Below are 113,824 nucleotides of genomic sequence, written 5' to 3'. Positions count from 1 at the left end.
GGGCTCGGCGGACGAACTGCGCGAGCTCCTGGGGACCCCGCACCCGATCGTCATCGACAAGGTCCACGACCGGCTCACCGAGGACGACCTGGACCTGCTGGCCCGCTCGCCGCTGTGCACCATGGCCACGTCGGACGCGGCCGGCAACTGCGACGCCACCCCGCGTGGCGGCTCCCCCGGCTTCACCCACGTCCTGGACCCGGGCACCATCGCCCTCCCCGACCGCCCGGGCAACCGCCGCGCGGACAGCTTCCACAACATCCTGGCCAACCCGCGCGTGGGCCTGCTCTACCTGATACCCGGCGCGATGGACGTCCTGCGCGTCAACGGCCGGGCCCACATCGTCACGGACGCCCCGTTCTTCGACGCGATGACGGTGAAGGGCCAGCGCCCGAAGCTGGCCCTGGTCGTGGAGATCGACGAGATCTTCCGCCACTGCCCGGCGTCGCTGAAGCGGTCGGGGGTGTGGGCGCCTCAGACGTGGACGGGGGCGGGGCTCCTTGATCAAGAAGGCTGACGCTGCGCGCATCCAGAATGGCCGTAGGCCCATCATGCGTGGATGCACGATGGGCCCACGGATCGATCCTGCCGGAAGCCCGCTTCCGGCACTGTTGGACCCTGAAGAACCAGGGGCCACGCCGCTACTCGACGCACTGGTACCGGCTGTTCCGCCGGTGCTGGGTGGCGGATTCGTATTGATCGGAAACGACGGGTCCGGCATACCGTTGTTGTCCCCCGGCCGGCACCTGCCGTTCCCCGGGGCCGGGCACGTACCGGTCGGGTCGCAGTTCGTGGCCGGGGCCTGGCCGGCGTAGCTGTAGCCGTTGGGCGTCTGGTGCTTGTCGATGTCGAGCAACGGGTCGACGCTGATGAACTGGCCGGTCCCCGGGTCGTACTCACGGGCACCGATTAGCATCCACGGCATGAGCAGCGATCCCGTGGCCGAGCTGCGTCTTCCGGGCGCACCGACGGTGGAGCACATCGACTTCGAGGTCCTCGAAGGATTCCGCTTCGCGGACGGCGGGGGGCTCCCGGACTCCTATCGGGCGTTCGTTCGCCACGCGGGGTGGGGACGCACCTTCGGGATGTGGCTGGTCTACCCACCGGTCCTGCCGGGGTACGCCGACGGTCTGCACGGTCGGGCCGACCGGCTCACGGCGCGCTTTCGCTCGAGCTACCGAGAGGGCGAGGCCGAGGAGTTCGACTGGATGATCGAGCCGGACGGCCACTGGTCCCTGGCGGCCACGCTGGAGGTCTTCGCGTGGAGCGAGAACGGCGATGCCCTGCTGTGGAACACCGCATCACGCGACACGAACGGGGAGTTCGCCGTCTGGGAGTCGCGTGGTGGCGACTCGCTGCACCACCTCGGCGCGGACCTCCGTCAGGCGCTGCCGCTGGTACGCGCCCGCTCCGACCACGCCTTCGGGCCCCGCCCGTTCGCCGTGGAGCCCCTCCCCGCCGCCCGCCTCTGAACAGGCCGGCGCGCCGATCGTGGTCATACGCGCGACGCGGCGGGTGGGGCCCCGGGCCCCACCCGCCGTCGGTCTGCTAGCGCTCGGCCGGGCGCGGCTCCCGTCGCATCACCCACAGCACCGGGCCGCCGCCCGGCAGTGCCGCCTCGCCCAACACCGTGAAGCCGAAGTGCTCGTAGAAGGGCAGGTTGTCCGGCTTGGAGGACTCCAGGTAGACCGGCAGTCCCGCAGCGTCCGCCTTGGCGAGACCGGAACGCAGCAGCGCCGCCCCGTGCCCCTGGCCCCGGGCGGCCGGGTCCGCGCCGACGACCGCGAGGTACCAGTGCGGCTCCTTGGGTCCCTGCTCGGCGGCGGCCTGGACGGCCTCCCGGAACAGGGGCGCCCGGTCGCCCAGGATCTCCTCCAGCTCCGCGACGGTCTCCGCGTCGGGAACGGCCTTGTCCTGCCCCTCCGGCGCCACCCAGAACGCGGCCGCCGACCCGGTGCGCTCACACACCCCGTGGGGGCCGTACTGCCGGGTGAAGATCGTGGTGAAGTAACGGACCAGGTCGGGCTCGCGCGAGGCCCCGCCGGGGAAGAACCACCCCATCATCGGGTCGTCGGCGAAGGCGCGGGCCAGGGTGCGGCTGATCGACGGGGCATCGTCGAGTGTGGCCGCCTGAGGCGTGTTCTTTATCGACATACAGGTCATTCTGCACCGCGATGATCTTGGGCGGTGAGGGGGGTGCCGAGAACGGCCGTCGTTCGGCAAGGCCTGTTCGACCATGCGTACGCCGTCGGTGCCTTCCCGCCCGCGCCGGCCGGAACGCGGCCCGCCTTCTGCTGGTACTGGGCGCGATCCAGGTGGCCGGCACGGCCGTGGCGTTGTTCGTCGGCCTCACCCCGCTTCTCCTGACGGCGCTCCCCGCACTGCTCCTTCTCGCACTCTGCTACGGCGTGGAGCAGCGCGCGGCCCGCGTCCGGCGGCACGGCCCCCGACCGCCGCACAAGGCCCTCGTCAGGTAGGCCCACTGGACGACGGGCGCCCGGAGCCGGACCGGCCATGGCCGACCGTGCCCGCCGAGGCTTAGCCTCCCCGCATGGATCGACGACTGGCCGCGTACGCGGTGTGCATCGAGGACGGGCGGGTGCTGCTCGCGCTTGCCGTGGGCCCGGGCGGCGAAAGGACGTGGACCCTTCCGGGCGGCAGGGTCGAGCATGCGGAGGATCCGTACGACGCAGTGGTCCGGGAGGTCGCCGAGGAGACCGGTCTGGAGGCCGTCGTCGAGCGTCTGCTCGGCGTGGACTCACGGGTGGTTCCGGCGGGCGAGCGCCGCCGGCCCGGTGCGCCCGAGCTGCAGAACGTCGGTGTCTTCTACCGCGTACGCATCACCGGTGGCCACCTGCGGCCCGAGCCGAACGGCGACACCGCCGCGTCGGTGTGGACCCCGTTGCCCGAGGTCACCCGGCTGCACCGGTCGTCACTGGTGGACGTCGGGCTCGCCCTGGCCCGGACCCTTCCGCCCTCCGGGCACGTCGCCCCGGTCCCGGTCGGCGGCCTGATCCAGCACTGAGCGATGCCGTGTGGAGGGGGGCCGGAGCACGGTGGCGGACCGCCGCACCTTCGCCTTGAGCGCCCCGGCCCACGGTGTGGGGGAGTAAACGGCAAGGCCCTCGCCCCGTCGGTCCGACGGGGCGAGGGCCTTGCTGGACGGCCGGGCCCGCCTCAGGCCTTGCGCTGCATCGACGAGCGTGCGGGGTTGCTCTGCTCCGCCGCCTTGGGGTCCTTCTCGCCCGCCTTCGCGCGGACGCCCTGCTCGACACGCTTGCCGAGGGTGGCGTCCACGTTCGTCCAGTACTGGAACGCCCGCTTCAGCACCGGCTCGGTCACGCCGTTCAGCAGGTGGCCGACGATGTTGTCCACCAGCCGGTCCCGCGCCGCGTCGTCCATGACCTCGCGGACCAGGGTGCCCGGCTGGCCCCAGTCGTCGTCCTCCGCGTGGTCCACGTAGGCGGCCCGGGTGATGTCGCCGTCCGCGTACCAGCTCGGCGGGGTGCCGTAGCGCTCCGTGTCGGCCGCCGGGCCCCCCTTGGAGTTCGGGGCGTAGACGGGGTCGGTGGTCTTCCGGTACGCCATCGCCCCGTCCTTGGAGTACGTGTGCACCGGGACGACGGGGGCGTTGACGGGAAGCTGCTGGTAGTTGCCGCCGATGCGGTAGCGGTGCGAGTCCGCGTAGCTGAACAGCCGGGCCAGCAGCATGCGGTCCGGGCTCGGGCCGATGCCCGGCACCAGATTGTTCGGCTGGAAGGCCGCCTGCTCGATCTCGGCGTGGTTGTCCGTGGGGTTGCGGTTCAGCGTCATCCGGCCGACCTCGATCAGCGGGTAGTCGCCGTGCGGCCACACCTTGGTCAGGTCGAACGGGTTGAAGCGGTAGTCCTTCGCGTCCTCGTACGGCATGATCTGGACCTTCAGTGTCCAGCTCGGGAACTCCCCGTCGCGGATGTGCTCGAAGAGATCACGCGTGTGGTAGTCCGTGTCCGCGGCAGCCATCTGGTCGGCCTCGTGCTGCGTGAACGTCTCGATGCCCTGGTCGGTCTTGAAGTGGTACTTCACCCAGTACCGCTTGCCGTCGGCGTTGATCCACATGTACGTGTGCGAGGTGTAGCCGTTCATGTGGCGCCAGGTCCGCGGGATGCCCCGGTCACCCATCAGCCAGGTGACCTGGTGGGCCGACTCGGGCGAGAGGGTCCAGAAGTCCCACTGCATGTCGTGGTCGCGGAGGTTGTTGTCCGCGCGGCGCTTCTGCGACCGGATGAAGTGCTGGAACTTCATCGGGTCCTTCACGAAGAACACGGGGGTGTTGTTGCCCACCATGTCGTAGTTGCCTTCGCTGGTGTAGAACTTCACCGCGAAGCCGCGCGGGTCCCGCCAGGTGTCCGGGCTGCCCCGCTCCCCCGCGACGGTGGAGAACCTGATGACCAGGTCGGTCGTGGCGCCGGGCTGGAAGAGCGCGGCCTTCGTGTACCGGGAGACGTCCGCGGTCACCTCGAACGTGCCGAAGGCGCCGCTTCCCTTGGCGTGCGGCTGGCGTTCGGGGATGCGTTCGCGGTTGAACTGGGCCATCTGCTCGATCAGGTACGAGTCCTGGAGCAGGATCGGCCCGCCGGGGCCGACGGTGAGCGAATGCTCGTCGCTCTCCACCGGGGCGCCGGAGTCGGAGGTGGTCGGCTTGCGAGAGGTGTCGGTCATGTCGTCGTTTCCTCTTGTTTGTCTTCCGCAGACGTGTCGGCGATGGCTCCTACTACGGCTGCCCTACTGACCCTCTGCCAATGTAGGCAAACCCTGACGAATTGACTCGTCGAGGAATCGCTCCCGACGGTCCTCCGTGCCGCGTCAGCGCGATCGCTGTCCCGCGACCAGCCGGTAGACGAGCAGGACGATCACGGAGCCGACGACGGCGGCGATCCACGTCGACAGGCTGAAGAATCCGTCGATCGAGTCGACGCCGAAGATCACCTTGCCCAGCCAGCCGCCGAGCAGCCCGCCCACGATGCCGATGACGATCGTGACGAGGCAGCCCCCGGGGTCCTTGCCGGGCGTCAACGCCTTGGCGATGAGCCCCGCGAACAGGCCGATGAGGATCCAGGCGATGATGCCCACGGAGATCTCCCTTTACGTTGCCGACGCCCGGCCACCCGCGTGGTGCCGGACCCTCCGCGTATCCCCTCGACCGGAACTCACACATCCACCGGGCCCCGCCCATCACCCGGGAGCTCCGTCATTGACCTGCCTGCGTTACGCCGGACGGGCAGGGGTGTGGACAGAGACGGGTGCCCGCACCGACGGAGGCGGGGCCGCCTGAGTACTTTCCCTCCCCCTCTGAGTACGGCACCGCCTCCGCCGAACCGACCGAACCGTGCGAGCCTTCACCCGACGGAGCCGGGGGGCTCCGATCACCCGGTCTCGGGTGGTGGGGCGGGAGAGGGGCGTGGACGGAGCCATGGATCTGTTCGACGGGGAGCTGGGCGGGCGCGACGAGCCGGCGGGGGGACCCGGGGGCAGTTGTTCCTGGGGCACCGCCGTGATCCTCGGCATTCTGGTGCTGCTGGCGGTGCTGGTGCATACGTTCTTCGGGTGGGCGCGGGACCTCCTCGGGGCCGTGTTCTCGTAACCGCACCCCGCCCGCGCAACGGCGTCCCGTCCCGTCCGTTGCGACGGCCTCCCGTCCTCGCAACGGCGTCCCGTCAGCCGCGTCGGCGTCCGCTCAGCCGCGCCGCCGCGCCTCCAACGCGTCACGGGTGTCCTCGGTGATCAGGTCGCCGTTGATCGCCGCCGCCGCCATGAGGCCAGCCGCGGCGGCGCCGATGACCTGTTCGGTGAGGCGGGTGACATTGCCCGCCGCCCAGACCCCGGGAACCTCGGTCGCGCCGGCCGGGTCGGTCGGGATGTACGCGCCGATCACCTCGCCGCCCATCTCCTGCGCGACCGGGACCAGTCCCAGCGATTCCAGTACGGCCGAACGCGCGACGAAGCGCGCCTGGACCACCAGCGCCTCGCGCGGGATCACCCGGCCGCCGGCCAGCCGTACGCCGGTGAACCGGTCGTCTGCGACCTCCAGGCCCGTCACCTCGCCGTCCACCACCGCCACGCCCCGGGCCGCCAGCTCCTCGTACTCCTCGTCCGTCGGCTCCGGGCCCGTGTGGCGGAAGAGGGTGACGTCCTCGCTCCACTGCCGCCACATCAGCGCCTGGTGCACGGCGAGGGCCCCGGTGGCGAGCACGCCGATCGGACGGTCCGCCACCTCGTGGCCGTGGCAGTACGGGCAGTGCAGCACCTCGCGCCCCCAGCGATCCGCCAGACCGGGCACGGGCGGCAGCTCGTCGACGAGCCCCGTCGTCACCAGCAGCCTGCGCGCCTCGACGCTCCGGCCGTCCTCCGTGGCCACCCGGAAGCCCCGCTCCCCCGGCAGCCGCTCGGCCGAGGCCACCCGGCCCTCGACGATCTCCGCCCCGTACCCGGCGGCCTCGCCCCGGCCGATCGCCAGCAGCTCGCCGGGCGGGGTCGACTCGCGGCCCAGGTAGTTGTGCACGTGGGACGCGGGCGCGTTACGAGGCTCACCCGCATCGATCACCAGGACCGAGCGCCGGGCACGCGCCAGGGTCAGCGCCCCGCTCAGGCCGGCCGCCCCGCCGCCCACGATCACCACGTCGTACCGCTGCTGCTTCATGTCGTCGCTCCTGCTCTCCATACGGACCATCTCCGGTTGATGGAGATGGTGCGCGCAACAAGGCCGAAACGACAAACATCCTTGCCGAAACGGCAAGCCAGGAGAGATCGAACTCGCACCACACGATCTTGCCGGGGTTCCGCTCCCCCACCCCCCATTTGTCCGCCAGCGCCGCGACCAGCAGCAGCCCGCGCCCGCCCTCGTCGTCGGCTCCCGGCAGCTCGCCCGCCGGGCGCACCTCGCCGTCACCACTGTCGTGCAGCTCGACGCGGAGCGCGTTCTCGATCCGCTCCAGGTAGATGTGGACCTTGAAGCCACGCCCCGGCGGGACGCCGTGACGCAGGGCGTTGGTCGCCAGCTCGGTTACGCAGAGCAGCACATCATCCATACGCTTTTCGCACTCCCACTCGACCAGCGCCTTACGGGCGAACTTGCGTACGACCGGGATCGACCTGCGCTCACGGCAGTAGAAGGCGGCGCGGTAGTAGGGAAGTTGAGTTGTCTCGTTCATGGTTCCACGCTCACACGGAGTTACTACGCTGTCGCAGAGCCGAGAGACGTACAAAAGCTTTTGTACGGGTTCTGACGGGTTGACAGCGGGGCCGGAACGGGGAGAGCCAGGTCATGCAAAACGGAAAACAGAGCAGCATCAGGCGAGTTACCTCATGGCAGCTGGTCGGGGCGCAGGTGCGCCACCTCCGCAAACTCGCCGGGCTGACGCAAGCGTCCCTCGCCGAGCAGCTCGGGGTGGGCGAGGACACCGTCGCCTCGATCGAGCAGGGGCGACGGGCCCTTCAGCTGGACCTGGCCATCCAGCTCGATGAACTGCTGGACACCAAGGGCGTGTTGCGGGTCGCGGTGGAGCGGATTCCGCGAAAGGAGCGTTACCAGGCACTGGTCAAGGACTTCGTGCAGTACGAGCAGGACGCGGTGAGCCTGATCTCGTACGAGTCCCAGCTCATCCCGGGGCTGCTGCAGACCGAGGCGTACGCGCGCTTCATCTTCGGCTGTAACTACCCGCCGCTCGAAGAGGAGGAGATCGAGAAGCGGGTGGCGGACCGGCTAGGCCGCCAGAAGATTTTTGAGCGCAAGCCCCGACCGATCCTCCACTTCATCCTGGAGGAGAGCATCCTGCACGCCCAGATGGGCGATCCCGACGTCATGCGGGAGCAGCTTCTCCACCTGCGGCGCTGCATGGATCTGCCGTTCGTCACCATCCAGATCATGCCCCGCAACACCCCTCGGCACGCCGGGCTCGCGGGGCCGCTCGTTCTGCTGGAGACGCCCGACCACGACGGGCTCGTGTATGTCGACGGCCAATTGCGCGGCGAGTTGTACGACGAACCCTCCGACGTCAGCGCACTTATGCAGAGGTATGGGATGCTGCGCTCTCAGGCGCTCACCGTCGCGGAGAGCACCCGGCTACTTGACGCACTGCTTGACGCACTGCTTGGAGAGACATGTCCCGCGCAGCACACCCCGCCCCCGGTTCCACAGCCCTCCACTGGTTCAAGTCCAGCTACAGCAACGGCGACGGCGGCAACTGCATCGAAGTCGCCTACCACTGGCGCAAGTCCAGCTACAGCAGCGACCAGGGCGGAGACTGCGTAGAGGTCGCCACCCACCCCTCCGCCGTCCACATCCGCGACTCCAAGGTGACCGAGGGCCCCGTCCTCACCGTCGAGCCCGCCGCCTGGAGCGCCTTCGTCCACGGCAGCACGGCCGCCTGAGCCGTACCCGTACACGAAAAGACCCCGCCCCGCCCCCGGCCACCAACGCAGCCGGAAGCGGGGCGGTTCCCGTCTCTGCGCCGCGGGGTCAGTAACGCACCCACAGCTCGTACACGCTCGGCTTGGCCGCGAACGGCTTGCAGATGAACAGGGGGCTCCAGATGTGGTTGGCGGCGCCGGCCGCCCCGGCGGCCTGGCAGGCCGCCTGCGACTCGTAGTGGCCACGGATCGTGTAGCCCGAGCCCACGGCGGAGGCGGTGGAGGCCGTGCCGAGGGCCATCGCGGCCGCCGCCACAGCAGTGACCGCGATGGTGGTGATACGTCTACGCATGTCGGTAACTCCGTTTCCAGTCAACGCACATGACCGTGCGTCAGCGAAGGGGTAGAGCCGAGCCGATCAGCGCGCGCCGCCAGGGAAAAGCTAGCGAGCGGAGCCCCGCCACACAATAGGTCTGGACCAATAAGGCATCGCATATGCCCCATGGCCGTAAACCTCTGCCGTGCCGCATATTTCGTGCGGCACGCTCAGCCCCCGGAGGTCCGCTCCACCGGGATCCACAGCTCCGCTTCCGCCCGCTTCCCCTCCTCCGTCAGCCGCACCCTCAGGATCTCCGGGCCGGGCCGGGAGGCGTACGGGTTCGACGGGAACCACTGCGTGAACACATCCCGCCAGAGGTACTGGAGAGCCACCGGGAACTCACCCTCGCTCTCGAAGACCGCCCAGGTCCCTGCCGGTACGTCCAGGGAGTCCAGGCCCTCCGGAGGCTCCGCCCCGCTCACCACCCCGTGGTAGTAGCCGAGTTCGGTGCCTTCCGCTCGGCTCGGGTCGAGCTGGTCGCTCACCCCGACGATGCCCGCCGGCTCCTGGTCGGAGAGGGCCGCGATGCGGTCCAGCTCCTCCCGGCCGATCCCCCGGATGAACTCCGCGATGGCCGGATTCGGCCCCTCGTGGATGAGCGGGACGCGGGTCTTCCTGCCCACCACCCGGAATGCGTCCTTATCCACCAGCTTGTACTGCATGGCCGTACTCCCTTCGACGACGAGCCGGAAGGTCAGCCGTTGCTGGGACCGCAGAACCGCGCCACTTCGCCGGGCCTCTCCGGGGCCGATGCCGTGCACGGCCCGGAAGGCGCGGGCGAAGCCCTCCCCCGTGTCGTAGCCGTACCGCACCGCCACGTCCAGCAGCGTCCGGTCGGGGGCGCCGAGCACCTCGGCCCCCGCGACCGTCATGCGGCGGCGACGGATGTACTCCGACAGCGGGAGGCCCGCGAGCGCGGAGAACATCCGGCGGAAGTGGTACTCCGACGTCATCGCGATACGCGCGAGTTCCGCCGCCTCGATGCGCTCACCGAGGTGCGCCTCGATGTGCTCTATCGCGTCGTTCAGCCGTTCCAGCAACCGCTGACTCCTTCCCTTGCTCGTTCACCGTAGGAAGGAACCAGGGTGCCGGACCCGACAGTCCGTGCCCGGATCGGTCGGGACGGTCAGGTCGGTCGGGTCCGGCACAGGGCTGCTTCCCGGGCTTCGCCATCAGCTCCACCAGGGCCGAGCAGCTGTCCGCGCCGCGCCCCGTCTCCACACCTCGCCGGGACAGGTCGACGACGGCGGCCGGGAGGACCGTGTCGACGCCCGCGTCGGCGTTGATGTGCAGGACGTGCTCGGCGCTCGCCGGCCCCATGGCCAGGCGGTCGACAGACAGCTCCAGGAGGCCCTCCCCCCACGGCGTCGACCCGCTCCACCTCGCGCTCGTCGTCGGCGTCGCCGAAGACCGCCATCCGCTACGCGGACTCCGTCCGCGAGCTCCTCGGATCCGAACCCCGGGCCGGGTCCGGGGCGTTCTCCATGAACCCGCACACCCTGGAATCGTTTGATCAGCCGATCAGAGCCTCGGTGATCTGGCGGGTGGTCTGAGCGGCGACCCGGGGATTTACGGCGGCGTAGGAGGTGTAGGCGTTCAGGCCGGTGGCCAGGGCCCAGCCGCGGCCCCGGGTCCAGGTGGCATCGTCTACACCGAGCGTGTCGCGGAAGACAGCCCGGCTCCTGGCAGACATCAGGGTGAAGGCGATGATCAGGTCGCAGGCCGGGTCGCCGATGCCGAGCTCGCCGAAGTCGATGACCGCGCTCAGGCGGCCGGCGACGGTCAGCAAGTTGCCGGTGTGGAAGTCGCCGTGGAACCAGACCGGCGGACCATCCCATCCGGGGGCGCTCAGCGCCGCATCCCACAGCTCGGTCATGGCCACGGCGTCGAACGCGCCGTCGACCTCCGCGATAGCGGCTCGCGTCGCGCGGTCCCGGTCGGTCAGCGGCCGACCGGTGAGGTCCTCGCGAGCGTCCTCGACCGGGACGTCCTCGGGGACGAATGCCTGAAGGGCGGTGAGGAACTCCGCCAGTTGGACGGCGGACCCGGACGAGTCGGCCAATGCCCCGGCGGTCGCCACATCGCCGTCCAGCCAGCGGGACACCGCCCACGGCCACGGATAGCCGAAGTCGGGCTCACCCACCCCCACCGGTACCGGGATGGCCAACGGCAGGTGCGGGGCGAGCCTGGGAAGCCATTCAGACTCCTTCATGGCCTGTCCTCTGGCACCCGCATGGCGGGGCAGCCGGACGGACAGGTCCTCGCCCAGCCGGTAGATCACATGGTCCGAACCTGCCGGGTCGAGCAGCTTGAGAGGCAGATCGGCCCACTGCGGGAACTGCGTATCGACCAGGCGCCTGGCCACTGCGGCATCGATCGCGGGGCGGGGGTCTGCGGCTTTCCCGGCTGTCAAGAGCAACTCCTGCGATGGGCCCGCTCCATGCGGCGGGCAGCCAGAGCCATCACAGTGCCTCGTGCACTTGTCTGTCGACCGGTTTTCCCGACTGGCCGTCCTCTGCTCCGCGCACTCCACACGCACCCCTGTCGAAGCCGACCCAGCGCGTTCCCCATAACTCAGGGGTCTGTCGCTGGAGATGGCCGCACCGGCCCCCAGGCTCCCGATGAACCTGAACCACCTTAAGTTCTCGCGAACCCACGGGGCCCGGCTCTGTTCTCGTACGGCTACCGCCAGGAGGCGTGCAGCACTGAGCACCTACGCGAGGCGGCGTCGCGCTACTGAGGGACGCCGAAGTCCGTGTGTGCCGTCTCGACCGCCTCCGGGTACGCCTGGGTCTTCTCGTGCCCGGCGAGTTCCCCGGCCAATCGCCCCCTCAGTCCAGGTCGGACAGGTCGGACAGGTCGAGCACGAAGCGGTAGCGGACATCGTTTCGCCGGAGGCGGTCGAGTGCCGTGTCCACCTGTGACGACGGGAGGACCTCGACGTCGGCGGCGATGCCGTTGTCGGCGCAGAACTGGAGCATCTCGGCTGTCGCCCGGCGCCCTCCGCTCCCCGCGGAGCTGAGCTTCTTGCGGCCGATGAGCAGGTCCATGGCCTCGACCGTGACGGGGCCCAGGTATCCGAGGAGGCTGAGGGTGCCGTCCATCGCCACCAGCTTCAGGTACGGGGCGAGGTCGTGCGGGGCGGAGACGGTGTCGATGACGACGTCGAAGGCGTCGCGTGCCGCGGCCATCCGCTGGGTGTCGGTGGAGGCGATGAGGTCGTGGGCGCCGAGCTCGCGGGCGTCGTCGCGCTTGTCCTGGCTCCGGCTGATGACGGTCGTGGTGGCGCCGAGAGCCACGGCCATCTTGACCGCGAGGTGGCCCAGGCCGCCGAGTCCGGCCACGGCGACGCGGCTGCCGGGGCCGACACCCAGGGAGCGCAGGGGTTCCCAGACGGTGACGCCGGCGCACATCAGCGGGGCGGCCGCGGCCGGGTCGAGGCCGGAGGGGAGCGGGTAGGCGAAGGCGTCGCGCACGACGTACTCGCGGGAGTAGCCGCCCAGGGTGGCCGACCCGTCCTGCCGGTCGGTGCCGCCGTAGGTCAGAGTCGGGAAGGAGTGGCAGAAATTCTCCTGTCCGGCTTCACACATGGCGCACACGCCGCAGGAGTCGACGATGTTGCCCACCGCGACGCGGTCGCCGGCCGAGAAGGTGGTCACCTCGAGGCCGACCCCGGTCACCACGCCGGTGAATTCATGACCGGGCACCAGGGGTGCTTCCGCATGCTGGTCGCGCTGGCCGTGCTGGTCGTAGGCGTTCAGGGCGTGCAGGTCCGTGTGGCACACGCCGCAGTAGTCGACCCGCACCGCGATGTCATCCGGGCGCAGGTCGCGGCGCTCGATCGACACGCGCCGCAGCGCCGTCGGGCCGGCCGCCTGCCATCCCGTAGTTGTTCGCATACGTGACTCCTTAAACAGACCGTTCTGTCTGTTGCAGCGTAAGGGCCGACCCACCTCAAGGCAAACCAACTGTTCTGTTTGGTAGAGTGGGGGCATGCCGGAACAGCCCCAGACCTCGCGAGGCGCCGCGACCTACCAGCGCATCCTGGACGCCGCCACCGAAGAATTCGCCCAGCACGGCATCGCCGGGGCGCGCATCGAACGCATCGTGACGGCAGCGCGCACCAACAAGGCACAGCTCTACGCCTACTTCGGCGACAAGGAACGGCTCTTCGACGCGATCTTCCTCAGCTCGCTGGAGCGCATCACCAACGTCGTGCCCATCGACGCCGACGATCTCGCGGACTGGGCTGTCCGCCTCTACGACGAATATCTGCTCCGCCCCGACCTCATCCGGCTCGCGACCTGGACACGACTGGAGCGCCGCCCCGGCGGGCACCTCGTCGAGACGCACCAGCACTACGACGACCGCAAGCTCGGGGCCATCGCCGAGGCCCAGGACGCCGGGCGGGTCCGCGCGGGCGACCCGTTCGACATCATGGCCATGGTCATCGCCATGTCCATGGCCTGGTCCCCGGTCAGCAACGTCTATGCGGCCAGCAGCCAAGAACCCGATGCCGTGCATGACCAGCGCCGCGCCCTGCTCCGCGACTGCGTCCACAGCGCCACCGCGGCCGACCGGGGCAGGGGCGACGCATCCCCCTCGTGACTGCCACGTCCTTGCCGTGGAAGAAGCCCTTCTTGCCGTGGAAAAGGTCCTTCCTGGCGTGGAAAAGGTCCTTCCCTCCGTGGAAGGGGTCCTTCCCGCTGGGAGAAGAGGCCCTGTTCGCGGAGTTCCGGTTCTACGCCGGCCGCGACCCGTTGAGGCCGATCGAGCGATCCCCGCGGAGTTGCCGTGGCCACGGCCGACGAGCGAGGGTGGCCGGGTGACCTTGCTCCTGACGCGTTCCGTGATCACCGAACTGCTCGACCCCGACACCGTGATGGCCGGACTGCACGCGGGCTTCCTCGCAGCCGATCCGGACGTTCGACCGTTGCGGGTGCGGACGGATCTTCCCCGGCCGGGCACGGCTGCTCTCTCCGGAGCGGGCACGGCGACAGCGCTGTTGCCCGGAGCGATCGCCGGGATTCCGGCCTACACGGTGAAGGTCAACGCGAAGTTCCCCGACGCGACTCCCGCGCTGCGCGGGCTGGTCTGTCTGCACGACCTGGCGGACGGAGAACTGCTGGCCGTGCTCGACTCGGCGACGGTCACGGCCTGGCGCACCGGGCTGGCCGCGGCTCTGGCGACGCACGCACTCGCCGCCGACCACGCGGGATCGGTGAGTGTCATCGGTGCGGGCGCCCAGGCCCGGATGGTGCTGCGAGGTCTCGCCCGACTGCGTGAGCTGACCAGGCTGACCGTGTGCGACACCGACCCCGCACGGGCGGCCGCGTTCGCCGCGGAGCACGAGCGCCTTCTGGGTATCCCGGTCGAGACGGCTGCCGAACCTCGGCGCGCCGCTTCACGCGGGGACATCGTCGTCCTGGCGACGTGGTCACGCAGCCCGCTGCTCGACGCCTCCGATCTGCGCCCCGGCATGCACGTCACCACGCTCGGCGCCGATGAACCCGGGAAGGTCGAACTCGCCGCCGACGCACTGCGACACGCCCTGACCGTGGTCGACGACCTCGAACTCGCCGTCGCCATGGGGGCTCTCGGCAACAGCGGGCTGGGCGCGGACGCCGCGCACGCCTCGCTGGGCCAGGTGCTCCACGGTGAGCGGGCCGGTCGCGAGAGCGGCGACCAGATCACCGTCTACGCCCCCGTCGGTCTGCCTTGGCAGGACCTGGCTCTGGCCTGGCCCGTCTACCGGGCCGCCGCCGGAGCGGGCACCTGCCCGCGGGTCGACTTCCTGGCCTGACCGGGGGCCGCACGGTCGACCGGGCCCGGCGGCCCGGCCGCTGGCCTGACCCGGCGGCGGGACGTCGGCGGCGGGGCGGCGGCAACGGGGCGGCGGCAACGGGGCGGCGGCAACGGAAAAAAGAGGATGGGGGCGACCCTTCGGTCGTCCCCATCCCCGTTATCCCCGGTCCCAGCCGGCTCAGCTGAGCTGAGCGCCTTCCACTGTGCTGGTGACCGTGCCGGCGGTGGAGGTGGTGGCCCCCGCCGCGCCGTCGACCAGCGCGCCGAGCTCGCTGACGTTGTCCAGCGCGCCCAGGCTGACGGGCGGCTCGGCGGCGTGCGCGGTGTCCCCGCCCCCCGGAGGCGGGGAGATGGCGGCGATGACCGCTCCGGCGGCGAGGGTGACGGCGGCGAGTACGCTTCGCTTCTTCATGCCGGGTTCAACGGCTCGGCCCCCGCAAAGGGCACGCCCCGATCGAGAATCACCGTCTCCATCACGGCCCCCACGCGACGGAGACGGTGTCCGCGCGGCGCAGCTCTCCCACCGTCAGCACGCCGGCGGCGGCACCGGCGGCCATGAGTCCCGCGCTCTCCGGCCACCGGTCGCCGCGGCTTCCCTCCAACCCCACCCCCGCCTCGCCGTCGACCACTCCCTGAGCGCTGCCTAGTCTGTGCGCATGGTGGTCTACGCCCCGGCGGCACTCCTCTTCCTCGTCTTCTGTGTGAGCGTGCTGCGCGAGCGCCGCAAGTTCAGCAACGCCGTCATCCTCGGGCTCGCCGCGCTCTGTGCGCTGGCCGGCCTGCTCTACCGGCTGGTCGACTCCGGCTCCGCCTCCGCGCCCGTCGTGGTGTGGTCGCTGCTGGGTGTGGGGGCGGTGGCGGTGCTCGTACTGACGTGCTTCCTGTTCCTCAACGGCGTACGCATGCTGCGCGAGGAGGGCAGGAGCCCGTCGAATCTGCTCTCCCTGCTGGCCGCCCTGGCCGTCCTCGCCGTGGTCGCCCTGCTCGCCACCGCCGCCGCCCTGCGGACACCGATACTGATCGGTGCGGCGACGGCGGCCGGCGGGCTGGCGCTCTACTTCTCGTTCCTGTTCCTGTGCTTCGTCTGTTACGCGTTCCTCTACGGGCGGCTGCGGGTGCGCCGCAAGGCCGACTTCGTGGTCGTACTGGGCTCGGGGCTCGTCGGCGGCTCCACTGTGCCCCCGCTGCTGGCGAGCCGGCTGAGGCGGGGCCGGGAGGTGCACGCACGGCTCTCCCGGCGCGGCGGGTCCCCCGTGCTCATCACCTCGGGCGGGCGGGGGCCCGACGAGGACCTGCCGGAATCCCACGCGATGGCCGACCACGTGGTGGCCGAGGGCTTTCCGGCGCACCTCATCGAGCGGGAGGACCGGTCGACGAACACCGAGGAGAACCTGCGGTTCAGCAAGGCGATCATGGAAGAGGCCAAGCCCGACTACCGGTGCGTCGTCGTCACGAACAACTACCACGCCTTCCGCGCCGCCCTCACCGCCCGGCGGGTCCGGATCCGTGGGCAGGTGGTGGGCTCGCCGACGGCCGCGTACTTCTGGCCCAACGCGACGCTCCGCGAGTTCACCGCGATCCTCGTGGACTACCGGCGGAGCAACACGGTGATGTGCGTGCTGATCGTCCTCGGCGGAGTGGCCGCCTGGTGGGTGAGCCGGAAGTAGCGACCGTCCTCCGTCGACCCTTCTTCGTATCACCGATTACCCACGTTTCGGACACAACTCCCCCACACATGAATAAGGTTGATCACGTTCGCATCGCGGATGCGCATCATCGGTCAACTGACGAGGGGGGTCAGGTGTCCCGACACCTGCACACGAACAGCCGCACCCACAGCCGGCGTACCGGGCGGGCCACAGGGGCGGCGGCCGTCGCGGTGGTGCTGGCCGCAGGGCTCGCCGCGGCTCTGCCGGCCACGGCCCACGCCGCCGGGAAGGCGGAGGCGGCGGAGGTCCTGATACCCGCGCCGGACCGGTTCGGCGAGGGCCACGAGACGGTCCTGGCGACCGGCAGCCAGGGCGTCCTGCACCGCGAGGGCCAGAGCTACCTCTGGACGAACACGTACAACAGCCGTACGAAGGCGGTGCCGGAACTCGACGACGTGGCCGAGGACATGCTCGTCCACGGTCACGACGAGTTCAACCGGGCCATCTACACGCGGCCGCGCGCGGACGGCGGCACGGACGTCGTGCGGATCGGCATCGAGGACCCCGCCTTCACGAGCACCGTCACGGTGCCCGCCGGCTACCTCAACCTGCGCATCTCGGGCGGCTGGATGCTGGCGACGGTCGACCGGGGCGACGAGAGTCACGAACTGCGGGTGGCCCGGGGCGGGGCCGCCGCCGACGATCCCGTCGTCCAGCTGCCCGCGGGGGCCACCGTCGGAGCCGAGCCCGTGCTGCTGAGCTCGTGGTCCAACCAGCTCGTCATCGGCTACCGCCTCGCCGACGGCTCCCCCGGTTACGGCATCCTGACCGCGTACAACGGCCGGGTCGTACCGCTGCCCGTGACCGGTGACGCGAGCAGCTTCCGCATCACGCAGACCACCGTCAGCTGGTTCTCGCGGGGCGGCGAAGGCGGGCCGGGCGTCAGGGTCCGTCAGCGGGAGAGCACGGCCGCGCCCCGCGTCGTCCCGATCACCACGGCGTCCTCCGACAGTGACGTCACCTCCTACGTGGTGGGCGACAACGTGCTCTGGTACGAGGGTCTGAGCGGCCCGCTGTATCTCACGCCGTTCGCCGGTGCGGACACTCCCCGGATGCTCCTGGGCAGCGTCTTCGGGACCTTCCTCCGCGCGGAGGGGACCGGTTCGGTCGTGGCGCTCGGCAGGGGCGGCGACGGCAAGAGCGCGATCCGTTTGTTCAGCATCAACGGTCTGGAACTCGTCAGCGAGCTAGTGCTGCGGGAGGTTCCCCTGGTCAAGACCGCGGACGGCACGATCGGGGCGCTGAGCCTCGACCGGGGACGGCTGCGGTACATCAACTACCTCGACAGGGACGGGAAGATGCACGGCAAGGAGATCGGGGCGGTTCCCGACCCGGCGGACGGCGCTCCGCTCGCCGCGTTCCCGGCTCTCGTGACGGCGGGCAGGTTCGCCGACGGCACGGACGAGGGACTGGCCCAGGTGATCAGAGATCCGGAGACCGGCGGTGACGTCCTCGTGACCGGCGACGACCCGGACCATCAGACCGAAGGCATCCCCCTGGCGGACATGAACGGCCTCGGCCGCATCATCGACACGTCACCGGAGTTCGTGCTGTACGAGGCGGGCGGCCGGCAGTACGTCGTCGACATCGTCGGCGACCGCGTCGTCCGCGACCAGCGGGCGCAGGGCGCGGCGCTGGCCGGTGACCGGCTGTACAAGTCGGCGCCCGGCAAGCCCGGCACAGTGAACGTGGTCGACCCGCGCTCCGGGCGGGCGACCGGGAGCCATGATCTGGGCGTCGACTGTGTGCCCTCCGAACTCCAGGTCAGCGGCAGCCTCGTGTACTGGAGCTGTGCCTCCCAGGACGCGGCGGGCGTGTACGACACGGCGACGCACCGCGATTACCCCGCCCCGGTGTCCCGGGTCCTGCTCGGCGACCGGTTCCTGGCCGCGCGCGACGCCTCCGGCGATCTGCGCCTCACCGCTCTGCGTCCCGACGGATCCACCGCCGACCTGGGCACCGTCACGGGCGTGAAGCCGCCCACGGACGACGACGGCCGCGGCACCACCTGGACCCTGGACCCGGCAGCGGGCAAGCTCGCCTGGGTCGGGACCGACGACACCATCCACGTCACCGCCCCGCAGCAGGCACTCTCCCCCCTGGGCGTCACCCACAGCACCGTGCCCGCCACCTCGGCGGGCACGTGGAGCGCCGCGTGGTGGCTCTCCAAGCCGGCGGCGTCCTGGCAGCTCACCCTCACCCGTCGCTCGACCGGCGAGATAGTCCGCACCTGGACGGGTGAGGACACGCGCGGAACGGTAAAGGTCAGCTGGGACGGTACGTCCGCCTCCGGCGACCCCGTGCCGGCCGGCGGCTACACCTGGAGGCTGACTGCGGCCCCATCGGACGGCACGGGTGCGAATGTCACCGCCTCGGGCACGTTGAGGGTCACCACCGGCTGAGCGCGCATCCGGCCCACGGTCCGGGGCAGCCCTCCGCCGCCCCGGACCGTGGGCCGGGCCCCGGCTGCGGGGATCCGCCGGGCGCCGGGGCGCCGGAGGGCGGCGACGAACGCTCAGAACCCCCCGCCGTCGAAGCCGCCGCCCCCGAAGCCTCCGCCGTCGCCGAAACCGCCGCCCCCGCCGAAGCCCGAGGCGTCGAAGTCGGAGCCGGAGACGTCGCCGCCGCCCCAGTCGCCGCCCGCGCCGCCGCCGAAGTCACCGCCGCCGTACTCGGAGGCGTACGCCGGGGTCGCGAGCATCGAGCCGAGCATGGTGCCGACCAGGAGGCCGGGGAGCAGGCCACCGCCGAAGTAGCCGCCGGCCCAGGGCCCGTACGCCGGGCCCGCCTCCCAGTACGGGCGGCGGTTGCCGTCGCCGACGTCGACCGTACGGCTCATGGGGTCCTCGCCCCGGCTGAGCCGGGCCTCGTCCGCGCCGCAGACCGGGACTTCCCGGGACGCGCCGCCGGACGGGGTCCACAGAACCTCCGTGACCGCCGTGCCGTGGCGCGGGTCGAAGAAGCACGGCGGGCGGCGGGCCGGGATCTCCGCGCCGGTGCGGCGGGCCTCCAGGACCGCGAGGGAGTAGCGGCCGTCCTCCAGGGACCGGGTGACTTCGCGTACGTCGGAGGGGTGTCCGGCCCTGTCCATCTTCGACTTGGCGCTCTCGTAGGAGTCCAGGGCCCGTTCGTAGTCGGCGCGCATGGTGTCGTCCGCGCCCGGTTCGGCGGGGTGGAAGTCCAGGCGTTCCAGGGTTTCGCCGTACGCGGTGATGTCCTCGTCGACGACGACCCGGAGCTTGTCGAGCGCGGCGCGCTCCTCTTCCTCCTCGCGGCGCTTGTTGCGGCGGGAGATCGCGTACGCGCCGGCGCCGCCCGCCGCGACCAGCGCGCCGAGCGTGATCAGACCGCCGACCGGGGCTCCAGACCCGTCCTCAGCGCCCGAGCCGCCGGACCAGGAGGCGGGGGCGGTGCCCCGGGCCTGTTCGACGGCGCGGTCGACGAAGGCGTTGAGCTGGGTGTCGGCGTCGCCGGCGGTGGTGGGGTTCTCCACGGCGGCGGTGAGGTTGTCGACCGCTCGGACGGGCATGACCTGCGGGTCGGCGCCCGCGTCGAAGCCGTCGCCGAGGCGGACCGCGTAGACGCCGGTGATGCCGGTGTCGCTGCGCAGGGTCTGAAGGAGGCCTTCCTCGGGGAAGGCCGGGGTATCGGGGAGGACGGCCACGAACACCGGCTTGTCGGCGTCCGTGATCTTGTTCTCCAGGGCCTTCTCGTCAGCCACGGAGAGCTGATCGCGGGCGCCCGGGTCCACATACACCGGGTCGTCGCGCAGGGCCTGGGCGGCGTCCTGGATGGTCGCGGCGGGCGCGGCGGGCGCGGCCGACGCGGGGGAGGTCAGGGCGAGGGCCGCCGCTGCGATGATGAGCAGCAGGCCCGCCAGCAGCGCGGGGAAGAGCCTTTTCCTCATACTTAACGCTACTCCAGGCGGGCGACGAACGCCGTCGCCCGCCTGGGAGCGCGTTTCCTACGCTGCTCGGTAGGCCGTACGCAGCCTGGCCACCGCCCCGGTCAGATCACCGGTGAGCAGCAGGTGGTCCGCCTCCGCGAACGGCTTCGAGATTTCCTGGGTGAACGTCCCGTCGATCTTCCGCTGGACCAGCAGCCGGGCCCGGTCCACGATCGCCCTGCCCGCCGGGGTCTTCCCCAGGTGCGCCTTCTCGGCGGCCCGGGCGGCGACGGCGAGGGCCGCGAGGGCCGGCTCACCGCCGGCCGGGGGCTTCGTCAGGGTGGTCAGGCCCCAGCCGTACGGGAACTGCGGGTCGTAGGCGGTGTCCCCCACGTTGATCGGAAGCTGTGCCTCCACCTTTGGCCACGTCACCGGGAGCTGTCCGGTGAAGGCCCGCCTGCCGTAGAGGACGTCGGCGACGCCGTCGCCCTCGGAGCCCGGCAGCCAGGAGGCCACCAGTGCGTTGATCTTCCCGAGCCGGTCGCCGATGAGCTGGGGGCGGCCGGAGACGATGAGGACGGCGCAGTCCATGGCGGCGCAGACCTTGTCGACCGCTGCCCGGTCGGCGGCCGTCAGGTCCAGGTCGTGCCCGTTGCCAACATCGCCGATGCCTTCGGCGTACGGGGTCTCGCCGACGACGACCACGCCTACGTCGTAACCGTCCGTGGCGGCGGAGGCGTCCTGGGAGAACGTCACGGACTCGGGGGTTCGTGCCGCTTTTCGCATGCCTTCCAGGATCGTCGTGCCGGTGGCGGTCTCCCCGGAGGACCCCTGCCAGCTGGTGGTCCAGCCGCCGGTCTGGTTGCCGATGTCATCGGCGTTGGACCCGGCGACGTACACCTTCTGGCCGGGCTCGATCGGGAGGACGGCTCCGTCGTTCTTCAGCAGCACCTGGGACTTGGCCACCGCCTCACGGGCGACGGCCCGGTGCTCGGCCGAGCCGACCCTGTCCAGGTGGGTGGTGTCCGCGTACGGCTTCTCGAAGAGGCCGAGGCGGAACTTCTGAGTGAGGATGCGGGCGACCGCGTCGTCGATCCGGGCCTCGCTGATCCGGCCCGCGTCGACCTCGTCCTTGAGCGTCCTGGTGAAGTCCTGGTACGCGGTCGGGACCATGATCATGTCGAGGCCGGCGTTGATCGACGTACGGACGTCGCTCGGGTAGTCGCCGGGAATCTGGTCGATGGCCTGCCAGTCGCTGATGACGAAGCCCTCGAAGCCCATCCGGTCCTTGAGGACGCCGTTGATCATCTCGGCGTTGGCGTGCATCTTCACCGGGCCCTGGTCGTCGCCCAGGACGTCCAGCGAGGAGTACGAGGGCATGACCGTGCCGACGCCCCGCTTCACCGACTCCTCGAACGGCGAGAGGTGTACGGCCTCCAGCTCCTGCCGGGTGACCTCGGTGACGCCCTGGTCGACCGTGTACGAGCCGGTGGTGGAGGAGCCGTACGCGGTGCCGCCGTCGCCGACGAAGTGCTTGGCGCTGCCCAGCACTTTGTCGGCGCGGTCCAGGTCCTCGCCGGACGGACTGCCCTGCATGCCCTGGATGACCGTCTCCATGGCCTCGACCAGGGCGGGGTCCTCGCCGAACGCCTCGTAGGAGCGGCCCCAGCGTTCGTCGCGGGTGACGCAGACGCAGGGGGCGAAGTTCCACGGGACGCCGGTGGCGCGGACCTCCTTCGCCGTGATCGCGCCGGTCCGCTCCGCCCTCTCCGGGTCGCGGCCCGCTCCGATGCCGATGTTGTGCGGCATGATCGTCGCGCCGTCCACGTTGTTGTGCCCGTGCACCGCGTCCACGCCGTAGATCAGCGGGATCTGGAAGCGGGTGGTCCGGGTGCGCAGCTGGTAGGCGTCGGTCATCTTCGCCCAGGCGGCCGCCGTGTTGGGGGTGGGTGCCGAACCGCCGCCGGAGAGCAGCGAGCCGAGGCCGTAGGCGGCGATGTCGCCGGGGGCGCGGAGCGCTTCACGCTCGGCCTGGGTCATCTGGCCGGCCTTCTCGGCGGGCGACATGCGCCCCAGCAGATCCGCCACCCGTTGCTTCACGGGCAGGTTCGCGTTCTGGTAGGGAAGTCCGTGGGCGTCGATGACGACCTGCGGGTTCTCCTGGGGGGCCTGGGCACCGGTGACGGTCAGCTCCAGCGGAATCGTCTTCGCCACGGCGGGCTTCGACGCCTTCGCCGTGCGGACGGTCACCGTGTGGGTGGTGCCGGAGGCGGTGCCCGCGGGGAAGGTGTGGCTGCCGGTGACCGGGGTGTAGTCCTTCCCGGCCCGGGCGGTGCCGCCCTTCGTGGTGTACGCGACGGTGAGGGGCTCTTCGGTGGGCGCGGAGCCCGTGGTGGCGACAGAAAGCTCGATCAGGGCGTCGGCGCCGTTCCGTACCGGCCGGACCGCCGTGTCGGTGAGGACGCTCGCCGTGAGCGCCGGGGCTGCCGCCGCCGCGGGGCCGGTGGGCGGGCCGGCGAGCAGGGTGGCCAGCACGGCCCCGGCGGCGAGAGCGGCCGTCACGGGTCCCGCTCCGTCCTTCCGGGGCCGGGGCCGGGAGCGGGGGTGCGGTGTGCGGGGCATGGGGGCGCTCTCTCCTCCTGAGGTCGAGGCCGGCCCCCGTGCACGATCGCGATCCGGCCCGGGAATTCGATCAGGAGCGGGACGGCGTGGGTGGTGAACACGACCGAGAAGCTCGGCCGTTCCCTCGACCGGACGAGCCGTCGCGGGATCTGCCGCCGCATGACGACATCGAGGGCGGGGCCGTCAGTACTTCGCGCCACCTCACGTCGAGATCGGTCCGGCTCCTTCCCCCACCGGGCAGGCGCGTTGAGCGTTCCGTCTCGAACACGCGGGAGCCGCCACCCGGTGACGGGCGGCGGCTCCCGCGCGACGCGGTCCTGGGCGTGCTGCCCGGCGACTACTCCGTGGGCTCGACGCCCGCGCGCAGCAGTCCGTAGGTGTACGCGTCCTCCAGTGCCTGCCAGGAGGCGGCGATGACGTTCTCGGCGACCCCCACGGTCGCCCAGTCGCCGGTGCCGTCGCCCGTGGTGATGAGCACGCGGGTGGTGGACTCGGTGCCCGTGCGGCCCTCCAGGATGCGGACCTTGTAGTCGACCAGCTCCAACTTGGCGAGCTGCGGGTAGATCCGCTCCAGGGCGACGCGCAGGGCCCGGTCCAGCGCGTTGACCGGGCCGTTGCCCTCGGCGGTGGCGACGATCCGCTCGCCCTTGGCCCAGAGCTTCACGGTGGCCTCGTTGGCGTGGGTGCCGTCGGGGCGGTCCTCGACGATCGCCCGCCAGGACTCCGTACGGAAGTAGCGCCGGGCCCGGCCCTCGACCTCGCCGCGCAGCAGCAGTTCGAAGGAGGCGTCGGCGGCCTCGTAGGTGTAGCCCTGGAGTTCGCGCTCCTTGACCCGCTCCACGACTCGGCCGACCAGGGCTCGGTCGTCACCGAGGTCGATGCCGAGCTCCTTGCCCTTCAGCTCGATGGAGGCGCGGCCCGCCATGTCGGAGACCAGCATCCGCATGGTGTTGCCGACCAGCTCGGGGGCGATGTGCTGGTAGAGGTCGGGGTCGACCTTGATCGCGGAGGCGTGCAGCCCGGCCTTGTGGGCGAAGGCCGAGACGCCCACGTACGGCTGGTGGGTGGAGGGGGTGAGGTTGACGACCTCGGCGATGGCGTGCGAGATGCGGGTCATCTCGGCGAGCGCGCCCTCGGGCAGCACCCTCATGCCGTACTTGAGTTCCAGGGCGGCGACGACCGGGAAGAGGTTGGCGTTGCCGACCCGCTCGCCGTAGCCGTTGGCCGTGCACTGGACGTGGGTGGCGCCGGCGTCCACGGCGGCCAGGGTGTTGGCGACGGCGCAGCCGGTGTCGTCCTGGGCGTGGATGCCGAGGCGGGCGCCGGTGTCGGCGACGACCGTGGAGACGACGGCCTGGACCTGGGCGGGGAGCATGCCGCCGTTGGTGTCGCAGAGGATGACGACCTCGGCGCCCGCCTCGTACGCGGTGCGGACCACGGACTTGGCGTACTCGGCGTTGGCGCGGTAGCCGTCGAAGAAGTGCTCGCAGTCCACGAAGACCCGGCGGCCCTGCTCGCGGAGGTGGGAGACGGTGTCGCGGACCATCTCCAGGTTCTCCTCCAGGGTGGTGCGCAGGGCCAGCTCGACGTGCCGGTCGTGCGCCTTGGCCACCAGGGTGATCACCGGGGCGCCGGAGGTCAGGAGCGCCTTCACCTGGGGGTCCTCGGCGGCGCTGCCGCCGGCCCTGCGGGTCGCGCCGAACGCCACGAGCTGGGCGTTCTCGAACGTGATCTCCTGCTGGGCGCGGGCGAAGAACTCCGTGTCGCGCGGGTTGGCCCCCGGCCAGCCGCCCTCGATGTACCCCACACCGAAGGTGTCCAGATGACGGGCGATGGTCAGCTTGTCGGCGACCGTCAGGTTGATGCCCTCACGCTGAGCACCGTCGCGCAGTGTGGTGTCGAAGACATGGAAACTGTCGTCGGTGGCGTTGGCCTTGGTGGTCATGCTGATCTGACTCCTGTCGGATGAGTGGATCCGGACGGTCTGGGCCTGTTCGGGGAACCCGGAACAGGCCCCAGCTCCACTTGCCCCCATCATCCCCCGCGCCTCGCCCCGGCTCGGGTGCGGGCCGGAAAACGAAAAAACCCCTCGCGGGTGCGAGAGGTCTGCGCGCGGGTCTGGGGCACGATGGCCGCGCCGTACGTGGTGGTACGGGGCGGTCACTGCGGACCGGCGCGCCTGCTGCCAATAATCATGACGAACGAGGACACGGGAGCAGTCTCGCACAGCGACGGCCCCGTGACCGCGGTGTCTCAGGATGCGGTCGTGACCCTGGTCGCGTCGTTCAGTGAGCACCCCGTACCAGCGTCTCGTCCAGGAACTCCGCCGCCTGCCCCAGCACCTGCTCGCGGCCCGTCCCCGGGATCCCGACCGTCACATGGATGCTGAACCCGTCGAGCAGCGCCCGCAGCCGGGCGGCGAACCGGTCGGCGTCCACGGGCCGGAACTCGCCGCGCGAGACCCCCTCGGCGAGCAGCGCCACCAGGTCACGGTGCCAGACGCCCTCGATCGCGGCCTGCCGGGAGCGGGCGTCGTCGTCGGCGTTCTGCGAGCGGGCCCAGACCTCCAGCCAGAGCGTCCAGTGGGGGTCGCGGTGCCCGGCGGGCAGGTAGAGGCCGATGTACGCGTCCAGCCGCTCGCGGGCCGTCCCCGGCCGGGCGAGCAGGGCGCCGCGCTCGGCCCCCAGACGCCGCTCGCTCCACTCCAGGGTCTGGAGGAGCAGTTCGTCCTTGGTGCGGAAGTAGTAGAGGAGGTGCCCGCTGCTCATGCCCACCTCCCGCCCCAGCCCGGCCATGGTCAGCCCGTCGAGCCCGCGCTCGGCGACGGTGGCCATGGCGGCGGCGAGGACGTCCTCGCGGGGCGGGGCGGCGTGGTGGGTGCGACGGGGGGCGTGGGTCATGGGTTCGCTCGGACCTTCGGCTGCTGCTGGGTGACGCAGTGGATGCCTCCACCGCCGGCAAAGATCGTACGGGCGTCGACCGGCGTCACCGTACGGTCCGGGAAGAGGCCCCGGAAGATCGCGGCGGCCTCTTCGTCGCGCGGGTCGTCGAAGGCGCAGAGGATCACGGCGTCGTTGCAGAGGTAGTGGTTGATGTAGGAGTAGTCGACCCATTCCCCGTCCTCGTCACGGAGCAGGGCGGGCGCGGGCACCTCGACGACCTCCAGGGGGCGCCCCCTGGCGTCGGTGGCGGCCCGGAGGATCGCCAGGGTCTCCCGGGTGACCTCGTGGTCGGGGTGGGCGGGGTCCGGCTGGACGTGGGCGACGACGACGCCCGGGCGGGCGAAGGCGGCGACGATGTCGACATGGCCGAGCGTGCCGTACGTCCCGTAGTCGCCGGTCAGTCCCCGGGGCAGCCAGATGGCCTTCTCGGTCCCGAGGCGGGCGTGGACCTCCGCCTCGACCTGCTCCCGGGTCCAGCCGGGGTTGCGTTCCGCGCCGAGCTGGACCGTCTCGGTGAGCAGGACGGTGCCCTCGCCGTCCACGTGGATCGCGCCGCCCTCGTTGACGAGCGGGGAGCCGTGGGCGGGGGCCCCGGCCAGCTCGGCGACGGCCCGGGCGATGTGCTGGTCATGCTCCCAGCGGGCCCAGCCCTGGGCGCCCCAGCCGTTGAACGTCCAGTCGACGGCGGCGAGCGTCCGGCCGTCGGTGACGAAGGTGGGGCCGATGTCCCGCATCCAGGCGTCGTCGAGCGGCCGCACGACCAGCTCCACATCCGGCCCGAGCAGCGCCGCCGCCCCCTCCTCCTGGCCGGGCCCGACGACCATGGTCACCGGCTCGAAGCGCCGCACGGCCCGAGCGACGCCGGCCCACGCGCGGCGGGCCTCGTCCAGCTCGGCGTCGGAGGCGAAGGTGGGGTTGGGCCCGGGCCAGGCCATCCAGGTGCGCTCGTGGGGGGCCCACTCGGGGGGCATGCGGAAGGGGGCGGAGGCGACGGACATGGAGGCTCCTGATCAACGGGTTTAGAGTGACACTCTAACTGCGCTTTGAAGCAACAGGGAAGTTTCGTCCGACCCTTTTGGAGCGCCGCTCTATTCCTCGGGCAGAGAAAAGGCCGCACCGCCGAGAAGACGAGTGCGGCCTGATCCCCGGGTGGGAGCCCCTAGCCGAGCGGGTGCATCCAGCCATGGGTGTCCTCGACGACGCCGCGCTGGATGTCGAGAAGACGCTCCCGGAGCCTCAGGGTGACCTCGCCGGGCTCGCCGTCGCCCTGGGTCCACTCGCCGCCCTCGGACTTCACCAGGCCGACGGGGGTGATGACGGCGGCCGTGCCGCAGGCGAAGACCTCGACGAGGGTGCCCTTCGCCGTGTCGTCGCGCCACTGGTCGATGGAGACCCGGCCCTCCTCGGAGCCGTAACCGAGGTCGCGGGCGACCTTGAGGAGGGAGTCGCGGGTGATGCCGGCGAGCAGCGAGCCCGTGAGGGACGGGGTGATGATCTTCTTCGAGCCGTCCTCCTGGGCGTACACGAAGTAGAGGTTCATGCCTCCGAGCTCCTCGACCCACTTGTGCTCGACCGCGTCGAGGTAGGCGACCTGGGCGCAGCCGTGCGCGGCGGCCTCGGCCTGGGCGAGGAGGGAGGCGGCGTAGTTGCCGCCGGTCTTGGCGTCGCCCACGCCGCCGGGGACGGCGCGGACGCGGTTCTCCGAGAGCCAGATGGAGACCGGCTTCACCCCGCCGGGGAAGTAGGCGCCGGCGGGCGAGGCGATGACCAGGAAGAGGTACTCGTTGGCCGGCTTCACGCCGAGGCCGACCTCGGCGGCGATCATGAAGGGGCGCAGGTAGAGCGACTCCTCACCGCCGTGGGCCGGGACCCACGCCTTGTCCTGCTGCACCAGCGCGTCGCACGCCTCGATGAACGTCTCGACGGGCAGCTCGGGCATGGCCAGGCGGGCGGCCGAGCGCTGGAAGCGGCGGGCGTTGGCGTCGGGGCGGAAGGAGGCGACCGTGCCGTCGGGCTGGCGGTAGGCCTTGAGACCCTCGAAGATCTCCTGCGCGTAGTGCAGGGTCATGTTGGCCGGGTCCATCGACAGCGGGCCGTACGGAACCAGCTGGGCGTCGTGCCAGCCCCGGCCCTCGGTCCAGCGGATGGTCACCATGTGATCGGTGAAGTGCCGGCCGAATCCGGGGTTGGCCAGGATCGCCTCGCGCTCCGCGTCGGACAGCGGGTTCGAGGAGGGCTTGAGCTCGATCGTGGGCGTCGTCATGAGTGCGTGTCCTTCACCGGTCTTGTGTGTGATGGACCGCGCTCACGCCTGTACGTGCCCGACGCTTTTCGGTCAGGTCCTAGGACGTCCGAGCTTTACCGCGAGCCACGGCCCCGCGTTCGATTATCACTTGCGGGGGGCCGTGCACGAAATGGTGTGAATGCGGTCCAGGGATCGATGGTGGCACCCGGGGGCCGCACAGGTGAAGCCGCCGGGCGCTGAGTGCGACCCGGCGGCTTCGAAGTGGAGTCGTCGGGTCAGCCCGCTACGCGTACCGCGAGGGCGTCGCCGATCTCGTCGGTCGTACGCGCGGCAGCACCGTCGCGCTCCGCGAGGTCGGCGGAGACGGCGTCCTCGATGCGCGCGGCCTCGGTCTCGTAGCCGAGGTGGCGCAGCAGGAGGGCGACGGAGAGGACCGTGGCGGTCGGGTCGGCCTTGCCCTGCCCCGCGATGTCGGGGGCGGAGCCGTGGACCGGCTCGAACATCGACGGGAACGCGCCCGTCGGGTTGATGTTGCCGGAGGCGGCCAGGCCGATACCGCCGGAGACGGCGGCGGCGAGGTCGGTCAGGATGTCGCCGAAGAGGTTGTCGGTGACGATGACGTCGAAGCGCTGCGGCTGGGTGACGAAGAAGATCGTCGCGGCGTCGACGTGCAGGTAGTCCGTGCTGACCTGCGGATACTCGGCGGCGACCCGATCGAAGGTGTTCTTCCACAGGTGGCCGGCGTAGACGAGGACGTTGTTCTTGTGGACCAGCGTCAGCTTCTTGCGCGGACGGGCCGCCGCACGCTCGAAGGCGTCCCGGACCACGCGCTCGACGCCGTACGCCGTGTTGAGGCTGACCTCGGTGGCGACCTCGGCAGGGGTGCCGGTGCGCAGCGAGCCGCCGTTACCGGTGTACGGGCCCTCGGTGCCCTCGCGGACGACGACGAAGTCGATGTCGGGGCGGCCGGCGAGCGGGGTCGCGGTGTTCGGGAAGAGCTTGGAGGGCCGCAGGTTGATGAAGTGGTCGAACGCGAAACGCAGCTTCAGCAGCAGCCCGCGCTCCAGGACGCCGGACGGCACGGACGGGTCGCCGATCGCGCCGAGGAGGATGGCGTCGTGGTTCTTGAGGGCTTCCAGCTCCGCGTCCGGGAGGGTGTCGCCGGTGCGGTGCCAGCGCTGGGCGCCGAGGTCGTACTCCTTGGTCTCCAGCTTCACATCCTGCGGGAGGACAGCGTTGAGGACCTTGAGGCCCTGGGCCACGACTTCCTGGCCGATTCCGTCACCGGGGATCACTGCGAGATCGATGCTGCGAGACATGCCGGAAGCCTAACGGTGCGTCCCACCCCATGACATCCGACGTCCACCATACGGACGGGACGCAAGGGTGTTCGAGGTGTTCTGGTGGGGTCGAATGGTCTGCGGACGACTCAGTGGCCGGTCGAGCCACCGTTGTCACGGCGGTCCAGGGCGCGCTGGAGAGCGGCGGCGGCGTTCTTGCGGTCCGACTCGGACGGGCGGGGAGCGTGACGGACGCGACGGGCGGTGGTGGTGGCCATGGTGGATCGACTCCTTGAGATCGCATGGATGCCGGGGGCGGGCCGCACACCGTGGTGCGGCGCCGAGGCCGGGCCGGGATCGGATTTCGAGGTGCCGTAAGGAGCGGGGAGCGTGCGCCGCAGGGGGTTACCTGCTTCGGGGCGCGCGCCCGCAACCGCCACAGTCGCTCGATCGAGCGAATCGTTCGGCTCCTACCAAGTTAGGACAGTCGAGCCGTCCTGTCTCCACAGTTACTCGGACTTCCTACTATCTGAGACGGGCCATGCGATCGGACTGGATCGGACCAGGTGACAGCGGTGGAATGAGTCCGTCCTCGATCGCCCGGCCGGCCGCCCCCGTCAGAGCAGGTCGCCCTCCCGCCAGTCGAACTGGAGCGGGTGGCCGGTGGCGGGCAGAGCGCCTCCGGCCGCCGGGCGGACGTAGGTGGTGCCCTCCTCCTCGGGCAGCGGGACGGGGCCGGCCGGGCCGAGGACGGCGAGCCTGCCGGGCCAGACCTGCCAGCCGCGCGACGCGTAGAGCGCCGCTCCGGCGTCGGAGGCCGATAGCGCCCCGAAGTCGTAGGCCGTGTCGATGACGTGTTCCAGGGCGGCCATCACCCGGTGGCCGAGGCCCGCGCGGCGGTGGTCGGCGCGGACGGCGACGGCCTCGACGTATCCCGCGCGGTAGGAGCGGTCCGCGTGCAGGACCCGGCGCTGGACGACGCTGCCGTGGGCGATCAGGAGGCCGGCGGCGTCGTGCACCAGGGCGTGGACGCCGCCGAGGGAGTGCTCCCAGTCCTCATCGGCGAAGTCGCCGTCGAAGGCGGCGTCGAGCAGCTCGCGGATCCGGTCCCGTTCGACTGTGGTGAGCTCATGGGTGTGGGCGACGCGTGGTGCGGGAGAGCGGTCCATGACCGTAAGCCTGCCAGCCGCCCTGCCCGCCCGACACCGGATTTCGCCGCCGCGCACAGGCCCGCCCGGACCGGGGTGCGCGGGGGTCCGGGCGGGCGGGGTCGAGCAGTGCCGGTGGTGGCGGCGGCCGTGGCCGTGATCCGGGCAGTGGCCGTGGCCGTGATCCGGCAGTGGCCGCGACCGTGGCGACGGCGGTCCGCGACCGTTCGCCGTTGCTCTGCTGTTGCTGTGGCGGCTCAGTAGACCGTCACGCCGTACGCGGAGAGCGCCTCGGCGACCGGCTGGTGGATGGCCGAGCCCGCGGTGCCCGAGCAGCCGGAGCTGCCGGAGTGGATGCCGAGGGCGACGGATCCGGCGAAGTGCGCGCCGCCGCTGTCGCCGCCGGCCGAGCAGGCGGTGGTGCGGACCATGTTGTAGACGGGCCCGTCGCCGTAGTTGACGGTGACGTTGACGGCGGTGACCGTGCCGGAGGTCACCTTCGTCGTGGATCCGCTCTTCCTGATCGCCTGGCCGACCACCGCGTTGGCGGCGGAGGAGATGTCCTGGGTGGAACCGTTGTACAGGTCGACGGTCCCGGCGGGCGACGATCCGTCCGTGTAGCGGACGATGCCGTAGTCGTTGGTCGGGAAGCTGGTGCCCTCCCGGACACCGACGACCGAACCGCCCGAGCTGGCCGACCAGTTGGCGGAGATGTTGGTGCAGTGTCCGGCGGTCACGAAGTAGCGGGCCCCTCCCTTGGTGACGTTGAAGGCCGCCGAGCAGCGGCTGCCGCCGCCGTAGATCGCTCCGCCGCCCAGCACCTCGCGGTGGAAGACGCCCGGTACGCGCTTGATGTCGACCGCGCCGCCGAGCCGTTCCGCGACGGCTTCGAGGCGGGCCATGTCCCGTGCGGAGACGGAGGAGTCGGCCTCGACGGCGACCCGGTTGGTGCGCGGGTCGACCCCCCAGGAGGTGCCGGTGATCTTGGCCTCGGCCTCCAGGGCCGCCATCGCGGCGTCCAGCTGGGCCGCGCTGCGGGCCACCCGGCGGACGGTGGCCCCGGCGGCGCGGGCCTGCTCCTCGGCCCGGTCGGTGGTGACGGTGACGACCAGCTTCCCGGTCTTCGCGTCGAGGTAGGTGCCGGCGGTGGCGGCCCCGAGCTGCCGCTCGACGGTGGCGTCGAGCGCGTACGCGGACGGGGCGGGGATCGCCGGGGGGACGGGCGCCGCCGGGGCGCCGGCGGCAGTGGAGGGGGCGGCTCCGAGTCCGAGGGCACCGGCGACGAGCAGCAGGGAAACACCGAGGCGCGCGCGGGAGTTGCGTCTCATGGGGGAGCTCCTTCTGGGTGACGTGTGGGGACGTACCGAGAAGGAATTTGACATGCTCATTACCTAGTCCACAAGACCGCGTGCCCGGGGCGTCGGAGGGCGGACAGCCGGCCCCGCTCAGCGGACACTGACCGGGACCGGTCCCGCGCCTGTCCGAAGCCCCGCTTCCCCCGGGCCTCCCCCACCGCGCACACTTCGGCCATGTCCGACACGACGCCCACGCCCCGGCAGTGGTCACCCATCCACGGCGACCCGTACCGTCCCGCGCCCTACCGCCCCGAGCGGATCGCTCCGGAGGAGTCGCTCGCCCGTGCCGCCCGGCTGCGGGAGCGCATGGACGAGCGCAGGACCGTCCGGGCCTTCTCCCCCGACCCGGTCCCCGAGCAGGTGGTGCGCGACGCCATCGCGTGCGCGGCCACCGCCCCCTCCGGCGCGCACCAGCAGCCGTGGACCTTCGCCCTGGTCAAGGACCCCGAGGTCCGCCGCCGGATCCGGGAGGCCGCCGAGCACGAGGAGAAGGTGAGCTACGACGGGCGGCTCGGCGAGGAGTGGCTCGCGGCGCTGCGCCCGCTGGGCACGGACGCGGTGAAGGCCCATATGACGGACGCGCCGGCCCTGATCGTGGTGTTCCAGCAGCGCTACTGGCTGGGCGAGGACGGCACGAAGCGCAAGCACTACTACGGGGACGAGTCGGTCGGGATCGCGGTGGGCATGCTGCTCACCGCCCTGCACCTGTCCGGGCTCGCCGCGCTGATCCACACCCCCAGCCCGATGCGCTTCCTCGGCGAGGTCCTGAACCGGCCCGAGAACGAGAAGGCGTTCGCCGTGATCCCCGTCGGCTATCCCGCCGACGACTGCGAGGTCCCCGACCTGGTGCGCAAGTCGCTGGACCAGGTGCTGGTGGAGATCTGAGAAGCATCGCAGTAGCCCCACCCGGCCGGCCCTGCCCGGCCTCGCCCCGGCCGCGCGAACAGGAGACACATGGAAACCGCCCCCCGGCCGGCAGGGGGGCCGGTCGGGGGGCGGTGCTCTTGGGGGTCTTCCGTCGCCGGGAGACCCCGGTCCGGGGCGTCGTGCTGCGGCGCCCCGGGGAGGGTGTCAGCCCTGGTGGGGGTAGGTGTAGTCGGTCGGCGGGACCAGCGTCTCCTTGATGGCCCGGGTGAGGGTCCAGCGCTGGAGGTTCTGCGGGGCGCCCGCCTTGTCGCAGGTGCCGGAGGCACGGCCGCCGCCGAAGGGCTGCTGGCCGACGACGGCGCCGGTCGACTTGTCGTTGATGTAGAAGTTGCCCGCGGCGTAGCGGAGCTTGTCCATCGTGTACGCGGCCGCCGCGCGGTCGCCCGAGATGACCGAGCCGGTCAGCGCGTAGTCGGAGACCGACTCCATCTGCTCCAGCATGGCGTCGTACTTGTCGTCCTCGTAGACGTGGATCGCGAGGATCGGGCCGAAGTACTCGGTCGTGAAGACCTCGCTCTCGGCGTCGGAGCACTCGATGACGGTCGGACGGACGAAGTAGCCCACCGAGTCGTCGTAGGTGCCGCCCGCGACGATGGTGCATGCCGGGTCGGACTTCGCGCGGTCGATCGCGGCCTTGTTCTTGGCGAACGAGCGCTCGTCGATGACGGCCCCGATGAAGTTCGTCAGGTCGGTGACGTCGCCCATCGTGATCGAGTCGACCTCGGCCGCGAACTCCTCCTTGAAACCGGAGTTCCAGATGGAGGCCGGGACGTACGCCCGCGAGGACGCCGAGCACTTCTGGCCCTGGAACTCGAAGGAGCCGCGGGTCAGCGCGGTCTTCAGGACCGCGCGGTCGGCGCTGGGGTGCGCGACGACGAAGTCCTTGCCGCCGGTCTCGCCGACGAGCCGCGGGTAGGTGCGGTACTTGGCGATGTTGTTGCCGACCGTCTTCCACAGGTGCTGGAAGGTGGGGGTCGAGCCGGTGAAGTGGATGCCGGCCAGGTCGCGGTGGTTCAGCGCCACCTCGGAGACGGCGATGCCGTCGCCGGTGACCAGGTTGATGACGCCCTTGGGCAGCCCGGCCTCCTCCAGCAGCTGCATCAGCAGCACGGCGGCGTGGGTCTGGGTCGGGGACGGCTTCCACACCACGACGTTGCCCATGAGAGCGGGGGCGGTGGGGAGGTTGCCCGCGATGGCCGTGAAGTTGAACGGCGTGATCGCGTAGACGAAGCCCTCCAGCGGGCGGTGGTCCATGCGGTTCCACACGCCCGGGGAGTTCGCCGGGGGCTGCTCGGCGAGGATCTGGCGCGCGTAGTGCACGTTGAAGCGCCAGAAGTCGATCAGCTCGCAGGGCGTGTCGATCTCGGCCTGCTGGGCGGTCTTGGACTGGCCGAGCATGGTGGAGGCGGCCAGCGTCTCGCGCCAGGGGCCGGCCAGCAGCTCCGCGGCGCGCAGGATGATCGCCGCGCGGTCGTCGAAGGCCATCGCGCGCCAGGCCGGAGCGGCGGCCAGGGCCGCGTCGATGGCGTCCTGGGAGTCCTGCTCGGTGGCGCCGGCGAAGGTGCCGATGACGGCCTGGTGGTTGTGCGGCTGTACGACGTTCACACGCTCACCGCCGCCCATCCGCTTCTCGCCGCCGATGGTCATCGGCAGGTCGATCGGGTTCTCGCTGAGCTCCTTGAGCTTCAGCTCCAGGCGGGCGCGCTCCGGGGAGCCCGGGGCGTAGGAGTGAACCGGCTCGTTGACCGGCGCGGGGACCTGGGTGACGGCGTCCATGGTTGCCTTGTCTCCTTGGTGTCGGCGGGGATGGGTGGGTCGGCCGTGGCCGGTTCAGCCCCGGGTGAGGGCCGGGCGCTCAGCCCTTGGTGAGGATCGAGCGGCCGAAGAACAGCAGGTTGGCCGGCTTCTCCGCGAGGCGGCGCATGAAGTATCCGTACCAGTCGGTGCCGTACGCCGTGTAGACGCGCATCCGGTGGCCCTCGGCCGCGAGCCGGACGTGCTCGTCGCTGCGGATGCCGTACAGCATCTGGAACTCGTACTCATCCAGTTTGCGCCCGGCCTGGCGGCCCAGCTCCTGGGCGATGGCGATGAGACGGGGATCGTGGGACCCGATCATCGGGTAGCCCGCGCCCTCCATCAGGATCCGGGTGATGCGGACGTACGCCTTGTCGATCTCGGCCTTGTCCTGGTACGCGACGGAGGCGGGCTCCTTGTAGGCGCCCTTCACGATGCGTACACGGCTGCCCGCGGCGGAGAGCCTGCGGGCGTCGTCCTCGGTGCGGAACAGGTAGGACTGGATGACGCAGCCGGTCTCCGGGTGGTCCTTCCGCAGCTCCTCGTGGATGGCGAACATCGAGTCGAGGGTGGTGTGGTCCTCGGCGTCGAGGGTGACCGTGGTGCCGATGGCGGCCGCCGCCTCGACGACCGGGCGCACGTTGGCGAGGGCCAGCTCGTGGCCGCCCTCCAGCGCTTGCCCGAACATGGACAGCTTCACGGACATCTCGGCGCGGGTGCCCAGGCCGAGCTCCTTCAGACGCTCGACGAGCTCCAGGTACGCGTCGCGGGCGGCCTCGGCCTGCGCGGGGGTGGTGATGTCCTCGCCGACGACGTCGAGCGTGACCTCCAGCCCCTTGTCCGCGGCGTCCTCCACGATCGGCACGACCTGGTCGACGGTCTCCCCGGCGATGAAGCGGTCGACGACCTGCTTGGTGCCGGGCGCGGCCGAGACGAACCGGCGCATCTTGTCGCTGCGTGATGCGGCGAGAATCACGGGACCCAGCACGGGGCACCTCCACGAATATACGGACGAAGGGCCGTAACGGCACGAACGTGAACGGACCGGTACGGCACGGATAACCACCGTGAAATCTAGGGACCGCTCCGATCCTGTGCCATCGACACCTGTCACGCATCCGTGGCCGCCATCTCAGACATCTGTCTGAAGAAGGGCGCGAAGGGGTGCAGAATGGCGGAGTGACAGGCGATTACCAGGAACTGGTCGACGAGATCTCGGCCCTCCTCGACGCCCCGGCCACCCTGGAGAACCGGGATTTCGGCCTGGTCGCCTTCGGAGCCCACGACAGCGACGACGACTCCGCGATGGACCCGGTCCGCACCCGGTCGATCCTGACCCGGCGCTCCACACCCGCCGTGCGCGCCTGGTTCGAGGGGTACGGCATCACCCGGGCGACCGGTCCCGTGCGGATCCCCGCCGCCCCCGAGGCCGGGGTGTTCCGGGACCGCATCTGCCTTCCCGTACGCCATCGAGGTGTCGTCCTCGGTTACGTCTGGCTGCTCGACGCCGACCCCGGCCCGGCCGACGGGCAGCTGGCCGCCGCGATGGAGGTCGCCGCCCGGATCGGGGCGCTGCTCTCCGACGAGGCGCGGGCGGGCGCCGACCTGTCGCGGGAGTTCGGCGCGGTGCTCACGGCGGGCCCCGGCCGGCAGCGCGACACCGCCCTCGCCGCGCTGGGCGAGGCCCTGGGGCCGGACGCGGAGGGGCTGCACACGGTGGTCTGTGTGACCCCGTGGGGGGACGACACGCCGTCGGTACGGGGGGTGGGCTCGGCGGCCGCCCTGGCGACGGTCGCCGCGCCGGGGGGAGCCGGGCCGCCGGCGCTGGCCGCGCTCGTCCGGCTGCGCGCGCCGGACCGCCTCGATCCCGCCATGAGCGCCGCGGACCGGTTGCGCACCGATGCCGGCCCGGCCGCCACCGGGGGGATCGCCACGCCGCGCCGGGGCCTGGACGAGCTGCCGGTCTCCTGGCGCGAGGCCACGGCGGCGGCCCGCGCGGCACGGGCCGAGACCCGCCTCGGCCCGGTCGCCCGGTGGTCGGCGATCGGCCCGTACCGTCTACTGACCGCCCTCCCGGGCACCGGCGAGGACCCCGGGGACCCGGCGGTCGCCCCGCTGCTGACCTCGCCGCACCGGGAGCTGGCGCACACCGCCGAGGTGTTCCTGGACTGCGCGGGCCAGGCGGGCCGGACGGCCGCCGCGCTGGGCATCCACCGCCAGACGCTGTACTACCGGCTCTCCCGGATCCAGCAGATCACCGGCCTCGACCTGAACGACGGCGAGGACCGGCTGCTGCTGCACATGGCGGTGAAGCGGGCCCGGCTGTAGGGGGCCGGGGCCAGGATCGGCCGGGCCGTGCGACGGCGGGTCAGCCTGCCGGGGGTCGCCAGGCGGCTTCGGCGTCCTGGGCGGTCGGGAAGGTGGGGAAGACCTGGTCCAGGCCGACGATGCGGAAGATCCGGCTGACACGGTCGGGGACCGCGACCAGGACGATGCCCGCCTCGGCGGCGAGGGCGTGGTTGCGGGCGGCGATGAACACGGTGAGGCCGGTGGAGTCGCAGAAGGTGAGGGCGCCGAGGTCGAACACGAGCTGCTGGCCGGGGCTCAGGCTGAGAGCCGGCAGCGCGGCGCGGACATCGGGTGTGGTGTGGTGGTCGAGGTCTCCGGTGAGTTCGATGACCGGCCCGGCCGGGGTGGTGCGGGTGCTCAGGGTCAGGTGCTTGGTCACTGATGCTCTTCACTGGGGGGCCGGGGCACATGGATGGCCAGGACGGCGGTGTCGTCGTCGACGCCGGTGCCGAAGGTGTCGAGCAGGGCGCGGACCGCGGTGATGGTGTCCGGGGCGGTGGTGGGGGCAAGGGCTCGGCCGAAGTCGAGGAAGGCGTCGTCGCCGTAGCGTGCTCCGCCGCCGGTGGCGGCGTTGGTGTGGGCTTCGGTCAGTCCGTCGGTGTGCAGGAGCAGGGTGTCGCCGGGGGCGAGGTGGATGGTGGTGGTGGCGATGTGGGCGTTCGGCAGGACGCCGATGAGCTGTCCGCCGGGAGTGGGCAGGAAGTCGGCGGTGCCGTCGGCGCGCATCAGCAGGGCCGGGGGGTGGCCGCCGCTGGCCAGAGTGATCTGGAAGCCGCCGTGGAGGAGGTCCGGGGTGAGCAGGCCGAAGACGACGGTGCAGAACCGTGGGTCGGAGCCGTGGTACTCGTGGTTGAGGACCGTGTTGAGGTTGCCGAGGACGGCGACGGGGTCGGGGTCGTAGACGGCCGCGGCGCGCAGGGTGTAGCGCGCCAGCGAGGTGACCGCCGCCGCGGCGGCTCCCTTGCCGCAGACATCGCCCAGGAACAGGCCCCAGGTACCGGCTGCCAGGGGGAAGAGGTCGTAGAAGTCGCCGCCGACCTCGTCGACGGAGGCGACGTGGTAGTACGCGGAGACGTCCAGGTCGGGCACGTTCGCCAGGACCGGCGGCAGCAGGCTCCTCTGCAGGGTCGTGGTCAGAGCCTGGAGGCGGTCACGTTCCCGGTCGGCGGCCTGACGGGCGCGCAGCAGTTCGGTCTCGTATGCGCGGCGGTCGCGGGCGTCGAAGACCGTGGTGCGGACCAGCAGCGGCTGTCCGTCGCTTCCCGTCTTGACCGTGGAGGTGACCAGGACCGGCAGTCGGGTGCCGTCGGCGGCCTTCATCTCCAGGGCGATGCCGCTGATCTCCCCCTGCATCCGCAGCATGGGGGCGAAGTGCGTCTCGTGGTAGAGCCGGCCGCCGACGGTGAGCAGGTCGGAGAAGTGCTTGCGGCCGACCAGGTCCTCGCGACGGTAGCCGAGCCAGTCCAGGAGGGTGGTGTTGGCCTTCGCGATCCGGCCGTCGAGCAGGGTGGAGAGGTAGCCGCAGGGCGCGTGCTCGTACAGGTCCTCGGCGCTGTCCTCCAGCAGCGCGGAGAACTGTGCCCGGTCGTCCACCGGCCCCTCGTCCCTCGTTCCACCGTGTTCCTCGTCGTCGGTCCTGCTCATCAAAGGGTGTCTCCCGCGAAGGCGGCGATCGCCGCAGCGGTCTCCTCGGGGGCGGCGAGCTGGGGGCAGTGCCCGGTGGCCTCCAACGTGACCAGCCGACTGCCCCGTATCCGTGCGTGCACGAAGGCGCCGACCTCGGGCGGGGCGATCGCGTCGCTGGAACACTGGGCGACCAGGGTGGGCACAGTCACCTTGCCGAGGTCTGCGCGGTTGTCGGACAGGAACGTCACGCGGGCGAAAGCCCTGGCGATCTCCGGATCGGTACGGCAGAAACTGCTCGTGAGCTCCTCGCCCAACTGGGGGCGTTCCGGGTTCCCCATGATGACCGGGGCCATCGCACCCGACCAGCCCAGGTAGTTGGCGTCCAGCGACTCCAGGAGCTCGTCGATGTCCTCGGCGCTGAACCCGCCCCGGTAACCGGTGGCGGGGTCGTCGATGAAGCAGGGTGAGGGGGCCAGCAGCACGAGACCGGCGAACGCCTCGGGCTCCTTCGCGGCGGCCAGCACGCCCATCATCGCGCTCACCGAGTGCCCGACGAACACCACCGGGCCCAGCGCCAGCTCCCGGCACAGCTCCAGGAGGTCGGCGACGTACCCGTCCAGGGTCGAGTACCGCTCCGGGCTCCACGCCGACAGATCCGAGTTCCCCGAGCCGACGTGGTCGAAGAGGACCACGGTGAAGTGGCGCTCCAGCTCGGGCACCACGAGACGCCACATGTTCTGGTCGCACCCGAACCCGTGCGCCAGCATCACCACCGGCCCGTCGGCCCGGCCGCTCACCCTTACGTGGTTCCTGCTCAGCACGTCCATGCCGTACATCCTCGCAGGCCGCCGAGCCGCCCGGTCCGCTACCGCCCCCGCTGTGCGACGCCTCCCCCTGCCCGTCGGAGCGGCCCGCCCCAAGGGGGTGCCGGGCGGGCCCGGCCGGAGGAGGGACCGGCGGGCCCGGCCGGAGGAGTGTCCGGAAGGCCGGTCCTTCACTTGCCGAAGCGGCGTTCCCGGTTCGCGTACGAGCGCAGCGCGCGCAGGAAGTCCACGTGCCGGAAGGCCGGCCAGTAGCAGTCCACCCAGTGCATCTCGGCGTAGGCGGACTGCCAGAGGAGGAAGCCGGACAGCCGCTGCTCCCCGGAGGTGCGGATGATGAAGTCGGTGTGGTCGGCGACGGGTGAGTAGAGGTGCCGGGAGATGTCGTCGATCCCGAACCGGGCGGCCAGTTCGGCCGCGTCGCCGCCGGCCGCGATGTGCTCCTCGAAGGCGCTCTTCACGGCGTCGACGATCTCGCGCCGGCCGCCGTATCCGACCGCCACGTCCACCTTGAGGCCGCCGCGCCCGGCCGTGGCTGCGGTGGCCTCCTTGAAGACCCGGGCGCTGGCGCCGGGCAGCATGTCGAGCGAGCCGATCGCCCGGACCTCCCAGTCGCGGCCCTCGGCGGTGATGTCCCGGACGGTCTCCTCGATGACCTCGATCAGCGGGCCGAGCTCTTCGGCGGGGCGGCCCAGGTTGTCGTCGGAGAGCATGAAGAGGGTCACGTGCTCGATCCCGGCGGCCGTGCACCAGCCCAGGAACGTGGTGACCTTGGCGCCGCCCGCCCGGTAGCCCTCCCGGACGTCCGTGTGCCCGGCCTTCCGGGCCCAGCGCCGGTTGCCGTCGACCATGATCCCGACGTGCTGGGGGCGCGGCAGGCCGACCAGGGTGGCGGCGAGCCGGCGCTCGTACACCGCTTCGATCGGCCGTCGGAGGAACAGGGGAAGCAGCTTCATGGACCCACTCCATCACAGGACCGCCCGTGCCGGAGGACCCCGCCGACGGTCCCGGACGCCTCCGGCCCGTTCCGGCCGGTCCTCACAACGGGCTCTCCCCGTCATCCGGTTCGGTGATCGGGCGGTCGCTGACCAGGGCGGCCAGCACCAGCGGCGCGTCGCCGTCGCTGTGCCCCACGGTCAGGGCGGCCCACCGGCCGCCGGGGGCGAGAGGCCCCCAGACCACCAGGTCTCCGTACAGGTCCTCGGCGAACAGCGCCTCGAACAGCGGCTCCACGGGCGCCCCGGCCTGCCACCGCAGCAGCGCCACATGCAGCCGCACGGGCCGGTGCGGGCCCCAGCGGTCACCCAACGCCCCTGCCAGCACTGCCAGATGGTCCTCGGCGGCCTCCACCGCTTCGTTCCACTCGGGGGCGTACACACCGGTGAGGGAGTGGCCCTCCCAGAGCGGCACGATCCGGAAGCCCTCCCCGCCGGTGACCGTCCACTCGCCGGTGGCCGGGTCGCCCTCGGCGGCGGTGGGGCCGGTCGCCGGTACGGGGGCGGCGAGGAGCTCGGTCACCTCGGCCGCCGCGCGCTCCGCGTCGAACTCCTCGCCCGCGCGGGAGGTCACAGGACCGCCCGGTCCATCGGGCGGGGCAGCGGAGCCAACGCCCCCGCCTCACGCAGCCGCTGGTACACCCGCACCACGCCCGCACTGTCGCCCGGGGCCGCGATGCTCAGCAACTCCCCGCCGCCGGGCAGGGGTTCACGGACCATCCCCAGTCCTTCGGGGACGAGGGCGGCGCGGGCCGGGGAGAGATAGCCGGCCCGGCCGACGACCGGGTCGCCGACGGAGTAGCCGGCGTCGTCCTCCAGTGCGTCCAGCACGTCGTCGTCGTTCACGTCGCCGAAGTCCGGTTCCCATACCCGGGCGACGAGCGACAGGAGCGCCTCCTCGGGGACCACGGCCTCGTCCGGGACGTGGAGGATGATCGCGAGCGACTGGAGCAGGAACTCCGACGCCCCGCCGGCCACTCCGCTGACCTCGGCCTCCCAGCCGCGCGCCCCGGTGCCGACGAGCCGCAGTCCGGTGCCGGTGAGGTCCGACCACTCGGCCGCGCTCTGGGCCGTGCGGACCGCGCCGAGCAGGGCGTCCCCGCCGGGGGTGAACGCGGTGGCGGGGCCGTTCCCGTGGACCTGACTCCAAGCGTCGACCGCCTGCGGGACCAGCTCGGCGAACCCGTCGAGGGTCCGCAGCCACCGGTCGGCAAGCGCCTCGACCGGCTCCGGCCGGGGACCCCAGAAGCCCCGCACTACACGTCGCATGCTCGTCTCTCCTCCGTCGGCCGGCCCACAGCGCGCGGTCCCCCGACCGGACGGCGGCCGGGATCTCACCACGCGTGCAGGCTACTAGGGCCTGTCGTCGAAGTGCCGTCGTCGCCCGGCAGGCGGCAGTTCGACGGCAGGCCCCAGAAAGCGCGACGAAAGCACTGGCTGTGCGTACAGGGGGCAGCCCCCAGAGGGCGGTTCGCGGTCTTCGAGCGTCTCCGTCGCCGCCTGATGGTGTGGGTGCGGGGCCGAATCCACCAGTCCGCAGTCGCTTGTCTGCTGGTGTGATGATGCGACCGAACGCAAGCCCTACCCCGGCGACTTGTCCGACGCGCAGGGGGCTCCGATCGAGCCGGTGATCACCGCGTGGACCGAAACCGACCGGCCAGCGGCCACCAGGACGCCTACGCGATGCGGGAGATCGTCGACGCGATCCTCCACCAGGGCCGGATGGGCTGCCAGTGGGCCTGCCTCCCGCACGATCTGCCGCCGAAGAGTGCGACGCCTCCGGAGGAAGTCACGCCGCACGCGAGGATCCTCGAACCCGACCACGCCTTCCTCGGCGCCCTTCGCTTCCGCGACCAGGGCGCCGCTGGCCCGGCGACTGTGGCCGCGCTCCGCCCGGATCCGCCGCCCGGCAATCGGATGGGGCCGCTGTGGACACCATGCGACGGCCTTGTTGCGTTGCGTGTAGCAGAAGTTGACTGAGCGTCACTTCTGTGGCGCTTGTATGACATCACCTTGTTCGCGCTTGCTCGTCCGGAACACGCGGCGGCATCGTCGGATGCGGCGCACAGAACCCTGTACGCCGCATCCCCCGACGCGTGAACCTTCCGACGCGTCGCTGTTCGAGGAGACCTCTTCATGACAGCAGTACGCACGACCAAGCGACGCATCGCCGGTGTGGTGGCCGCGGCCACCACACTGGCACTCGCCGTCGGCGCAGGTGCGGCCTTACCTGCGCAGGCGGCTCCCGCACCCGAGGGCAGAGTCCTGCACGCCGGTGCTGCCGGGGCGATTCCCGGCAGCTACATCATCACCCTGAAGGAGACGGCCGGTCTCCGAGCGTCCGCGGCGCAGGGCAAGAAGCTCATAGCGAGCTACGGCGGCCGGATCGAACGCACCTACACGTCGGCGTTGAACGGTTACGCCGCCGAGCTCAGCAGCACCGGGGCCAAGCGGCTCGCCGCCGACCCGGCGGTCGCCTCGGTCGAGCAGAACCAGAAGGTCCACTCGACCGCCACCCAGACCAACGCGCCCTGGGGCCTCGACCGGATCGACCAGCCGAACCTGCCGCTGAACGGCACGTTCACCTACCCGGACTCCGCCGGTGTCAACACCACCGTCTACGTCCTGGACACCGGCGTGCGCATCACGCACCAGGACATCGTCGGCCGGGCCTACAACGGCTACGACTTCGTCGACAACGACAACGTCGCCCAGGACGGCAACGGCCATGGCACCCACGTCGCCACGACCGCCGCCGGAACCGTCTACGGCGTGGCCAAGAAGGCCAAGATCGTCGCCGTGCGGGTCCTCAACAACAGCGGTTCCGGCACCACCGCCGGAGTCATCGCGGGTGTCGACTGGATCACCGCCAACCATGTCGCCTCCTCCGTCGCCAACGTCTCGCTCGGCGGCGGCCCCAGCACCACCCTGGACAACGCGGTGCGCCGGTCGATCGCGTCCGGAGTGACGTACTCGATCGCGGCGGGCAATTCGAACGCGCCTGCCTCCGGCTTCTCGCCCGCCCGGGTGGAGACCGCGCTCACCGTCGGCGCCACGACCAGGACCGACGCCCGGGCCACCTACTCCAACCACGGCCCCCTCGTGGACCTTTTCGCACCGGGGTCCGACATCACTGCCGGCTGGGCGACCTCGGACACCGCCACCTACACCGGCAACGGGACGTCCTTCGCCGCCCCGCACGTCGCCGGCGCGGCCGCTGTCTACCTGACGAACCACCCGGGCTCCTCTCCGGCGGCCGTGGGCACGGCCCTCGTGAACGGCGCGACCTCCAACGTCCTCACCGGCGTCGGAACGGGCTCCCCGAACAAGCTGCTGAGGCTCGTTCCGTAACCGCAGAAGCAACTTGACGCGGTGATCGACGGCCAGGCACGGACACGGCGACCTCGCCGGGTCCGTGCCTGGCCCGAGCCGTCCGCCCGCCGGCCGGCGCGCGGGGTGCGTTCGCGATCCGCATCCGCACCGCTGCCCGGCGTGGCCACACGGTCGAGAGCCTTGCCGCCTCCGTTGACATCCTCCGGCGGGCCCGGGAAGAGCTTGTGCGTACCGGTCTCATCCACTCCGTGGACAGGTCGTCGGTGTTCACGCTCTTCCTGAACTGCCCAGCGTCAGAAGTGCCGGCCTGTGCCGGCTGGCTCCGGCCCAATCCCCCCGCAGTCGCCGACAGACGCCCTCGAGTGAGCACGCGCTTCGGCTCATCAGCTCGGAACGGACATCGGCTCACGGACCGTCCTCGTAGAGTCCGGCCACGTGACCGACAGCGTTACGTCACGGGTTGGTGCCCGTGCCGGCCACTCTGGCCTGGTCGCCGGTCGGGAGTTGCCTGACCGACCGCTTCGGCTTCCACGCCTTCAGCGGGCCTCGGCCGGAGACCGACGGAAACCGGTTCACCGGCCACGCGTTGACGGCAGCGACACGCCCGGCCACCTCGTAGCGGACCGCGAGCGGACACGCCCCGGCGGACCAGACCAGGATCGGCAAGGCTCTCTCCGGGCTCGCGGCCTTCCGCCCGGGTGCTTCCGCCCGGCGCGGCCTACTCGTCGAACGCCCCCGGCTTCCTGGTGCTGTCGTTGGGCTTCGTCGGGCTGTGGACCACCTTGACCGGCAGCCCTTCGTCCCGGAACGCCTTGCGGGCGGCCTTGGCGACCTCCGGGTCGGAGAAGTGCCACTCCACGCTCCGGCCGCCGGACGCCTCCACCTGGGAGCGGGCCTCGGTGACGAACTTGTCCTTGCCCGAGGGGGTGAGGGCGCCGCTGTCGGACTTGGACAGATAGCTGCCGTAACCGTTCTTGGCCTCCAGGAAGGTCTGCCGGGAGGAGTCCCAGCCGTCGTACTCCACCGCCGGCTTGCCCTCCCTGGGATGCGGCACGACGTACTCCTGGCCCCGGTTGGTACCGGTCACCTGTTCCTGGTAGCGCAGCCAGGACTCGTTCTTCCAGTTGGGCTCGGGGTTGCGGTCCCGGCTCGCCCAGTAGCCGTCGCCCTCGTCGGCGTCCCCGAGCGTACGGTCCTTGAGGTCGTCGGCCCAGGACGGCGGGTTGTAGTTGCGCGGGTCGGAGGTGTCGTTGCGCTGCGCCTCCGGGTACTTCTTCTTGTCCACCTCGGCCCTGCGCGCCCGCTCGGGTTCCTCCAGCCTCTTCTGCTCCAGGTGGGCGGCCCGCTCGGCTGCTCGCGCCCGGGCGGCGGCCGCCTTGGCCGCCTCGTCGCACCCGCCGTCTCCGAGGACGATCCGGTCCGGGGAGCCGCCCGCCAGCACTCCGGTGCCCGCGCCCGGGACACCGGTGGCCCCGCCCTCGCCGTACCGCACGCGCGGCGGGCCCGAGGCGATGGCGCAGCCGGTGCGGCGGGCCGCGTCCTCGGCGGTGTCCGCCGCGTCGTCGGCCTCCTTCGCCGCCTTCCGCACACCGTCGAGGTCGCCGGCCTCCGCCGCCTTGCGGGCCCTGCGGGCCGCCGCCCCCGCATCGTCCGCGGCCCTCGCCACGGCTCCGGCGACCTTGCCCAGCACACCGAGCTTGCCGACCTTGCCGACGACCTTCCCGACGTTGTAGCCGGGGATGAAGATCGAGCCGACGTTCCAGATCACGTCGGTGACGGCCCGGGTCTTCTCGCCGTTGTTCCAGCGCTCGCGGACCTCGTCCCCGACGAACACGTCGTCGCCGACCGTGACCACCGTGCCGACGGACGCCTTGCCCCAGTCCAGGAGCGCGCCCAGGTAGTCGCCGTCCGCCCACTTGTCGCCCGCGCCCGAGGAGTCCTTCGTCCACTGGTCGCCGAGTTGCCTGCCGTAGTCCGCGAGGCCCGACCAGGTCTCCGGCTTGAACAGGTCGATGATCCCGGTGATGTCGCCCCAGAGCCCGTCGACCACGAGGCCCTTGACGACCTGCGTCGTACGGTCCCAGGCGCAGCCGAAGAAGCCCCAGCCGCCGCAGTCCTCCTGCTCCTCGGCCTGCTCGCCGCCTCCCTCGCCCTCACCGTCGTCGGACGCCTGTACGTCGTGGGCCGCCTCGGGCTCCTCGTTGTCGTCGGGGAAGGTGTCCTCGCCGGTGCCGGGGCGACCGGCGTCGTCGGGCCCGCCGGTGCCGCCGCCCGTCGTGGTGGAGCCCGAACTCTCGCCGCCGCCGGTCCCGGCCGTACCGCCGGAGCCCTCGGTACCGCCCGAGCCCTCGGTACCTCCGGTGCCGCCCGGACCTCCGGTGGAGCCGGTGCCTCCCGTACCGCCGGTGGCGTCACCACCGGTGGCCCCCTCCGTGGACCCTCCGGTGACGCCGCCCGTGGTCGTCGCACCGCCGTCGGCTCCCCCGTCCGTACCGCCGTCGGCGCCTCCGGCCGCGCTCCCCGACGTACCGCCGTCGGCCCCTGCGTCCGTACCTCCGTCGGCTCCCCCGTCCGCACCGCCGTCCGCACCGCCGTCCGTACCGCCGCCAGGGCGGTCGCCCGCCTCGACGGAGCCGCTGCCCGGGGAGACCGGGCAGGAGCTGCCGGTCAGCGAGCAGATCGCGGACTGGAGGCCCTCGGTGATCCGGCCGCCGAGGCCGCCCACGGTCAGGGCCCCGATCAGCGCGACGACGATCAGGACCAGGCCCAGGTACTCCAGGGCGGTCTGCCCCCGGTCCCGCTTCCAAGTGATCATGTGCGGGAGCGAGAACTTCGGCGGCTGCCCCCGTTCGCCGGGCGGCAGCCGGAACCACGCCCGGCTCCCCGCGCGGCTGATCAGGACGGTGATCAGCACCGGCAGGACCAGCTGGGTCAGCCCGTCCGGCGACCCGTCCCCGAGGTTGGCGAGACCCCCGAGGATCAGCCACGCCTGTACGGCGACGATGCCCCACCGCACACGCGCGCCGCCGGTCCTGACGTGCCGGGCCAGCAGCGCCGCGAGCACCCCGGGCACGGAGGCGTACAGCAGGATGCCGAGCACCTCGGCGCCCATCGCGTCCGCGGCGAGGGCCGAGCCGGACAGGCCGACCGCCCCCAGCACCGTCGCCCCGAACAGCACGAGGAGCAGCACGCGGACCAGGACGAGCGGGCGCGGGAGTTCACGCCGCGGGGCGGCGGCCGGAGCCGGGCCTCCCGCTACGGGTATGCCACCGACAGCAGACATACGTGATCCGACCCCCGGCGCCCATGAGTGACATGACAACAGGTCACCCTAGGGGCGGGGACCCGCCACGTCGTGGGCCCCAGGACCCAACCCCGGGCCCACCCGGAGGGGTTGACCGGACCGCGGAAAGCAACGTACCCGGCAGCGGGGCCGCTCGTACGGAACGAGCGGGCCTGCTACCGGGTACGGAGCGGGGTCGTGCGGCAGTGCGCCCGTGTCAGCCGGTGAGGCTCACCAACGTGTCCGCGTCAGTCGGTGAGGTTCACCGAGCGGGCCGAGGACGCGCCGATCTCCTCGGAGATCTCGGTCAGCACCGGCTGCGGGACGGTCTCGTCGACGGTCAGGACGACCAGGGCCTCGCCGCCCTCGGCGGCCCGCGACACCTGCATGCCGGCGATGTTCAGCCCGGCCTCGCCGAGGATCTTGCCGACCGCTCCGACCACACCGGGACGGTCCTGGTAGCGCAGGACGACCATGTGGTCGGCGAGCGCCAGATCGACGTCGTGCTCACCGATGGCGACGATCTTCTGGAGGTTCTTCGGGCCGGCCAGCGTGCCGGAGACCGCGACCTCCTGGCCGTCGGAGAGCGTGCCGCGCACGGTGACCACGTTGCGGTGGTCGGGCGACTCGGAGCTGGTGGTGAGGCGGACCTCGACACCGCGCTCCTGCGCGAACAGCGGGGCGTTGACGTAGGAGACGGTCTCGTCGACGACGTCCTCGAAGACGCCCTTGAGCGCGGAGAGCTCCAGCACCTTGACGTCGTGCTGGGTGATCTCGCCGTACACCTCGACGTCGAGCCGGGCCGCGACCTCGCCCGCGAGCGCGGTGAAGATCCGGCCGAGCTTCTCGGCGAGCGGCAGGCCGGGGCGTACGTCCTCGGCGATGACGCCGCCCTGGACGTTGACCGCGTCCGGGACCAGCTCGCCCGCCAGGGCGAGGCGGACGGACTTGGCGACCGCGATGCCCGCCTTCTCCTGCGCCTCGTCGGTGGAGGCGCCGAGGTGCGGGGTACATACGACCTGGTCGAACTGGAACAGCGGGGAGTCCGTGCAGGGCTCCTTCGCGTACACGTCGAGGCCGGCGCCCGCGACGCGGCCCTCCTTCAGCGCGGAGGCCAGGGCCTCCTCGTCGACGATCCCGCCGCGCGCGGCGTTGACGATGCGGACCGAGGGCTTCACCTTGTGCAGCGCCTCGTCACCGATGAGACCGAGGGTCTCGGGGGTCTTGGGCAGGTGCACCGTGATGAAGTCCGCGACCTCCAGCAGCTCGTCCAGGCTGAGGAGCTTGACGCCCATCTGCGCGGCGCGGGCCGGCTGGACGTAGGGGTCGTAGGCGACGATCTTCATGCCGAAGGCCGACATGCGCTGGGCCACCAGGACGCCGATGCGGCCGAGGCCGACGACGCCGAGGACCTTCTCGCTGAGCTCGACCCCGGTGTACTTGGAGCGCTTCCACTCACCGTTCTTGAGCGCGCTGTTGGCCTGCGGGATGTTGCGCGCGGTGGCCACCAGCAGACCGCAGGCCAGCTCGGCCGCGGTGACGATGTTGGAGGTGGGGGCGTTGACGACCATCACGCCGGCCTTGGTGGCCGAGGAGACGTCGACGTTGTCGAGACCGACGCCGGCGCGGGCCACGACCCGGAGCTTCTTGGCGGCGGCGATGGCCTCGGCGTCGACCTTGGTGGCGGAGCGCACCAGGATGGCGTCGACGTCGACGATCGCGGGGAGAAGCTCGGCGCGGTCCGCGCCGTTGCAGTGCCGGATCTCGAAATCCGGACCCAGGGCGTCGACCGTTGCGGGCGACAGCTCTTCAGCGATGAGTACGACAGGTTTCGAGCTCACGTGAGTCCTCACAAGTCCAGTGCGGACGGCCGTCCCGACGGCCGCAGGCGGTGGAGGGGCTAGCCGCGTGGAAGACGCACGACACTGTGGGCCCTGACGCGTGTATCTGTGGAGAAGTGTAGTCATGCGACGCGCCTCGTACCGCGCCCCGGTGGAAGGATCACCCGCACGAGGGTGGACGTGGTGGACACCCGTACGGAACTGCCCCTCCGGTACCCCCGTACGGAGCGGCTTCTCCGGTTCACCGCGGAGCGGGGCGGGTCCTCCACGGACCCGCCCCGCTCCCCCGAGGCCTAGGCCTCTTCGTCGTTCACCCAGCTCATGAGCTTGCGCAGCTCACGGCCCGTGGTCTCCAGCAGGTGGTCGCTGTCGGCCTTCTTGTACTCGTTGTACTTGGGCAGACCGTTGTGGTACTCCGCCATCCACGCGTTGGCGAAGGTGCCGTCCTGGATCTCGGTGAGGACCTTCTTCATCTCGGCCTTGGTGTCGGCCGTGATGATGCGCGGGCCGGTGACGTAGTCGCCCCACTCGGCGGTCTCCGAGATGGACCAGCGCATCTTGTCGAGGCCGCCCTCGTACATGAGGTCGACGATGAGCTTCAGCTCGTGCAGGCACTCGAAGTACGCGATCTCGGGCTGGTATCCGGCCTCGGTCAGCGTCTCGAAACCGGCCTTGACCAGGGCGGCGGTGCCACCACAGAGGACGGCCTGCTCACCGAACAGGTCGGTCTCGGTCTCCTCGGTGAAGGTCGTCTTGATGACGCCGGCGCGGGTGCCGCCGATGCCCTTGGCGTACGAGAGGGCGAGCTCCAGGCCCTTGCCCGAGGCGTCCTGCTCGACGGCCACGATGCAGGGAACGCCGCGGCCCTCCTCGTACTGACGGCGGACCAGGTGGCCGGGTCCCTTCGGGGCGACCATGCAGACGTCGACGCCGGCCGGCGGCTTGATGAAGCCGAAGCGGATGTTCAGGCCGTGGCCGAAGAACAGCGCGTCGCCGTCCTTGAGGTTGTCCTTGACGGACTCCTCGTAGACCTGGGCCTGGATCGGGTCCGGGACGAGGATCATGATGACGTCGGCCTCGGCGGCGGCCTCGGCCGGGGTCACCACGCGCAGGCCCTGCTCCTCGGCCTTGGCCTTGGACTTCGAGCCCTCGTGCAGACCGACGCGGACGTCGACGCCGGAGTCGCGGAGCGACAGCGCGTGGGCGTGGCCCTGGCTGCCGTATCCGAGAACCGCGACCTTGCGGCCCTGGATGATGGACAGGTCGGCATCGTCGTCGTAGAACAGCTCGGCCACTGGGTCTTCTCCTTGGTGTGCAGGTGTTGCGTCCCACCGTACGGCGGGGGCGTCGTGTACGTGATCGGGTCTCGCCATGCGAGCGGCGCGGGGGCCGCCCCCCGTTCCGCCTAGGCGGAGCGGTCGAGGGCGCGCAGGGACCGGTCGGTGATCGAGCGCGCGCCGCGCCCTATGGCGATGGTGCCGGACTGGACGAGCTCCTTGATGCCGTACTGCTCCAGCATCTTGAGCATCGCCTCCAGCTTGTCGGCCCCTCCGGTCGCCTCGATCGTGACGGCCTCCGGGGAGACGTCGACGGTCTTGGCGCGGAACAGCTGGACGATCTCGACGATCTGGGAGCGGGTCTCGCTGTCGGCGCGGACCTTCACCAGGACGAGCTCCCGCTGGATCGCGGCGGCGGGCTCGAGTTCGACGATCTTCAGGACGTTGACCAGCTTGTTGAGCTGCTTGGTGACCTGCTCCAGGGGCAGGCCCTCGACATTCACGACGATGGTGATGCGGGAGATGTCGGGGTGCTCGGTGGTACCGACCGCGAGCGAGTCGATGTTGAAGCCGCGTCGGGAGAACAGCGCGGTGATCCGGGCGAGGACACCGGGCTTGTTCTCGACCAGGACGGAGAGCGTGTGCTTTTCGGACATGGAGTCGTTCTCTCTCTGTCTCTCAGTCGTCTTCGTTGTCGCCGAAGTCGGGGCGGACGCCGCGGGCGGCCTGGACCTCGTCGTTGGAGGTGCCCGCCGCGACCATCGGCCAGACCATGGCGTCCTCGTGGACGATGAAGTCGATCACGACGGGGCGGTCGTTGATGGAGTTGGCCTCTTCGATGACCTTGTCCAGGTCGGCCGGGTCCTCGCAGCGGATGGCGTAGCAGCCCATCGCCTCGGACAGCTTGACGAAGTCCGGGACGCGGGTGCCCTTGGCCGGGACGCCGTCCGTGTCCGCGCCGGAGTGCAGCACGGTGTTGGAGTAGCGCTGGTTGTAGAAGAGGGTCTGCCACTGGCGGACCATCCCGAGCGCGCCGTTGTTGATGACGGCGACCTTGATCGGGATGTTGTTGAGCGCGCAGGTGGTCAGTTCCTGGTTGGTCATCTGGAAGCAGCCGTCGCCGTCGATCGCCCAGACCGTGCGGTCGGGCATGCCGGCCTTCGCGCCCATGGCGGCCGGGACCGCGTAGCCCATCGTTCCGGCGCCGCCGCTGTTGAGCCAGGTGGCGGGCTGCTCGTAGTCGATGAAGTGGGAGGCCCACATCTGGTGCTGGCCGACGCCCGCCGCGAAGATCGTGCCCTCGGGGGCGAGCTTGCCGATGCGCTGGATGACCTGCTGCGGGGAGAGGCTGCCGTCCTCGGGCAGGTCGTAGCCGAGCGGGTAGGTCTCGCGCCAGCGGTTGAGGTCCTTCCACCATGCCGCGTATCCCGTTCGGGCGGCCTCGCCGGTGCGACCCTCGGTGTGCTCGGCCTGGACGGCCTGGACCAGGTCGGCCAGGACCTCGCGGGCGTCGCCGACGATGGGGACGTCCGCGGTGCGGTTCTTGCCGATCTCGGCCGGGTCGATGTCGGCGTGGACGATCTTGGCGTACGGGGCGAAGCTGTCCAGCTTGCCGGTGACGCGGTCGTCGAAGCGGGCTCCGAGGGCGACGATCAGGTCGGCCTTCTGCAGCGCGGTGACGGCGGTGACCGCGCCGTGCATGCCCGGCATTCCCACGTGCAGCGGGTGGCTGTCGGGGAAGGATCCGAGCGCCATCAGGGTGGTGGTGACGGGCGCTCCGGTCAGCTCCGCGAGGACCTTCAGCTCGGCGGTGGCGCCGGCCTTCATGACGCCGCCGCCGACGTACAGCACGGGGCGCCTGGCCTGGGTGATCAGCTTCGCGGCCTCGCGGATCTGCTTGGCGTGCGGCTTGGTCACCGGGCGGTAGCCGGGCAGGTCCTGGGTGGGCGGCCAGCTGAAGGTGGTCTTCGCCTGGAGGGCGTCCTTGGCGATGTCGACGAGGACCGGTCCGGGGCGGCCGGTGGAGGCGATGTGGAAGGCCTCGGCGATGGTGTGCGGGATGTCCTCGGCCTTGGTGACCAGGAAGTTGTGCTTGGTGATCGGCATCGTGATGCCGCAGATGTCGGCTTCCTGGAAGGCGTCGGTGCCGATGGCCTTGGCGGCGACCTGGCCGGTGATCGCGACGAGCGGCACGGAGTCCATGTGCGCGTCGGCGATCGGGGTGACCAGGTTGGTGGCGCCGGGGCCCGAGGTGGCCATGCAGACGCCGACCTTGCCGGTGGCCTGCGCGTACCCGGTGGCGGCGTGGCCGGCGCCCTGCTCGTGGCGGACCAGGACGTGACGGACCCGGGTGGAGTCCATCATCGGGTCGTAGGCGGGGAGGATCGCGCCGCCGGGAATGCCGAATACCGTGTCGGCGCCGACTTCCTCGAGAGAACGGATGAGGGACTGCGCGCCCGTGACGTGCTCAACGGTGACGGACGGCTGTCCGCCGTTTCGGGCGCGCGGCTGCGGGTGGTGGGCCCCGGTGGCCTGCTCGGTCATCGGCATTCTCTTCTCGAAGCTGAGGTTTTTCGCGGGTGTTTTGCAGCGGTTTGAGCGGTGTCAGTGCAACAAAAAACCCCTCGTGCCGTGAGGCAAGCGAGGGGAGCGCGCCGGGTGCGGTCGCAGAGTGTCGTGGAGTGACTCTGCTTCAGCCGACGCGCTTTCCAAGTACGAGAATTCGGGTGCGCATGGCATTGACCCTCTCTCCGGCACGCATGACGTGTCAAGTGGGTGGGACGGGCGTCTCAGCATGTGATCCGGTGAGCAGGGGAATCGATCCGCCCGCCATCACCGGCCGGGGGCTCGGGATGCTCGGTACGGGGAACTCCCCCCGGACCAGGGCGCGTCGCAGCCGGTACTCGTCGAGCGGGCCGGAGAAGGCCATCCCCTGGCCGTGGGTGCACCCCATGGCGCGCAGGGCGAGCACTTGCTCGGGGACGTCGACCCCGTCGGCGACGGACTGGAGGCCGAGGTCGCAGGCGATCCGCAGGAGACCGCTGGTGATCTTGTGCAGCCGGGCCGATTCGACCACCCCCTCGACCAGGTTCCGGTCGAGCTTCAGTACGTCGATGGGGAGCCGGCGCAGCGCGTTGATCGCCGCGAAGCCGCTGCCGAAGCCGTCGAGCGCGATCCGTACACCGAGGCGGCGCAGGGCCACGAGGCGCTGCTCCAGGACGTCGAAGGAGACGCGCGGGTCGCTGTCGGCGACCTCGATCATCAGGGCGCCCGAGGGCAGGCCTTGGCGGGTCAGCAACGCCTCGATGGAGCCGGGGGGCGAGGCCGCCTCCAGCAGCCGGGCGGCGGAGAGCCGGACGGAGACGGCGACGGGGTGCCCGGCCCTGGCCCGGTCGGCGGCCTGGGCCACCGCCTCCTCCAGGAGCCAGCGGCCGAGCTCGGCGGTGCGGTCGTCGTCGCCGGAGACCCGGAGGAACTCGGCGGGGGTGAACAGGATGCCCTGGGCGGACCGCCAGCGGGCCTGGGCGGCGACGGCCGCGACGGACCCGCTGGCGAGATGGACGACGGGCTGGTGGAGCAGGGCGAACTCGCCCTCGCGCAGGGCGGTGCGCAGCCGGGTGGCCAGCTCGGAGCGGCGTACGACGTCGGCCTGCATCTGCGGGGCGTACAGCTCGACCCGGTCCTTGCCGCCGGCCTTGGCGCGGTACATCGCGAGGTCCGCGTTGCGCATGAGGTCGGTGGGGCTGATGGCGGGCTCGGCGAAGGCCACGCCGATGGAGGCGGCCACCCGGACCTCGCTGGGGCCGATGCGGTAGGGCTGGGAGAGGGTGAGGCGCAGCCGGTCGGCGATCTCGTGGACCTGGTACTCCCGGGCGCCCTGGTCGCGGGTGCCGTCGCCCATGATGAGCGCGGCGAACTCGTCGCCGCCGAGCCTCGCCGCGGTGTCGCCGGCCCGGACGGAGTCCTGGAGGCGGCGGCCGGCCTGGACGAGGAGTTCGTCGCCCGCCTGGTGGCCGATGGTGTCGTTGACCGCCTTGAAGCCGTCGAGGTCGATGAAGAGGACGGCGGTGCCGGGGTCGCCCGAGCGGCGGCCGCCGAGGGCCTGTCGGACCCGGGCGGTGAACAGGGCCCGGTTGGGCAGGTCGGTGAGCGGGTCGTGCTCGGCGTTGTGCTGCAACTGGGCCTGGAGCCTGACCCGTTCGGTGACGTCCCGGCTGTTGAGGAGGAGGCCGCCCTGGTGGCGGTTGACGGTGGACTCGACGTGGAGCCAGTCGCCCGTGCCCGAGCGGAAGCGGCACTCGATGCGGGTGGTGGGCTCCTCGTGCGGCGGTGCGGCCAGGAAGCGGCGCACCTCGTGGACGAACCGGCCGAGATCGTCGGGGTGGATGATCGAGGACAGCTCGGACCCGACGAGGCCCTCCGCCTCGCGCCCGTAGACCCCGGCGGCGGCGGGGCTGACGTAGCGCAGGGTGCCGTTGGGCGCGGCGATCATGATGACGTCGCTGGAGCCCTGCACCAGGGAGCGGAAGTGGTTCTCCTTCTGGGCCAGCTCCTGGGTGAGGGAGATGTTGTCGAGGAGCATGATGCCCTGCCGGACGACCAGGGCCAGGACGACGGTGCAGCCGGTGAAGATGACGACGTGGTCCACCCGGCGGCCGTCGACCACGTTGTACAGGATGCCCAGGGTGCAGACGGCGGCGGCGAGATACGGGGTCAGGGCGGCCAGCGAGCCGGCGATCGGGCGGCTGGCGATGGCGCGCGGCGGCCCGGGGCGGGCGGACGGCCCGGCCCCGCTCCGGGCGCCCCAGGGGGCGTAGGCGAGGAGCAGCGACCCGGCGAACCAGCCGGCGTCGAGGAGTTGGCCCGAGTGGTAGGTGGAGCGCAGCAGCGGCGAGGTGAACACCGCGTCGCTCAGCACGGTGAGCGCGAGGGCGGCGATGGCGGTGTTCACCGCGGTGCGGTTCACGCCTGCCCGGCGGAAGTGCAGGGCGAGCACCATCGAGACGAGCACGATGTCGAGCAGCGGGTAGGCCAACGAGAGTGCCGCGGGCGCGACGCTGGTGTCCTGGACTCCGGCCAGGTGCGTGGTGTGTGCGAGGGCGAGGCTCCAGGCGAGCGTCAGCAGGGAGCCGCCGATCAGCCAGGCGTCCAGGGCCAGGCACACCCAGCCCGCGCGGGTGACGGGCCGTTTGGCGAGCACGAGCAGTCCGACGATGGCGGGCGGCGCGAAGCAGAGGAAGAAGACGTCGGCGAGGGAGGGTGTGGGCACGGGGACGCCGAGGATCACCTCGTACCAGCCCCAGACGGCGTTTCCGCAGGCCGCCATGGCGGAGGAGAGCGAGAACAACAGCCAGGCGGGGCGCAGCCGGCCCCTGACCGCCCGTGCGTAGAGGAAGCAGGAGACGGCGGCGACCAGGGCCGCCGCGGCGAGACCGAAGTCCCCCATGATGACGGCGACCCGCGGTGAGCCCCAGCCGAGGGCGGCGCCCACCGAATATCCGGCGCAGACGACGCCGAGCAGGATCCGGGACCGCAGTCCCGTGGTGCCGGTGGCGGACCGCGGGGCGAGCAGGGCCCCCAGCGCGCTCACCGGAGGGCTCCCCGCCCCGGGCCCACCGGGCAGGCGCTCCCCGGCGCCCGGCTCCTCGGCGTACGGCACCGAAGTGCCAGGCACCGAGGAGCCAGGCACTGAGGTACTCGGCACCGAGGCGCCCGGCCCTTCGCGGGGGCTCTCCGGCGCCGCTCGCTCCGGCCCGGCCGCGGCGGCTTCGGCGTTGCCGGTCCGGGGCGGGAATCCGGCCACCGGCGCGTGTTGTGCTCCATCGGCGCGGGCGGCCGCGACCGTCCGCTCGTCCGCGTCGGATCGTCTCTCCATGGCCAGCACATCGCCCGTCGCCCCCTCGCGTTCCGGTGCTCCCCCCCGCGCCGTCCCTTCCACGGCGCAGCCCCCCGGATCGGACGATACACCAGATCCGTCACTCAGGGCCATAGATTCTCTACGCTCCGTGACGAAGTGCGAGGTGAGCGGCACCGCGTGCATCCGGACCACCCCGTAGCGTGGCCGCTGCGGCGGGGTCAGCCGGTGGTGGTCACGACGTTGCGCACCGGCTCTCCGGCGGCGAACCGGGTGAGCTGTGCGGCCAGCAGTCGCTTGGCACGCGGTTCGAAGGCCGAGGTGCTGCCGCCCACGTGAGGCGTGATCAAGACATTCGGAGCATGCCAGAGAGGATGGCCCTCGGGCAGGGGTTCCGGGTCGGTCACATCCAGTGCGGCCCGCAGTCGTCCGGATTCCAGTTCGGACAGCAGGGCCTTGGTGTCGACGACCGGGCCGCGGGCGACGTTGACGAGGAGGGCCCCGTCGGGCATCGCGGCGAGGAAGTCGGTGCCCACCAGCCCCTGCGTGGACGGGTTCAGCGGAGTGGAGAGGATCACGACGTCGGCCTCGGGCAGCAGGGCGGGCAGATCGTCGAGCGTCTGTACGGGACCGCGTGCGGTGGTCCGCGCGGAGCGCGCGACGCGCGCCACCCGCGCGCACTCGAAGGGGGCGAGCCGGTCCTCGATGGCCGAGCCGATGGATCCGTACCCCACGATGAGGACGGACCTGTCGGCGAGCGCCGGGTAGAAGCCGGACCGCCACTCCTCCTTGTCCTGGCCGTGGACGAATCCCGGGAACCCACGCAGGGACGCGAGGATCAGGGCGAGCGTCAGCTCGGCGGTGGACGCCTCGTGCACCCCCTTGGCGTTGCAGAGGCGTACGCCGGCGGGAAGCACTCCGAGGCCCGGCTCCACATGGTCGATGCCCGCGGAGAGCGTCTGCACCACCCGGACGGCGTTCATCGAGGCCAGCGGGCGCACCGCGACCTCGGAACCCTTCAGATAGGGAACGACGTAGTAGGCGCAGTCGGCCGGGTCGCCCGGGTAGTCCGGTTCACCGTCCCAGAAGAGGTAGTTGAGGCCCTCGGGCAGGCCGTCGATCTCCTCGGCCGGGTAGGGCAGCCACACGTCGGCAGTCGTCGCAGTCATGGTCAGGAGGCTATGCGACAGATGTGCGAGCGCTCCAGGGGTGCGCCCGGGGCCTTCACGCGAGCGGCGCCGGCGCGGTCGCAGAACGAGGGCCCGCACTCCGGCGTACAGGGGGCGACGTCCGCCGACCGGAGCGGGGAGCGCCCGGTGAGGCGGGAGCCCGGTCGAGGCATTACGGACGGTGTCGCGGTGACAGTAGAGGGTCTCGGCGCCCGCCCTGGCAGGTTGCACAAACTCCGCCGTCGGTGATTGCCGCGACTGCGCAGAGACGACGCGGCGTTCGTTCCCCCAGGATGTGCGGTCAAACACCTAGGTGATCCGGCCGCGTCCACCCGGTTCACCTTCACGTCAGGAGTCACCGTGCTGCGGAGAAGGAATCTGCTCGCCCCGTCGGCCGCGCTCGCCCTGCTCCTGACCGCGTCGGCGGGCGCGGGCCCGGCGGCGGCTTCGACGGACCCGACCGTGGTCGCCGCTACCGCGCCCGCCGTCCCGGCCGCCGCCTCGGCCGCCGTCCCGGCCGCCGGTGGCTTCGGGGCTCCCGGCCCGTACGCCACGGCGGTGGAGGTCGGGGCGGTCACCACCCTGTACTACCCGCGCGACATCGCCGACAGCGACCGCCGCCACCCGGTGATCGTGTGGGGCAACGGCACCGGCGGCGTCCCCCTCGTCTACCGGGACCTGATGCTCCACTGGGCCGGTCAGGGCTTCGTCGTCGCAGCAGCGAACACCCCCATGTCCAACCTCGGGATCTCCATGCGGGCGAGCATCGACATGCTGACCGGCAGGAACGCCGACCCTGCGAGCGTCTTCTTCGACCGCGTCGACCTGGAGCACATCGGCGCGTCGGGGCACTCGCAGGGCGGCGCGGCCGCCATCGTCGTCGGCTCGGACCCCCGCGTCGACACCGTCCTGCCGATCCAGCCCGGCCCGCTGGCGAACATCGACGCGGTGCGCGTGCCCGCGCTGCTGCTGGCCGGTCAGAAGGACAGCATCGTCTTCCCCGCCCTGGTCAAGGCCTTCTACAACGCCGCCGACCACATTCCGGCCCTCTACGGCGAGGTGCGCGGGGCCGACCACTTCACGGTCGTCGGCGATCCGGGCCCGTTCGCGGCACCGACCACCGCATGGTTCCGCGCCCACCTCATGGGCGACCGGACGGCGGGCGCCCAGTTCTTCGGGCCCGGCTGCGGCATCTGCACCGACACCGCCACCTGGTCCGACGTCCGCCGCAACGGCCCGGCCCTCGGCGTCCCCGCCGCCACCCCGTAACCCGTCCCCGGCCGATCACGGGCGCCGTGGCGGGCGGCGTCCCGGTCCCCCTGTCCGCCGCTTTCCCGGTCGTCCCCCGCGGCCGGGAAGGCGGCACTTCTCGTGAAAGGACCGATATGGACATCATCGCGACGACGCTCCAGGGAAAGGTGCGGGGCCGCGTCGAGGAGGGCATCGCCTCCTACCGGGGCATCCCGTACGCCGCCGCGCCCTTCGGGGGCCACCGGTTCCGCGCCCCGGCGCCCGTCGAACCCTGGGACGGGATACGCGACGCGCTGGAGTTCGGGCCGACCGCACCGCAACGCCCTTACCGGCCGCCCCTGGACCGGCTGATTCCCGACGTGGACATCCCCGGTGAGGAGTGCCTCAACCTCAACGTCTGGGCTCCGGGGACCGCCGGCGAACCGCGGCCCGTGCTGGTGTGGATCCACGGAGGGTCCCTGCGGAACGGCTCCGCCGCCCTGCCCCTGTACGACGGCCGGGCCTTCGCGCGCGACGGCGTGGTCCTGGTCTCGATCAACTACCGGCTCGGGGTGGAGGGGTTCGGCGTCTTCCCCGACGCACCCGACAACCGGGGCCTGCTGGACCAGATCGCCGCGCTGACCTGGGTGCGGGACAACATCGCCGGATTCGGCGGGGACCCGGGGCGCGTCACGGTGTGCGGCGAGTCCGCCGGAGCCATCAGCATCGCCGCCCTGCTGACCAGCCCGCGCGCGGCCGGTCTGTTCCACCGGGCGATCCTGCAGAGCGGCCCGCCGCACACCGTGACGCGCGACAAGGGCGCCAGGACCGTGCGGGCGATGGCGAAGGCGCTGCGGGTGCCCGCCACGGCGGAGGGGTTCGCCGGGGTGGACCACGTACGACTCCTGGACCTCCAGGACGAGTTGGTCGGCGGGGCCGATCCGGTCGGCGGCGGGCCGGGCTTCCACATCGTGGTCGACGACGATGTCGTGCCGGCCGATCCGCCGCCTCCCTCGGTCGATCTGCTGCTGGGGTGCAACCGGGAGGAGTACCGGTTGTGGTTCGTGCCGAACGGAGCGCTGGACCGCGTCAACCGGCTCACGCTGCGGCTGGCCCTGCTGAAGTTCAGGGTCCCCGGCCGGGTGGCACGGCTGTACCGGGCCGGCCGGCCGGACGCGAAGCCGGGGGTGATCCTCGGGGAGATGGCCACCGACCTGCTGCTGCGAGGACCGCTCAACCGGCTCGCGGACTCCCGGCTCGCAGACCCCCGGCTCGCAGACCCCCGGTCCGGCGACTTTCGGCTCGCCGACTCCCGGCCCGGCGGCTCCAGGCCTGTCGACCCTCTGCCCGGCGGCTCCCGGCCCGCCCGGACGTATCTCTACGAGTTCGCCTGGCGCTCACCGGTCCTGGGGCTGGGCGCCTGTCACGCGCTGGAGATCGGTTTCGTCTTCGACAACCTCCGGCACGGTGAGGCGCTGGCCGGCCCCGACGCCCCTCAGCCGCTGGCCGACGTGATGCACCGGGCCTGGATCGGCTTCGCCACCTCGGGCGACCCCGGCTGGACCGCCTGGGACGCTCGCAGGCCGGTCAGGGTCTTCGACCATCCCGGCACGTCCACGGTCCTCGCGCCGCGGCAGGAGGAGCTGCGGGCCTGGCTGTAGTGCCTTCCCCGTCAGGTCAGGTCCCTGGCGACGAGCGCCGCCTGCAACAGCCGCGCGTCGGCGGGCACGGCCGGGTCAAGCCCGGTCAGCGTCGTCACCCGGTGCAGCCGGTAATCCAGCGTGTTGCGGTGGACGCACAGCTCCGAGGCGCTCCGGCTGCGGTTGTGTCCGTGGTCGACGAACACCCGCAGTGTCTCCAGCAGGTACGGATGCTGCTCCAGCGGGTCGAGCTTGGCCGCCAGCCGCAGCAGTGCGTCACCCGGGCGGGCGAGCTGGTACTCCAGGAGCACGTCGTCGAGCCGGTACAGCCCGGGCGGGCGGCCCAGCCGCTGGACCAGTTCGCGTACGCGGCCCGCCTCCTGGGCCGCCGCGGGAACGGCGGCCGGCCCCGCGGCCGGGGCCGCGGCCGCGACCACCCGGTGCCCGACGTCCTTCGCCAGCGCATCACGCAGGCCGGACAGGTCACAACCGCCCGGCAGCAGGGCGATCCCGGCGACGTGGTCCATCAGCACCGGGACGCCCGTGTGGGCCTCCAGCGACGACTGCACCAGCCGGGGCGGCGGATTCGGCTCGAAGGACAGGGCGACCACCTCGTGTCCGCCGGCCACCGAGACCCCCGCCGCCTCCGCCAGTTCCTCGTACGGCCGACCGGCGAGCAACGCGGTCAGCAGTGCGCGCCGTACCCGCTTGTCCTCGCTGCGGATGTCCTCCTGGGCGTTGCGGTGAGCGAGCACGACGGCGGGCATCGCTGCGTGCAGGCAGGCCAGCAGCTTGGCTCCGGCGCCGGTCAGCTCCTCGGGCTCCGCCGTCTCGGCCAGCACCTGCCACCACACCTCGGCGCCCACGAGATAGGCGGCGATCACCGCCTCCAGGGGCACGCGCTCCTCCGCCCGGCGGGCCGACCACTCGATGAGCCGGGTCAGGTCGCCGGGGGCCATCACACCGTCCTGGCGCAGGGCGCGCAGCAGCAGTTCGAGCACGGCGGTGATCGACAGGGTCACCTCGCCGTCCAGCGTGCGGCGCGGCAACTCCCCGTAGAAGGGGACCTCCGCCGCGCAGCGAGCGACCACGGCGGCGGTGAAGTCACCACCGCGAGCAGCCATCCGTGCGTGTAGGCCGGGCATCGGCGTATCGTCACATCGCCCAAACGCTTCCGTCAATCACTCACCGAACTCCCCCGACAGGGACCTGCGTCGTGGATCGGGCGGGCGTGACCGTCCGGGTCCGGGACCGCGTCTCGCGCCGTCTCCGGAAAGAGCCGCCCGTGGACCGCGGCGGGCGGGAGGGCGGAACGGCTCGTCCAGGAAAGGGTTCGGGGAGTTGGAGAGCAGGACTATCGGGGCAGCGGGGCTTGCCGTGGGTGCGGTCGGTCTCGGCTGCATGCCGATGAGCTGGGGTTACAGCGCGTCGCAGCAGCTCGGAGACCGTTCGGTGCGGACGGTGCACGCTGCGCTGGACGCGGGCGTCCGGCTGCTCGACACCGCGGACATGTACGGCCCGTTCACCAACGAGCTGCTGGTGGGGCGGGCGCTGAAGGGGCGCCGCCGGGAGGCGTTCGTCTCCACCAAGTGCGGGCTGCTGGTGGGCGATCAGCACATCGTCGCCAACGGCCGGCCGGGGTATGTCCGGCGGGCCTGTGACGCCTCGCTGCGGCGGCTCCAGACCGATGTGATCGACCTGTACCAACTGCACCGGGCCGACCCCGAGGTGCCGGTGGAGGAGACCTGGGGTGCGATGGCGGAGCTGGTGACCGCGGGCAAGGTGCGCTCGCTCGGGCTGTGCGCGGTGGGGGCGCGGGCCCCGCGCCGGTCGGGTGCGGGACCGCATGAGGGAACGATCCGGCAGTTGGAGCGGATCCAGCAGGTCTTCCCCGTGAGCGCCGTCGAGGCGGAGCTGTCGGTGTGGTCGCGCGAGGCGCTGGCGGAGCTGCTGCCGTGGTGCGTGGCGCGCGGGGTCGGGCTGCTGGCCGCGATGCCGCTGGGCAGCGGCTATCTGACCGGGACGCTGAAGCCGGGCCAGGGTTTCGAGCCGGAGGATCTACGGGCCAGGCATCCGCGGTTCACGGCGGAGGTGATGGCGGCGAACCAGCCGGTGGTGGCCGGCCTGCGGCGGGTCGCGGAGCGGCGCGGGGCGACCGTGGCCCAGGTGGCGCTGGCGTGGGTGCTGCGCCAGGGTCCGCATGTGGTGCCGGTCCCGGGGGCGAAGCGGGAGCGCTGGGCGGTGGAGAACGCCGGGGCGGCGCGGGTGGTCCTGGACGACCGGGACCTGGCGGAGATCGACGGCCTGCCCGCCGCCCGCGAGTCGTGGGACTGAGTGTCGCGGGAGCGGGGTGGTCAGGGGGGCGCCGTCCGGCGCCCGGCGGGAGAATGGGCGCATCGGGAACTCCTGGGCCGGTCGCGGTGTAGGAACAAGGTGTAGGAGCAGGTAGTCGGGCAACCGTCGAAAGGATCGGTTCCGTGCGTGGTGCTCTGTTCGGACCTGTGCAGTCCCCGGCGATGCGCAGGGGGGTGGTGGCCGTGCTGGCGTCGGCCGCACTGCTGCTGACCGCCGGGTGTTCCGGCGACGGGGACGGGGGGCCGTCCGGGCAGCCCGCCGGTTCCCCGAGCGCCTCGGGGGGCTCCGCTCCCCCGGCCTCCCCGAGCCGGTCGGCCGGTCTACCGCCGGCGAAGGGCTCGGCGAAGGTGGTCTCGACGCTGACCGAGGGCCTGAAGTCGCCCTGGGGCCTGGCCGCGCTGCCGGGCGGTGACCTGCTGGTCTCCTCGCGCGACGAGGGAACGGTCCACCGGATCGACGGCGAGAGCGGGAAGCAGACGCTGCTCGGCTCGGTGCCCGGGGTGTCCCCGGCGGGCGAGGGCGGGCTGCTCGGGCTCGCCGTCTCCTCCACGTTCGGCGCGGACCAGTTGGTGTACGCCTACTTCACCACCACGTCCGACAACCGGATCGTCCGCATGAGTTACGACGAGAGGCGTCCGGCGGGACAGCAGCTGGGGGCCCCGGACACCATCCTGCGGGGCATCCCCAAGGGCAGCATCCACAACGGGGGCCGGATCGCCTTCGGCCCGGACAAGATGCTGTACGCGGGCACCGGCGAGACCGGGGACACCGGGCTGGCCCAGGACAAGGAGTCGCTGGCGGGGAAGATCCTGCGGATGACCCCGGACGGGGAGCCGGTGCACGGCAACCCGGAGGCGGACTCGGTGGTGTATTCGTACGGGCACCGCAATGTGCAGGGGCTCGCCTGGGACGAGGACAAGCGGCTGTGGGCCGCCGAGTTCGGCCAGAACACCTGGGACGAGCTGAATCTGATCGAGCCCGGCGGGAACTACGGCTGGCCCGAGGTCGAGGGCCGGGAGGGCGAGGACGGGTTCATCGACCCGGTGGCCCAGTGGAAGACCTCCGAGGCCTCCCCCAGCGGGATCGCGTACGCGGAGGGCTCGATCTGGATGGCCGGGCTGCGCGGCGAGCGGCTCTGGCGCATTCCGCTGTCCGGCGAGAAGGCGGAGGAACCTTATGCCGACCCCCAGTCGTTCCTGGAGGAGAAGCACGGCCGCCTGCGCACCGTGGTGAGTGCGGGGGGCGACCGTCTGTGGCTGGTCACCAGCAACACGGACGGACGGGGTACGCGGAAGCCCGGGGACGACAGGATCCTCCAGGTGGAAGTGGGTTAGCCGTCCGCCCGCGCGGCACGTCGGAGGGAGCACGGCCGGTGTTCAATTTCTTCGAGGAGCTCTTCGCCCCGGGGCGCAAGCACACCTCGGACGAGCAGAGGCGGCTGGAGCTGAGCCGGGTGGATCTCGGCATCGGCGATCCGGACCGGGGGCCGATAGACCTGACCTCCGGGAAGGTGACCGTCCGTGCCCCGACCCCGGGAACCGCTCCCGGCACGGCCCCGGACGGTGCCGCCGGGCCCCCGAGCAACCGCATGCTTCCGGCCGCGCCCGAGCAGGACGCCGTCCTGGACCGGCCGAGACCCGGGAAGCCGGTGAGCGGGCCCGAGCGGCGCGCGGACGAGGAGCCCGGGACGTAAGGGACGTGACCAGGGCCTACGCGGCCGGGTAGAGGCGGAGGCGGTGGGCGAGGGCGGCCGCCTCGCCGCGGCTGGAGACGCCGAGCTTGGCCAGGATGTTGGAGACGTGCACGCTCGCGGTCTTCGGCGAGATGAACAGCTCCTCGGCGATCCTGCGGTTGGTGTGCCCGGCCGCGACCAGCCGGTGCACGTCCTGCTCGCGCGGGGTCAGCCCGAAGGACGCCACGGCGGCGATGGCGGGGTCCTGTCCGTCGGCCGCCGCGAACTCGGGGCTCCCTCCGGCGGATACGGCGGTCAGGACGGCCGGGTGGATCCCGGCGTCGGGGCCGGGTGCCGTGCCGGAGCCGTCCAGGGTGATGCGGGCGCGGGCCGCCAGCTGTTCGACGGCCTCGGCGAGCGGGCGGGCGCCGAGCCGGTGGGCGGCCTCGTGGGCGCGGTGCAGCAGGGTCGTGGCGGTGGACCGGTCGCCGGGGGCGATGAGCAGGGACTCCGCCCAGCGGCGGTGGATCTGGGCCAGTTCGTAGGGGCGGCTCAGCGGCCCGAAGGCCTCGGCGGCGCGCGCCCAGTGACCGGGGGTGTCCGTGCCGTCCGCGCGGGCCAGCTCCGCGTCGATGAGGACGCCGTGGGCCGCCCACACGGGGACGAGCATCGGGAGGTTCTTCACGCACCGGCGGATCAGCGCGAGCAGCTCCGGGCGGTCCGGTTCGGCGGCGGGCAGCCCGCGGGCGTCCGCCTCGATCATGGCGGCGGTCTGGAGGAGCGGCAGGGCGTAGCGCTGGGTGCCGGGCGGGAAGCCGTGCCGGGCCAGTTCCCCGAACGCGTCCCGCGCCTCGGCGAGCCTGCCCTGGGCCGCGGCCAGGAGCATGGTGTGCCGGACGGGGGCGATCAGGTGCTGGGGCTGCGGATCGCGCTGGCCGAAGTGCTTGCGGGTCAGAGCGAGCAGCTCCTCGGCCTCGGCGAAGTCCCCTCGGGCGAAGGCCAGTTCGGTATGGCGGAGGCTGGCGAGGCCCTTCGCCCTGGGGCCCAGCGCCAGGCGGGCGGCGGACGCGGCGGCGGCCTCGCTCTGGGGCCAGTGTCCGAGGGAGAACAGGGACTGCGACTGGTTGGCGTACACCCAGGCCCCGGAGTCGGCCAGGCCGTGGCTGTGGCAGATCTCGATGCCGTGGTCGGCGGCGGCGACGGCCTCCAGCGAGCGGCCCATCGCTTCGAGCGAGGAGGGCAGGTTGACGCTGACCCGGCCCAGCAGGTTCATCAGGTGCAGCTTCTCGGCACGGTCCCGGACCGCGTACATCTCGGCGAGGCCGTCCTCCACGCCGCCCGCGTCGGCGGTGAGCCAGCCCCGGGTGAGGCGGGCGTGCAGTTCGATGTACTCGTCGCCGACGAGCCGGGCGTACTCCACCGCGCGGTCGCTGTCGGCGAGCGCCTGCGGGCCCGGCTGGTGCAGCGCGCGCCAACTGGCCACGTTGGTCAGGACGTCGGCCTGCACCGGGGACGGCGGCAGCCCGCGCACCAGTTCCTGTGCGGTGGCCAGCTCCTCCCAGCCGTCCCCCTTGTCCAGCCCCTGCACCAGCCGGCTGCGCTGCACCCAGAACCAGGCCTCGCGCAGCGGGTCGGCCTCGGACGCCAGGACCCGCATCGCCTTCTTGGAGATGGCCAGGGCGCGTTTGCGGTCGCCGCCGAAGTGGGCGGCGACGGTGGCCTCGGCCATCACGTCCAGGTAACGCAGCGGGGCGTTCTCCGGGTCGCAGCCGGAGGCCGGGTAGACCTCCGCGTAGTCGAAGGGGCGCAGGGTGGCGAGCACCGCGTCGGGGACGTCGTCCCAGAGCTCCATCGCCCGCTCCAGCAGCTTCAGTTGCTCGGAGTAGGCGTAGCGGCGGCGGGCCTCGACGGCGGCCCTGAGCACGGCGGGCAGGGCCTTGGCGGCGTCGTGCGCGGCATACCAGTAGCTGGCGAGGCGGGTGGCGCGTTCGTCGTCCCGGACGAGGGAGGGGTCGGCCTCCAGGGCTTCGGCGTACCGGCGGTTGAGGCGGGTGCGTTCGCCGGGCAGCAGGTCGTCGCTGACGGCCTCGCGGACCAGGGAGTGCCGGAAGCGGTAGCCGTCGTCGTCGGGCGCGGGTCGCAGCAGGTTGGCGCCGACGGCGGCGCGCAGGGCCTCGTCGAGGTCGGACTCGGCGAGTTGGGCGACGGTGGCCAGCAGTTCGTGTTCGACGAAGGAGCCGCCCTCGGCGACCAGCCGGGCGATCCGCTGGGCGTGCTCGGGGAGCGCCTCCACACGGACGAGCAGGAGGTCGCGGAGCGATTCGGTCAGGCCGGAGCTGTCGCCGCAGCACTCCAGGGAGCGGGCCAGCTCCTCGACGAAGAAGGCGTTGCCGTCGGAGCGGTCGAAGATCTCGTCGACGAGCGCGGCCTCGGGGGGCTCGGCGAGGATGCCGGCGAGCTGGCGGCCGACCTCGTCGTGGCTGAACCGGTCGAGTTCGACGCGGGTGACGGTGCGCAGCCGGTCCAGCTCGGCGAGGAGCGGGCGCAGCGGGTGGCGGCGGTGGATGTCGTCGGCGCGGTAGGTGCCGACGACCATGAGGCGGCCGCTGCCGAGGGTGCGGAAGAGGTAGGCGAGCAGGTGCCGGGTGGAGGCGTCCGCCCAGTGCAGGTCCTCCAGGACGAGGACGACCACGCGTTCGGCGGAGATCCGCTCCAGCAGCCGTACGGTGAGTTCGAAGAGGCGGGCGATGCTGTGCTCGTCGGTCGCGTCCCGGTGGACCTCGCCCAGTTCGGGCAGGAGCCGGGCCAGTTCGCCCTCCTGGCCGGCGCAGGCGGCGGCCATCTCCTCGGGCAGGGCCCGGCGCAGGGCGCGCAGGGCGGTGGGGAAGGGGGCGAACGGCAGTCCGTCGGCCCCGATCTCGACGCAGGACCCGACGGCGACGACGGCGTCGCGCCGTTCGGCCGCCGTGACGAACCGCTCGACCAGGCGGGTCTTGCCGACGCCGGCCTCGCCGCCGATCAGCAGCGCCTGCGGGTCGCCGGACGCGGCCCGCGCGAGCGCCTCGGTGAGCGCGGCGAACTCCTCGGCGCGCCCGATGAACACGGGGCTGACTGACCTGGTCTCCACGCTGCCGAGCATCGCATACGCGTACGAGGCCGCGGGAGGCTTTTCGCGGAGGGTGATCATGCTCCCGGCGCGGTCCGGGCCCGCCGCGCCCGATCCGGAGGGGGCGTCGGCGGGACCGGTGACCGGTGCGGTGGTGCTGCCGGCCCCGGACACCGTCAGGCGGCCGGGGCGAAGCGGGTGCGGTCGCCCTCCACCACCTTCCCCTCGGGATCACCGTGTCCGGAGCGGCGGGCGGCCCGGCGGACGAGGCGGGCCCGGCCGAGCTCGCGCTCGGCGTCGGCCCGGCGGATCAGCTCGGCGGAGGTGGTGCGGTAGAGCTCGTACTCGTACATGGGGTGCCCCTGGTTCCTGGTCGTGGCAGCGGACCGGCGGGGTGACCGGCCGGTCGGCCGGGGCCCTGTGTTCGCTGTGTGTCCACTGTCGTCGGCCAGGAGGGGGCGGCGCATCGGGCGAGTTCCGCATCTTCGCGGCGGTGGGGGCCTTAGACCCCGCCCCCGGGTGTCCGAGGGGTGGGCAGGGGCCTTAGGGAGTGTCCGGCGGATCATGACCGGGCCTGCCGGACACCCCCCGGCCCCGTGCCGTACGGGGCGGTGAGCAGGGGGGTCAGCCGCCGGCCGGGGCGCCCGCGGTGGGCAGGGAGACGAGGAGGTCGAAGTACATGCCCGCGGAGATCAGCACGCCGATGACGCCGAGGGCGACTCCGGCCAGGGCGACCGCGCGGACCCAGGTGGGCTGCGGAAGCTCGGAGGGGACGCCGAATGCGGGGCGGACCAGGACGAAGACGCCGACGAGCAGGGCCAGGACGGCGAAGACGCCGTTGACCAGCGCGGTGGTGTGCCAGGCGTCCCCGTAGATCTCGGAGATCTGCTGGGCCGCGCTGCCGCCGCCGGAGGTCTGGATCTGGCCGATGAGCGTCTCGCGCTCGGCGGCGACCCTGCCCGTCCACGCACCGGTCAGGGCGACGATGCCGAGGGCGGCGGAGACGACGGCCGCCGCGCCCGCGCCGACGCCGTGCCGGGCCTCGTCGAAGGGGTCGGGCTCCAGGGCGTCGTCATCGTCCTCGTCTTCCGACTGCCCGGCGAGGTCGTCGGGGGCCGCCGTCCCGGAGTGCGCGGCATCGGTCGGCGTACCGGTGGCGCTCTCCGTCGCGGAGTCCGTCACCGGGTCCTTCGCGGGGTTCTTCACCAGGGAGTCCTTGGCGGTCGCCTCCTCCGTGACGGCGTCGGCGGTGCCTTCGGCGGGGTCGGTCGTCCCGGCGGGCGGGGTGGTGGTGGACGGGTTCGTCGTCTTGGAGGGGGTGGTGTTCATTCGCCGCACGCTAGGGGGCCCGGATGAGAGCCCGCTTAACGCCGGGGCCGCGCGGGGGGCTCGTCAGGGCGGGACGGGGCTCAGTGCCCCGCGCGGGCCCGCCATTCCGGGGCGAGGACCGACCAGATCTCGGTGTCGTGGCGTACGCCCCGGTGGAGGTAGTTCTGCCGCATCACCCCGTCCCGGGCCATGCCGAGCCGCTGAGCCACCGCGATCGACCTGGTGTTCGCGGCGGAGGCGACCCACTCCACGCGGTGCATGCCGCGTACGTGCACCGCCCAGTCGATCAGGCGCTCGGCGGCGCGGGTGATCAGTCCGCGGCCCTGGGCGGCGGGCTCCAGCCACACGCCGATCTCGCAGTTGCCCGACTGCGCGTCGAAGATCCGGAAGAGGACGCCGCCGACGAGGAGGACGCCGTCCAGCCGGATGCCGTACAGCCGCCCGGTGTCCGCCGCCTGCTTCTCCGCGTACCGCTGGAGCAGGGCACGCGCCGAGTCCAGGTCGGTGACGGACGCGGCGAGCGGGATCCAGGCGTCGACCAGCTCCCGGGCCCGGTCCATGTGGGCGAGGAGCTCCTCGGCCTGCCAGACCTCCAGCGGGCACAGCTCCGCCCCGTCGTCACCCAGGGATATGGCGAACATCGTGCTCCTTCTCGGCGGGGCGGCCCGTCACCGGTTCATCGCCCTCTTCCGCACCCGTACCGCGTGTCTCCGGGATCTTCGCACGGAGCGGTACGCAGTCGGGCGGCTCGATGCTGATCCTGGGCAGCCGCTTCTCCAGCCAGTCCGGCAGCCACCAGTTCGCCCCGCCGAGCATGTGCATCAGGGCGGGCACCAGCAGGGTGCGCAGGACGAAGGCGTCCAGGGCGACGGCGGTGGCCAGCGCGATGCCGAACATGGCGATGACCCGGTCGCCGCTGAGCACGAAGGCGAGGAAGACGGAGATCATGATCACGGCGGCGGAGTTGATGACCCGGCCGGTCTCGGCGAGGCCGACCCGTACGGCCCGCCGGTTGTCGCCGGTCTCCAGCCACTCCTCGTACATCCGGCCGACCAGGAAGACCTGGTAGTCCATGGAGAGGCCGAAGAGGACCGAGACCATGATCACGGGGAGGAAGGGTTCGATGGGTCCGGCGCTGCCGAGGCCGAGCAGCTCGCTCCCCCACCCCCACTGGAAGACGGCCACGACGACGCCGAAGGACGAGGCGACGGCGGCCACGTTCATCACGGCGGCCTTGAGCGGGATGCCGATGGAGCGGAACGCCAGGAGGAGGAGCAGACAGCCGAGTGAGATGACGACCCCGACGAAGAGCGGCAGCTTCCCGACGATGATCTCCGCGAAGTCGTCGTAGCTCGCCGTCACCCCGCCGACGTGGGCCTCCAGCGAGGTGTTGTCCCGGACCGGCGGCAGCACCTCGTCCCGGATCCGGTCGACCAGCTCGCTGGTGTCCTGCGACTGGGGGGACGAGGCGGGGACGACGGTGAGGAAGGCGGTATCGCCGGCGCTGTTGTACGTGACCGGGCTGACGGACGCGACGCCCTCGGTGGTGCGCAGTTCCCCGGGCAGCGAGTCCAGTGCGAGCCGGTCGTCCGCGCCGTCGAGCTGGGCGGCGATGGTGAGGGGGCCGTTGACGCCGGGCCCGAAGCCGTCGGCGATCAGGTCGTACGCCTGCCGGGTGGTGGCGGTGGCCGGGTTGTTGCCCTGGTCGGAGGTGCCCAGGTGGAGGCCGAGGGCGGGCAGGGCGAGCACCAGCATGACGACGGCCGCGATGCCCCCGAGCAGCTTGGGGTGCCGTTCCACGAAGGCGGACCAGCGGGCGGCGAAGCCGGTGGGCAGTTCGGGCCGCGGCCCGTGTTCGGCGAGCTGCCGCCTCTCGCGGCGGCTGAGCGCCCGCGTCCCGATGAGGGAGAGCAGGGCGGGCAGCAGGGTGACCGAGGCCAGCACGGTGAGGACGACGGTGAGCGAGGCGGCGATGGCGACGCCGTTGAGGAAGCCGAGCCGCAGGATCAGCATGCCGAGCAGGGCGATGCAGACGGTGGCTCCGGCGAAGACGACGGCACGCCCGGTCGTCGTGACGGCGTTCCGCGCCGCTTCGGCGACGGACATCCCGCGCCGGAGGCCTCTGCGGTGCCGGGTGACGATGAAGAGGGCGTAGTCGATGCCCACGCCGAGGCCGATGAGCATGCCGAGCATCGGGGCGAAGTCCGCCACGGTCATCGCATGGCCGAGGAGCACGATGCCCGCGTAGGCGGTGCCCACGGAGACCAGGGCGGTGGCGATGGGCAGCAGGCTGGCGGCGAGCGAGCCGAAGGCGAGGAAGAGCACGACGGCCGCGACGACGACGCCGACGCCCTCGGCGAGGTGGACGGAGGGTGCTTCGGTGAGGGCGACGGCGGTGCCGCCCAGCTCGACCTGGAGCCCGTCGGCCTCGGCCCCCTTCGCGGTGTCGACGAGGGCGCGGGCCTGGGAGGCGGGGATCTCGTCGACGGGGTGGTCGAAGGTGACCGTGGCGTACGCGGTGTGGCCGTCCTCGCTGATCTGGCCGGGGCCGGTGCCTCCGTAGGGGCCGGTGACCGCGCCGACGCCCGGCAGCTCCTCGATCGCGTGGAGCGTCCGGGTCATGGTCTGCTCGACGTCGGCGGCCCGGACCGTGGAGCCGGTGGTGTGCCAGACGACGGTGTCGGTGTCGCCGCCGAGGTCGGTGAAACCGCGGGAGAGCAGTTCGGTGGCGCGGCCGGACTCGGTGCCGGGGACCTCGTAGTCGTTGGAGTACGCGGAACCCGCGAAGCCCGCCGCGGCGGCTGTCCCGCCGAGAGCGGCGAGCCAGATGAGGACGGCGACGAGGCGGTGCCTGATGCACCAGCGAGCGATGGCAGCCAACGGATGAGCTCCCTGTGGGTGTATGAACATTTACCCACAGATGACGTTATCTGCCCGTAAACGCCTCACGACCTTGCGAACGCCACTCTGTCAGCAGAAGGTGATCTTTTGTCCGTTTCGTGGCCATGGTCACAGGGCTTGATCTGTTCCCCGCACGCGACAGACCAGGCCCTGTGCCCCGGGTCCGGCCGGGTCAGCCGGAGACGCTGGCGCGGCCGTTCTCGATGTGGCCCATGAGCCGCCGCCGGAAGCCGTCCTCCCCGTCGACGGTGACGGCGAGGTCGTACCAGCCGTGGGCGTCGGCCGCCGAGTGCACGAGCGCCCGGCTGCGGCCCGGCCTGACCATGACGCGGCGGGTCCAGTCCCGTACGTCGTCCTCGTCGACGTAGCCGAGCGGCCGCACCAGGAAGGTCAGGGTCCGGCGGCCGGTGTTGCGCAGGGTGAGGTGCAGGTCGCGGTCGCGGTGGTCGATGCGGGAGGCGACCTCGGCTCCCCCGTCGGCCGGCCCGGCGAACTCGCGCCGGAAGCCGTTCGGCCCGGTGACCGTGAAGCGGTACGCCTCCCCGGTCAGCGGGACGTTCCAGTGCGCGGTGTCGGGGACGTCCTTGTGCTGCGGGGCCGGGAACTCACCGGCGTACGGGTACAGCGCGAAGTGCGCCGAGGACCGGCCCGTGTTGGCGAGCTCCACGCGCAGGGTGCCGCCCGACCGCCTCGCCCGGGCGTCCGGCTGGTACGGCAGGGGGCGCGCCGGGCGTGCGCCCGGCTCCTGCTCGGGGAGGTGCTGGACCGCGGGCGGTTTCGGCTGCCAGCGCCCGCTCAGCGGCGGTATCGCCGCCGGCTGCTCGACGGCGGGCTGCCGGCGGGCCCGGGTGAAGTCGAAGGCGGACGTCAGGTCGCCGGTGACCCGCCGCCGCCAGTCGCTGATGTTGGGTTCCCGCACACCGGTCCAGCGCTCCAGGAAGCGGATGACGGAGGTGTGGTCGAAGACCTCGGAGCAGACGTACCCGCCGACGGTCCACGGCGAGACGACCAGCAGCGGCACCCGGATCCCGAGGCCGGTGGGCCGGCCCTCCCACTGCTCGTCGGCGACCTCGGGGGGTGCGACGGGCGGCGGGACGTGGTCGAAGAAGCCGTCGTTCTCGTCGTAGTTGATGAGCACGGCGGTGTGCCGCCACACGTCGGGGTGCTTGCCGAGCGCGTCGAGGATCTTGTAGACGACGGTGGCGCTGTGCACCGGCGAGGAGGTGCTCGGGTGCTCGGAGTCGATCGCCGAGGGGACCAGGTAGGAGACCGCGGGGAGCGTTCCGGCCGCCACGTCCTTGGCGAACTCGTCCGCCAGCGCCCCGGTCGGAACCCGGCGCAGCCCCCGCTCGAACAGGCTGCGCTCACGCCGGTCGAGGGTGGCGACACCCTCCTCCAGCAGTCCGAGGAGCCGGGTGCGCTCGGTCTCGGACGCGCCCCGGACCTTCGCGTAGAAGGCTTCCATGTAGGTGTGCCCGCCGGTCCTGGCCAGCGCCTTGCGGGCGATCGCCTTGAAGGTGGCGTAGAACTCGATCTGGTTGTCGGTGAAGTTCTCCCACTCGGTGTACGTGCGCCAGCTGCGCCCGGCCTTCTCCAGCCGCTCGGCGTAGGTGGACCAGTCGTAGCCGGGGTGGGTCCCCTCGTTGTACGCGTCGTTGCCGACGGCCCGCTTCCCGTTCGGCTCGAAGCCGGTCTTCCCGCTCCAGAGGTGGTTGCGGTTGGGACTGGTGGAGGTGTGGATCGAGGAGTGGTAGGCGTCGCAGACGGTGAAGGTGTCGGCCAGCTCGTAGTGGAGCGGGATGTCGCGGCGGTCGTAGTACGCCATCGTCGCCGCGGTCTTCGCGCTGATCCAGCCGTTCATCCAGCCGCCGCCCCAGGCCTTCGCGCCGCCGTTCCAGGAGTGGTCGAGGGCGCCGATGTACTGGAGGTCCTTCTTCTGCGCCTCGGCCGCCCCGCGCACCGGGAAGGGCAGCACGGTGGAGCCGGCCGCGGCGGGCTGTTCGAACACCGTTGTGCCGGTGGGCAGCTCGATGGCGTTGCGGTCGCCGAAGCCGCGCACGCCGCGCAGGGTGCCGAAGTAGTGGTCGAAGGAACGGTTCTCCTGCATCAGGATCACCACATGCTTGACGGAGCCGAGGCCTCCTCCCCCGCCGGACCCCGCGTGGGCGGGCTGCGCGGCGATGGCGGCCTGGAGCGACGGCGGCAGGAACGATCCGGCCGCAGCGGCGCCGAGCGCGCCGCCGCCCAGCGCGAAGAGCCGTCGCCGTGACATGTCCGTGGTCAAAAGAGCCTCCTGGTTCCGGTGGTTACAGCCGGGAAGCTAGTCAGCCCAGGTGGCATCGGGAAGGACTGCGCACGGACCGGTGGTGAACGTCCAAGAGGTCGGACCGGAAGTCCAACAACGCGAAGGGGCGGTGCACCCGCACTGTGCGGGTGCACCGCCCCTTCGGGACGTGCTCGGTGGATCGAACCGGGTGATCAGCCCTCGACGCCGAGCTTCTCCAGGATCAGCTCGCGCACACGGGCCGCGTCCGCCTGGCCGCGGGTGGCCTTCATGACCGCGCCGACGAGCGCGCCCGCCGCCGCGACCTTGCCGCCGCGGATCTTGTCCGCGATGGCCGCGTTGCCCGCGATGGCCTCGTCCACGGCCGTGGACAGCGCGCCCTCGTCGGAGACGACCTTCAGGCCGCGCTTCTCGACGACGGTGTCCGGGTCGCCCTCGCCCGCGAGGACGCCCTCGATGACCTGGCGGGCCAGCTTGTCGTTGAGGTCGCCCGCGGCGACGAGCGCGGCCACCCGGGCGACCTGCGCCGGGGTGATCGGCAGCTCGTCCAGACCGCGGCCGGTCTCGTTGGCGTTACGGGCCAGCTCGCCCATCCACCATTTGCGGGCCTGGTCCGAGGGTGCGCCCGCCTCGGTCGTGGCGACGATCAGGTCGACCGCGCCCGCGTTGAGGATGGACTGCATGTCGTGCTCGTTGACGCCCCACTCCTCCTTGAGCCGCGCCCGGCGCAGCCGGGGAAGCTCGGGGAGGCCCTTGCGCAGCTCCTCCACCCAGTCGCGCGCGGGCGCGACGGGGACCAGGTCCGGCTCGGGGAAGTAGCGGTAGTCCTCGGCGTTGTCCTTGATGCGGCCGGCCGTGGTGGAGCCGTCCTCCTCGTGGAAGTGCCGGGTCTCCTGCACGATGGTGCCGCCCGAGGACAGCACGGCGGCGTGCCGCTGGATCTCGAAGCGCGCGGCCCGCTCGACGGAACGCAGCGAGTTCACGTTCTTCGTCTCGGAGCGGGTGCCGAACGCCTCACGGCCGTGCGGGCGCAGCGACAGGTTGACGTCGCAGCGCATCTGGCCCATCTCCATGCGGGCGTCGGAGACCCCGAGGGCCTTGATCAGCTCGCGGAGCTCGGCGACGTACGCCTTGGCGACCTCGGGGGCGCGGGCGCCTGCTCCCTCGATCGGCTTGGTGACGATCTCGATGAGCGGGATGCCGGCCCGGTTGTAGTCGAGCAGGGAGTGGGACGCGCCGTGGATACGGCCGGTGGCGCCGCCGACGTGCGTCGACTTGCCGGTGTCCTCCTCCATGTGGGCGCGCTCGATCTGCACCCGGAAGATCTCGCCGTCCTCCAGCTGGACGTCCAGATAGCCCTCGAAGGCGATCGGCTCGTCGTACTGCGAGGTCTGGAAGTTCTTCGGCATGTCCGGATAGAAGTAGTTCTTCCGGGCGAAGCGGCACCACTCGGCGATCTCGCAGTTGAGCGCGAGGCCGATCTTGATGGCCGACTCCACGCCGATCTCGTTGACGACCGGCAGCGCGCCGGGCAGCCCGAGACAGACCGGGCAGGTCTGGGAGTTGGCGTCCTGCTTGAGCTCCGTGGAGCAGCCGCAGAACATCTTCGTCTTGGTGCCAAGCTCGACATGGACTTCGAGGCCCATGACGGGGTCGTAGGACGCGAGCGCGTCCTCGTACGACACCAGGTCAGTGACAGTCACGGTGAAACTTATCCCTCTCAGCCCAGCAGAACGTCGTCGTCGCCGAGACGCTTCAGTTCGCGATAGAGGATCGCGAGTCCGGTGACGATGGCGGCCGCGGAGACGGCCGCGTCGACGAGCCGCAGCACGTCGTTGTCCTGGCGGGCGAGCTTCGCCTGCTTGGCGATGCTGATCGCGCCGAACGCGGTACTGCCGAGCGAGACGTACAGCCCGGTCTTGGACTTCTTGAAGTTACTGGCCTTCTTTGCCATGGCACTCACAGCGACGGAGCCTCCTCAAGCAGCGGGTGCCCCCACTTTTCCACGAAGGCGGCCTCGACGGCGGCTCCGACCTTGTAGAGCCGGTCGTCCTTCATGGCGGGGGCGATGATCTGCAGTCCGACCGGCAGACCGTCCTCCGGGGCCAGGCCGCAGGGCAGCGACATGGCGGAGTTGCCGGCCAGGTTGGACGGGATGGTGCACAGGTCGGCGAGGTACATGGCCATCGGGTCGTCGGCGCGCTCGCCGATCGGGAAGGCGGTGGTCGGGGTCGTCGGGGAGACGATCACGTCGACCTGCTCGAAGGCCTTCTCGAAGTCCTGGGTGATGAGCGTGCGGACCTTCTGGGCCGAGCCGTAGTACGCGTCGTAGTAGCCGGAGCTGAGCGCGTACGTCCCCAGGATGATGCGGCGCTTGACCTCGTCGCCGAAGCCCGCCTCCCGGGTGAGCGCGGTGACGTCCTCGGCCGACTTCGTGCCGTCGTCGCCGACCCGCAGGCCGTAGCGCATGGCGTCGAAGCGGGCCAGGTTGGAGGAGCATTCGGACGGGGCGATCAGGTAGTACGCGGAGAGCGCCAGGTCGAAGGACGGGCAGTCCAGCTCGACGATGTCCGCGCCCAGCGACTTCAGCAGCTCGACCGACTCGTCGAACCGCTGGAGGACACCGGCCTGGTAGCCCTCGCCGCGGAACTGCTTGACGACGCCGACGCGCATGCCCTGTACGGAGCCGTTGCGGGCGGCCTCGACGACCGGCGGGACCGGTGCGTCGATGGAGGTCGAGTCCAGCGGGTCGTGCCCGGCGATGGCCTCGTGGAGCAGCGCCGCGTCCAGGACCGTACGGGCGCAGGGCCCGCCCTGGTCGAGGGAGGACGAGAAGGCGACCATGCCGTAGCGGGAGACGCCGCCGTAGGTGGGCTTGACGCCGACCGTGCCGGTGACGGCCGCGGGCTGGCGGATCGAGCCGCCGGTGTCCGTACCGATGGCGAGCGGGGCCTCGTAGGAGGCCAGCGCGGCGGAGGAGCCGCCGCCGGAGCCGCCGGGGATGCGGGTGAGGTCCCAGGGGTTGCCGGTGGGGCCGTAGGCGCTGTTCTCGGTGGAGGACCCCATGGCGAACTCGTCCATGTTGGTCTTGCCGAGGATGACCACGTCGGCGGCGCGCAGCTTCCGCGTGAGCGTGGCGTCGTACGGCGGGACCCAGCCCTCAAGGATCTTGGAGCCGACGGTGGTCGGCATGTCCTTGGTGGTGAAGATGTCCTTCAGCGCCAGCGGGACGCCGGCGAGCGGGCCGAGCTTCTCGCCCGCCTCCCGCTTCGCGTCCACGGCACGGGCCTCGGCGAGGGCGCCTTCGCGGTCGATGTGCAGGAAGGCGTGGACCTTCTCGTCGACCGCGTCGATCCGGGCCAGGTGGGCCTCGGTGACCTCGACGGCGGTCAGCTCGCCGGAGGCGATCTTCCCGGCGATCTCGGCCGCGGTGAGCTTGATGATGGTGCTGATGTCCGTCATGGTGATTAGTCCTCCCCCAGGATCTGCGGCACCTTGAAACGCTGCTGCTCCTGGGCCGGGGCGCCGGAGAGCGCCTGCGCGGGGGTGAGCGACGGACGGACCTCGTCCGCGCGCATGACGTTGGTCAGCGGCAGCGGGTGGGAGGTCGGCGGTACGTCTTGGTCGGCGACCTCGGAGACGCGGGCGACCGCGCCGATGATGTCGTCGAGCTGAACGGCGAAGTGATCGAGCTCTTCGCCCTTCAGCTCCAGACGCGCCAGCCGGGCGAGGTGGGCGACCTCCTCGCGCGTGATGCCAGGCATGCAGCGATCCTCAGGGGTTGGTGTGTGGTTTTGGGCTGGGAGTCGGTGGCACATGTGCGTCGTCCGTCCGAAGGACGGGCCGCGCGGCATCCGGTACGTGCGATCGCCAGGCGCCGGAGCGCCCTCGTGGCGGAACCACGTGGGCGTTTCGGCAACGCGGCGAGCGTGCGTGCCAGGCGTCGCGCGGCAGGTGGACCTGTGCCACCGACCCCCAATCCTATGGGGTCTCCCGGAAGCGGGTGCCCCGCCCCGATCGGGCTACGCCTTTCCGGGCGGCGGGCCCGGAAAGGGGGTGAGCCCCGGGCCGGGGCCCGGGGCTCGGAGGAGGGTGTTCGAAAGGGGCGGCTCTCAGGAGCTCTCGGTCTCCGCCGTCCCGTTCACCGCGCCCTTCACCGCGCCGGCCACCGTGCCCTTCACCGCCCCGTTCAGCGACGCGTTCATCGAGCCGGTGGCCGACCCGGTAGCGGCGGCGGCGGCCGCCGCCTGGGCCTTCAGCTCGGCGGGCCTGCGCCAGCCGTGCTCGCCGCGCGCCCGCAGCCAGGCCGTCGTCTCCTGCGGCGGCATCGCCGCGGCCACCAGCCAGCCCTGCACCGCGTCACATCTGAGGTCCCGCAACCGCTCCCACGTCTCGTCGTCCTCGACGCCCTCGGCGACGACGACCAGGCCGAGCGAGTGGGCCAGGTCGATGGTGCAGCGGACGATCTCCGCGTCCTCGTGGTCGACCGCCAGCCGGGCCACGAAGGACCGGTCGATCTTCAGCTCGCTGACCGGCAGTCTGCGCAGGTGGACCAGGGAGGAGTAGCCGGTGCCGAAGTCGTCGAGGGACATCTTCACGCCGTGCGCGGTGAGCCCGGCCAGGGTGTCGGCGGCGCGCTGCGGGTCCTCCAGCAGCACATGCTCGGTGATCTCCAGTTGGAGCGCTCCCGCGGGCACACCGTGACGGGCGAGCCGGGCCGCCACGCTCCCCGCGAAGCCCGGGGTGTGGACGTCGCGCGGGGAGACGTTGACCGCTACGGGCACGAACAGGCCCTGCGCCCGCCAGCGGGCGACCTGGGCGAGCGCCGTCTCCAGGACGTACTCCGTGAGGTGCGGCATCAGACCGGAGGACTCGGCGATCGCGATGAACTCGTCCGGGGGGACCCGGCCGCGCTCCGGGTGCACCCAGCGCACCAGTGCCTCCAGACCGGCGACCTGCCCGTCGAAGCGGACCTTGGGCTGGTAGTGCAGCTCGACCTCGCTCGCGTCCAGCGCCCGGCGCAGGTCGCCGAGGAGCCCGAGCCGGTCGGGGGTGTTGCTGTCCCGCTTGGACTCGTAGACCTCCACGGCCGTGCGGTCCCGCTTGGCCTGGTACATCGCGACGTCCGCCCGCCGCAGCAGGCCTTCGGCGTCCAGGGCGTGGTCGGGGTAGACGGCGACCCCCGCACTGGCCTCCAGGACGAGGGTCAGCCCGTCGAGGTCGAGCGGGGAGGACAGCTCGGCGACCAGGTGGCGGGCGACCTGCTGGGCGCTGGTGGTCGAGTCGGTGTGCGGCAGCAGCACGGCGAACTCGTCGCCGCCGAGCCGGGCGGCCTCCGCGCCGCGCGGCAGGGCGAGCCGCAGGCGCTCCGCTATCTGCAGCAGGAGCCGGTCGCCGGCCAGGTGGCCCAGGGTGTCGTTGACCGCGCGGAAGCGGTCCAGGTCGATGAGGACCAGGGCGGAGCGGGTGCCGATGGACTCCGCGTCCTCCAGCGCCGACCAGGTCCGCTCCAGCAGCCACTGGCGGTTGGGCAGCCCGGTCAGCGGGTCGCGCAGCTGCTCCTCGGCGCGGGCGCGGGCGATCCACAGCGTGGAGTCGAGGGCGATCAGCGGCACCGCGAAGAGCGGTAGCAGGACGGGCATGGACATCGCGACGGCGCAGATCAGCGGGGCGAGCCCGAGGAGCGCGACGGCGACGAGTCCCTGCCGCAGCATCGCGGTACGGGCGATGGTGGGCAGCCCGCCGTTGTGCGGGGCCTGGGCGTACCACAGCAGGACCCGGGTGACGAGCAGATACGTCGATGCCGTCAGGAGCAGTTCCGGGACGGCCGCGATGCCCCAGTCGAGTGGCCGCCAGGGTTCCTCGACGGTGGGGACCTCGCCGAAGGCGGCCAGCACGAGGGCCGCGGCGCCGATGCCGAGCATGTCCACCCCGCCGTGCAGGAGCCCCTGCCACCAGCGGTGTCTGCGGGCGGTCCCGACGAGCACCACGACGGCGAGGCTGACCAGCACGGCCGGGAGCCAGCCGAACAACAGCAGCACGGCGAGGGTGAGGGCGGCCCCCGAGCCGGTGCCGCCCCACCACCGGTCGCGGCCGAGTGCCACCAGATGGCCGACGATGATCCCGGTGAGGACGGCGAGGGACCAGCCCACCGCGCCGTCCGGGAAGAGCGCGTGCCCCTGTCGAACGGTCCGGTAGGACCCGACCGCCAGCAGCACCGCGGCGATGCCCACGACGACGGCGCCCACGGGGGGCGTGAGGCCGACGGAACCTTGCAGCCGCGACACCGGGGCGGCGCTCTCGGTCGGTTTCATTCCGTCCCTCTCACAGCCGGCGGTGCCGATGTCCCTCAGTGGCGCCCGCTCCCGTGGCGCCACGGCCCCGTCGAGCAGCCGTGCACGGCGGGCGCACCTCTCAACAGTAGGCCGCGAAAGGCTCCCAGGGGCAGCGCTCTACAGCTCTTGCCCTCATGCGAACCGACCACCCGTCACCATCTGCTATTGACCCGAACGGGTGGCGCGGCAGGGCCATTCGGGGAACGACGGCCCCTTCTTCACCCCTCTGCCCCGTTTCCTTCCCTGTATGTACCGCGCCACGCCGGGGCGGCGTCTCGAAGGCGTCTCGATCCGGAGAACACTGGGCGAACGGAGGTCCGGCGGGTGGTTACTCCCCGCTGTCTTCCGGGTCGGTGCCGGGAGCGGCTTCCGGGGCGGGCAGGGCCGCCTCCTTCGCACGTTCGGGTCCCTGTTCGAGCAGGATCGCGAATCCGTCCTCGTCCAGCACGGGCACCTTCAACTGCATCGCCTTGTCGTACTTGGAGCCGGGGTTGTCGCCGACGACCACGAACGCGGTCTTCTTCGACACCGATCCGGCGACCTTCGCGCCCAGCGCCTGGAGCGCTTCCTTGGCACCGTCGCGGGTGTGGCCCGCGAGCGTGCCGGTGACGACGACGGTGAGTCCTTCGAGGGGGCGGGGGCCCTCGTCCGTCCCGGAGTCCTCGTCCGCCATGCGCACCCCGGCCTCGCGCCACTTGCGCACGATCTCGCGGTGCCAGTCCTCGGCGAACCACTGCTTGACCGAGGCGGCGATGGTCGGCCCGACGCCGTCGGCGGCGGCCAGTTCCTCCTCGCTCGCCTCGTCGATCCGGTCGATGGAGCGGAACTGACGGGCCAGCTCCTGGGCGGCGACCGGGCCGACGTGCCGGATGGAGAGCCCGGTGAGGACCCGGGCGAGCGGGGCATCCCTGGCGGCGGCGATGCCTTCCAGCATGGCCACCGCGTTCTTCTTCGGCTCGCCCTGCTGGTTGGCGAAGACCGTCGCGATCTTCTCCTCGCCGGTCTTCGGGTCGCGCTTGGGCAGCCCGCTGTCCTGGTCCAGGACGTACGCCCGGATCGGCAGCAGTTGGTCGACGGTGAGGGAGAACAGATCGCTCTCGTCGCGCAGGACGGGCTCGGCGGGCTCCAGGGGCCGGGTCAGGGCGGCGGCGGCCACATAGCCGAAGTGGTCGATGTCCAGGCTCTTGCGTCCGGCGAGGTAGAAGACGCGTTCGCGCAACTGGGCGGGGCAGGTGCGGGCGTTGGGGCAGCGGAGGTCGATGTCGGCCTCCTTCATCGGGCGCAGTTCCGTCCCGCACTCGGGGCAGTGGGTCGGCATCTCGAAGGCCTTCTCCGTGCCGTCGCGCAGGTCGACGACGGGGCCGAGGATCTCGGGGATGACCTCGCCCGCCTTGCGGATGACCACGGTGTCGCCGATGAGGACGCCCTTGGCCTTCACCACGTTCTGGTTGTGCAGGGTGGCGAACTCGACCTCGGAACCGGCCACTTCGACCGGTTCGACCTGGGCGTACGGGGTGACGCGGCCGGTGCGTCCGACGCCGACGCGGATGTTGACCAGCTTGGTGTTGACCTCTTCGGGGGCGTACTTCCAGGCGATGGCCCAGCGCGGGGCGCGCGAGGTGGAGCCCAGGCGTCCCTGGAGCGGGATCTCGTCGAGCTTGACGACGACGCCGTCGATCTCGTGCTCCACGGAGTGCCGGTTCTCGCCGTAGTACGCGATGAACTCCCGTACGCCGGCGAGGGAGTCGACGACCTTGTTGTGCTGGGCGGTGGGCAGGCCCCAGCCGTGGAGCAGCTCATAGGCGGCGGAGAGGCGGTCGATGCTCAGGCCCTCGTGGGCGCCGATGCCGTGCACCACCATGTGCAGCGGGCGGACGGCGGTGACCTTGGGGTCCTTCTGGCGCAGCGATCCGGCCGCCGCGTTGCGCGGGTTGGCGAAGGGCTTGTCGTCGGCGGCGACCAGCCGGGCGTTCAGCTCCTCGAAGTCCTCCATGGGGAAGAAGACCTCGCCGCGGATCTCGACGAGCGCGGGGATGTTCTCGCCCTTGAGGCGGTGCGGGATCTCGGCGATCGTCCGGACGTTGGGGGTGATGTCCTCGCCGGTGCGGCCGTCGCCGCGGGTCGCCGCCCGGGTCAGGCGGCCCTGCTCGTAGGTGAGGTTGACGGCGAGGCCGTCGATCTTGAGCTCGCACAGGAAGTGGTGGTCGGGGGTGCCGACGTCCTTGGCGACCCGGTCCGCCCAGGCGGCCAGCTCCTCGTCGTCGAAGGCGTTGTCCAGGGAGAGCATGCGTTCGCGGTGGACCACGGAGGTGAACTCCGTGCGGTAGGGCCCGGCGACCTTCTGGGTCGGGGAGTCCGGGGTGCGCAGCGACGGGTGCTCCTCCTCCAGGGCCTCCAGGGAGCGCAGCTGCTGGTCGAACTCGCCGTCGCTGACGACCGGCTGGTCCTTCACGTAGTAGCGGAAGCGGTGCTCCTCGATCTGCTCGGCCAGCAGCGCGTGCTTCTCCCGCACGTCCGCCGGGACCGAGCTCTCCTGCTCCACCCGCTCTTCGCCCGCCATCGTCCCGTCCTCCTGTGTACCCGTCGTCCCCGTCACTCAGGGTTGTCCGCGAGCGACCTCGCCGCCCGGGCGCTGTGGGCGAGCGCGGTGCGGGCGTACGCGGGCGACGCGCCCGCGAGACCGCACGACGGGGTGATCGTGACGGACTCGGCGAGAGTCCCCGGATTCAGCCCCAGCCTGCTCCACAACGTCCTGACCCCCATGACGCTACCGCCCGGGTCTGACAATCCCTCCGAGGCCGCGTCGGTGGAGGGCACCACGCCGAGGAAGAGCTGGGTGCCGCCCTCGACGGCTTCCCCGATCGCCTCCTCCTCACGCTCGGTGAGCAAGGAGAAGTCGAAGGAGATGCCGTCGGCCCCGGCCCGGCGCAGCAGCGCGAACGGCACCTCGGGGGCGCAGGAGTGGACGAGCGTCGTGCCGTCCTCGCCCGCCGCGGCGAGGACGTCGCGCAGGGTCCCCTCGACGACCTGGCGGTCGACGGCCCGGTAGGTGCGGTAGCCGCTGGCGGAGCGGACCCGGCCCAGCAGGACGGCGGTCAGGGAGGGCTCGTCGAGCTGGAGGACGACCTGCGCCCCGGGCATCCGGCGGCGGACCTCCGCGAGGTGGGCGCGGAGCCCTTCGGCCAGCGACCCGGCCAGGTCGCGGCAGGCGCCGGGGTCGGCCAGCATGGCTTCGCCGCCGCGCAGCTCCAGCGCTCCGGCCAGGGTCCAGGGGCCGACGGCCTGGACCTTCAGCAGGCCCTCGTACCCCTGGGTGAACTCCTCCAGGGCGTCCAGGTCCTCCCCCAGCCAGGAGCGGGCTCGGCGGGTGTCGCGGCCGGGGCGGTCGCTGATCCGCCAGCCGCTCGGCTCGACGTGTCCGTACATCTCGACGAGCATGCCGATGGTCCGGCCGATCATGTCGGCGCCCGGCCCGCGCGCGGGCAGTTCCGTCAGGTACGGCATGCCCTGCCCGTCGGCGAAGGAACCGGTGACGGTCTTCGCCGCCTCCCTCGCGTCTCCCCCGGGCATCGACCCGATGCCGGTCGCCGGACACCCGCTGAACTTGCTCTTCTCGCTCACGCGGGAAGCCTACGGTCCGGGGCGGGAGACCCGCTCCCCGGGACGTCAGCGGCTCCCCGGGACGTCAGCGGCCGGGGCGGACGGTGAGGTCGTTGACCTCGGCGTCGCGCGGCAGGTCGATCGCCATCAGGATCGTGGTGGCCACCGACTCGGGGTCGATCCAGCGGGCCGCGTCGTACTCCTTGCCCTCCTGCTGGTGCACCTTGACCTGCATGGGGCTGGCGGTGCGGCCCGGGTAGACGGTGGTGACGCGCACCCCGTTGCCGTGCTCCTCGTGGCGCAGGGAGTCGGCGAGCGCCTTGAGGCCGTGCTTGCTCGCGGCGTAGGCGCTCCACCCGGCGTGGGCGGCGAGCCCTGCCCCGGAGTTCACGAACAGGACCTGGCCCTGGGAGACGCGGAGCTGCGGGAGCAGGAGGCGGGTGATCTCGGCGGGGGCGATCAGGTTGGCGTTGAGCTGGAAGTGCCAGGCCTTGGGGGTGAGCTCGCCGACTTCGCCGAGCTCGACGACGCCCGCGATGTGCAGCAGGGTGTCGATCCGCTCGGGCATGGGCTGCTGGCCGAACGCCCAGGACAGCCGGTCGGGGTTGCCGAGATCGCCGACGAGAGTGCGCGCGCCCGGGTAGCGGTCGGCGAACTCCTTGGCGCGGCCGGCGTCGCGGGCGAGCAGGACGACGTCGTCGCCGCGCTCCTGGAGACGGCGGGCGACAGCGGCCCCGATGCCGGAACCGGCGCCGGTGATGAGGTGGGTAGACATGGGGCGATCCTAGGACCGCACCTGGTCGCCGGTGACCGGCGGACTCCTCACTGGTGACCGGCGGACTCCTCCAGGTAGGCAAGCGCGCCGACGCCGTCCTTGGCGAAGAAGACCAGGTCGGTCAGGGGGACGGGCAGGAAGCCCTCGTCCTCCATGCGCTGGAACTGCTGGCGCAGCCCGTCGTAGAAGCCCGCCGTGTTCAGCAGGACGACCGGCTTGGTGTGCTTGCCGTGCTTCTTCAGCTCCAGGATCTCGGTGGCCTCGTCGAGCGTCCCGGTCCCACCGACCATGATCACGACGGCGTCGGCCTTCGCCAGGAGGAGCGCCTTGCGCTCCGCGAGGTCACGCGCGATCACCATCTCGTCGGCGTTCGTGCGGGCCTTCGCGGCGAGGAAATCGACCGATACGCCCACGAGCCGCCCGCCCGCCGCCTGCACGCCGTCCGCGACGACCTTCATCAGCCCGCTCTCCGATCCGCCCCAGACGAGGGTGTGCCCGCCCCTGCCGAGCAGCTCGGCGAACTCCCGGGCAGGCACGGTGTAGCGGTCGTCGAGGTCGGCGGCGGAGAGGAAGACGCAGATGTTCATGGGGCAACCGTACGACCCGCCTCGGACACTTCCTCGGCCACCCGTCGTGGGGAAGGTTCGGCGTACGGGGAAGAACACGGCCCCGTACACCGCTGAAACAGGCATGACTGCCACGCGAGGACACCGCATCACCGTCGAGCCGGGCACCGAGCACGTCCGGGCGGTGCACGACGGACAGCTTCTGGCCGAGAGCCGCCGCCCGCTCGTGCTCCGCGAGACCGGATGTCCGGTCCGCTACTACCTGCCGCCCGAGGACGTCCGCACCGACCTGCTCTCCCCGTCGGACACCTCCACCCACTGCCCGTTCAAGGGGGACGCCTCCTACTGGTCGCTGCCCGGGGCCGCCGATCTCGTCTGGGCCTATCCGGACCCGAAGCCCGAAGTCGCCGCGATCAAGGACCACTTCTGCTTCTACGCCACGGAGACGGTGGCCGGCTGACCCTCGCCACGGGCTCCGTGAAGTTTTCTCCGCCGGAACGATGAGTTTCCCCGACCGCCCCGGTCTGCACTCCCATGGACAGGATTCTCTCCGCCGACGGGACGCCGATCGCCTACCGACGCCAGGGCGACGGCCCGCCGCTGGTGCTGGTCGGCGGGGCATTGAGCGCCTCGGCGGCCGACGCCCCGCTGGCCGCCCTGCTCGCTCCGCGCTTCACGGTACTCACCTACGACCGCCGGGGCCGGGGCGCAAGCGGCGCCGCCGGGCGCTGCTCCGTGGCGCGCGAGGTCGAGGATCTGGCCGCCGTCGTCGGGGCCGCCGGGGCGGGCGCGTCGGTCTTCGGGATGTCGTCGGGCGGGGCGCTGGCCCTGGAGGCGGTCGCCGCCGGGCTGTCGGTGGAGCTGCTCGCCGTCTACGAGCCGCCCTATACGCCGGGCGCGTCGGGGCTGCTGTTCAAGGCCCGCTGCACGGCCCGGCTGCACCGGCTGCTGGCGGCCGGTGACCGGGGCGGGGCGGTGGAGCTGTTCCTGTCGATGACGGGTGTCGCGGAGGAGACGGCCGCCCGGATGCGGCGCACCCCGCTGTGGGCGGAGCTGGAGGCGATGGCGCACACCCTGGCGTACGACGACGCCCTGCTGGGCGACGGGTCGGTCCCGGTCGAGAGGTTCGCGGCCGTCGCGGCCCGGACGCTGGTGATCTGCGGCGGCTTCAGCAGCCCTCCGGCGCGCGCGGCGACCCGGACCTTGGCCGAGGCGCTGCCGCGCGGCCGGCACCGCACGCTGACGGGCCAGATGCGCGAGGTGGCCCCCCAGGTGCTCGCCCCGGTGCTGGCGGAGTTCTTCGCGAAGGACGTGTACGCGTACCGGCAGGCGTCATAGGCCTTCTCCCGCGCCGGGCTGCCCTCCGGCCGGTCCGGCCGGGCCCCGGCGTCAGCCGCCCGTCGCCACCCGCTCGCGACGGGACGTCGTGGCGATGGTGGCCGAGCCGACCACGCGCGTGCCGTCGTACAGGACGACCGCCTGGCCGGGGGCCACGCCCCGGACCGGCTCGGTGAAGGTCACGTTCAGCTCGGAGCCGCCGACCAGCTCGGCCGTGACCTCGGTCTCGCCGCCGTGGGCGCGGAGCTGGGCGGTGTACGTGCCGGGGCCGGACGGGGGCGTTCCGCACCACCGGGGCTTGATGGCGGTCAGCGAGGTCACGTCGAGGGCCTCGACGGGGCCGACGGTGACGGTGTTGTTCACCGGGGAGATGTCGAGGACGTAGCGCGGCTTGCCGTCGGGGGCCGGGTGGCCGATCTTCAGGCCCTTGCGCTGGCCGATGGTGAAGCCGAAAGCGCCCTCGTGGGTGCCCAGCTTCGTACCGGACTCGTCGAGGATGTCGCCCTCGGCCGGGCCGCCCAAGCGGTCCGCCAGGAAGCCCTGGGTGTCGCCGTCGGCGATGAAGCAGATGTCGTGGCTGTCGGGCTTCTTGGCGACGGCCAGGCCCCTGCGCTCGGCCTCGGCGCGGATCTCGTCCTTGGTGGTGAGGGTGTCGCCGAGGGGGAACATGGCGTGGGCGAGCTGCTTCTCGTCCAGGACGCCGAGCACATAGCTCTGGTCCTTGGCCATGTCAGAGGCGCGGTGCAACTCGCGGCTGCCGTCCTCGGTGAGTACGACGGTGGCGTAGTGGCCGGTGCACACGGCGTCGAAGCCGAGGGCGAGGGCCTTGTCGAGCAGCGCGGCGAACTTGATCTTCTCGTTGCAGCGCAGACAGGGGTTGGGGGTGCGCCCGGCCTCGTACTCCGCGACGAAGTCCTCGACGACGTCCTCGCGGAAGCGTTCCGCCAGGTCCCAGACGTAGAACGGGATACCGATGACGTCGGCCGCGCGGCGGGCGTCCCGGGAGTCCTCGATGGTGCAACACCCGCGCGCCCCGGTCCGGAAGGACTGGGGATTCGCGGACAGGGCGAGGTGGACACCGGTCACGTCGTGGCCCGCCTCGACGGCACGGGCCGCGGCGACGGCGGAGTCCACGCCGCCCGACATCGCGGCGAGGACACGCAGGGGGCGCTGGGAAGTCTGAGTCATAGCTCCTCCAGGGTACGGGTCGCCGGGAACCGAACGCTCGCGGATATGCGTTGACGCTCACATGGGGAACAACGGAAGCACCCGGGGTGCGCGAAAGCCTTCGGGAAAGTCTTCGCGCTCGTCTTCGCGGAAGAAGCCGGCGAACGGCGTCAGCCGGCGCGCGCTGCTGATCGGCGGCGGTGCGGTGGCGGCCGCCGGCACCGCCGCCGTGCTCACGCGCGACGAGGTCAAGCGCCTGTGGTGGCAGGTGCCCGGGGTCGGGAAGCCCCGGAAGGAGGGCGAGCTGGACTACGCGGGGGCGACCTGGGTGGCCGCGTCGGAGGCGAACTGGCGGCGGGCGGACCGGCCGGACGACTTCACGATCGACCGCGTGATCATCCACGTCACCCAGGGCAGCTTCGCCAGTGCGGTGCGGGTGTTCCAGGACCCCGGCCACCAGGCCGCGACGCACTACATCGTGGGGCAGGACGGGCGGGTGGTGCAGATGATCCGCGAGCTCGACGTCGCGTACCAGGCGGGCAACCGCGCGTACAACGAGCGCGGCGTCGGCATCGAGCACGAGGGGTTCGTGGACCGGCCGAAGGACCTCACGAAGGCGATGTACGAGTCCTCGGCGCGGCTCACGGCGTCGATCTGCGCGCGGCACGGCATACCCGTCGACCGGGAGCACATCATCGGGCACGTGGAGGTGCCGGGCACCGACCACACGGACCCGGGCCCGCACTGGGACTGGGACCGGTACCTGGAGCTGGTGCGCCGGGCCGCGACGGCGCCACCCAGCCCTTCCCCCACGCCGTCGGCGAAGGCGTAGGTCCTGTCGTCAGCTGAGCCCGGCCGTCCTCGCCCGCTCCACCGCCGGGCCGATCGCCTCGGCCAGCGCCTTCACGTCGTCCTCGGTCGAGGTGTGGCCGAGCGAGAAGCGCAGGGTGCCCCGGGCCAGGTCCGGATCGGTCCCGGTGGCCAGGAGTACGTGGCTGGGCTGGGCGATCCCGGCGGTGCAGGCGGAGCCGGTGGAGCATTCGATGCCCTGGGCGTCCAGCAGCAGGAGGAGGGAGTCGCCCTCGCAGCCCGGGAAGCTGAAGTGGGCGTTGGCCGGGAGGCGTCCGGCCGGATCCGGGTCGCCGCCGAGCACGGCGTCCGGCACGGCCCGGCGCACGGCGGCCACGAGGTCGTCGCGCAGGGAGCCCACGCGCCGGGCGAACTGCTCGCGCCGCTCGGCCGCCAGCCGTCCGGCGACCGCGAAGGAGGCGACGGCGGGCACGTCCAGGGTGCCGGAGCGCACGTGCCGCTCCTGGCCGCCGCCGTGCAGAACGGGTACGGGGGTGTGGTCCCGGCCCAGCAGCAGCGCGCCGATGCCGAACGGGCCGCCGATCTTGTGCCCGCTGACCGTCATCGCGGCCAGTCCGGAGCGGGCGAAGTCGACCTCCAGCTGACCGAAGGCCTGGACCGCGTCGGCGTGCATGGGGATGGAGAACTCGTCCGCCACCGCGGCCAGTTCACGGACCGGCATGATGGTGCCGATCTCGTTGTTGGCCCACATCACGGTGATCATCGCGACGTCGTCGGGGTCGCGGAGGATCGCCTCGCGCAGGTCTTCGGGGTGGACCCGGCCGTGGCGGTCGACCGGGAGGTAGTCGACGGTCGCGCCCTCGTGCTCGGCGAGCCAGTCGACGGCGTCCAGTACCGCGTGGTGTTCGACGGGGCCGGCGAGGACCCGGGTGCGGCGGGGGTCGGCGTCGCGCCGGGACCAGTAGAGGCCCTTCACCGCGAGGTTGTCGGCCTCCGTCCCCCCGGAGGTGAGGACCACCTCGCTGGGGCGTGCGCCGAGGGCGTCCGCGAGGGCTTCTCTGGACTCCTCGACGGTACGGCGGGCCCGGCGTCCGGCGGCGTGCAGTGAGGACGCGTTGCCGGTGGCGGAGAGCTGGGCGGTCATCGCCTCGATCGCTTCGGGAAGCATCGGGGTGGTCGCGGCGTGGTCGAGGTAAGCCATGGTGGAGCCGATTCTACGAGCCCGGGGTGGGGCGCATGCCGGGCGCGTCACGGCCAGGCCCCGCGCACGCCCGCGGGCGGCCCGCCTTGGGTGCGGTGGACCGGCCCGGAGGCGGGCCGGAAGCCCCGCCCGGAGCCCGATCCGGTACGGGGAGGGCGGCCCGCGGGGCCGCGTCGGGGTCGTGCGTCAGCCGCCGAGACTCCAGGAGAGCGTGCCGTTGACGGTGACCAGGACGGCGAGCACGGCGAGATCGGCGATGCCCAGGGCGAGTCCCAGGCGGGCGCGTCCCGGGCGGCTGGTGCGGCGGGCCAGGGCCAGCAACGCCAGCACGATCGCGGTGGGCCCGAGCAGGACGTTGAAGACCAGCAGCCCGACGAGGCCGAGGACGAACGAGGCGACGGCCAGACTGTCCGCCTCCCGGCCCATGGCCCGGGGGGCGCCGGCGACGCCCGCACCCGCGACGGGGGCGGGGGCGGGGGCGGGGGCGGAAGCCACGCCGGTCTCGGCACCGGTATCGGTATCGGTATCGGTATCGGTATCGGTCACGGCGCCGATGTCGGCCTGGGAATCGGCATCGGCCGCGCGGCGGGCGACGTCGGTGGGGGTCATGGTGCGAGCTCCTTCGGATCGGTCCGGGACACGGCAGGCTCGGCGGGTGCGGGTGCGGGTGAGCAAGAGCGGGAGCGGGTTCTGGGCGCGGGTTCCGGGTACGGCGGTCGGGTCAGCGGGGGCGGCGCGACGCGCGCTCGCGTACGGCGAAGATCAGCAGCCAGCAGCCGATCACGGTCGCGGCGGCCAAGGAGAGCGGCAGCGGGATATGGACGACCGCCCCGAGGACGATGCCCAGCAGAAGCAGCGCGGCGACGAGGAAGAGCACGACGGAACCTCTCTGTGCGACGACGAATACCGTTCGGCGGTTGCGGGGTAACCATTCGGAGTACGAGTGTTCACTGACTACTGAGCCTAAACCCCGAGCCCCTTCCTCGACCCGGAGAACGGTTGTTTACTGAATGGCATGAGTCACACCCCCGCCGGAGTCCGCCAGGCCCAGAAGCTCAGGACACGCCAGTCCCTCCTGGACGCGGCACTCGTCCTGCTGGAGCACCAGAGCCTGAGCAGCCTGGGACTGCGGGAGGTCACCCGGGCCGCAGGGGTCACCCCGACGGCCTTCTACCGGCACTTCGAGGACACCGCCGCGCTCGGCGTCGCCCTCGTCGAGGAGACCCTGGGCAGCCTGCACGGGCTCATCGGCGCGGTGCTCGCGGAGACGGGTGACAGCGAGGAGCGGCTGGACCGCAGCGTGGAGGTGATAGCCCGTCATGTCGGTGCGCAGCCGGCGCACTTCCGGTTCATCGCCCGTGAGCAGCACGGCGGCGTGGGACCGGTGCGCGTGGCCATCGGCGCCCAACTGCTGCGGTTCGCGGAGGAGGTGGCGCTCGCTCTGCGCGAGGAGCCGGGGTCGGCCGGGTGGAGCACGGAGGACCTGCTGATGCTGGGCGGCCTCTATGTGGACCACATGGTGATCACCGCGTCGGCCCTGCTGGAGGCCGGTCCGGGGGGTGAGCGGGAGGTCGTCCGGGTGGCCCGGCGTCGGCTGCGGCTGGTCTCGATCGGCCGCGAGCACTGGCTGGACGAGAGGTGACCGCACCGGGCCATGACCGCCCCGGCCGCCCTTGACCCTCCCGTAACAGGAGGCTCTACGGTCCCCGGGTATGAAGATCGTCGTCCATGACACCGCCTCCGCCCACCTCGACCTCCTGCGCCGCCCCATAGCTCAACGACCCGACGCCCTGCGGGAGATGCTCGCCCCGTTGCAGGAGGTGATGGGCCGGGTGGGGGTCGGGGACCTCGTCGAGAGGCACCGCGCGGGCAGCGGGTTCCCGCTCGACCGGGACGACTCCCGCCACCGGGAGGCCCTGGAGCGGATGCGGGAGGCCCGGGTGTGGCAGCGGATCGAGGATTCCCTCGCCGCCGCACGGGACCGGCTGGGCGCGGCGGCGCCCGGTGCGCGGACCGCCGGTACCGTGCACGTGGTTCTCGTCCTCGGCGACCCGGACGACCCGATGATGCGCCTCAACCAGGGCTACTTCGGCCTGGGCGGCATCCCGGGCGCGATCCTGCTGATGATGTGGCCCACCGCGACCGGCCTCGCCAAGATCGAGCACGCCGCCGCCCACGAGCTGCACCACAACGTCCGCTACGCCAACGTGGACTGGGACCCGATGGCGGTCACCGTCGGCGAGCAGGTCGTGGCCGAGGGGCTGGCCGAGGCCTTCGTACGGGAGCTGGCGGGCGAGGACGCCATGGGCCCCTGGGCGACCTCGCTGTCCGGCGCGGAGCTGGACGACGCCTGCGCGAAGGTGGCGGCCGGGATCGACGTCGCGGGCATGCAGAACCTGTCCCCGTACGTCTTTGGCGACCGCACCGCCCTCCAACTGGGGCAGGATCCGGTCGGGCTGCCGGACTTCGCCGGCTACGCGGCCGGGCTCCGCTTCGCCGACGCCCACCTCGCGGCCTCCGGGCTGACCGCCGCCGCGAGCGTCGCCGTGCCCGCGCGTGAGGTTCTCGGACACGCGGGCGTGACGACCACCGCGTGACCGGGCCCGGGGACCTCCGGCTCCGGCTCCGGCTCCGGCTCCGGCTCCGGCTCCGGGAGACTGGACCGATGAGGAGCGAGGACCGGGGCCCCGAGGAACCGCCCGCTGACGGCCTGACCGTCGGCCGGACGGCCGGGCTCGTCGGGGTCAGTGTGAAGACGCTGCACCACTGGGACGCGATCGGCCTGGTGCGGCCGGGCGGGCGCACGAGGGCCGGGTACCGGGTGTACGGGGACGATGACGTCGCCCGGCTCCACCGCGTCCTCGTCTACCGGGAGATCGGCATCCCGCTCGCCGCGATCGGGCGCCTCCTGGACGACCCGGAGGTCGACGCGCGCGAGCATCTGCGGCGGCAGCGGGGGCAGCTCGCGGAGCGGATCTCCCGGCTGGAGCGGATGGTGGGCGCGGTGGACCGCATGTTGCTGGAGTCGAAGCCGGGGATCCGGCTGACGCCCGAGGAACAGGTGGAGATCTTCGGGGCCGACTGGGAGCCCGCCCGGACCGAGGAGGCCGAGGAGCGCTGGGGCGGCACGGAGCAGTGGGCGCAGTACGCGGAGCGGGCGGCCCGGATGAGTCGCGAGGACTGGAAGGGCGTGGCGGCGTCCGTCGAGGCCCTGAACGCCGACCTCGCCACCGCGTACCGTACGGGCGTCGCTCCCGGGTCACAGGTCGCGGACGCCCTCGCGGAGCGGCACCGCGCGCAGATCTCGACGTACTTCGACTGCACGTACGCCATGCAGGTCTGCATCGGCCGGACGTATGCCACCGACCCCGGCTACGTCGCGCACTACGACGCGATCGCGCCGGGGCTCGGCGGCTGGCTGTGCGAGGTGATCGCCGCGAACGCCGGGGCCCACGGCGTCGATCCGGAGTCCGCGGTCTGGGAGTGAAGGGGCCTCAGGAAGCGCGCGGGGCCTTGGCCAGCTGGCGGGACTGGGCGACGAGGCGGTCGGCGCTGTCCCAGACCTCCGCGTCCTCCTCCAGGAAGCCGCCCGCGAGGTTGCGGGTGGCGATGGAGACGCGCAGCGGGCCCGGGGCGGGGCGGCAGCGGATGTGGGCGGTCAGCTCGACGGTGGGGGTCCAGCCGGCCAGGCCCAGCTCGAACGAGGTCGGCGGCAGGGCGTCCACGGTCAGCAGCAGCGACAGCGGGTCCGGGTCCCGGCCGTCGGCCAGGCCGAACCAGCCGCGCATCTCGCCCTTGCCGGACGGGGCTCCGACGGCCCAGCCGACGGTCGCCGGGTCGAGCTTGATGTCCAGGCGGTCGGTGATGGCGGAGCTGCCGGGAATGTTCGGCGCGCCGTCGCTCGGGCCGAGGCAGTGGTCCCGGTCGGGCATGGCCGGCGGCAGGGCCGTCGTGCGGACGTCGTCGGGGAGCGCGTCCAGGTCGCCGTAGGTGGCCAGGACCCGGATGCGTTCGATCTCGCTGCCGTCCTCGGCGTACTGGAAGAGGGAGGCCTGGCCCGTGGAGAGGGTGCGGCCGGTGCGGACGGCCTGGGTGCGGATCACGGCCGGGCCGGGCGCGGAGGCGGTGAGGTAGTGCGCCGAGACGGAGAACGGGTCGGAGTGCGGCAGCGCATCGCCCAGGGCCCGGCCGAGCAGGGCCAGCAGATAGCCGCCGTTGACGGCGTGGATGATGGTCCAGCCCGCGGAGAGCTCGGCGTCGTAGACCCCGTCCTCGCGCAGGATGACCGCGGTGTCCCGGTCGAACTCGCTGTCGCCGATGGTTGCCCGTGCGGTCTGCGCCGCCTCAGTCGCTGCCTGTGCCATGGCATGCACGGTACATGGACCTCGCTACTGAGCGGTAGCTTTTTGTGGGTCGGATCACCATACGAAAGACTCCGGCCTGCTAGGTGGCCGCCGAGCCCTTCTCGGCGCGGGCGGAGGAGCGGTTGTACGCGCGAGGCGCCCGCCAGTGGAAGCGCAGCGCCAGCAGCCGCAGGGCGAACGCGGCGATCACCGCCATCCCGCTGGTCAGGGCGTTGAGGGTGTCGAATTGGATGCACAGGGCGACCATGGTCGCGCCGACGATCGCGGGCACCGCGTACAGGTCGCGGTCCCAGCGCAGCAGGGAGGGCACCTCGTTGGCCAGCACGTCGCGCAGCACACCGCCGCCGACCGCGGTGGCCAGGCCGAGCGCCGCCGAGGCGGTGAGCCCGAGGCCGTACTCGTACGCCTTCACCGTGCCGGTCACGCAGAACAGGCCGAGCCCCGCCGCGTCGAAGACGTTGACGCCGACCTGGATGCGCTCCACGTGCGGGTGGAGGAAGAAGACCAGGACGGCGGCGAACAGCGGGGTGGTGAAGTAGCCGAGGTCGGTGAAGGCGGCGGGTGGGATCGCGCCGATCATCACGTCACGGAACAGCCCTCCGCCCAGCGCTGTCACCTCCGCGAGAACCGCGATGCCGAAGACGTCGAAGTTCTTGCGGACGGCGAGCAGGGCGCCCGAGATCGCGAAGACGAAGATCCCGACGAGGTCGAGCGCATGCTGGACGGAGGGCGTGAACAGTTCGGTGAGCACCGGGCAATTGTGCCGGTGTCGGGCGCTCCCTAGGCCTTCGGGCCGCCCTCCGTCCGTTCCGTGGCGTCCGCAACCTTTTCGGTGGCGGCCGCGGCCTTCTCCTTGGCCTCCGCGTCGGCCTGGGCCGGTACGGCCGCGGCCTTCTCCGTGGCGTCCGCGTCGGCCTGGGCCGGTACGGTCGCGGGCTCCTTCACGGGAGCCTCGGTCCCGGCCTCGCCCTCCGCGGTCTCCACCGCTTCGGCCGCCACCGTCTCCGTACCGGTGACCGCCTCGATGCCGGTGGCCAGGGTCTGCTTCACCGTCCCGGCCTCGATCTCGGCCGTGAAGTGACAGGCCACCTTGTGCCCGTCGCCGGTGTCCAGCAGCGGCGGGCGCTCCGTGGCGCACTTGGTCTCCTGCACCCACGGGCAGCGGGTGTGGAACCGGCAGCCGGTCGGCGGGTTCGCCGGGGAGGGCAGGTCGCCGTGGAGGAGGATCCGCTCGCGGCGGTCCTCGACCTCGGGGTCGGGCACGGGGACCGCCGACATCAGCGCCTTGGTGTACGGGTGCCGGGGCCCCGCGTACAGCGCGTCGCTCGGGGCCTCCTCGACGAGCCCGCCGAGGTACATCACCCCGATGACGTCCGAGATGTGCCGGACCACGGCGAGGTCGTGCGCGATGACCAGGTAGGTCAGGCCGAGGGACTCCTGGAGCTCCTCCAGCAGGTTGATCACCTGCGCCTGGACCGAGACGTCCAGCGCGGACACCGGCTCGTCGCAGATGATCACGTCCGGCTCCAGCACCAGCGCGCGGGCGATGCCGATGCGCTGGCGCTGGCCGCCGGAGAACTCGTGCGGGTAGCGGGACATCGCGTTGGACGGCAGGCCGACCTTGGCGAGGATGGACTCGATCTTCTTCCGGCGCTCCGCCGCGTCCTTCCCGATGCCGTGGGCGGCCATGCCCTCGGCGAGGATGGACTCGATGTTCTGCCGGGGGTTGAGGCTCCCCAGCGGGTCCTGGAAGACCATCTGGAGACGGCGGCGGAAGGCCCGCATCTCCTCGGAGGGCAGCTTTGCCAGGTCGGTGCCGTCGAAGACGACCGCGCCCTCGGTGATGTCGTTCAGCCGCAGGACCGCGCGGCCGAGCGTCGTCTTGCCGCAGCCCGACTCGCCGACCAGCCCGTACGTCTGACCGGCCTCGACGCTCAGCGAGACGCCGTCGACCGCGTAGACGTGGCCCACCGTACGGTCGAAGAGGAGGCCCTTCTTGACCGGGAAGTGGACTTTGACGCCGTCCAGTTCGAGAAGGCTCATGCCGGGACCTCCGCCTTGGGCAGGACCGGGTTGACGCAGCGCACCTGGTGTCCGGCCGTGCGTGGTTCGGTCAGTTCGGGAGTGCCGGTGAGGCACTCCATCGTGTAGTGGTCGCACCGGGGTGCGAACGCGCAGCCGTCGGCCCAGGCGATCTTGTCGTTGATGGACCCGCGGATCGGGTGCAACGGCTCGCCGCGCGGCGCGTCCAGCCGCGGGATGGAGCCGAGCAGCCCGTGCGCGTACGGGTGGGTGGGGTGGGCGAACAGCTCGCGGCGGCCCGCCGATTCCACCGCCCGTCCCGCGTACAGGACGTTGACCTCGTCGCAGAGGCCGGCGACGACGCCGAGGTCGTGCGTGATCATCAGCAGGGCGGTGCCCTCCTGGTCGACCAGCTCCTTCAGGAGCTCCAGGATCTGCGCCTGGATGGTCACATCGAGTGCCGTCGTCGGCTCGTCGGCGATCAGCAGACGGGGCGCGCAGGCGACCGCCATGGCGATCAGCGCCCGCTGGCGCATACCGCCGGAGAGCTGGTGCGGGTACTCCTTGAGCCGCCGGTCCGGGTCGGGGATGCCGACCCGGTCGAGCAGGGACGCGGCTTCCTTGCGGGCCTTCTCGCCCTTCAGCCCGCGGTGGCGCTGGAGGATCTCGGTGACCTGGATCCCGACGGGAACGACCGGGTTCAGCGAGGAGAGCGGATCCTGGAAGATCATCGCGAGCTGGCTGCCGCGCAGATCGCGGAGCTTGCGCTCGTTCATGGTCAGCAGGTTCTGGCCGTCGAACTCGGCACGGCCGCCGACGCGCACGCCCTTGCGGGGCAGCAGCCCCATCAGGGCGAGCGAGGTGACGGACTTGCCGCAGCCCGACTCGCCGACCAGGCCCACGACCTGGCCCTGGTCGACCTCGAAGGAGACACCGTCCACGGCCGTGGCGTCCTTGCGGCCACGGGCGGTGAAGGTGACGCTGAGTTCCTCAACGGAGAGCAGTGACACGGGACTTCAGCCTCGCAACTTCGGGTCGAGGGCTTCGCGCATGGCCTCGCCGAGCAGGGTGAAGCCGAGGGCGGTGATGATGATCCCGACGGCCGGGTAGGCGGCCATCATCGGCTCGTTGTCGAAGAAGCGCTGCGCCTGCGAGAGCATCACGCCCCACTCGGGAACGGCCGGGTCGGGGTTGCCGAGGCCCAGGTAGGAGAGGGCCGCGGCCTCGATGATCGCGGTGGCCAGGCTCAGGGTGGCCTGGACGATCACCGGGCTCAGCGAGTTCGGCAGGATCTGCGTGAACACGATCCGCTTGCGCCGGATGCCGACCGCCTTGGCGGCGAGCACGTAGTCCGCACCGCCCTGGACCAGCATCGAACCGCGCAGCAGGCGGGCGAAGATGGGGATCTGGACGACACCCACGGCGATCATCACGGTGGTCAGCGACTGGCCGAGGACTGCGGCGATGGAGACCGCGAGCAGCAGCGAGGGCAGCGACAGCATGATGTCGGTGAAACGCATGATCACGGTGTCGACGCGCTGGCCGACCTTGCCGCCGAGGGTGGCGGCGGCTCCGGAGCCCACACCGACCAGCGCGCCGATGATCAGTCCGATGAGCATGGAGACGACACCGACGAGCAGCGTCTGCCGGGCCCCGACGAGCCAGCGGGAGAACATGTCGCGGCCCAGGTGGTCCAGGCCGAACCAGTTCTCGCCGCGCATGCCGATGAACTTGCCCTGGTTGGGGAAGACCTCGCTGCGCCAGTTCTGCGCGGTGGCTCCGTGCGGGGCCAGCATCGGTCCGACGATGGCGACGAGAACGAACGCGGCGATGATCGCCGCGCCGATGATCGCCATCTTGCTGGAGCGCATCCGGCGGAACGCCTCGCGCCACAGGCTGGTGCCGGTGACGGTCTCGGAGCTCTGGGTGAGCTCGGCGAGACGGTCGATCTTGTCTGCTTTGTTGGTCAGGATCGTCACGTCAGTGCACCCGCACTCTCGGGTCGATGATGCTGTACGCGAGGTCGACCAGCAGGTTGATCAGCACGTACACCATCGCGATGAAGAGAATGAACCCGACGAGGACCGGGTAGTCGCGGCCGTCGATCGCGGTACGGATGAAGGAGCCGATGCCGCCGAAGTCGAAGACGGACTCGGTGAGCACCGCGCCGGAGAGCAGACTGCCGGTCAGCAGGCCGACCGCGGTGATCACGGGCAGCAGGGCGTTGCGCAGTACGTGGCGCCCGCGGACGGTCCTCTTGTCGAGGCCCTTGGACTCGGCGGTGCGGATGTAGTCCTCGCCGAGTACCTCCAGGACGCTGGCGCGGGTCATCCGGACGATGACGGCGAGCGGAATCGAGGCGAGGGCGACGGCGGGCAGGACCAAGTGCATGAGCGCGTCCCAGCTGGCGTCCAACTCTCCGGTCAACAAGCCGTCCAGGACGGCGAATCCGGTGACGTCGGTGGCGTTGATGCCGGTGTCGAGCCGGCCCTGGCTCGGGAACCAGCCCAGCTCCACGGAGAAGATCCCGCGCAGCAGCATGGCCAGGAAGAACACCGGGATGCAGATGCCGAGCAGCGATCCGGAGACGGAGGCGACGTCCAGCCAGCCGCCGCGGTGCTTGGCCGCCAGGTAGCCCATCGGGATGCCGACGACCACGGCGATCAGGATCGCGGCGACGCTGAGCTCCACGGTGGCCGGGAAGCGCAGGGTGAATTCGTCCCACACCGGCTGGCCGGTCTGGGTGGAGGTTCCGAGGTCGAGCTCGAAGATGCGCTTGAGGAACCGCCAGTACTGGACGTGGACCGGCTCGTCGAGCCCGAGTGCCCTGTTGATCCTCGCTACTTCGGCTTCGGTGGCCCGCTCGCCCAGGATCGCTGAGGCGGGTCCGCCGGGCAGTCGGTTCAGCCAGAGGAACAGCAGGACCGACAGGCCGAGCAGGGTGGGAATGAGCTGGAGAAGTCTTCTGACGACGAGTCGCAGCACCCCGCATGCCCCTTTCTCACGTGCGTCGATGCGGGTCCGCCCGGCCACCTGGTTGCTGTGGCCGGGCGGACCCGCTGGTGTGCGATTACTTGAAGGAGACCTCGGCGAAGTTCTCCTGCGTCAGCGGGGAGACCTTCGGCGGGTTGACGTTCTTGGCGAACGCGATGGCTGGCGGCGACGACGAGATCGGCACGCCCGGGACGTACTCCGCGATCGCCTCGTTGGCCTTCTGGTACGCCGCGGTGCGGGCGGCCGGGTCGGTGACCTTGGAGGCGGCGTTCACGGCGTCGAAGACCTTCTGGTCCTTGAAGCCCCACTGCTTGTCGGGCCCGGCGAACCAGGTGCCGATGAAGTTGTAACCGTCGTTGAAGTCACCGGTCCAGCCGAGCATGTGCAGGGCGCAGGACCCCGCCTCGGTGGCGTCCAGGTAGTCCGGGGCCCACTTCATGGCCTTCGGCTTGACGGTGATGCCGGCCTTCTCCAGGTCGGCCTTCATCAGCTCGAACATGTCCTGCGGGGCAGGCATGTACGGGCGGGTGACCTCGGTCGGGTAGCAGAAGTCGATGGTGAGCTTCTCCGCACCGGCCTGCTTGAGGAGGTCCTTCGCCTTGGCGGTGTCGAACGGGTACGTCTTCACCTTGTCCGAGTAGCCGGCGACCGTGTCGGGCATGAACTGGGTCGCGACCTTGCCGCCCTCGGGCAGCTGGGTGTTGACGAGGTTCTCGCGGTCGATGGCGTGCGTGATCGCCTGACGGACCTCGGGCTTCTTCAGCGCCGGGTTCGCCGACTGGCTCATGCCGAGGTAGAAGATGTTGAAGACGTCACGGGTCGGGACCTCGTAACCCTCCTTCTCCAGCGTCGTCACATCGGCCGGCGCGACCAGGTCGTAGCCGTCGATGTCACCCGCCTGGAGCGCCTGGCGGCGGGTCTCCTCGGTGGAGATGGTGCGGAAGACCAGGTTCTTCACCTTGGCCTTGTCGCCCCAGTAGCCGTCGAAGCGCGTGAGGGAGACTTCCTTGTTCCCCTTGTTCCACTTCGTGATCTTGTACGGTCCGGTGCCGGCGACCGTGCCGGCCTCCTGGCTGTACTTGGGGTACGTGATCGCGTCGCCCTTGGCGGTCGCGTCCTGCTTCTCGTACTCCTTGATGGCCTTCGGCGAGTGGATCGCCAGCGCCTGGAGGGAGAACCCGCCCGGCAGGTTCGCCGAGGGCTCGTTCACCTCGATGACGGCCGTGTTGTCGTCCTTGGCGGTGCAGGACTTGTAGTTGGGCTTGGGCGCCTCGGCGTCCTCGTTCTTCGCGAACCCGCCCATGATGGTCTGCCAGTAGTAGGAGACCGCGCTGGACTGGTACGTGCCCTTCCAGTTGAACCAGTGGTCGTAGTTCGCGCAGACCGCGGCGGCGTTGAACGCCTCGCCGTCGTGGAACTTCACGCCCTGGCGCAGGTTGAACGTCCAGACCTTGCCGGCCGGGTCGCTCGACCACTTCTCGGCGAGGCCGCCGACGAGCTTGCTCCCACCGGGCTCGTGCTCCAGGAGCGCCTCGAAGGCCTGCCGGGTGACGCGGAACGTCTCGCCGTCGCTCGCGAGGGCCGGGTCGAGGGAACCGGGGTCACCGGCTCCGGCGAAGACGAAGGTGTCCTTGTCGCCCCCCTTGGAGCCGCCCTCGTCCCGCTCGCTGGAACAGCCCGTGGCGATCAGAGCGACAGCGACCGCTGTCGTGACCGCCCGGACAGCCCGGGACTTGAATATTCGCATGGGTCCACCCCTGGTTCGCCATGTGGTGAGGTTTGATGGCCGCACACTACAGACGGTGCCTGCCGCAAGAGAACAGTCCGGATAGCGGTGAGACCTAGTCGAGACCCGGACAGTTACCAAACCGTCCAGTTCCGGGACATCCTCACGTGGGCAAGTAACAAGCCCGGCATCGTGGGGTGTTCGACGGAGGGTGACCAGGACACCGCGAGCCCGGCATGTTCCGGGCGACAGGCCGGGGTGCCGCTCGGAGCGGTCAGCGGGGCTGGGGCGGGTAGCCGTATCCGGGGGCGGCGAGGGGCGGCGGGCCGGCGGGGGCGTGGGCCTCGCGGTCGTAGAAGGGGCGGGCGTTCGCGCGCAGCCACATGCCGACCGGGTCGTACTCGTCGGACAGGGCGACGGTGGAGACGGGCAGCCCCTCGGGGACCGCGCCGACCGACTGCCGCATCATCTCCCGCACCGATGCGACGGCGGCGCGGCCGGCGTCGTAGAGGTCGAGGCCGATCGCGAGATACGGGACGCCGACCGCGGGGTGCACCCAGGCGCGGCGGAGGGAGCGGATCGCGGGGGTGCGGTGGGCGTTCTGGGTGAGCAGGGCGTAGAACTGGGGGAGTTCGATGGCGGGGTCGGAGAGCCGGAGCGGTCCGGCGGGCAGCCGGTCCAGGCCGGTGGCGATGCGCCGCAGGTCGAGCCAGGGAATGCCGACGCCGCCGCCGGGGGCGTGCGGATTGAGCCAGATGCCCCAGCGGTCGGGGAACAGGGCGCGGGCGATGTCGCGTCCGGTGACCAGCTCGTGGGCCCGGTTCCAGCCACTGGCGGAGAGCTCCTGGGCGGAGGTGACGCAGGGGGCGTAGCCCAGGCCGTCGATCTCCATGTTCCCGTACTGGGCATCCGGTGAGCCCGCCGTGCCGTGCCAGAGCAGCATCCAGATCCGGCCCTCGGCGACCGCGGCGAGCAGCGCCTCGTAGGCGTCGTAACGCCCGGGGGTCACCTGGCGCAGCATGTGCTCGACCTTCCCGGCCGCCGCAGTGCCTGACGCACTCACCCTGGGTTCCGCCCCTCGTCGATCCGTCGCGTGTCGATCCGTCGCGTTCGCGCAGGCGCTCCCGGGCGCACGGGAGCGACCACGCCATCAAACCAGCTTATGCGCCACTTCTGACACCGACTTGACGCCACGGTCCGGCGGCGCCGTCGCCCGGCCGCCTACCGTGGTCGCCCGTGGGCGTCGTACCGGTGGGTCAGTGGCCCTCGCGCCGGTAGAAGGGGCGCACCTTCTCCCGCATCCAGTCGCCGACGAGGTCCTCCGCCACATCCAGCAGGACCAGGTTGACCGGCCAGGGCACCTGGACCCGGCCGAGCGCGCGGCCGATGGCGTCCATGGGCGCGCTCTGCCCCGCGCCGTCCCAGGTGGCGAACTCGACGCCGACGAAGAGGACCGGGTCGCCGCCCTCGATGCTGGCCAGTGCCCGGCGTGCGGTGCTCACCACTCCGGAGGCCTCGAACTCCTCGGAGACCGCGGTGAGGAAGTCGACCGGGTCGTGCTGCCAGTCCGGCTCGAACAGCCGGACCCGGCCGCCGGTGGCGGGCCCGTCCAGGGCGGTGCGGCCGGCCCGGCAGAGCTCGGCGACGGCGGGCGGCGGAAGCGGTATGCCGACCGCGCCGCCCGGATTCACGGCGATGCCGACCTGGGGGGGCAGGCCCCGGGCGAAGTCGCGGGCGGGGGCGACGGTGAAGGACATGTGGCCGCCGACGCAGCTGAGGAACTGGGCCTCGGAGCTGAAGACGGGGACGAAGGCCGCGCCGTCGATCTCCATCATCGGCAGGTCGAGGTCCGCGCTGGCGGGGGTGCCGCCATTCGGCAGCGGCACCCAGACGGAGCTGCGGCCGAGCACTTCGACCAGGCGGCCGCCCGCGTCGGGGACGCCGAGCGAGGCCGTCAGCACCTCTTCGAGCTCGTTGGCGGGCCACCCCTGCTGGGGGTGTGCCGGTGCGGGTGCCGGAATGTCCACTGCCTCTGTGCCCTCTCTCCACCGCCTCGGCCGCGCCCGGCGGCCACTGCTCCGGCCAGCACCTTAACGGTCAGCGGGCGGTGGAGGCCTCGGCGGCCGTGAAGGAGATCCGGTCGAGCGCTCCCGCGGCCTCGCGGTCCAGCAGCACCGCGGAGGTGCAGCCGGCGGGCAGCAGCCCCTGCTCGGTATCGCGGAGCAGCCGGGCGACCGCGTGCCGGTGGCGGGCGAAGGCATAGCCGGAGACGCCGCGCCCCCGCTCGCGCTGCCCCTGCCGCGCCACCTCGGGCGTCACGTCGAGCAGGATCAGATGGAGGGTGCGGCCCCGGCTCACGGCGTGCCGGGCGAGCCAGCGGCGTACCCACGTCTGGGTGCCGCAGTCGTGCACGACGACGGATTCACCGGAGCGCAGGGCCTTCCAGAGGCCGAGGTAGTGCGCGGCACGGACCAGGGGGCGGTAGAGGGCGTAGGGCAGTAAGCGGGGCAGGGCGGCGGCCCAGCTGTCGCGGGTGTTCTGGGAGTCGATGGCGCGGCCCTGCGCGGCCCGCCGGATGAGGGTCGACTTCCCGCTGCCGGGGAGCCCGGAGACCACGACGACGTCACCGGCGGTGAGGTCGAGGCTGTACCGGCCGCAGGCGGTGCGCCCGCGCAGGTCGCGTACCACCGGCGCGCCCTCCGTCAGCAGCTCCCGCGCGGGAGCGCCGGGCTGTGCGGGCATCGCGCCGTGCGCGACCCCCGCGGTCGGTGCCGACCGCTGCAACGTCATCGCCCATCCCCCTGCCGTCGTGTCCCCCACGCCTGCCCCTGAAGTGTAAAGAAAAGGCAATGCGGCACAAGCGGCCCAGGGCCTGTCGTCGCCGTCTTCACCTTCTCGGGGGCCGGACCCCCCACTCTCCCGCCATGCATGCGATGATGACCCCGCCAACTGCATACCGGCCGTTCGAATCCGCGCGGGAGAGTTCCGGCCACAGTGTGAGCCGGGCGCCGAAGGAGCAAGATCCTCCCTTGAATCTCTCAGGCCCCGTACCGCGTGGATGAGGCAGATCTGAAAAGCGAGCCGTTCCGCGGCTCCACCCAAGGTGCAAGCCGAGCCCCCTGATCCGGGGCGCCCTCCAGGGGCATACCCCGTCGGGGGCTATCGGCGAACCTCTCAGGTTCCGATGACAGATGGGGAGGATTCGTCCTGACGTCGTCATGCCCTGGAGCCGTATCCATGAGCACTGCCCCCCGTCTCACCGCCCTCGACGCACTGCACCGCTCGCTCGGCGCCACCATGACCGACTTCGCGGGCTGGGACATGCCCCTGCGGTACGCCAGTGAGCGCGACGAGCACAACGCCGTACGCACCCGGGCCGGTCTCTTCGACCTGTCGCACATGGGCGAGATCACCGTCACCGGGCCCGAGGCCGCCGCCTTCCTGAGCTACGCGCTGGTGGGCAACATCGCCACCGTCGGCAACGGCCGGGCCCGCTACACGATGATCGTCCAGGAGGACGGCGGGATCGTGGACGACCTGATCGTCTACCGCCTGGGCGAGACGGAATACATGGTGGTCGCCAACGCGGGCAACGCGCAGATCGTGCTGGACGCGCTGGCCTCCCGCGTCGGGGGCTTCGACGCCGAGGTGCGCGACGACCGGGACGCGTACGCGCTGCTCGCGGTCCAGGGACCCGAGTCGCCCGCCATCATGAAGGCCGTCACCGACGCCGACCTGGACGGGCTGAAGTACTACGCGGGCCTGCCGGGCACGGTCGCCGGGGTTCCGGCGCTCATCGCCCGTACCGGTTACACCGGCGAGGACGGCTTTGAACTCTTCGTCGCGCCCGAGCACGCCGAGCAGCTGTGGCGGGCGCTGACCGAGGCCGGCTCCCCGCACGGCCTGATCCCCTGCGGGCTCTCCTGCCGGGACACGCTGCGCCTGGAGGCGGGCATGCCGCTGTACGGGCACGAGCTGACGACCGCGCTCACCCCGTTCGACGCGGGCCTGGGCCGAGTCGTGAAGTTCGAGAAGGAGGGCGACTTCGTCGGGCGCGAGGCCCTGACCGCCGCCGCCGAGCGCGCCGAGACCGCCCCGCCGCGCAAGCTGGTGGGCCTGATCGCCGAGGGCCGCCGGGTCCCGCGCGCCGGTTTCCCGGTCGTGGCCGACGGCAAGGTGATCGGCGAGGTCACCTCCGGAGCCCCGTCCCCGACGCTGGGCAAGCCGATCGCCATGGCCTACGTGGACGCGGCCTTCGCCGCCCCGGGCACCGAGGGCGTGGGCGTGGACATCCGGGGCACGCACGAGCCGTACGAGGTCGTCGCGCTGCCGTTCTACAAGCGCCAGAAGTGATCTTCCGGAAGGACCGGCGGTAACCGGACCTTCCCGACCCCGCGCAGGCGTCACCGAAGCGACGCGCGCGCAGACGTCACAGAGCACACGCCACAGAGCACACGCCACAGATGCGGACGTCACAGAAGTGACGTACCTCCGTCTCACACCGTAAGACCACCGTTCGTCAGCACTCCCCCGCGTACAGGAGAATTCAGGTCATGAGCAACCCCCAGCAGCTGCGGTACAGCAAGGAGCACGAGTGGCTGTCGGCCCTCGAGGACGGCGTGGCCACCATCGGCATCACGGAGTACGCGGCCAACGCGCTCGGTGACGTCGTCTTCGCCCAGCTCCCGGAGGTCGGCGACACGGTGACCGCGGGCGAGACCTGCGGCGAACTGGAGTCGACCAAGTCCGTCAGCGATCTGTACTCGCCGGTGACCGGTGAGGTGACGGCGGCCAACCAGGACGTCGTGGACGACCCCTCGCTGGTGAACTCCGCTCCCTTCGAGGGCGGCTGGCTGTTCAAGGTGCGCGTCGCGGAGGAGCCGGCCGACCTGCTCTCCGCCGACGAGTACACCGCGTTCTCCGGCAACTGAGACCTTAAGGGACCCCCTGATGTCGCTTCTGAACTCCTCCCTCCACGAGCTGGACCCGGACGTCGCCGCCGCCGTCGACGCCGAGCTCCACCGTCAGCAGTCCACCCTCGAAATGATCGCCTCGGAGAACTTCGCTCCGGTCGCCGTCATGGAGGCACAGGGCTCCGTCCTCACCAACAAGTACGCCGAGGGCTACCCGGGCCGCCGCTACTACGGCGGCTGTGAGCACGTCGACGTCGTCGAGCAGATCGCGATCGACCGGATCAAGGCCCTGTTCGGCGCCGAGGCAGCGAACGTGCAGCCGCACTCCGGCGCCCAGGCGAACGCCGCCGCGATGTTCGCGCTGCTGAAGCCGGGCGACACGATCATGGGCCTGAACCTGGCCCACGGCGGTCACCTGACCCACGGCATGAAGATCAACTTCTCCGGCAAGCTCTACAACGTGGTCCCGTACCACGTCGACGAGAGCGGCATCGTGGACATGGAGGAGGTCGAGCGCCTCGCCAAGGAGTCCCAGCCGAAGCTGATCGTGGCCGGCTGGTCCGCCTACCCGCGCCAGCTGGACTTCGCCGCCTTCCGCCGCATCGCGGACGAGGTCGGCGCGTACCTGATGGTCGACATGGCGCACTTCGCGGGCCTGGTCGCGGCCGGTCTGCACCCCAACCCGGTGCCGCACGCCCATGTCGTGACCACCACCACGCACAAGACCCTCGGCGGTCCGCGCGGCGGCGTGATCCTCTCCACCCAGGAGCTCGCCAAGAAGATCAACTCCGCGGTCTTCCCGGGTCAGCAGGGCGGCCCGCTGGAGCACGTGATCGCGGCCAAGGCGGTCTCGTTCAAGATCGCGGCGGGCGAGGAGTTCAAGGAGCGCCAGCAGCGCACCCTGGACGGCGCGCGCATCCTGGCCGAGCGCCTGGTCCAGCCGGACGTCACCGAGGTGGGCGTATCCGTCCTCTCCGGCGGCACCGACGTGCACCTGGTCCTGGTCGACCTGCGCAACTCGGAGCTGGACGGCCAGCAGGCCGAGGACCGGCTCCACGAGCTGGGCATCACGGTCAACCGGAACGCCATCCCGAACGACCCGCGCCCCCCGATGGTCACCTCGGGCCTGCGGATCGGCACCCCGGCGCTGGCCACCCGCGGCTTCGGCGTCGAGGACTTCACGGAGGTCGCGGAGATCATCGCCGCCGCCCTCAAGCCGTCCTACGACGCGGACGACCTCAAGGCCCGCGTGGTCGCGCTGGCCGAGAAGTTCCCGCTGTACCCCGGCCTCAAGTAACACCTGGCCTGCGGTTCCGCACGTTCGGACGGGGCACCGCGCACACTGAGGAGAGTGAGCGCGGTGCCCCGACCTGTGTCCCTCGCTCCACCTTTTGCCCCGCTTGCACCGCTTGACCTGCTCGACCCGCTTGACCCGCTTGACCCGCTTGAACCGTTCGACCTGCTCGACCTGCTCGACCGCTTGACCGCGGGCCCCACCCCGGCCCGTTCCGCACCACTCACCACCCGGCCCGTTCCCGCACCACCCAGGCAGACAACGGCGTCTTCCAACCCCAAGGAGTACTCCCGTGGCCATCTCGGTCTTCGACCTCTTCTCGGTCGGCATCGGCCCGTCCAGCTCCCACACGGTGGGCCCGATGCGCGCCGCCCGGATGTTCGCGCGCCGCCTCAAGAACGAGGGCCTTCTCGCGCACACCGCCTCGATACGGGCCGAGCTGTACGGTTCCCTCGGCGCGACCGGCCACGGGCACGGCACGCCCAAGGCGGTCCTGCTCGGCCTGGAGGGCGAGTCGCCCCAGACCGTGGACGTGGAGAGCGCCGACGCCCGGGTGGAGGAGATCCGCTCCACCGGCCGGATCAACCTGCTCGGCATGCACGAGATCCCGTTCGCCTTCGACGCCGACCTGGTCCTGCACCGCCGCAAGGCGCTCCCGTACCACGCCAACGGCATGACGATCTTCGCGTACGACTCCGAGGGCGCCCCTGTCCTGGAGAAGACGTACTACTCGGTCGGCGGCGGCTTCGTCGTCGACGAGGACGCGGTGGCCGGCGAGAACCCGATCGTCCCGGACGACACCGCCCTGCGGCACCCCTTCCGCACCGGCGACGAGTTGCTGCGGCTCTCCGGGGAGACCGGTCTCTCGATCTCCTCGATGATGCTGGAGAACGAGCTGGCCTGGCGCACCGAGGCGGAGATCCGCTCCGGGCTGCTGGACATCTGGCGCGTCATGCAGGCCTGCGTCTCGCGCGGCATGTCCCGCGAGGGCATCCTCCCCGGCGGCCTCAAGGTCCGCCGCCGCGCCGCGAACTCGGCCCGCCAGCTGCGCGCCGAGGGCGACCCGCAGGCCCACGCGATGGAGTGGATCACTCTGTACGCGATGGCGGTCAACGAGGAGAACGCGGCGGGCGGCCGCGTGGTCACCGCCCCCACCAACGGCGCGGCGGGCATCATCCCCGCCGTTCTGCACTACTACATGAACTTCGCGGCCGGCGGCTGCACCGAGACGGAGAAGGAGGACAGCGTCGTGCGCTTCCTCCTCGCGGCCGGTGCGATCGGCATGCTGTTCAAGGAGAACGCCTCGATCTCCGGCGCCGAGGTCGGCTGCCAGGGCGAGGTCGGCTCGGCCTGCTCGATGGCGGCCGGAGCCCTGGCCGAGGTCCTCGGCGGCTCTCCCGAGCAGGTGGAGAACGCCGCCGAGATCGGCATGGAGCACAACCTGGGCCTGACCTGCGACCCGGTCGGCGGCCTCGTCCAGATCCCCTGCATCGAGCGCAACGGCATGGCGGCGGTGAAGGCGGTCACCGCGGCGCGGATGGCGCTGCGGGGCGACGGCAGCCACAAGGTCTCCCTCGACAAGGTCATCAAGACGATGAAGGAGACCGGGGCCGACATGAGCGTCAAGTACAAGGAGACGGCCCGGGGCGGGCTCGCGGTGAACATCATCGAGTGCTAGGCGCTCAGGAGCGGGCCTCGAGCAGCGCGTTCGTACCTTTCGGCGCTCTCGGGGCCTTCCTGTTCACGCGGCGGACAGCCCCCGAAACCCCTGGGACAGCGCTGGACGACTCTCGGGCAAGCAGATCGAACCCGTCACCCCCCTCAATAACAAGAGTCTTGTTAAGGCCTGATCCATGGCTACCTCCCAGGCACCCGGCGAAGGACCCGTCCGACCCGTATCGGTCTCGCTCCACGAAGCCACCGTCGTCACCAGCTCCGTCACCCTCGTCGAAGCACGCGACCCCAACGTCAACCAGGCCCACTTCGACTTCGCCGTCTCCCGAGTGAACGTCGTCCCGCCCACCGAAGCCATCGCCCGCCATGCGAGCCGGCTCCTGGCCACGGCCGGACTGCACGGCCACACGTACGCCCTCGACGCCATCGTGGCCGCCACGGCGCTCACCTCGCCGGCCCCAGCGACCGTCCTGGCCTCGGACCCCGAAGACTCTCCTGATGCTCTGCGGCCCCAGCGTCCGCGTCATCGAGGTCTGACCGTGTGAGACCGCACCCCGCTGAACGTCGGCCCAAGCCGGTCCCGTACGAGCGCGGTGCCCCGGGCCCCGTCCGTCCGCGGCACCGCTCGCCCGCAGGGGCGCTACTTCGCCGCGTCCAGCGCGGCCAGGGCCTGTGCCCAGCCGACGTACTTCAGGTCCGCGAGGTCTGCAACGGTCTTGATGCCGAACGCCTCCTTGAGGAGGTCACCCTGCCGGTCCGAGACACCCTTGAGCGCCGACACCGGGGCCGCCAGCACCTCGGGCACGCTCTTGTCCGCCCATGCCTTGTCCAACACCTTGTCCAGGTCGATCGAAGCCACGCTCGTCCCCTCCTCGTTCCGCGCTCCCCACGAAGCGCGCGCGTACGCCCGAGCCGCGCGGACTGCCGCGCCACCCGTTTGCTCTACAAACATGTAGAGCATAGGAGGGAAGGGCGACCCCGGTAGACAGAGACAGGAAATCGGCCGGAATTGTCCGAAAACCCACGCATCGCCCGGGACAGGGTCAGTCGACGGCGACGGCGGGCTCGGGGGCCTCGGCCGGGAGGTCGCGGACGCCCAGGCGCAAATGCTCGACGTGATAGAGGGCCTGGTCGAGGAGTTCGGCGACGTGGTTGTCGTAGAGGGCGTAGATGATCGAACGGCCATGACGTTCGCCGGTGACCAGGCCGAGGTTGCGCAGCAGGCGTAGCTGATGGGAGCAGGCGGAAGCTTCCATCCCCACGGCGTCGGCGAGGTCGCTCACCGAGCAGGGGCCCTCCTGGAGGCGGGCGAGAATGTGCAGCCGCGAGGGTGTGGCGAGGGCCTGGAGGGTGGCGGCGACATCGGCGGCGCCGACCGCGTCGAGGCGTTCGCGGGTGGTGGCGCTGCTCCTGGCGTCTGCTCCGTGGCCCATACCGTCATCATACGCGCGACACATGAAGACCTGTTCATGTATTCCTGTATGGTGAGCGTGTTACCCGCCGTCCACCCGTGAAGGGTTGATTTGTCATGTCTTCTGTCGTGGATCAACGGCCCGAGCCGACGATCGCTGGGGCTCCGCGCGCGGTGGAGCCGAGGCGGCGTACGCGTCTCCTGGCGCTGCCGGAAGCCAGGTGGGCGCTGGCCTCCCTGGTGCTGTTCCTGCTGGCACTCCCGGTGTATCTGCTGGGTGCTCCGGCGTGGGCGTGGGGCCCGTTGTTCGCCGCCTGTTACGTCACCGGCGGCTGGGATCCGGGGTGGGAGGGGCTCAAGGCCCTGCGGGAGAAGACGCTGGACGTGGACCTGCTGATGGTCGTCGCCGCGCTCGGCGCCGCCGCGATCGGGCAGGTCCTGGACGGGGCTCTGCTCATCGTCATCTTCGCCACCTCCGGCGCCCTGGAGGCGGTCGCGACCGCCCGCACCGCGGATTCCGTGCGCGGCCTGCTCGATCTCGCCCCCGATACGGCGACCCGGGTCCGTGCGGACGGCGTCGAGGAGACGGTGGACGCCGAACGGCTGGCGGTGGGGGACGTCATCCTGGTCCGCCCCGGTGAACGGGTCGGCGCGGACGGGCAGGTCCTGGACGGGGCGAGCGACGTCGATCAGGCCACGATCACCGGCGAGCCGCTGCCGGTGGCCAAGCAGGCGGGCGACGAGGTGTTCGCCGGCACGGTGAACGGCACCGGTGCTCTGCGGGTGCGCGTCGAGCGGGATCCGGCGGACTCCGTGATCGCCCGGATCGTGAAGATGGTCGAGGATGCCTCCGGGACCAAGGCGCCGACCCAGTTGTTCATCGAGAAGGTCGAGCAGCGGTACTCGATCGGCATGGTCATCGCCACCCTGGCCGTCTTCGGCATCCCGCTGGTCTTCGGCGACGATCTCCGGTCGGCGCTGCTGCGCGCGATGACGTTCATGATCGTCGCCTCGCCGTGCGCGGTGGTCCTGTCGACCATGCCGCCGCTGCTGTCCGCGATCGCCAACGCGGGCCGCCACGGCGTGCTCGCGAAGTCCGCGGTCGTGATGGAGCGGCTGGGCCAGGTCGACGCCGTGGCGCTGGACAAGACCGGCACCCTGACCGAGGGCACTCCCCGGGTCACCGACGTCCTCCCCCTGCCCTCGTCGGGCCTGGACGAGGACCGGCTGCTGGCGCTGGCGGGGGCCGCCGAGCACCCGAGCGAGCACCCCCTCGCCCGCGCCGTGGTCCGGGCCGCCCGGACACGCGGCCTCGTCCTCGCCGAGGCGACCGGTTTCGTCTCCTCCCCCGGGGCCGGCGTCACCGCGACCGTCGACGGCCGCACCGTCCGGGTCGGGTCCCCGGCCCGCCTCGCCGCCGACGGCCCCGGCCCCGGCCTCGACGAGGCGGTCCGATCGCTGGAGGACGGGGGTCGTACCGCGGTCCTCGTACTCCGCGACGGAGCCCCGGTCGGCGTGCTGGGGATCGCGGATCGGCTGCGACCGGACGCGAGGGCGACCGTGGCCGCGCTCACCGAACTGACCGGCCGCACCCCGGTGCTGCTCACCGGGGACAACGAACGCGCCGCCCGCCGCCTGGCCGCCGAGGTCGGCATCAGCGACGTCCGTGCCGGGCTCCTCCCCCAGGACAAGGTCGCCGCCGTGCGGGCCTGGGAGGCGGAGGGCCTGCGGGTGCTGGTCGTCGGCGACGGGGTCAACGACGCGCCCGCACTGGCCGCCGCGCACACCGGCATCGCGATGGGCGGGGCCGGATCCGACCTCGCCCTGGAGACCGCCGACGCCGTCATCGTCCGCGACGAACTCGCCGCCGTCCCCGCCGTCGTGGCCCTCTCCCGGGCCGCCCGCCGACTGGTCGTCCAGAACCTGGCCATCGCCGGCACCTTCATCGCCGCCCTGGTCGCCTGGGACCTGATCGGCACCCTTCCCCTGCCGCTCGGCGTCGCCGGGCACGAGGGCTCCACCGTCATCGTCGGCCTCAACGGCCTGCGCCTTCTGCGGGAGGCCGCCTGGCCCCGGCCCGCCGAGGACACCGCCTGAGCGGACGCGACCGCCGTGCCGCCCGCCGTCACCGTCTCCCGCGGCTGCTGCTGCGGCGCCCCGAGGCGGCCTCGGCCATGCAGCCGTCGACGCCCTCGCACGCCACCTTCACGCGCCCTGCCCGACCCGCCCACCCGAGGTGCCGTCGGTTCCGTGCCGCGCCTCGGACCGGGGTGCGACACGGCGCACTCTTACGCGCCTCGGATCGGGGTGCGACACGGCCCGCTGTTACGCGCCTCGGACCGATGTGCGACACGGCTCGCTGTTACGCGCCGGTCAACTGCCCATAGAGGCGTCATCACACAGGGCGGGCACTGTGTCGCCCATGGAAATGAGCAACCCGATCACACAGGTGCGCAGGAAGCCGGGCGGGATTCCGCGCCGCCGCCCGAGGGCGGGCGGCCGGGCCTTCTCCGTCCTGCTCGCGCTTTCCGTCTCCGCGGTGTCGGTGGCGCCCGCGGCCGTCGCGACCACCGGCGCCCGGCACCTGGGCACCGGTGCAGCTGCCGTGGCTCCGGCGATCCGCTGGGGCGCCTGCCCGCCCAACGACCCCATGCCCGCGCCAGGTCCGCGGGTGCGGTGCGGGACGATCGAGGTGCCGGTGGACTGGTCGAAGCCGAAGGGCCCGCGGACGAGTGTCTTCGTCGCCCGGTACAGGGGCGCCGATCCCGCGAAGCGGATCGGGGTCCTGCTGACCAACCCGGGCGGGCCGGGGAACCCCGGGGCCGACAGCGCGATGTACGCGGACCGGGAGTTCTCGCCGTACCTGCTGAAGCGCTTCGACGTGATCTCCTTCGACCCGCGCGGCATCGGCCGCAGCGAGGGCGTCCACTGCGACGAGGCCATCGCCGCGAAGATCCCGCACCGGCCACGCGACGCCGCGGAGTTCGAACGGCTGCGGACCCTGAACGGTGAGCTGGCGAAGAGCTGTCTGCGGCAGGCGGGCCCGCTCGCCGCCCATATGGACACCGAGAGCGTCGCCCGCGACATGGACGCGATCCGCGCCGCCGTCGGGGAGCGGAAGATCAGCTTCATGGGGATCTCCTATGGAACCTCCATCGGTGAGCGCTACGCCCGTCTCTTCCCCCACCGCCTCCGGGCGCTCGCGCTCGACAGCGCGATGGACCCGGCCGGGCCGAGCGCCGAGCGGTACCTCACCGACGGCAGCGTCGCCGTCGACGACATCTTCGAGCGGCTCGTGGCCGTGTGCGAGAAGGACACGTCCTGTGTCCTGAAGGGGCGGAAGCTGATCTCCGTCACCGAGGAGCTGTTCGCCCGGGCCGACGCGGGCACGCTCCGCGAGCCGGGCCCGAACGGGCCCACCCGGCGGAAGGTCAGCGCCGACCGGCTCGTGAGCTTCCTCTACTCCGCCCTCAGCCGTTACTCGCCGGCACAGGCCACGGAGCAACTCGCCGCGCTGCACAGCGGCAGGGGCGATGTGTACGTGGGCGACTCGGGCCCCGAACTCGCCTGGCGGCTCGTGCTCTGCCGGGACAACGACTTCCGGATCCGCGACCACACCGCGTACCGGGCCCTCCTGGAACGCGTCGCGAAGGCCGCCCCGCATGTCCGCTACAACTCCCAGGCCCTGGACATGGTGCTGGGCTGCCAGGGCTGGACGCCGCCCAAACGCCCGTCCGAGCAGGCGAAGGGGGTCCTGCCGCCGGTGCTCGTGGTCAACGCTCTGCACGACGTGGCGACCCCGCTCGCGGGCGCGCGGCGCATGGCGGACGCCTTCCCCAGGGCGTCCCTGCTCACGGTGGACACCGTGGGCCACGGGATGTACGGCCTGAAGGCACCGGGACGGGCGATCGACGCCTACCTGAGCAGCCGGAGGAACTGAACCGGTCGGGCCGCGTCGGCGGGGGACACTCCCCATGGCCGCACCGGCGGGGATGCTCCGCAGGGCCGTACCGGCGGGGGATGCTCCGCCGGTACGGCCGTGCGGGTCAGTCCCCGACCCGGCCGACCTGGAGCTGCCTGCCCTGGGTC

Annotated in this window: 101 protein-coding genes, 6 pseudogenes and 1 riboswitch (2 of these 108 only partly in view); of the genes and pseudogenes, 33 read left to right on the top strand and 74 right to left on the bottom strand. The window is 71.8% G+C overall.

Features of this window, described 5'->3' with window-relative positions; all coding sequences use genetic code 11:
- Positions 1-517 carry the 3' portion of an MSMEG_1061 family FMN-dependent PPOX-type flavoprotein gene (locus tag AB0F29_RS12695; protein ID WP_361870765.1) on the top strand. 62 nt of this gene lie to the left of the window's left edge, so the window shows 517 of its 579 coding nt (coding positions 63-579); its start codon lies off the left edge, out of view; the stop codon is at positions 515-517.
- Positions 518-784: 267 nt separating this feature from the next.
- Here AB0F29_RS12695 and AB0F29_RS12690 read toward each other — a convergent pair.
- Positions 785-916: pseudogene (locus AB0F29_RS12690) on the bottom strand (hypothetical protein); the annotation flags it as partial.
- Positions 917-923: 7 nt separating this feature from the next.
- On the opposite strand from AB0F29_RS12690, the gene AB0F29_RS12685 reads away from it, so the two are divergent.
- Entirely contained in the window at positions 924-1,472 is a 549-nt protein-coding gene (locus tag AB0F29_RS12685; RefSeq protein WP_361870763.1) for a hypothetical protein, read from the top strand.
- Between the two features lie 76 nt (positions 1,473-1,548).
- Here the strand turns inward: AB0F29_RS12685 and AB0F29_RS12680 are convergent, their stop codons facing one another.
- On the bottom strand, positions 1,549-2,163 hold the full coding sequence (locus tag AB0F29_RS12680; protein WP_361870761.1) for a GNAT family N-acetyltransferase: 615 nt from the start codon (positions 2,161-2,163) through the stop codon (positions 1,549-1,551).
- 167 nt (positions 2,164-2,330) lie between these two features.
- Between AB0F29_RS12680 and AB0F29_RS12675 the strand changes: the two genes are divergently transcribed.
- Both AB0F29_RS12675 and AB0F29_RS12670 read left to right on the top strand, forming a co-directional pair.
- Positions 2,331-2,477, top strand: coding sequence for a hypothetical protein (locus tag AB0F29_RS12675; RefSeq protein ID WP_361870759.1), 147 nt, complete (start codon positions 2,331-2,333; stop codon positions 2,475-2,477).
- A gap of 74 nt (positions 2,478-2,551) precedes the next feature.
- Positions 2,552-3,025 (top strand): NUDIX hydrolase, encoded by a 474-nt coding sequence (locus tag AB0F29_RS12670; RefSeq protein WP_361870757.1) that lies wholly within the window; start codon positions 2,552-2,554, stop codon positions 3,023-3,025.
- Between the two features lie 152 nt (positions 3,026-3,177).
- Here AB0F29_RS12670 and AB0F29_RS12665 read toward each other — a convergent pair whose 3' ends face one another.
- Both AB0F29_RS12665 and AB0F29_RS12660 read right to left on the bottom strand, forming a co-directional pair.
- A complete protein-coding gene (locus AB0F29_RS12665) occupies positions 3,178-4,701 on the bottom strand; it encodes a catalase (protein ID WP_361870754.1) in 1,524 nt (507 codons plus the stop codon).
- A 144-nt stretch (positions 4,702-4,845) separates the two neighbouring features.
- Complete coding sequence (locus AB0F29_RS12660; protein ID WP_018960114.1) at positions 4,846-5,112, bottom strand: GlsB/YeaQ/YmgE family stress response membrane protein; 267 nt, start codon at positions 5,110-5,112, stop codon at positions 4,846-4,848.
- Between the two features lie 328 nt (positions 5,113-5,440).
- Here AB0F29_RS12660 and AB0F29_RS12655 point away from each other — a divergent pair, with 328 nt between their 5' ends.
- Entirely contained in the window at positions 5,441-5,623 is a 183-nt protein-coding gene (locus tag AB0F29_RS12655) for a hypothetical protein (protein WP_361871163.1), read from the top strand.
- Between the two features lie 93 nt (positions 5,624-5,716).
- Here the strand turns inward: AB0F29_RS12655 and AB0F29_RS12650 are convergent, their stop codons facing one another.
- Entirely contained in the window at positions 5,717-6,679 is a 963-nt protein-coding gene (locus tag AB0F29_RS12650; protein ID WP_361870750.1) for an NAD(P)/FAD-dependent oxidoreductase, read from the bottom strand.
- Between the two features lie 103 nt (positions 6,680-6,782).
- A pseudogene (locus AB0F29_RS12645) lies at positions 6,783-7,190 on the bottom strand (ATP-binding protein); the annotation flags it as partial.
- A gap of 113 nt (positions 7,191-7,303) precedes the next feature.
- Here AB0F29_RS12645 and AB0F29_RS12640 point away from each other — a divergent pair.
- Together AB0F29_RS12640 and AB0F29_RS12635 are read left to right on the top strand one after the other, a co-directional pair.
- Positions 7,304-8,290: a helix-turn-helix transcriptional regulator gene (locus AB0F29_RS12640; RefSeq protein WP_361870747.1), complete on the top strand. Its 987-nt coding sequence runs from the start codon at positions 7,304-7,306 to the stop codon at positions 8,288-8,290.
- Entirely contained in the window at positions 8,227-8,409 is a 183-nt protein-coding gene (locus AB0F29_RS12635) for a DUF397 domain-containing protein (protein WP_361871142.1), read from the top strand. Before AB0F29_RS12640 ends, AB0F29_RS12635 begins: the two co-directional genes overlap by 64 nt.
- Positions 8,410-8,497: 88 nt before the next feature.
- Here AB0F29_RS12635 and AB0F29_RS12630 read toward each other — a convergent pair whose 3' ends face one another.
- From AB0F29_RS12630 to AB0F29_RS12610, 5 genes and pseudogenes are all read right to left on the bottom strand, one after another.
- Positions 8,498-8,740 carry a hypothetical protein gene (locus AB0F29_RS12630; RefSeq protein WP_018960109.1) on the bottom strand — a complete coding sequence of 81 codons (243 nt, stop codon included), beginning with the start codon at positions 8,738-8,740 and terminating at the stop codon, positions 8,498-8,500.
- Positions 8,741-8,934: 194 nt separating this feature from the next.
- Positions 8,935-9,807, bottom strand: a complete 873-nt coding sequence (locus AB0F29_RS12625; protein ID WP_361870745.1) for an AraC family transcriptional regulator — start codon at positions 9,805-9,807, stop codon at positions 8,935-8,937.
- Positions 9,808-9,925: 118 nt separating this feature from the next.
- Positions 9,926-10,102: pseudogene (locus AB0F29_RS12620) on the bottom strand (NAD(P)-dependent oxidoreductase); the annotation flags it as partial.
- Positions 10,103-10,280: 178 nt separating this feature from the next.
- A complete protein-coding gene (locus AB0F29_RS12615) occupies positions 10,281-11,180 on the bottom strand; it encodes an aminoglycoside phosphotransferase family protein (RefSeq protein WP_361870742.1) in 900 nt (299 codons plus the stop codon).
- A 418-nt stretch (positions 11,181-11,598) separates the two neighbouring features.
- A complete protein-coding gene (locus AB0F29_RS12610; RefSeq protein WP_361870739.1) occupies positions 11,599-12,666 on the bottom strand; it encodes an NAD(P)-dependent alcohol dehydrogenase in 1,068 nt (355 codons plus the stop codon).
- A gap of 94 nt (positions 12,667-12,760) precedes the next feature.
- On the opposite strand from AB0F29_RS12610, the gene AB0F29_RS12605 reads away from it, so the two are divergent.
- The gene (locus tag AB0F29_RS12605) at positions 12,761-13,375 is read left to right on the top strand and encodes a TetR family transcriptional regulator (RefSeq protein WP_361870737.1); all 615 of its coding nucleotides are present in this window, start codon (positions 12,761-12,763) and stop codon (positions 13,373-13,375) included.
- Positions 13,376-13,592: 217 nt separating this feature from the next.
- Entirely contained in the window at positions 13,593-14,570 is a 978-nt protein-coding gene (locus tag AB0F29_RS12600; RefSeq protein WP_361870734.1) for an ornithine cyclodeaminase family protein, read from the top strand.
- Between the two features lie 180 nt (positions 14,571-14,750).
- On the opposite strand, the gene AB0F29_RS12595 is transcribed toward AB0F29_RS12600, so the two are convergent.
- Positions 14,751-14,984, bottom strand: coding sequence for a hypothetical protein (locus tag AB0F29_RS12595; RefSeq protein ID WP_361870732.1), 234 nt, complete (start codon positions 14,982-14,984; stop codon positions 14,751-14,753).
- 61 nt (positions 14,985-15,045) lie between these two features.
- Complete coding sequence (locus tag AB0F29_RS12590) at positions 15,046-15,174, bottom strand: hypothetical protein (protein WP_361870730.1); 129 nt, start codon at positions 15,172-15,174, stop codon at positions 15,046-15,048.
- Between the two features lie 54 nt (positions 15,175-15,228).
- Between AB0F29_RS12590 and AB0F29_RS12585 the strand changes: the two genes are divergently transcribed.
- Together AB0F29_RS12585 and AB0F29_RS12580 are read left to right on the top strand one after the other, a co-directional pair.
- A complete protein-coding gene (locus AB0F29_RS12585) occupies positions 15,229-16,239 on the top strand; it encodes a YdcF family protein (protein WP_361870728.1) in 1,011 nt (336 codons plus the stop codon).
- A 134-nt stretch (positions 16,240-16,373) separates the two neighbouring features.
- Complete coding sequence (locus tag AB0F29_RS12580) at positions 16,374-18,683, top strand: FlgD immunoglobulin-like domain containing protein (RefSeq protein WP_361870725.1); 2,310 nt, start codon at positions 16,374-16,376, stop codon at positions 18,681-18,683.
- 113 nt (positions 18,684-18,796) lie between these two features.
- Here AB0F29_RS12580 and AB0F29_RS12575 read toward each other — a convergent pair whose 3' ends face one another.
- The 11 genes and pseudogenes from AB0F29_RS12575 to AB0F29_RS12525 form a co-directional block, all read right to left on the bottom strand.
- Entirely contained in the window at positions 18,797-20,188 is a 1,392-nt protein-coding gene (locus tag AB0F29_RS12575) for a hypothetical protein (protein WP_361870722.1), read from the bottom strand.
- A gap of 57 nt (positions 20,189-20,245) precedes the next feature.
- Complete coding sequence (locus tag AB0F29_RS12570) at positions 20,246-22,729, bottom strand: glycoside hydrolase family 3 N-terminal domain-containing protein (RefSeq protein WP_361870719.1); 2,484 nt, start codon at positions 22,727-22,729, stop codon at positions 20,246-20,248.
- Between the two features lie 89 nt (positions 22,730-22,818).
- Positions 22,819-22,965, bottom strand: a pseudogene (locus AB0F29_RS12565) (ABC transporter ATP-binding protein); the annotation flags it as partial.
- A 161-nt stretch (positions 22,966-23,126) separates the two neighbouring features.
- Positions 23,127-24,734, bottom strand: coding sequence for a citramalate synthase (gene cimA, locus AB0F29_RS12560; protein WP_361870717.1), 1,608 nt, complete (start codon positions 24,732-24,734; stop codon positions 23,127-23,129).
- A gap of 340 nt (positions 24,735-25,074) precedes the next feature.
- Positions 25,075-25,689, bottom strand: a complete 615-nt coding sequence (locus tag AB0F29_RS12555) for a TetR family transcriptional regulator C-terminal domain-containing protein (protein ID WP_361870714.1) — start codon at positions 25,687-25,689, stop codon at positions 25,075-25,077.
- Positions 25,686-26,729: an agmatine deiminase family protein gene (locus tag AB0F29_RS12550; RefSeq protein WP_361870711.1), complete on the bottom strand. Its 1,044-nt coding sequence runs from the start codon at positions 26,727-26,729 to the stop codon at positions 25,686-25,688. Before AB0F29_RS12550 ends, AB0F29_RS12555 begins: the two co-directional genes overlap by 4 nt.
- A gap of 161 nt (positions 26,730-26,890) precedes the next feature.
- Positions 26,891-27,994, bottom strand: coding sequence for a branched-chain amino acid aminotransferase (locus AB0F29_RS12545; protein WP_361870709.1), 1,104 nt, complete (start codon positions 27,992-27,994; stop codon positions 26,891-26,893).
- A gap of 257 nt (positions 27,995-28,251) precedes the next feature.
- Complete coding sequence (locus AB0F29_RS12540) at positions 28,252-29,295, bottom strand: 3-isopropylmalate dehydrogenase (protein WP_361870707.1); 1,044 nt, start codon at positions 29,293-29,295, stop codon at positions 28,252-28,254.
- Between the two features lie 110 nt (positions 29,296-29,405).
- Positions 29,406-29,534: a hypothetical protein gene (locus AB0F29_RS12535; RefSeq protein WP_018960091.1), complete on the bottom strand. Its 129-nt coding sequence runs from the start codon at positions 29,532-29,534 to the stop codon at positions 29,406-29,408.
- A gap of 339 nt (positions 29,535-29,873) precedes the next feature.
- Positions 29,874-30,425 (bottom strand): GNAT family N-acetyltransferase, encoded by a 552-nt coding sequence (locus AB0F29_RS12530; protein WP_361870704.1) that lies wholly within the window; start codon positions 30,423-30,425, stop codon positions 29,874-29,876.
- 236 nt (positions 30,426-30,661) lie between these two features.
- Complete coding sequence (locus AB0F29_RS12525) at positions 30,662-31,732, bottom strand: S1 family peptidase (RefSeq protein WP_361870701.1); 1,071 nt, start codon at positions 31,730-31,732, stop codon at positions 30,662-30,664.
- Positions 31,733-31,933: 201 nt separating this feature from the next.
- On the opposite strand from AB0F29_RS12525, the gene AB0F29_RS12520 reads away from it, so the two are divergent.
- Entirely contained in the window at positions 31,934-32,644 is a 711-nt protein-coding gene (locus AB0F29_RS12520; protein WP_018960088.1) for a nitroreductase family protein, read from the top strand.
- A gap of 186 nt (positions 32,645-32,830) precedes the next feature.
- Here the strand turns inward: AB0F29_RS12520 and pruA are convergent, their stop codons facing one another.
- On the bottom strand, positions 32,831-34,462 hold the full coding sequence (gene pruA / locus AB0F29_RS12515; RefSeq protein WP_361870699.1) for an L-glutamate gamma-semialdehyde dehydrogenase: 1,632 nt from the start codon (positions 34,460-34,462) through the stop codon (positions 32,831-32,833).
- 79 nt (positions 34,463-34,541) lie between these two features.
- Positions 34,542-35,468, bottom strand: coding sequence for a proline dehydrogenase family protein (locus tag AB0F29_RS12510; protein ID WP_361870696.1), 927 nt, complete (start codon positions 35,466-35,468; stop codon positions 34,542-34,544).
- Between the two features lie 191 nt (positions 35,469-35,659).
- Between AB0F29_RS12510 and AB0F29_RS12505 the strand changes: the two genes are divergently transcribed.
- Complete coding sequence (locus AB0F29_RS12505) at positions 35,660-36,808, top strand: helix-turn-helix domain-containing protein (RefSeq protein ID WP_361870693.1); 1,149 nt, start codon at positions 35,660-35,662, stop codon at positions 36,806-36,808.
- A 40-nt stretch (positions 36,809-36,848) separates the two neighbouring features.
- Here the strand turns inward: AB0F29_RS12505 and AB0F29_RS12500 are convergent, their stop codons facing one another.
- From AB0F29_RS12500 to AB0F29_RS12475, 6 genes are all read right to left on the bottom strand, one after another.
- Positions 36,849-37,208: an STAS domain-containing protein gene (locus tag AB0F29_RS12500; protein ID WP_361870691.1), complete on the bottom strand. Its 360-nt coding sequence runs from the start codon at positions 37,206-37,208 to the stop codon at positions 36,849-36,851.
- The gene (locus AB0F29_RS12495; protein WP_361870690.1) at positions 37,205-38,473 is read right to left on the bottom strand and encodes a SpoIIE family protein phosphatase; all 1,269 of its coding nucleotides are present in this window, start codon (positions 38,471-38,473) and stop codon (positions 37,205-37,207) included. Before AB0F29_RS12495 ends, AB0F29_RS12500 begins: the two co-directional genes overlap by 4 nt.
- Entirely contained in the window at positions 38,473-39,282 is an 810-nt protein-coding gene (locus AB0F29_RS12490) for an alpha/beta hydrolase (RefSeq protein WP_361870688.1), read from the bottom strand. The genes AB0F29_RS12495 and AB0F29_RS12490 overlap by 1 nt, the downstream gene beginning before the upstream one ends.
- A gap of 167 nt (positions 39,283-39,449) precedes the next feature.
- The gene (locus tag AB0F29_RS12485) at positions 39,450-40,232 is read right to left on the bottom strand and encodes an isoprenyl transferase (RefSeq protein WP_361870686.1); all 783 of its coding nucleotides are present in this window, start codon (positions 40,230-40,232) and stop codon (positions 39,450-39,452) included.
- An 82-nt stretch (positions 40,233-40,314) separates the two neighbouring features.
- Positions 40,315-40,845 (bottom strand): hypothetical protein, encoded by a 531-nt coding sequence (locus AB0F29_RS12480; protein ID WP_361870683.1) that lies wholly within the window; start codon positions 40,843-40,845, stop codon positions 40,315-40,317.
- Positions 40,842-41,540: a hypothetical protein gene (locus AB0F29_RS12475; RefSeq protein WP_361870681.1), complete on the bottom strand. Its 699-nt coding sequence runs from the start codon at positions 41,538-41,540 to the stop codon at positions 40,842-40,844. Before AB0F29_RS12475 ends, AB0F29_RS12480 begins: the two co-directional genes overlap by 4 nt.
- Before the next feature lie 325 nt (positions 41,541-41,865).
- On the opposite strand from AB0F29_RS12475, the pseudogene AB0F29_RS12470 reads away from it, so the two are divergent.
- Together AB0F29_RS12470 and AB0F29_RS12465 are read left to right on the top strand one after the other, a co-directional pair.
- Positions 41,866-42,047, top strand: a pseudogene (locus tag AB0F29_RS12470) (transposase); the annotation flags it as partial.
- 360 nt (positions 42,048-42,407) lie between these two features.
- A complete protein-coding gene (locus AB0F29_RS12465) occupies positions 42,408-43,622 on the top strand; it encodes a S8 family peptidase (protein ID WP_361870678.1) in 1,215 nt (404 codons plus the stop codon).
- Between the two features lie 435 nt (positions 43,623-44,057).
- On the opposite strand, the gene AB0F29_RS12460 is transcribed toward AB0F29_RS12465, so the two are convergent.
- The 8 genes from AB0F29_RS12460 to AB0F29_RS12425 form a co-directional block, all read right to left on the bottom strand.
- Entirely contained in the window at positions 44,058-44,270 is a 213-nt protein-coding gene (locus tag AB0F29_RS12460) for a hypothetical protein (RefSeq protein ID WP_361870675.1), read from the bottom strand.
- 52 nt (positions 44,271-44,322) lie between these two features.
- Positions 44,323-46,887, bottom strand: coding sequence for a Tox-REase-5 domain-containing protein (locus AB0F29_RS12455; RefSeq protein WP_361870672.1), 2,565 nt, complete (start codon positions 46,885-46,887; stop codon positions 44,323-44,325).
- 248 nt (positions 46,888-47,135) lie between these two features.
- Entirely contained in the window at positions 47,136-48,728 is a 1,593-nt protein-coding gene (gene serA, locus AB0F29_RS12450) for a phosphoglycerate dehydrogenase (protein ID WP_361870670.1), read from the bottom strand.
- 293 nt (positions 48,729-49,021) lie between these two features.
- Positions 49,022-50,023 carry a ketol-acid reductoisomerase gene (ilvC, locus tag AB0F29_RS12445; protein ID WP_018960076.1) on the bottom strand — a complete coding sequence of 334 codons (1,002 nt, stop codon included), beginning with the start codon at positions 50,021-50,023 and terminating at the stop codon, positions 49,022-49,024.
- Between the two features lie 110 nt (positions 50,024-50,133).
- Positions 50,134-50,661, bottom strand: a complete 528-nt coding sequence (gene ilvN / locus AB0F29_RS12440) for an acetolactate synthase small subunit (RefSeq protein WP_003966072.1) — start codon at positions 50,659-50,661, stop codon at positions 50,134-50,136.
- 22 nt (positions 50,662-50,683) lie between these two features.
- Positions 50,684-52,555: an acetolactate synthase large subunit gene (locus tag AB0F29_RS12435; protein ID WP_361870666.1), complete on the bottom strand. Its 1,872-nt coding sequence runs from the start codon at positions 52,553-52,555 to the stop codon at positions 50,684-50,686.
- A 217-nt stretch (positions 52,556-52,772) separates the two neighbouring features.
- A complete protein-coding gene (locus AB0F29_RS12430; protein WP_361871139.1) occupies positions 52,773-55,595 on the bottom strand; it encodes an EAL domain-containing protein in 2,823 nt (940 codons plus the stop codon).
- 485 nt (positions 55,596-56,080) lie between these two features.
- Positions 56,081-57,028, bottom strand: coding sequence for a 2-hydroxyacid dehydrogenase (locus tag AB0F29_RS12425; protein ID WP_361870664.1), 948 nt, complete (start codon positions 57,026-57,028; stop codon positions 56,081-56,083).
- Positions 57,029-57,388: 360 nt separating this feature from the next.
- On the opposite strand from AB0F29_RS12425, the gene AB0F29_RS12420 reads away from it, so the two are divergent.
- Positions 57,389-58,297: an acetylxylan esterase gene (locus tag AB0F29_RS12420; protein WP_361870661.1), complete on the top strand. Its 909-nt coding sequence runs from the start codon at positions 57,389-57,391 to the stop codon at positions 58,295-58,297.
- 116 nt (positions 58,298-58,413) lie between these two features.
- On the top strand, positions 58,414-59,919 hold the full coding sequence (locus AB0F29_RS12415; protein WP_361870658.1) for a carboxylesterase family protein: 1,506 nt from the start codon (positions 58,414-58,416) through the stop codon (positions 59,917-59,919).
- 11 nt (positions 59,920-59,930) lie between these two features.
- Here the strand turns inward: AB0F29_RS12415 and AB0F29_RS12410 are convergent, their stop codons facing one another.
- Positions 59,931-61,043, bottom strand: coding sequence for a helix-turn-helix domain-containing protein (locus AB0F29_RS12410; RefSeq protein ID WP_361870655.1), 1,113 nt, complete (start codon positions 61,041-61,043; stop codon positions 59,931-59,933).
- 232 nt (positions 61,044-61,275) lie between these two features.
- On the opposite strand from AB0F29_RS12410, the gene AB0F29_RS12405 reads away from it, so the two are divergent.
- From AB0F29_RS12405 to AB0F29_RS12395, 3 genes are all read left to right on the top strand, one after another.
- Positions 61,276-62,232, top strand: coding sequence for an aldo/keto reductase (locus AB0F29_RS12405; protein WP_361871137.1), 957 nt, complete (start codon positions 61,276-61,278; stop codon positions 62,230-62,232).
- 143 nt (positions 62,233-62,375) lie between these two features.
- On the top strand, positions 62,376-63,587 hold the full coding sequence (locus AB0F29_RS12400; RefSeq protein ID WP_361870652.1) for a PQQ-dependent sugar dehydrogenase: 1,212 nt from the start codon (positions 62,376-62,378) through the stop codon (positions 63,585-63,587).
- Positions 63,588-63,625: 38 nt separating this feature from the next.
- Positions 63,626-63,946: a DUF6191 domain-containing protein gene (locus AB0F29_RS12395; protein WP_361870649.1), complete on the top strand. Its 321-nt coding sequence runs from the start codon at positions 63,626-63,628 to the stop codon at positions 63,944-63,946.
- Between the two features lie 16 nt (positions 63,947-63,962).
- Here the strand turns inward: AB0F29_RS12395 and AB0F29_RS12390 are convergent, their stop codons facing one another.
- From AB0F29_RS12390 to AB0F29_RS12320, 15 genes are all read right to left on the bottom strand, one after another.
- Positions 63,963-67,112: an AAA family ATPase gene (locus AB0F29_RS12390; protein ID WP_361870646.1), complete on the bottom strand. Its 3,150-nt coding sequence runs from the start codon at positions 67,110-67,112 to the stop codon at positions 63,963-63,965.
- A 95-nt stretch (positions 67,113-67,207) separates the two neighbouring features.
- Positions 67,208-67,384, bottom strand: a complete 177-nt coding sequence (locus AB0F29_RS12385) for a hypothetical protein (protein WP_361870643.1) — start codon at positions 67,382-67,384, stop codon at positions 67,208-67,210.
- 271 nt (positions 67,385-67,655) lie between these two features.
- Entirely contained in the window at positions 67,656-68,360 is a 705-nt protein-coding gene (locus tag AB0F29_RS12380) for a hypothetical protein (protein ID WP_361870641.1), read from the bottom strand.
- A gap of 80 nt (positions 68,361-68,440) precedes the next feature.
- Positions 68,441-69,001 (bottom strand): GNAT family protein, encoded by a 561-nt coding sequence (locus AB0F29_RS12375; protein WP_361870639.1) that lies wholly within the window; start codon positions 68,999-69,001, stop codon positions 68,441-68,443.
- Positions 68,979-71,240, bottom strand: a complete 2,262-nt coding sequence (locus AB0F29_RS12370; protein ID WP_361870637.1) for an MMPL family transporter — start codon at positions 71,238-71,240, stop codon at positions 68,979-68,981. Before AB0F29_RS12370 ends, AB0F29_RS12375 begins: the two co-directional genes overlap by 23 nt.
- A 193-nt stretch (positions 71,241-71,433) precedes the next feature.
- On the bottom strand, positions 71,434-73,545 hold the full coding sequence (locus AB0F29_RS12365; RefSeq protein WP_361870635.1) for a phosphocholine-specific phospholipase C: 2,112 nt from the start codon (positions 73,543-73,545) through the stop codon (positions 71,434-71,436).
- Between the two features lie 194 nt (positions 73,546-73,739).
- Positions 73,740-75,248 (bottom strand): Asp-tRNA(Asn)/Glu-tRNA(Gln) amidotransferase subunit GatB, encoded by a 1,509-nt coding sequence (gene gatB, locus AB0F29_RS12360; protein ID WP_361870632.1) that lies wholly within the window; start codon positions 75,246-75,248, stop codon positions 73,740-73,742.
- Positions 75,249-75,265: 17 nt separating this feature from the next.
- Positions 75,266-75,499: a hypothetical protein gene (locus tag AB0F29_RS12355; RefSeq protein ID WP_018492329.1), complete on the bottom strand. Its 234-nt coding sequence runs from the start codon at positions 75,497-75,499 to the stop codon at positions 75,266-75,268.
- Positions 75,500-75,504: 5 nt separating this feature from the next.
- The gene (gatA, locus tag AB0F29_RS12350; RefSeq protein ID WP_361870630.1) at positions 75,505-77,007 is read right to left on the bottom strand and encodes an Asp-tRNA(Asn)/Glu-tRNA(Gln) amidotransferase subunit GatA; all 1,503 of its coding nucleotides are present in this window, start codon (positions 77,005-77,007) and stop codon (positions 75,505-75,507) included.
- Between the two features lie 5 nt (positions 77,008-77,012).
- Complete coding sequence (gatC, locus tag AB0F29_RS12345) at positions 77,013-77,309, bottom strand: Asp-tRNA(Asn)/Glu-tRNA(Gln) amidotransferase subunit GatC (RefSeq protein ID WP_361870627.1); 297 nt, start codon at positions 77,307-77,309, stop codon at positions 77,013-77,015.
- 348 nt (positions 77,310-77,657) lie between these two features.
- Positions 77,658-79,859 carry a bifunctional diguanylate cyclase/phosphodiesterase gene (locus tag AB0F29_RS12340; protein WP_361870625.1) on the bottom strand — a complete coding sequence of 734 codons (2,202 nt, stop codon included), beginning with the start codon at positions 79,857-79,859 and terminating at the stop codon, positions 77,658-77,660.
- Positions 79,860-80,208: 349 nt separating this feature from the next.
- Positions 80,209-82,440, bottom strand: a complete 2,232-nt coding sequence (gene ligA / locus AB0F29_RS12335; RefSeq protein WP_361870622.1) for an NAD-dependent DNA ligase LigA — start codon at positions 82,438-82,440, stop codon at positions 80,209-80,211.
- A gap of 32 nt (positions 82,441-82,472) precedes the next feature.
- The gene (locus AB0F29_RS12330; protein ID WP_361870619.1) at positions 82,473-83,501 is read right to left on the bottom strand and encodes a methionine synthase; all 1,029 of its coding nucleotides are present in this window, start codon (positions 83,499-83,501) and stop codon (positions 82,473-82,475) included.
- A gap of 64 nt (positions 83,502-83,565) precedes the next feature.
- A complete protein-coding gene (locus AB0F29_RS12325; protein ID WP_361870616.1) occupies positions 83,566-84,255 on the bottom strand; it encodes an SDR family oxidoreductase in 690 nt (229 codons plus the stop codon).
- 47 nt (positions 84,256-84,302) lie between these two features.
- A complete protein-coding gene (locus AB0F29_RS12320) occupies positions 84,303-84,842 on the bottom strand; it encodes a TIGR00730 family Rossman fold protein (protein WP_361870613.1) in 540 nt (179 codons plus the stop codon).
- A gap of 103 nt (positions 84,843-84,945) precedes the next feature.
- On the opposite strand from AB0F29_RS12320, the gene AB0F29_RS12315 reads away from it, so the two are divergent.
- Positions 84,946-85,281, top strand: a complete 336-nt coding sequence (locus AB0F29_RS12315) for a DUF427 domain-containing protein (protein ID WP_361870610.1) — start codon at positions 84,946-84,948, stop codon at positions 85,279-85,281.
- 74 nt (positions 85,282-85,355) lie between these two features.
- Positions 85,356-86,159, top strand: a complete 804-nt coding sequence (locus AB0F29_RS12310; RefSeq protein ID WP_361870607.1) for an alpha/beta hydrolase — start codon at positions 85,356-85,358, stop codon at positions 86,157-86,159.
- A gap of 51 nt (positions 86,160-86,210) precedes the next feature.
- Here the strand turns inward: AB0F29_RS12310 and mnmA are convergent, their stop codons facing one another.
- Together mnmA and AB0F29_RS12300 are read right to left on the bottom strand one after the other, a co-directional pair.
- Positions 86,211-87,347, bottom strand: a complete 1,137-nt coding sequence (gene mnmA, locus AB0F29_RS12305) for a tRNA 2-thiouridine(34) synthase MnmA (RefSeq protein ID WP_361870604.1) — start codon at positions 87,345-87,347, stop codon at positions 86,211-86,213.
- Positions 87,348-87,404: 57 nt separating this feature from the next.
- The gene (locus AB0F29_RS12300) at positions 87,405-87,563 is read right to left on the bottom strand and encodes a hypothetical protein (protein WP_361870601.1); all 159 of its coding nucleotides are present in this window, start codon (positions 87,561-87,563) and stop codon (positions 87,405-87,407) included.
- On the opposite strand from AB0F29_RS12300, the gene AB0F29_RS12295 reads away from it, so the two are divergent.
- Positions 87,556-88,158, top strand: coding sequence for a peptidoglycan recognition family protein (locus AB0F29_RS12295; protein WP_361870598.1), 603 nt, complete (start codon positions 87,556-87,558; stop codon positions 88,156-88,158). The genes AB0F29_RS12300 and AB0F29_RS12295 overlap by 8 nt on opposite strands.
- Positions 88,159-88,167: 9 nt before the next feature.
- Here AB0F29_RS12295 and AB0F29_RS12290 read toward each other — a convergent pair whose 3' ends face one another.
- From AB0F29_RS12290 to AB0F29_RS12280, 3 genes are all read right to left on the bottom strand, one after another.
- Positions 88,168-89,337, bottom strand: coding sequence for a cysteine desulfurase family protein (locus AB0F29_RS12290; RefSeq protein ID WP_361870596.1), 1,170 nt, complete (start codon positions 89,335-89,337; stop codon positions 88,168-88,170).
- A 186-nt stretch (positions 89,338-89,523) separates the two neighbouring features.
- A complete protein-coding gene (locus AB0F29_RS12285; RefSeq protein WP_361870593.1) occupies positions 89,524-89,946 on the bottom strand; it encodes a hypothetical protein in 423 nt (140 codons plus the stop codon).
- Between the two features lie 112 nt (positions 89,947-90,058).
- On the bottom strand, positions 90,059-90,214 hold the full coding sequence (locus tag AB0F29_RS12280; RefSeq protein WP_361870590.1) for a hypothetical protein: 156 nt from the start codon (positions 90,212-90,214) through the stop codon (positions 90,059-90,061).
- Positions 90,215-90,352: 138 nt separating this feature from the next.
- On the opposite strand from AB0F29_RS12280, the gene AB0F29_RS12275 reads away from it, so the two are divergent.
- From AB0F29_RS12275 to AB0F29_RS12265, 3 genes are all read left to right on the top strand, one after another.
- Positions 90,353-90,979 (top strand): TetR family transcriptional regulator, encoded by a 627-nt coding sequence (locus AB0F29_RS12275; protein ID WP_361870587.1) that lies wholly within the window; start codon positions 90,353-90,355, stop codon positions 90,977-90,979.
- A 70-nt stretch (positions 90,980-91,049) separates the two neighbouring features.
- Positions 91,050-91,934, top strand: a complete 885-nt coding sequence (locus AB0F29_RS12270) for a DUF2268 domain-containing putative Zn-dependent protease (RefSeq protein ID WP_361870585.1) — start codon at positions 91,050-91,052, stop codon at positions 91,932-91,934.
- Positions 91,935-92,002: 68 nt separating this feature from the next.
- Positions 92,003-92,824 carry a MerR family transcriptional regulator gene (locus AB0F29_RS12265; RefSeq protein WP_361870583.1) on the top strand — a complete coding sequence of 274 codons (822 nt, stop codon included), beginning with the start codon at positions 92,003-92,005 and terminating at the stop codon, positions 92,822-92,824.
- Positions 92,825-92,831: 7 nt separating this feature from the next.
- Here the strand turns inward: AB0F29_RS12265 and AB0F29_RS12260 are convergent, their stop codons facing one another.
- From AB0F29_RS12260 to AB0F29_RS12215, 10 genes are all read right to left on the bottom strand, one after another.
- Complete coding sequence (locus AB0F29_RS12260; RefSeq protein WP_361870580.1) at positions 92,832-93,701, bottom strand: thioesterase family protein; 870 nt, start codon at positions 93,699-93,701, stop codon at positions 92,832-92,834.
- A 79-nt stretch (positions 93,702-93,780) separates the two neighbouring features.
- Positions 93,781-94,452 carry a trimeric intracellular cation channel family protein gene (locus tag AB0F29_RS12255; RefSeq protein WP_361870577.1) on the bottom strand — a complete coding sequence of 224 codons (672 nt, stop codon included), beginning with the start codon at positions 94,450-94,452 and terminating at the stop codon, positions 93,781-93,783.
- A 29-nt stretch (positions 94,453-94,481) separates the two neighbouring features.
- Positions 94,482-95,744, bottom strand: coding sequence for an oligopeptide/dipeptide ABC transporter ATP-binding protein (locus AB0F29_RS12250; RefSeq protein ID WP_361870574.1), 1,263 nt, complete (start codon positions 95,742-95,744; stop codon positions 94,482-94,484).
- The gene (locus AB0F29_RS12245; RefSeq protein WP_361870571.1) at positions 95,741-96,733 is read right to left on the bottom strand and encodes an ABC transporter ATP-binding protein; all 993 of its coding nucleotides are present in this window, start codon (positions 96,731-96,733) and stop codon (positions 95,741-95,743) included. Before AB0F29_RS12245 ends, AB0F29_RS12250 begins: the two co-directional genes overlap by 4 nt.
- 6 nt (positions 96,734-96,739) lie before the next feature.
- Complete coding sequence (locus tag AB0F29_RS12240; protein WP_361870568.1) at positions 96,740-97,702, bottom strand: ABC transporter permease; 963 nt, start codon at positions 97,700-97,702, stop codon at positions 96,740-96,742.
- Between the two features lies 1 nt (position 97,703).
- Entirely contained in the window at positions 97,704-98,708 is a 1,005-nt protein-coding gene (locus AB0F29_RS12235) for an ABC transporter permease (protein ID WP_361870565.1), read from the bottom strand.
- An 85-nt stretch (positions 98,709-98,793) separates the two neighbouring features.
- Complete coding sequence (locus tag AB0F29_RS12230; RefSeq protein WP_361870562.1) at positions 98,794-100,464, bottom strand: ABC transporter substrate-binding protein; 1,671 nt, start codon at positions 100,462-100,464, stop codon at positions 98,794-98,796.
- 253 nt (positions 100,465-100,717) lie between these two features.
- Complete coding sequence (locus tag AB0F29_RS12225; protein ID WP_361871135.1) at positions 100,718-101,464, bottom strand: enhanced serine sensitivity protein SseB C-terminal domain-containing protein; 747 nt, start codon at positions 101,462-101,464, stop codon at positions 100,718-100,720.
- 235 nt (positions 101,465-101,699) lie between these two features.
- Positions 101,700-102,470 (bottom strand): enhanced serine sensitivity protein SseB, encoded by a 771-nt coding sequence (locus AB0F29_RS12220; RefSeq protein ID WP_026290898.1) that lies wholly within the window; start codon positions 102,468-102,470, stop codon positions 101,700-101,702.
- 70 nt (positions 102,471-102,540) lie between these two features.
- A complete protein-coding gene (locus tag AB0F29_RS12215) occupies positions 102,541-103,233 on the bottom strand; it encodes an AAA family ATPase (protein ID WP_361870558.1) in 693 nt (230 codons plus the stop codon).
- A gap of 175 nt (positions 103,234-103,408) precedes the next feature.
- Positions 103,409-103,506, top strand: a riboswitch (glycine riboswitch).
- Positions 103,507-103,680: 174 nt separating this feature from the next.
- On the opposite strand from AB0F29_RS12215, the gene gcvT reads away from it, so the two are divergent.
- The 5 genes and pseudogenes from gcvT to AB0F29_RS12190 all read left to right on the top strand — a co-directional run.
- The gene (gene gcvT, locus AB0F29_RS12210; protein WP_361870555.1) at positions 103,681-104,796 is read left to right on the top strand and encodes a glycine cleavage system aminomethyltransferase GcvT; all 1,116 of its coding nucleotides are present in this window, start codon (positions 103,681-103,683) and stop codon (positions 104,794-104,796) included.
- Between the two features lie 200 nt (positions 104,797-104,996).
- Positions 104,997-105,374 carry a glycine cleavage system protein GcvH gene (gene gcvH, locus AB0F29_RS12205; protein ID WP_007457159.1) on the top strand — a complete coding sequence of 126 codons (378 nt, stop codon included), beginning with the start codon at positions 104,997-104,999 and terminating at the stop codon, positions 105,372-105,374.
- 19 nt (positions 105,375-105,393) lie between these two features.
- Positions 105,394-106,653, top strand: coding sequence for a serine hydroxymethyltransferase (gene glyA / locus AB0F29_RS12200; RefSeq protein ID WP_018959977.1), 1,260 nt, complete (start codon positions 105,394-105,396; stop codon positions 106,651-106,653).
- Between the two features lie 289 nt (positions 106,654-106,942).
- Positions 106,943-108,328: an L-serine ammonia-lyase gene (locus AB0F29_RS12195; protein WP_361870551.1), complete on the top strand. Its 1,386-nt coding sequence runs from the start codon at positions 106,943-106,945 to the stop codon at positions 108,326-108,328.
- A gap of 244 nt (positions 108,329-108,572) precedes the next feature.
- A pseudogene (locus AB0F29_RS12190) lies at positions 108,573-108,861 on the top strand (DNA-binding protein); the annotation flags it as partial.
- 103 nt (positions 108,862-108,964) lie between these two features.
- Here the strand turns inward: AB0F29_RS12190 and AB0F29_RS12185 are convergent.
- Together AB0F29_RS12185 and AB0F29_RS12180 are read right to left on the bottom strand one after the other, a co-directional pair.
- Positions 108,965-109,183: a hypothetical protein gene (locus AB0F29_RS12185; RefSeq protein WP_018959966.1), complete on the bottom strand. Its 219-nt coding sequence runs from the start codon at positions 109,181-109,183 to the stop codon at positions 108,965-108,967.
- A gap of 184 nt (positions 109,184-109,367) precedes the next feature.
- Positions 109,368-109,757 carry a metalloregulator ArsR/SmtB family transcription factor gene (locus AB0F29_RS12180; RefSeq protein ID WP_361870547.1) on the bottom strand — a complete coding sequence of 130 codons (390 nt, stop codon included), beginning with the start codon at positions 109,755-109,757 and terminating at the stop codon, positions 109,368-109,370.
- A 95-nt stretch (positions 109,758-109,852) separates the two neighbouring features.
- On the opposite strand from AB0F29_RS12180, the gene AB0F29_RS12175 reads away from it, so the two are divergent.
- Entirely contained in the window at positions 109,853-111,832 is a 1,980-nt protein-coding gene (locus AB0F29_RS12175) for a heavy metal translocating P-type ATPase (RefSeq protein ID WP_361870544.1), read from the top strand.
- Positions 111,833-112,157: 325 nt separating this feature from the next.
- On the top strand, positions 112,158-113,675 hold the full coding sequence (locus AB0F29_RS12170) for an alpha/beta hydrolase (RefSeq protein WP_361870542.1): 1,518 nt from the start codon (positions 112,158-112,160) through the stop codon (positions 113,673-113,675).
- Between the two features lie 106 nt (positions 113,676-113,781).
- On the opposite strand, the gene AB0F29_RS12165 is transcribed toward AB0F29_RS12170, so the two are convergent.
- Positions 113,782-113,824 carry the final stretch of a DUF389 domain-containing protein gene (locus AB0F29_RS12165; RefSeq protein ID WP_361870540.1) on the bottom strand. Its footprint extends 827 nt past the window's final position, so only the last 43 of its 870 coding nucleotides appear in the window; its start codon lies off the right edge, out of view; its stop codon occupies positions 113,782-113,784.

This window comes from Streptomyces sp. NPDC026589, from assembly GCF_040638385.1.
Lineage (GTDB): Bacteria > Actinomycetota > Actinomycetes > Streptomycetales > Streptomycetaceae > Streptomyces.
The sequence above is the reverse complement of the archived record's forward strand: the minus strand, read 5'-3'. Positions and strand labels throughout refer to the sequence as shown.

Excerpts from the sequence above, each read along its gene's own strand:
- AB0F29_RS12650 (WP_361870750.1), bottom strand. The coding sequence starts at position 6,679 with ATGAAGCAGCAGCGGTACGACGTGGTGATCGTGGGCGGCGGGGCGGCC.
- AB0F29_RS12630 (WP_018960109.1), bottom strand. The coding sequence starts at position 8,740 with ATGCGTAGACGTATCACCACCATCGCGGTCACTGCTGTGGCGGCGGCC.
- AB0F29_RS12485 (WP_361870686.1), bottom strand. The coding sequence starts at position 40,232 with ATGAAGCTGCTTCCCCTGTTCCTCCGACGGCCGATCGAAGCGGTGTAC.
- AB0F29_RS12555 (WP_361870714.1), bottom strand. The coding sequence starts at position 25,689 with ATGACCCACGCCCCCCGTCGCACCCACCACGCCGCCCCGCCCCGCGAG.
- AB0F29_RS12410 (WP_361870655.1), bottom strand. The coding sequence starts at position 61,043 with ATGCCCGGCCTACACGCACGGATGGCTGCTCGCGGTGGTGACTTCACC.
- AB0F29_RS12375 (WP_361870639.1), bottom strand. The coding sequence starts at position 69,001 with ATGTTCGCCATATCCCTGGGTGACGACGGGGCGGAGCTGTGCCCGCTG.
- AB0F29_RS12475 (WP_361870681.1), bottom strand. The coding sequence starts at position 41,540 with ATGCGACGTGTAGTGCGGGGCTTCTGGGGTCCCCGGCCGGAGCCGGTC.
- AB0F29_RS12310 (WP_361870607.1), top strand. The coding sequence starts at position 85,356 with ATGGACAGGATTCTCTCCGCCGACGGGACGCCGATCGCCTACCGACGC.
- gatC (WP_361870627.1), bottom strand. The coding sequence starts at position 77,309 with ATGCCTGGCATCACGCGCGAGGAGGTCGCCCACCTCGCCCGGCTGGCG.
- AB0F29_RS12530 (WP_361870704.1), bottom strand. The coding sequence starts at position 30,425 with ATGGACCGCTCTCCCGCACCACGCGTCGCCCACACCCATGAGCTCACC.
- AB0F29_RS12670 (WP_361870757.1), top strand. The coding sequence starts at position 2,552 with ATGGATCGACGACTGGCCGCGTACGCGGTGTGCATCGAGGACGGGCGG.
- glyA (WP_018959977.1), top strand. The coding sequence starts at position 105,394 with ATGTCGCTTCTGAACTCCTCCCTCCACGAGCTGGACCCGGACGTCGCC.
- AB0F29_RS12340 (WP_361870625.1), bottom strand. The coding sequence starts at position 79,859 with ATGAAACCGACCGAGAGCGCCGCCCCGGTGTCGCGGCTGCAAGGTTCC.
- gcvH (WP_007457159.1), top strand. The coding sequence starts at position 104,997 with ATGAGCAACCCCCAGCAGCTGCGGTACAGCAAGGAGCACGAGTGGCTG.
- AB0F29_RS12355 (WP_018492329.1), bottom strand. The coding sequence starts at position 75,499 with ATGGCAAAGAAGGCCAGTAACTTCAAGAAGTCCAAGACCGGGCTGTAC.
- AB0F29_RS12595 (WP_361870732.1), bottom strand. The coding sequence starts at position 14,984 with ATGAAGAAGCGAAGCGTACTCGCCGCCGTCACCCTCGCCGCCGGAGCG.
- AB0F29_RS12230 (WP_361870562.1), bottom strand. The coding sequence starts at position 100,464 with ATGCGAATATTCAAGTCCCGGGCTGTCCGGGCGGTCACGACAGCGGTC.
- AB0F29_RS12585 (WP_361870728.1), top strand. The coding sequence starts at position 15,229 with ATGGTGGTCTACGCCCCGGCGGCACTCCTCTTCCTCGTCTTCTGTGTG.
- AB0F29_RS12260 (WP_361870580.1), bottom strand. The coding sequence starts at position 93,701 with ATGGCACAGGCAGCGACTGAGGCGGCGCAGACCGCACGGGCAACCATC.
- AB0F29_RS12425 (WP_361870664.1), bottom strand. The coding sequence starts at position 57,028 with ATGACTGCGACGACTGCCGACGTGTGGCTGCCCTACCCGGCCGAGGAG.
- AB0F29_RS12290 (WP_361870596.1), bottom strand. The coding sequence starts at position 89,337 with ATGGCTTACCTCGACCACGCCGCGACCACCCCGATGCTTCCCGAAGCG.
- AB0F29_RS12665 (WP_361870754.1), bottom strand. The coding sequence starts at position 4,701 with ATGACCGACACCTCTCGCAAGCCGACCACCTCCGACTCCGGCGCCCCG.
- AB0F29_RS12545 (WP_361870709.1), bottom strand. The coding sequence starts at position 27,994 with ATGACGACGCCCACGATCGAGCTCAAGCCCTCCTCGAACCCGCTGTCC.
- AB0F29_RS12610 (WP_361870739.1), bottom strand. The coding sequence starts at position 12,666 with ATGCGAACAACTACGGGATGGCAGGCGGCCGGCCCGACGGCGCTGCGG.
- ligA (WP_361870622.1), bottom strand. The coding sequence starts at position 82,440 with ATGGCGGGCGAAGAGCGGGTGGAGCAGGAGAGCTCGGTCCCGGCGGAC.
- AB0F29_RS12575 (WP_361870722.1), bottom strand. The coding sequence starts at position 20,188 with ATGAGGAAAAGGCTCTTCCCCGCGCTGCTGGCGGGCCTGCTGCTCATC.
- cimA (WP_361870717.1), bottom strand. The coding sequence starts at position 24,734 with ATGACCACCAAGGCCAACGCCACCGACGACAGTTTCCATGTCTTCGAC.
- AB0F29_RS12525 (WP_361870701.1), bottom strand. The coding sequence starts at position 31,732 with ATGAGACGCAACTCCCGCGCGCGCCTCGGTGTTTCCCTGCTGCTCGTC.
- AB0F29_RS12465 (WP_361870678.1), top strand. The coding sequence starts at position 42,408 with ATGACAGCAGTACGCACGACCAAGCGACGCATCGCCGGTGTGGTGGCC.
- AB0F29_RS12535 (WP_018960091.1), bottom strand. The coding sequence starts at position 29,534 with ATGGCCACCACCACCGCCCGTCGCGTCCGTCACGCTCCCCGCCCGTCC.
- ilvN (WP_003966072.1), bottom strand. The coding sequence starts at position 50,661 with ATGTCCGAAAAGCACACGCTCTCCGTCCTGGTCGAGAACAAGCCCGGT.
- AB0F29_RS12640 (WP_361870747.1), top strand. The coding sequence starts at position 7,304 with ATGCAAAACGGAAAACAGAGCAGCATCAGGCGAGTTACCTCATGGCAG.
- AB0F29_RS12435 (WP_361870666.1), bottom strand. The coding sequence starts at position 52,555 with ATGCCGATGACCGAGCAGGCCACCGGGGCCCACCACCCGCAGCCGCGC.
- AB0F29_RS12250 (WP_361870574.1), bottom strand. The coding sequence starts at position 95,744 with ATGAGCCTTCTCGAACTGGACGGCGTCAAAGTCCACTTCCCGGTCAAG.
- AB0F29_RS12680 (WP_361870761.1), bottom strand. The coding sequence starts at position 2,163 with ATGACCTGTATGTCGATAAAGAACACGCCTCAGGCGGCCACACTCGAC.
- AB0F29_RS12315 (WP_361870610.1), top strand. The coding sequence starts at position 84,946 with ATGACTGCCACGCGAGGACACCGCATCACCGTCGAGCCGGGCACCGAG.
- AB0F29_RS12215 (WP_361870558.1), bottom strand. The coding sequence starts at position 103,233 with ATGACGTTGCAGCGGTCGGCACCGACCGCGGGGGTCGCGCACGGCGCG.
- AB0F29_RS12170 (WP_361870542.1), top strand. The coding sequence starts at position 112,158 with ATGGAAATGAGCAACCCGATCACACAGGTGCGCAGGAAGCCGGGCGGG.
- gcvT (WP_361870555.1), top strand. The coding sequence starts at position 103,681 with ATGAGCACTGCCCCCCGTCTCACCGCCCTCGACGCACTGCACCGCTCG.
- AB0F29_RS12270 (WP_361870585.1), top strand. The coding sequence starts at position 91,050 with ATGAAGATCGTCGTCCATGACACCGCCTCCGCCCACCTCGACCTCCTG.
- AB0F29_RS12605 (WP_361870737.1), top strand. The coding sequence starts at position 12,761 with ATGCCGGAACAGCCCCAGACCTCGCGAGGCGCCGCGACCTACCAGCGC.
- AB0F29_RS12265 (WP_361870583.1), top strand. The coding sequence starts at position 92,003 with ATGAGGAGCGAGGACCGGGGCCCCGAGGAACCGCCCGCTGACGGCCTG.
- pruA (WP_361870699.1), bottom strand. The coding sequence starts at position 34,462 with ATGGACGCCGTCACCCAGGTCCCCGCGCCGGTCAACGAGCCGGTTCAC.
- AB0F29_RS12490 (WP_361870688.1), bottom strand. The coding sequence starts at position 39,282 with ATGGACGTGCTGAGCAGGAACCACGTAAGGGTGAGCGGCCGGGCCGAC.
- AB0F29_RS12390 (WP_361870646.1), bottom strand. The coding sequence starts at position 67,112 with ATGATCACCCTCCGCGAAAAGCCTCCCGCGGCCTCGTACGCGTATGCG.
- AB0F29_RS12495 (WP_361870690.1), bottom strand. The coding sequence starts at position 38,473 with ATGAGCAGGACCGACGACGAGGAACACGGTGGAACGAGGGACGAGGGG.
- AB0F29_RS12180 (WP_361870547.1), bottom strand. The coding sequence starts at position 109,757 with ATGGGCCACGGAGCAGACGCCAGGAGCAGCGCCACCACCCGCGAACGC.
- AB0F29_RS12455 (WP_361870672.1), bottom strand. The coding sequence starts at position 46,887 with ATGTCTGCTGTCGGTGGCATACCCGTAGCGGGAGGCCCGGCTCCGGCC.
- AB0F29_RS12380 (WP_361870641.1), bottom strand. The coding sequence starts at position 68,360 with ATGAACACCACCCCCTCCAAGACGACGAACCCGTCCACCACCACCCCG.
- AB0F29_RS12225 (WP_361871135.1), bottom strand. The coding sequence starts at position 101,464 with ATGCTGCGCCAGGTGACCCCCGGGCGTTACGACGCCTACGAGGCGCTG.
- mnmA (WP_361870604.1), bottom strand. The coding sequence starts at position 87,347 with ATGACTCAGACTTCCCAGCGCCCCCTGCGTGTCCTCGCCGCGATGTCG.
- AB0F29_RS12285 (WP_361870593.1), bottom strand. The coding sequence starts at position 89,946 with ATGACCCCCACCGACGTCGCCCGCCGCGCGGCCGATGCCGATTCCCAG.
- AB0F29_RS12325 (WP_361870616.1), bottom strand. The coding sequence starts at position 84,255 with ATGTCTACCCACCTCATCACCGGCGCCGGTTCCGGCATCGGGGCCGCT.
- AB0F29_RS12685 (WP_361870763.1), top strand. The coding sequence starts at position 924 with ATGAGCAGCGATCCCGTGGCCGAGCTGCGTCTTCCGGGCGCACCGACG.
- AB0F29_RS12175 (WP_361870544.1), top strand. The coding sequence starts at position 109,853 with ATGTCTTCTGTCGTGGATCAACGGCCCGAGCCGACGATCGCTGGGGCT.
- AB0F29_RS12550 (WP_361870711.1), bottom strand. The coding sequence starts at position 26,729 with ATGTCCGTCGCCTCCGCCCCCTTCCGCATGCCCCCCGAGTGGGCCCCC.
- AB0F29_RS12540 (WP_361870707.1), bottom strand. The coding sequence starts at position 29,295 with ATGTCTCGCAGCATCGATCTCGCAGTGATCCCCGGTGACGGAATCGGC.
- gatA (WP_361870630.1), bottom strand. The coding sequence starts at position 77,007 with ATGACGGACATCAGCACCATCATCAAGCTCACCGCGGCCGAGATCGCC.
- AB0F29_RS12520 (WP_018960088.1), top strand. The coding sequence starts at position 31,934 with ATGTCCGACACGACGCCCACGCCCCGGCAGTGGTCACCCATCCACGGC.
- AB0F29_RS12275 (WP_361870587.1), top strand. The coding sequence starts at position 90,353 with ATGAGTCACACCCCCGCCGGAGTCCGCCAGGCCCAGAAGCTCAGGACA.
- AB0F29_RS12320 (WP_361870613.1), bottom strand. The coding sequence starts at position 84,842 with ATGAACATCTGCGTCTTCCTCTCCGCCGCCGACCTCGACGACCGCTAC.
- AB0F29_RS12385 (WP_361870643.1), bottom strand. The coding sequence starts at position 67,384 with ATGTACGAGTACGAGCTCTACCGCACCACCTCCGCCGAGCTGATCCGC.
- AB0F29_RS12415 (WP_361870658.1), top strand. The coding sequence starts at position 58,414 with ATGGACATCATCGCGACGACGCTCCAGGGAAAGGTGCGGGGCCGCGTC.